Below are 114,450 nucleotides of genomic sequence, written 5' to 3' on the forward strand. Positions count from 1 at the left end.
CGGACAGCCGGGACGCCAGCACGTCGGCCCAGCCGCGCTGCGGGGCGTCCGGACCTGCCGGGCTGTCCCACAGGCCCTCGGTGAACGAGTCGCCCAGGGCGACGTACCGGGTCCAGGGGGGAAGGTGGTCGCGCACCGGGACATCTTGCACACGCGTACCGACGCCGTGCAGGCCTCCGGCGCACCGGTCGGCTCAGGGCAGCTGCCAGTCCACGGGGTCGGCGCCCTGGGCCACCAGCAGCTCGTTGACCCGGGAGAACGGACGCGAGCCGAAGAAGCCGCCGTGCGCGGACAGCGGACTGGGGTGCGCGCTGCGGACGATCGGCACGTCGCCCAGCGCCGGTGCCAGGGTCTGCGCGTCCCGACCCCACAGCACGGCGACCAGCGGCCCGCCACGCTCGACGAGGGCCGCGATCGCCCGGTCGGTCACCGCCTCCCAGCCCTTGCCCCGGTGCGACGCGGGCGCGCCGGCCCGCACGGTGAGCACCCTGTTGAGCAGCATCACGCCGCGGTCGGCCCACGGGCTGAGATCGCCGCAGCTCGGCCGCGGCACGCCCAGGTCGTCGACCAGCTCCCGGAAGATGTTGTCCAGCGAGCGGGGCAGCGGTCGCACGTCGGGCTGCACCGAGAACGACAGGCCCATCGGGTGGCCCGGCGTGGGGTAGGGGTCCTGCCCGACCACCAGCACGCGCACCTGGTCCAGCGGCCGCGTGAACGCCCGCAGCACCGCGTCGCCGGCCGGCAGGTAGGTGCGGCCGGCGGCGAGCTCGGCGCGCAGGAAGTCGCCGGCCGCACGGATCTGCGGCTCGACGGGTGCGAGGGCCGCCGCCCATCCCGGGTCGATCAGCTGGTCGAGCGCTGCGGGTGCCACGGTCCGCACGGTACCCAGTGCAGCAGGTACGCACGCGGGTGCCCGCGGAGCGGCGGCCGCGAGGCGAATGACACCGGTGTCGTTCGAGCCGTACGCTGGGCGCCGGTACGACGAGAGGGGACCGGCATGGACGTCGCAGCAGCGCGCAGCCTCACCGTGGAGCTGTCGGAGCCGGTCGAGGGCTCGACGGGCCTCAGCGAGCGGGACCAGCAGGTCCTCACGTTCGAGCGGCAGTGGTGGAAGTACGCCGGTGCCAAGGAGCAGGCGGTCCGCGAGCTGTTCGACATGTCGGCGACGCGGTACTACCAGGTGCTCAACGGGTTGCTGGACGACCCGGCGGCGCTCGCGTTCGACCCGATGCTGGTCAAGCGGCTCCGTCGGCTGCGCTCGTCCCGCCAGCGGGCCCGCACGGCCCGTCGGCTGAGCGCCGACGCGTGAGCGCGGGGCGCGCGGGGTTCACGGACTGAGCCGTTAGCCTTCTCGCCGTGAGCAAGGCCGCCTACCCGTACCCCGCCGACGAGTTCGACGCGCAGCCGGATGCGGGCGCACCCCGCGGCGTGCACCGCGCTCCCCGCTCGGCATGGAGCCGCTGGTGGCCCTTCCTGCTGGTGATCGTCCTGGTGCCGCTCCTCGCCTGGGGTGCCGTCACGTGGATGTCCAACCACGGCGGTCTGCCCAACCTCGCCGTCCCGGCCGTGACCGAGACCCCCGCCGAGTCCCCCTCGGCCGCCGAGTCCGGTGCCGCCACCGCCAGCGCGCCCGCGTCCACGGCGCCGAGCAGCGCACCGGCCAGCCCCCCGGCGTCGTCGTCCGGCACGGTCGACAAGGCAACCCCCGTGAAGGTGCTGAACGCCTCGGGCCTCTCGGGTGCCGCCGCGACCGCCGCCACCAAGCTGACCAAGGCCGGGTTCACCTCGGTCACCACGGGCAACAGCCCCAGCAGCACCAAGCAGAGCGTCGTCTACTACGCCACCGCGGCTCAGCAGCAGACGGCCGCGCTCGCGGCGTCGACGCTGGGCATCAGCACCGTCACGCTGTCGGCCGCGCAGGCCGGCACGGGCATCACGGTGGTGCTGGGCTAGCAGCCGCTGGGGGGCTCCCGACGGAGTCCTCGTCGTGCCGCTGACGACCGTCGGCGGCTTGCACTCTCCAGGGTCGAGTGCTAACCATTGGGCTAGCACTCTCCTGGTGAGAGTGACAGAAGTACCGGCCGTCAGATGAGGGCCGTCAGCCGCGGGACGTGACTGCGGACGGCGGGCCCGTCCGTCGCGGGCATCGGACGGCCACCCCCAGAACCCAGCAGAAGGATCGATAGCCCCATGGCCAAGATCATCGCCTTCGACGAGGAGGCCCGTCGCTCCATGGAGCGCGGCCTGAACATCCTCGCCGACACCGTCAAGGTCACCCTCGGCCCCAAGGGCCGCAACGTCGTGCTCGACAAGAAGTGGGGCGCGCCGACCATCACCAACGACGGCGTCTCCATCGCCAAGGAGATCGACCTCGAGGAGCCCTTCGAGAAGATCGGCGCCGAGCTCGTCAAGGAGGTCGCCAAGAAGACCGACGACGTCGCGGGCGACGGCACCACCACCGCCACCGTCCTGGCCCAGGCGCTCGTGCGCGAGGGCCTGCGCAACGTCGCGGCCGGCGCCAACCCGATCGCGCTGAAGCGCGGCATCGAGAAGGCCGTCGAGGCCGTCACCACTCAGCTCCTGGCTCAGGCCAAGGAGGTCGAGACCAAGGAGGAGATCGCCGCCACGGCCGCCATCTCCGCCGGCGACCAGGCGATCGGCGACCTGATCGCCGAGGCCCTCGACAAGGTGGGCAAGGAAGGCGTCATCACCGTCGAGGAGTCCAACGCGCTGGGCCTCGAGCTCGAGCTGACCGAGGGCATGCGCTTCGACAAGGGCTTCCTGTCGGCGTACTTCGTCACCGACCCGGAGCGCCAGGAGGCTGTCGTCGAGGACGCGTACGTCCTCCTCGTCGAGTCCAAGATCTCCAACGTCAAGGACCTGCTGCCGCTGCTGGAGAAGGTCATCCAGGCCGGCAAGCCGCTGTTCATCGTGGCGGAGGACGTCGAGGGCGAGGCCCTGGCCACGCTCGTCGTCAACAAGATCCGTGGCACCTTCAAGTCCGTCGCCGTGAAGGCCCCGGGCTTCGGCGACCGCCGCAAGGCGATGCTGCAGGACATGGCGATCCTCACCGGTGGCCAGGTCGTGTCCGAGACCGTCGGTCTCAAGCTCGACACGGTCGGCCTCGAGGTGCTGGGCCAGGCCCGCAAGATCGTCGTGACGAAGGACGAGACGACGATCGTCGAGGGTGCCGGCGACGCGGCGCAGATCCAGGGTCGCGTGACCCAGATCCGTGCCGAGATCGAGAACTCGGACTCCGACTACGACCGCGAGAAGCTGCAGGAGCGCCTCGCCAAGCTCGCCGGCGGCGTGGCCGTCATCAAGGCGGGTGCGGCCACCGAGGTGGAGCTCAAGGAGCGCAAGCACCGCATCGAGGACGCCGTGCGCAACGCCAAGGCGGCCGTCGAGGAGGGCATCGTCGCCGGTGGTGGCGTGGCCCTCATCCAGGCCGGCAAGCTCGCGTTCGAGAAGCTCGAGCTCGAGGGTGACGAGGCGACCGGTGCGCAGATCGTCCGGCTGGCGATCGAGGCCCCGCTGAAGCAGATCGCGATCAACGCCGGCCTCGAGGGCGGCGTCGTCGCGGAGAAGGTCCGCAACCTGCCGACCGGTCACGGCCTGAACGCCGCGACCAACCAGTACGAGGACCTGCTGGCCGCCGGCGTCAACGACCCGGTCAAGGTCACGCGCTCGGCGCTGCAGAACGCGGCGTCCATCGCGGCGCTGTTCCTCACCACGGAGGCCGTCGTCGCCGACAAGCCGGAGAAGTCGGCCCCGGCCGGCCCCGGCGGTGGCGAGGACTTCGGCGGCGGGTTCTGATCCGCTGAGAGCTCGTTGAGCAGTACCGGGCGGCGCGTGCGCCGCTGAACGTCGAGGGGCCGGTCACCTGCGGGTGGCCGGCCCCTCGTGCGTGTGCGCTGGTCCTGGTCGGTTGTCCAGGTGCGGGCTGTGGAACGGCTGTGTCCACTGAAATTCTTGCTGACTCTTGCTGCAAGGACTTGCTGCCGGATACCGTGCGATCCGTCCGAATCTGCGCACACCGACGTGTGCTGGACCAGAAGGTCGACGATGACTGCTGCTCGCGCACGCTCCCGCACGTCCCGATCACTGCTGGCCCTGCTGGCGGCGGCCGCCCTGACCGTCACCGGCCTGGTCGCGACGCCCGTCGCACCCGCCGCCGCTGCCCCCGGGGTGGTGACCCTCGTCGGCAGCCTGCAGAGCAAGGCCGGGTGCGCGAACGACTGGGACCCGAGCTGCGAGGCGACGGACCTCGCCCCGACCGGCAAGGCCGGCGTGTACGCCGCCGACCTGACGCTGCCGGGCGGCTCGTACGAGTACAAGGTCGCGTTCGACCGTGGGTGGGACGGCGCCGTCGGGCTCGACGGGGGAGCGGCGAACATTCCCCTGGTCACCGGTGGGACGGAGCAGCTGCGGTTCTCCTACGACGTCAGCACGCAGCGCGTCACCGTGACGCCGCTCGGCCTGGCGGCGGGGTACACGGCTGCCGACGACGGCCTCGTCGGGAGCCCGGTGCGGGAGGCGGGCAGCGGGAACCAGTACTACTTCGTGATGACGGACCGGTTCGCCAACGGCAGCACGGCGAACGACACGGCCGGGCTGGGGACGGACCGGCTGGTGTCCGGGTTCGACCCCACCGACAAGGGCTTCTACCACGGTGGTGACCTGGCCGGCCTGACGTCGAAGCTCGACTACGTCCACGGCCTGGGGACGACGGCGATCTGGCTGACGCCGTCGTTCAAGAACAAGCCGGTGCAGGGCACCGGTGCCGACGCGTCCGCGGGGTACCACGGGTACTGGACCACCGACTTCACGCAGATCGACCCGCACCTGGGTACCAACGACGAGATGAAGACCATGATCGCCGACGCCCACGCCAAGGGGATGAAGGTCTACTTCGACATCATCACCAACCACACGGCGGACGTGATCAGCTACGCGCAGAACCAGTACGGGTACGTCAGCCAGGCGGACAAGCCGTACAAGGCGGCCGACGGGACCGTGATCCCGGACATCGGTGCACTGGCGAACTCGCCGAGCTTCCCGACGTTCGACCCGGCGACGTCGTTCCCGTACACGCCCGTCGTCGCGCCGGCCGATGCGAACGTCAAGGTCCCGTCCTGGCTGAACGACGTGACGCTGTACCACAACCGCGGCGACTCGACCTACACCGGGGAGTCGACGACGTTGGGCGACTTCTCCGGTCTGGACGACCTGATGACGGAGAACCCCAAGGTCGTCAGCGGCATGGAGCAGATCTACGAGTCCTGGATCGACCTCGGCATCGACGGCTTCCGCATCGACACCGCGAAGCACGTGAACTTCGAGTTCTGGAAGGCCTGGACGCAGCCGGTGCTCGACTACGCCCACACGCACGGCAAGCCCGACTTCTTCATGTTCGGCGAGGTGTACGACGCCGACTCGGAGAAGACGGCGCCGTACGTGCGGGACACGGCGATGAGCTCGGTGCTCGACTTCTCCTTCCAGTCGGCGGCGACCAGCTACGCCAAGGGCGGGTCCGCCAAGTCGCTGCAGGCGCTGTACGCGTCCGACGACCGGTACACCACCACGCACTCGTCGGCCGATGCGCTGCCGACCTTCCTCGGCAACCACGACATGGGCCGCATCGGCTACTTCCTGGCCGGGCAGCCCGACCCGATGGCGCGCGACGAGCTCGCCAACGACCTGATGTTCTTCTCCCGCGGCCAGCCGATCGTCTACTACGGCGACGAGCAGGGCTTCGCCGGCACCGGCGGTGACAAGGACGCCCGCCAGGACATGTTCGCGACGCAGACCGCGTCGTACGCCAACCAGCCGCTGGTCGACGGGACGACGGCCGGGTCGAAGGACCGCTACGACACCACCTCCGTCCTCTACCAGCACATCGCCGCGCTGTCGGCGCTGCGGTCCGGCAACCCGGCCCTGGCCCACGGCGCCCAGATCGAGCGGTACGCGCAGGACGGCACCGGGGTGTACGCGTTCTCGCGGGTGGACCGCACCGAGAAGGTGGAGAACCTGGTCGCGGTGAACAACGCCGCGACCTCGCAGACGGTCACGTTCACCACCCTGACCCCGGGCGCGAGCTACACCGCGCTGTACGGCGGTGGCTCCGGCGTGACGGCCGACGGGTCCGGCAAGGTGACGCTGACCGTCCCGGCGCTGTCCGCCGTGGTGCTGCGGGCCGACCGGCAGGTGGCCGCGGTGCCGTCCCGCACGCTGTCGGTGTCCGTGCCGAGTGCCGGTGCCGGGGTGTCCGGGCTGACGCCGGTGGCGGCCGACGCGACCGACGGGTGGGGCGAGACGAGCTTCGCGTACCGGGTGGTCGGGTCGGGGACCTGGACCGGGCTCGGCACGGCGGAGAGCGGTGCGCCGCAGGTGTTCGCCGACGTGTCCGGGCTCGCACCCGGCACGCTGGTGGAGTACCGCGCCGTGTCCGTCGACGCGGCGGGCGACCGCGTCGCCTCCTCCACCTACGCCTCGGTGGGCAACCGGGTGGACGGGGTGGTGGCCGGGGGCGGCACGGGGACCACGCTGCAGGTGAGCGTGCCGGGCAGCTTCAACGCGGCCGTGGGCTGCGCCGGTGACTGGGCGCCCGACTGCTCCGCGATCGCGCTGACCAAGCGGGCCGACGGCGTGTACGCCGGCACGTTCACGCTGCCCGCCGGCTCGTACGAGTACAAGGTGGCGATCGGCGGCAGCTGGAACGAGAACTACGGCGCCGGCGGCGTGCCGGGCGGGGCGAACATCGCGTTCACCACCGCCGGCGGGCCGGTGACCTTCTACTACGACGCGACGACGCACTACGCGCAGAACACCGCGCAAGGGCCGATCGTCACCGCACCCGGCTCGTACCAGTCGGCCATCGGTTGTTCCGCCGACTGGGCGCCGGACTGCATGGGGTCGTGGCTGGAGGACCTCAAGGGTGACGGCGTGTACACGTTCACCACGTCGGCGATCCCGTCCGGGTCCTACCAGGCGAAGGCCGCAGTCGGGCTCAGCTGGTCGGAGAACTACGGCGCCGGCGGCGTGCCCGGTGGCCCGAACATCGACTTCACCGCGACCACCGGCAAGCAGGTGACGTTCTCCTACACCGCGGCGACGCACGTGCTGACCATCGTCAACAGCAGCCCGCCGCTGCCCGGCACCGGGCAGGAGCTGGCGCAGTGGGTGGACGCCGGCACGGTGGCGGTGCCGCCGTCGCTGGTGCCGTCAGGGACCGATCCGGCCGCGCTGACGTGGACGCTGCGGTCGTCGCAGGCGGGCGACCTGGCCGTCACCGACGGCTCGCTGTCGGGCACGGGGACCGCGCTGCCGCTGTCCGTCGTGGCCGGCGGCCTCACCGCCGACCAGCTGCACCGGTTCCCCGCCCTCACCGGGTACCTCGCGCTGCACGTCGGTGCGGACCGAGCGGCGGTCGCCGCGGCGCTGACCGGCCAGCTGCGGCTGGTGCAGCAGGACGCCACCGGCGCGCTGACGGCGTTCACCGGGGTCCAGGTGCCGGGCGTCCTGGACGACCTGGACGCGGCGTCGGCGCAGACCCGGAAGCTGGGTGTGACGTGGGCCCGCGGGGTGCCGAGCCTGGCGGTCTGGGCACCGACCGCACAGCACGTCTCGGTGGTGCTGGACGCCGCTGCGGCAGGTGGGGCACCGACCGTCGTGGACACCACCCGGCAGCCCGACGGCACGTGGACGGTCGCCGGTGACCGCAGCTGGAAGGACCGCGGCTACCTGTACCGCCTCACGGTGCCGACCGCCGACGGGGTGGTGACCAACGACGTCACCGACCCCTACTCCGTGGCGCTCACCACCAACGCGACCCGGTCCGTGGTCGCCGACCTGTCCGACCCCGCGCTCCAGCCGGACGTGTGGCGGACGGCCAAGGCGCCGACCATCCCCAACGAGTCGGCCCGCACCGCCTACGAGCTGCACGTGCGGGACTTCTCGGCGACGGACAGCACCGTCCCGGCCGGCCTGCGCGGCACCTACGACGCGTTCACCGTCGAGGACAGCGCCGGCATGACGCACCTGAAGGACCTGGCCAGGGCGGGTCTGAACACCGTGCAGCTTCAGCCCGTCTTCGACTTCGCCACCGTCAACGAGGACAAGAGCACCTGGCAGCAGCCGGCGTGCGACCTGGCCTCGCTGCCGCCCGCATCCGACCAGCAGCAGGCGTGCACCTCGGCCGTGGCCGCCAAGGACGGCTTCAACTGGGGCTACGACCCGCTGCACTGGCTGGCGCCCGACGGCTCCTACGCGGTCCGAACCGACGGTCCGGCGCGCACAGCGGAGGTGCGCTCGATGGTCGGCTCCCTGCACCGGGCCGGTCTGCAGGTGGTGCTCGACCAGGTGTACAACCACACCTCCGCCAGCGGGCAGTCGGACGCCTCCGTGCTCGACCGCGTGGTGCCGGGCTACTACCAGCGGCTCGACGCCAAGGGTGCGGTGCAGACGTCCACGTGCTGCTCCAACGTCGCCACCGAGCACGCCATGGCCGGCAAGCTGATGGTGGACGGCGTGGTGCTGTGGGCCCAGCAGTACAAGGTCGACGGGTTCCGCTTCGACCTGATGGGCTTCCACTCGGTGCAGAACATGAAGGACGTGCGTGCAGCTCTCGACAGGCTGACGCTGAAGCGCGACGGCGTGGACGGGTCGAAGGTGGCCCTCTACGGCGAGGGCTGGAACTTCGGCGAGGTGGCCGACAACGCCCTGTTCACGCAGGCGGTCCAGGGTCAGCTCGGTGGGACCGGGATCGGGACGTTCAACGACCGGCTGCGGGACGCCGTCCGCGGCGGCAGCCCGGTGGACTCGTCCTCGGTGCAGGCCCAGGGCTACGGCAGCGGGCTGGGCACCGACCCGAACGGGGTGGCGGTCAACGGCACGCCCGCCCAGCAGGCGGCCGCACTCGCCCATGCCGAGGACCTGATCAAGGTGGGGCTCGCCGGGAACCTGCGGGCGTTCACGTTCACCGCGTCGGACGGCACCGTGAAGCGTGGTGACCAGATCGACTACAACGGTCAGCCGGCGGGCTACGCCGACCAGCCGGACGAGGTGGTCAACTACGTCGACGCGCACGACAACCAGACGCTGTACGACGCGCTGGCGCTCAAGCTGCCGAAGGCGACCACGATGGCCGACCGGGTGCGGATGCAGACGCTCTCGCTCGCCGCAGCGACCCTCTCGCAGAGCCGCGTGATGTGGCTGGCTGGCACCGACCTGCTGCGTAGCAAGTCGATGGACAACGACAGCTACGACTCGGGCGACTGGTTCAACCGGATCGACTGGACGGGCACCAGCTCCACGTGGGGCTCCGGCCTGCCGCCTGCGGCGAAGAACTCCGGTCAGTGGCCGGTGATGGCGCCGCTGCTCGCCGACCCGGCGCTGAAGCCGTCCGCGGCTGACATGGCGGCCGCCACCGCCCAGGCGCAGACGCTGCTGACCATCAAGGCGTCCAGCCCCCTGTTCCGGCTGGACGACGCCGCCGCGATCGAGCAGAAGGTCAGCTTCCCGACGACGGACCCCGGCGTGATCGCGATGTGGATCGACGACACCCGCGGTGCCGATGTCGACAAGGCCCGCGACGGTGTGCTGGTCGTCTTCAACGCGACCACCACGCCGGTCAGCGAGCACCTCGCGGGGCTCAGCGGCCACGCGCTGACGCTGTCGAAGGCCCAGGCGCACGGGTCCGACCCCGTGGTGAAGACGACCCGGTGGGACAACGCGACGGGAACGGTCACCGTGCCGCCGCGGACGGTGGTGGTGCTGGAGCAGAAGCAGCACGGTGCGTCCTGGACCGGACCGTGGGGCGGTGCGTGGTGGTCGGCCGGGCCGTGGTCGTCGGGCGGTGCCGCGTCGTCGGGCGGCCCCTGGTCGTGGGGCGAGCCGTGGTCGTGGCTGTGGTCCTGGTCCCGCGGCTGACCGACCGAAGCACGCAGTGAGCCACGCGACGTCAGCCGTGCCGGTGCGCTGATCGCCTCCGGTCCCGGGCGGGTACCCGGAGACCGGAGGCGATCAGCCGGCGGATCAGCTGGTGCCCGTCGACCGGCTGGGCGCCGAGGGCCACCAGCTCCTCGTACCGGTGCTGCGGCACGTCGTAGTGGTCCAGGTCGAACGCCCGGGTCGGCAGGCCGGCGCGCTGCGCGAACTCGTGCAGCTCGTCGTACGACTCGTCGCTCACCAGGTGGCTCCACACGGTGCCGTGCCGGGGCCAGGCAGGCGGGTCGACGAGGACGGTCATCCCGCCGAGGGTAACCGCCTCGTCAGTCGGACTCCCGTGCGGCGCCTCGACCGGACGGACGGCCTGGTCAGCCCGCTGCGAACAGCCGGGACGCCGCGGCCTCCGCGTCGGCATAGGTGCGCGACGCGCTGGTCATCGCCGCACTGATCTGGGTGAGCGACTGCTCCACCTTGCCCTGCGTGGCGGACCAGTCGGCGACCAGGCCGGCGAAGGCGCCGGCAGCGGCACCGCGCCACCCGGCCTGCAGCTCGGTCAGCTGGCGGTTCATCGCCGCGACCTCCGCCTGGATGGAGGCGACCCGTGCCTGGACACCACCGGCTGCGCGGGCCAGCTCGGCTGCATCGACCTCGTAACGACTCATCGGACCTCCCGTGCCCCACCGGGCTGCCGGGCGGGCAGCTCTCGACGACGGGGCGCGGCCGACGCTAGGGATCCCGCAGGGACGCGCGGCCGTCGAACGGCGCCGGCACCCGATCGCACGGACGGCTGCCGGGCTGGGGACGGATGAGGTCCGACTCAGGCGGGCGTGCTCGTCGTCGACGGCGCCTGGCTCTCCGATGCGGAGGTCCCTGCGCCGTCGCCCGCGGCCGTCGCCCCGCTCGCGCCGGACCCGGCAGCGAGCTTCGCCAGCTCCTTCTCCACCCGGGCGAGCTCGGCGGTCAGGTTCTGCCGGGCCGGCTCCTCCCAGCGCTCGGACAGCGGGCTGACGAACAGGCGTGGACGGCCCAGCAGCTTGCGCAGGATGTGCTCGCGGGCCGCGAGGAACTTGTCCACCGGGACGTGGGCGTACTCGGCGCGAAGGTCCTCGAGGTAGGCGCGGTACTTCTGCGGCTCGGTGGCCAGCATCGCCAGGTCGGCGTCGCACAGGACGGCGCTGTCCGGGTCGGCCGGGTCCGGGTTGTGCCGCGCCAGGCGGACCACCAGGTCGTGCACCCGCTGCGCCTTCTCGGCGGAGACGCCGAGCGCGGTCAGCTCGTCGTACGCCAGACGTGCGCTGGCCACCTCGTCCTCGCCGCCGCGGTTGGCGTACGCCGCGCGCTCGGCCGAGTCGAAGATCGCCCCGTGGTACCAGGCGGCGAGCCGCACCACCTCGGGGTCGTAGGTCTCCTCCGTCAGCTCGTCCACCCGGGCGATGACGTCCACCAGGTGGCGGAGGTTGTGGAAGTGCCGCTCCGGAGCGGTCCACCTGGCCAGGAGGGCCTCACCGGTCCTGCGGATCTCGTCGGCCTCGGCGGTACCGCCGACTGCCTGGACGCTGCGGACGAACGCGGACAACAACCACTGTGGCGCGTCATGGACGCCCATGGATCGACCTCACGGCTGGTGACTAGGACGAGTCATCGTAGCCTCAGGCCCTGTCAGCGGCCTCTCGAGGCCGGCCGGCCCGATCGCCCTCGGGTGCGGGGTCCGTCGCCTGCGCATCGCGCCTGGTCACAGCGCCGCGATCGGCTGGGTCGGCGTTCTCGGCCACGGGCGGGGCGTCGGTCTCGTCCTGCTCCTCGACCTCGTCGGGGACCGTACCGGCGGGTACCGCGGGCAGCACCACGCGCACCGTCGTGCCGCCACCGGGCGTCTGCGCGAGCGTCACCTGGCCCGAGTGCGCCGAGACGATGGCCGCGACGATCGCCATCCCCAGACCCGCTCCGCCGGACTCCCGCGTCCGCGAGGCGTCCACCCGGTAGAAGCGCTCGAACACCCGGGCGGCGTGCTCCGGGTCGATGCCGGGCCCGTGGTCCCGCACCTCGATGATGCCGACGCCGGGGGCGGTGCCGACGGCGATCTCGACGGGCGTGCCGGCGGGCGTGTGCTGCACCACGTTGCCGACCAGGTTGGCGACCACCTGTCGCAGGCGGGCGTCGTCGCCGAGCACCAGCGTGGCGCCGGCCGTGCCGCTCGGGTCGAGCGGTGCGAGGCGGGCGGGCCGGTCGGGGTCGAGCGCGCGAAGGTCGCTGATGGCGTCGGCCGCCAGCACCGTCAGGTCCACCGGCTGGTGCGCGATCGGCCGTCCCTCGTCGAGCCGGGCCAGGGCGAGCAGGTCCGCCACCAGCGTGCCCATCCGCGTGGCGGAGCCCTCGATGCGGCGCATCGTGTCGTCCACCTGGTCGGCACCGGTCAGGGCGCCCATCCGGTACAGCTCGGCGTAGCCGCGGATGGTCGCCAGGGGAGTGCGCAGCTCGTGCGACGCGTCGGCGACGAACCGGCGCATCCGGGACTCGGAGGCGGTGCGGGCGTCGAACGCCGCCTCGATCTGCGTCAGCATCCCGTTCAGCGCGACGCCGAGGCGACCCACCTCGGTGCTCTCCGGCGCGGTGCGCACGCGGCGGGACAGGTCGCCGGCGGCGATCGCCGCGGCCGTCTCCTCGATGCGGCCCAACGGCGCGAGGGACCGTCGCACCGCCCAGCCGGCGGCGAGGCCGCCGAGCAGCACGATGCCGACGCCGGACAGCAGCAGCACCGAGACCATCGTGCTGGTGGTGTCCCGTGCCTCGGCCAGGGGCAGCGCGATCAGCACCCAGCCGCTGGCGTCGTTCGTCGGGTACGCCACCGCCCGCCAGTGCGATCCCGCGACGGAGGAGTCCACGCTGAACGGTCGGCCACCCAGCGCAGCCGCCTGCGCCGGGGACAGGGCCGGCACGTGCGGCTCGCCGTAGGTGTCCACGACGCTCTGCGACCGCCAGGTGAACGACTGCGCGCCCTCCACCTCGAGGCGCACGTAGTAGTCGGACGGCCCGGCCGCCTGGTACAGCCCGTTGCGCAGCGCGTTGACCCGCTGGCTCGCCAGCGCCGTGCCCTCGGTGCGCAGCTTGTCGTCGATCTGCGCGACCAGCGAGCGCTGCAGCAGGGCGGTGCTGGTGATCCCCGCCAGCACCAGGCCGACGGCGATCAGCACGGTGGCGACGGCGACCAGCCGGCCGCGCAGCGGCACCCGGTCCCAGGCCGCCGCCCACCGCGTCGGCAGACGGAGTGCCGTCACGACTGCTCGCGCAGCAGGTAGCCGACGCCCCGCTTCGTGTGGATCAGCGGAGGCAGCCGCCGGCCCTGGGTGTCGTCCAGCTGGTCGACCTTGCGCCGCAGGTAGGAGATGTAGGACTCGACGATGTTGGCGTCGCCGCCCCAGTCGTACTGCCACACGTGGTCGAGGATCTGCGCCTTGGACAGCACGCGGCCGGCGTTGAGCATCAGGTAGCGCAACAGCTTGAACTCGGTGGGGGACAGGTCGATCAGCTGACCGGCGCGGCGGACCTCGTGCGAGTCGTCGTCCAGCTCGAGGTCCGCGTAGCGAAGGACCTGCGAGTCGTCGTCCACCCGCTGGGTGCGGCGCAGCACCGCGCGGATGCGGGCGACGACCTCCTCGAGGCTGAACGGCTTGGTCACGTAGTCGTCGCCGCCGACCGTCAGGCCCTGCACCTTGTCGGCCGTGTCGTCGCGCGCCGTGAGGAACAGCACCGGCACGTGCTGACCCTTCTCACGCAGGCGCCGGGTGACGGTGAAGCCGTCCATGTCCGGCAGCATCACGTCCAGCACCACCAGGTCCGGCTGCACCTCCTTTGCCAGGCGCAGTGCGGAGCTGCCGTCCGCCGCGGAGCTCACCTCGAAACCGGCGAAGCGCAGCGACGTGGCGAGCAGCTCACGGATGTTGGGCTCGTCGTCGACGACGAGCAGCCGAGCCTCGGGCGCACCGGACGCAGCGTTCATCCACCCAGTGTGCGACGACAGTCTGGGAGTGCGCTGGACGTCACCTGCGCGTGCGGAAGGCCTGGTCGGTGTCGTGGCGGAGCCCGGCCCGTGGCCCGCGCGTGTGAGCGATAACATCGATCCGGGCTCGCGCGGCGTGGCGCACGGCGTCGCCCTGTACCTTTCTGCTCCATGACGACTGTCCAGATCGAGGCCGGCGACCGCCTCGACCCGATCGGCGCGCCCCGCGCGCGCCTGACCGTGCTGCAGAGCTCCCCGAGCTGCGGTCTCGACCGGTTCGCCGAGTGGCTCGGCGACGTCGACGTGCAGCTGGTCCGTGCGGACCTCGGCGAGCCGGTGCCGACCGCCGCCGAGGTGGGCCACGGCCTCCTGGTGCTCGGCGCCGAGCTGTCGGTGTACGACGACGAGCGGGCGCCGTGGCTGCCGGCCGTCCGCGACCTGCTCGCGGAGACCAGCGCGACCGGCGTCCCCACGCTGGCGATCTGCCTCGGTGCCCAGCTGCTGGCCGTCGCCCGCGGCGGCCGCGTGCAGGTGGCCGCCCCTCCCGGGTCGGAGGCCGGCGTGGTCAACGTCCGGTGGCGTCCGGAGGCGGAGTCCGACGCGCTCGTCGGACCGCTGCTGCAGCCGTGGCAGGCACGGCGGCTCACGCCGCAGCCGGCGATGCACGACGACGCGGTGGTGGAGCTGCCGCGCGGCGGCGTGTGGCTCGGCTCGTCGGCGATGTACCCGTACCACGCCTTCCGGATCGGGTCCGCCTGGGGCCTGCAGTTCCACCCGGAGACCTCGCAGGAGACCCTGCGTCAGTGGGCGGAGGCCGCCGGGCACGACGCCGAGACGGTCCTCGCCGGGTGGGCGGGTCAGGACGAGGCGCTGACCCAGTTCAGCCGGGGGATCGCCGAGCAGCTGGTGGCGCTGGTGCGGTCCCGGGCCGACGAGGGCTCCTTCGTCCCGGCCTGATCCGACCGCTCTCGTCATGACGAAGGGCCCCCGGCGCGTGCCGAGGGCCCTTCGTCATGCGTGCGCGATCAGGTTCAGGACTGCGGCCCCGCGGCGATCTGCGGCGTGACCGGCGTCGCCGGCAGCTGGGCGGGCTCGGCGCCGGCCTTCAGCGCGGCGAGGCGGGCCTCGACCTCGATCTGCGAGTCCGACGACTCGAGCTCGGCGAACTGCGAGTCCAACGAGCTGGCGGCGAGCTCCGCCTGCCCCTGCGCGTAGGCCTCCTCGTGCCGCACCCGGTCCTCGAACCGGGCGAGCTCGCTGGTCGGGTCGAGGACGTTGATCGAGCCGATCGCCTCCTGCACCTGACGCTGCGCCTGCGCCGACTTCTGCCGCGCGACCAGCGTGTCGCGGCGGGACTTCAGCTGGCCCAGCTTGTCCTTCATCATCGCCAGGCCGGTCTTCAGCTTGTCCACCGAGTCGCGCTGCGAGGCGAGCAGCGGCTCGGCCTCCTTGACCTCGTTCTCGGCGGTGATCTGCCGGCCGATGGCGACCTTGGCGAGCGCGTCGAACTTGTCGGCGTTGGCCGCGTCACCGGCGGCGCGGTACTGGTCCGCGCGGCTCGAGGCCGCGACCGCCTTGCGGCCCCAGTCGGTGGCCGCCGCGACGTCGGCGTTGTAGTCCTGCTCCGCCAGGCGGAGGTTGCCGATGGTCTGCGCGATCGCCTTCTCCGCCTCGGCGATCTCGTTGGTGTAGTCCCGGACCAGCTGGTCCAGCATCTTCTGCGGGTCCTCCGCCTGGTCGATCAGGGCGTTGATGTTCGCCTTCGCCAGCTGGGCGATCCGCCCCAAGATGGACTGCTTCTCCGTCATGCGCGTGCCTTCCTGTCGAGTCCCGCTCGTGCTGCCGATGTGCCGGTCACTGCCACGTCGCTGCCACCACCTGCCGAGGATCAGAAGCCCCCACCGTCCCCGCCGCCGCCGAAGCCGCCACCGAAGCCCCCACCGCCGAAGCCGCCGCCGTCACCGCCGCCGCCGAAGCCGCCGCCTCCGCCCCAGCCGCCACCGCCGTGGCCCCAGCCACCGCCGCCGCGCAGGATCGAGTCGATCAGGATGCCGCCGAGGATCATGCCGCCGAGGTTCCCGCCGCCACCGCGGCCGCCGCCCCAGGGGCCGCCGCGCTGGTCGTCGGACCGCTGCACGTCGTCCTGGGCGATCCGGCCGGCCTCCGCGACCAGCTGCTCGGCGCGCTGGGCGGTGGCCAGCGCCCCCTGTACGTCGGTCTGGCGCTGGGCGACGGCCTGGTCACGCAGCCGCTGACCCTCCGCGAGGCGGGTACGGGCCTCCGGCCCGACGGCACCGCGGCGCGTGTCCACGTAGTCGGTGGTGGCGCGCAGCGCGGAGTCGAGGCGGCCGAGGGTCTGGTCGAGCAGGCCGAGCGCGCGGCGGTTCGCCTCGTCCTGCTCTCGGGACGGGGCGAGCGCGGCGTCGAGCGTGGCCTCGGCGGCGGCGATGCGGCGCAGCGCGGCCAACGGGTCACCGTCGCCGGCCCGGGCAGCCTGGGCTGCGGAGACCGCGGCGCTCGCCTCGGTGGCGGCCGGAGCGACGCGGGGGTCGCCGGGGGCCAGGCGGGCGGCGTCGGAGAGGTCACCGGTGATGGACGCGATCGCGGCGTCCAGACGGGAGCCTGCCGCGGCGAGGTCGTTGCCCGCCGAGTCGACGGCGTCCAGCAGCGTGGTCGCCTGGTCGAGGGCCGTCTGGGCGGCCCGGGCGTAGCCGACGGCTGCGCCGCGGTCGCCCGAGGCGAGGGCCTGGCGGCCCGTCGCGAGCGTCCCCGTGACGTCGTCGAGCAGGTGGGACGCCTGGTCGGGGTTGGCCGTGACCGAGGCCAGGGCGGACGCCGGGTACCGCGAGGCCAGGGCGGCGAGGGTGGTGCGCGTCGGCTCGACGCGCGACCGCAACGTGGCGACGGCGCGCTCGTGGCCGTCGAGGGCGTCGCCCACGTGCGCCTCGAGGTCGCGCAGGCGGTCGAAGTCGTCCTTCTGGGCGTTCAACGCGGCGGACACCTGCGCGCACAGCCGCAGGATCTGCGCCGAGGTGGCGCGCACCTGCGCCTCGGTGTCCGGGACGTCGTCGTCCAGCGTCTGGCGCAGCCGGAACGCCTCGGTGATCTGCTGCTTGCCGTCCGCGAGGACCTTCTCGAACTCCCGCGTCGCGTCCGGGCCGAACTCCGCCTGGGCGAAGCCGAGCTCCTGCTCGGAGGACCGCAGGGCGTCGTCGAGCCCCACCAGCGCGGAGGCGGACCGGCGGTCCAGCTCCGCGGTCGGCAGCTGGGCGTACTCGTCGGCGGCCGTGGCCACACGCGTCGACCCGGCGGTGTCGGCCATCGGGCCCGCGAGGGCACGGCGGCGGTTGCGGCTGACGACACCGGCGATGACCGCGATCACGACGATGACGATCAGCCCCACCACCAGGAGGGCTCCGAACGTGCCGGCGGCGTTGCTGGTGGGCGTCGTACCGGTGCTGGAGCCGCCGCTGCCGGCGGCGCTGCGCAGGCCGTCCGCGGCGGTGACCGCCGCCTGGGCCCAGCTGTCGGTACGCAGCTGGTCCTCGACCTTCGAGGCGACCTGCTGCACCTCGGTGCTGGTGATCGCGCCGGACGACGACGGCGCCAGCATGTAGCGCCGGGCGCTGGTCGCGACTGCGAGGACGAAGTCCTGCGAGCCGAGGCCGGACTGCTTGGCGGCCTGCTGCGTCCAGGTCAGCGGGTCGGTGCCGGAGAAGTCGGGGACGAACACGACGTACAGCTGGTACGGGGTGTCCTTCGCGAGGCGGTCGAGCGCCGCCTGCACCGTCGCGGTGTCGTTGCCGAGCACGCCGGAGTGGTCGGTGATCTCGCCGGACAGGGTCGGTGGCGCCTCGGCGCTCGCCGGCAGCCCACCGGCCAGGATCACCCCGCCCACCAGGGCGATCGCCGCACCTGCCCGCGCCAGCACTGCCGCCACCCTGCGCACCACACGATCCTTTCTCACCGGTCCGACCGCCGCAACGAGTTCACGGTACGGACGGTTCCACCCGTCGCGAACGCCGCCGGCGTGGCGGTGCGGCACGGTGGTCGGCCGGTGGGTCAGGGGGTCAGGCCGGGTCGGGCGCCTGGTCCAGGTCCTCGGCGTCGACGATCGTGTAGGAGTAGCCCTGCTCCGCCAGGAACCGCTGCCGGTGCGCGGCGAACTCCTGGTCCACCGTGTCCCGCGCTACGACCGCGTAGAAGTGCGCAGTGCGCCCGTCCCCCTTCGGCCGCATGATCCGGCCGAGGCGCTGGGCCTCCTCCTGGCGGGAGCCGAACGACCCCGACACCTGGATGGCGACGGACGCCTCCGGCAGGTCGATGGAGAAGTTGGCCACCTTGCTCACGACGAGCGTGGACAGCTCGCCGGTGCGGAAGGCGCCGAACAGCCGCTGGCGCTCGCGGACGGTCGTCTCGCCGGTGATCAGCGGGGCGTCCAGGTGCTCGGCCAGCTCGTGCAGCTGGTCCAGGTACTGGCCGATGACGAGCGTCTGCTCACCCGCGTGCCGGCGCACGATGCGGTCGACGACGCCGTTCTTGCCACCGGCGGTCGCCGCGAGGCGGTACTTGTCCTCCGGCTCGGCCGTGGCGTACGTCATCCGCTCGTGGTCGGGGAGGGTCAGCCGGACCTCCGTGCAGAGGGCCGGGGCGATGTACCCCTGGGACTCGATGTCCTTCCACGGCGCGTCGAACCGCTTGGGGCCGATCAGGGAGAACACCTCGTCCTCGCGGCCGTCCTCGCGCACCAGGGTGGCGGTCAGGCCGAGGCGGCGACGAGCCTGCAGGTCCGCGGTCATGCGGAACACCGGCGCCGGGAGCAGGTGCACCTCGTCGTAGACGATCAGGCCCCAGTCGCGGGCGTCCAGCAGCTCGAGGTGGCTGTAGACGCCCTTCCGCTTGGTGGTCAGCACCTGATAGGTCGCGATGGTGACGGGCCGGATCTCCTTCCGGGAGCCGGAGTACTCGCCGATCTCGTCCTCGGTCAGCGTGGTCCGTGCCACCAGCTCGTCGCGCCACTGCCGGGCGCTGACGGTGTTGGTCACCAGGATCAGCGTCGTCGTCGAGGAGCGGGCCATCGCACCCGCGCCGACCAGCGTCTTGCCGGCGCCGCAGGGCAGCACCACCACGCCGGACCCGCCGTGGAAGAAGCCGTCGATCGCCTGCTTCTGGTACGGCCGCAGCGACCAGTCCTCCTCGAGCAGCCCGATGTCGTGCTTCTCGCCGTCGACGTAGCCCGCCAGGTCCTCCGCCGGCCAGCCCAGCTTCACCAGCACCTGCTTGAGGTGCCCGCGCTCGGAGGCGTGCACCACCACGTCGGTGTCGTCCAGGCGGGCGCCGAACAGGCCGGCGGTCCGCTTGGACCGCATCACCTCCGCCAGCACCGCCCGGTCCAGGGCGTGCAGCACCAGGCCGTGCACCGGGTCGGACACCAGCTGCAGCCGCCCGTAGCGGGACATCGTCTCGGCGACGTCGACCAGCAGCGCGTGCGGCACCGGGTAGCGGCTGTACAGCAGCAGGGTGTCGATCACCTGCTCGGCGTCGTGGCCCGCGGCGCGCGCGTTCCACAGGCCCAGCGGCGTCAGCCGGTAGGTGTGCACGTGCTCCGGGGCGCGCTCCAGCTCCGCGAACGGGGCGATGGCCCGACGGCAGGCGTCGGCGAGGTCGTGGTCGACCTCGAGCAGCAGCGTCTTGTCGCTCTGCACGATCAGGGGGCCGTCGGTCACTGCGCTCCTTCGGGTGCTGCTTCGGGTGCTGGGTCGGGCGTGTGCTGCGCGGTCGCCGGCCGGGCGCGGTGCACCGAGGCGATCCGGTGCACCGCCACGGTCAGCTCGGCCTCACGGGCGGGGTCCACGGCGCGCAGGCGCCCCCCGTCGACCCGGACCGGGACCAGCAGCCGGCGGTCCAGCTCGCCGCGGGCGCCGACCAGCTCCACCCACACCGGGGTGCGCTCGTCGGCCGCCTCGCGCAGCAGCAGCAACGCCAGCGCCGGGTCGGCTGTTCCGTCCGGGACGTCCGCGCGGTCCGGCACCGGCGCGGCGGCCCGCTCGTGCATCCGGACGGTCCCGGCGCCGGGGTCGCCCGGACTCGGCGCACCCGCGGCCGGCGCGGGCGGTGGGCCGGCCTCCGGGCTCACCGGCTCGAGCGCCGGCAGGTCGGCGGCGAGCTGCGGGACGGCCTCCTCGGCCCTCCGCAGGCGTGGGACCAGGGCGGTCGCGCGGGCGAGGGCCGAGTGCTCGTCGTCGGACGCCGGCTGCGCCTGCGCGCGCGACGGGCGCACCCGCACCCGCAGCGGTGCGGCCTGCGCGTGCACGACGGAGCCGTCGGGCCCCTCGAGCACCGGCGCGAGACCGCGTTCGCGCAGCGCCTCCACCAGCTCAGCGGGCGGTACGGACGCCGCGAGCACGGTCGGCGCCAGCAGCACCAGGCCGAGCGACGCGAACCGGGGGTCGTCCGGGAGGCCGGCCAGCAGAGCCGGGTCGTCGGCGCGCAGGTAGGCCACCGCCGCGCCGGCCCGCAGGCGGCCGTGCCGGCGGGCCGCGTCGCGCACCAGGTACTCCAGCGGCTGCGGCACGTGCCCGCGGGACACCGCCGCCAGCTCGCCGAGCAGGTCGTCGGCCGTCGCGCCGGCGTCCAGGCCCGCGCGCAACGACTCGGGGGTGAACCGGACGGTCAGCGCGCCCCCGCGGGACTCCACCGTCGCCGTCCGCGCCAGCAGGGCCTCGAGGCGCGGCGACGGCCGCCCCGGCACGATGCCGGTGAGGTCCGCCTGGAGGACCAGCTCGTCCACCGTCTCCGGCAGGTCGGCGGTGAGGGCGGCGGCCGGCGCCGCGGGGTCGTCGGTCAGCAGCGCTCGCCCCGCCGGGGACAGCGCACCGGCGCCGGTGACGCCCAGGCGCGCCGCTTCGGTGAGCAGCCCGCGGACCACCGCCTCGGGGGGCACGGACCGCGGCGCCCGCCAGCGGAGCACGTCGAGCACCCCGCCCGCGCCCGGACCGAGCCCCTCCGGGGCCGTCGCGAGCACCTCGAGCACCGTTCGCCGCACGCGCGGCGCCCACCGGCGGTGCAGCTCGGGGTCCAGGGCGGAACGGGCGGCGCCACGGTCGTCGCGGGTCCCCACCAGCCACGGCGTGCGCATCGTGTCCCGCCAGGCCGTCGCCAGCGCCGCCCACCGCTCGGGCAGGCTGCGCGCCGCCCAGCCGTCGACGAGGTCGGTCGGCACGAACGCCGGCGGGTCGCCGCCGTCGTCCACCACCAGGCCGGCCGCGGCCGCCAGCTCGGCGACGAACGCCGCCTCGTCCTCGTCCACCTCCAGCCGCTGCGCCAGCCGGCGCAGGTCCCGCACGCCGAGGCCACCGGCCCGCAGCACCGCCGGCGGCGTGCGGCCCCACGCGTCGACCAGCACGCCGACCAGGCGCACCGTGCGTTCCGCGGCGGCGGCCGACTCGGCCCCCACGAGAGACGCCGGCCAGCGGCGTCCCACCGAGGGCGTCGGCTCCCGCACGACCTCCGGGTGGGTGCGACCCCCGCGCAGGGCGAGGGCGACGGCGCGCGGCAGGACGACGTGTCTCGCGTCCGTCGCCCGCAGGGCGCCCCGCCGCACCAGCCACGCGACGGTGCGGCCGGCCGCCGTCGACGGCTCGGGGGCGATCCCGACCGGTGGTCCCCACGTCAGCGCCTCGAGGACGGCGCGGGCGCCGGCCGGTGCCTCGGCGAGCAGCGCGTGCACGTCCGCGGGCGGCGGGGGCACGCCGGGACGGGTGGGCGTCACAGCGGGAGCGGCGAGGCCCGCGGGGTAGGGGCCGAGCACCTCGGCGAGCCCGGGGCTCGGGTGCAGGCGGCCGGAGTCGTCGGCCCAGACGAGCGCCCGCGCGACGGCGTCGTCCAGGGCGCGTCCGACGAGCGCACGGTCCTCGACGGCCGTGCCCGCGACCGCCGCGAGCACCTCGTCCCGCGTCGGCGGCTCCTCGGTCGCCAGCGCGACGACCGCCTCGAGCGCCTGCAGCATCGCGGCGTCGACGACGGCGAGCGCCCGTTCCAGGCTCATCCGCGAGGTGGCCCGCACGGCCAGCGACGCCAGCGTGGCCGGCGACGGGCTGCCCAGGTCCGGCCGCAGGCGCAGCAGCGTGACGAGCTCGTCGTCGGTGCGCGCGCGCAGCTGGTCGGTGAACGTGGACATCCGCACCACGATACGCACGTCGTGGTGGTCGGCCGTCGGCCGGCCGGCGCCGCGGGAGGGGCGGAGGCGCGCTCGCGACGCCGCTGCCCCCTGCCGTCGGGAGCCGGCGTCGAGCATGATCGGCGACGGGTGGACGTCCGCTCCGCCGCAGGGCCGGGGACGGGAGGACGTCATGGCGGCGAGCCGGACGCGGGTGGTGGTGGCCAGCACCGCCGGGATCTTCGTCGAGTCGCTGGACTGGACGATCTACGGGTTGCTGGCGCCGTACTTCGCCGGCCAGGTGTTCCCCGGCCACGACCGCGTGACGCAGGTGCTCGGGGCCTATCTCGTCTTCGCGGCCGGGTTCGTCGCCCGCCCGCTCGGGTCCTTCCTCATGGGGCGGATCACGGACACCCGGGGCCGGCGTGCGGGTCTGCTCGCGTCGGTGTCCCTGATCGCCCTCGGCTCGGCGGTCATCGCGCTGGTGCCCACCCACGCCGCGATCGGTGCGTGGTCCGCCGTGATCGTCGTCGCCGCCCGGCTGCTGCAGGGCATCGCGATGGGCGGTGAGGTGGCCACCGCCGCGACCTTCGTCGTCGAGTCCGCACCGCCCGAGCGACGGCACCGCTACGGCGCCTTCGCCTACTCCGGGGACGCGTTCGGCACGCTCGCCGGGACCATCGTGCTGGCGGTGCTGGTCGGGGCGCTCGGCGTGTCGGGCGTGCAGTCCGGTGGCTGGCGGATCGCCTTCGGCGTGGCCGCGGCGTGCGGGCTGCTGGCGCTGTGGATCCGCACCGGCGTGCCGGAGACGCCCGTGTTCGAGCAGGCCCGCGCCGCCGGCCCGGTGCCGGTGCGGCCCCTGCTGCGGGCACACCGTGGGCGGATGCTGCTGGCCTTCATGCTCACGATCGGCTCCACCATGGGTGTCTACTTCGGGTCGGTGTACCTGCCGGAGTTCGCTCAGCACACGGGCCGGTACACGGCCGACCAGGCCACGGCCGTGCAGCCGATCGCCCTGGTGGCGCTGGTGCTGGCGATGATCGCGTCCGGGTTCCTCGCCGACCGGTTCGGCCCGCTGCCCGTGATCCGCGCAGGGTTCACGGCCGCCGCGGTGCTCGTCGTGCCCCTCATGCTCGGGCTGGCGCACGGCTGGCTCCCCTACGCCGTGGCTGGACCTCTCTTCACGGCCGGGGTCGGGCTGTAGCTGGGCGTGACCCCGGTGGCAGGCGCGCGGCTGTTCCCCGTGCCGATCCGGGCCGTCGCGCTCGGCGTGCCGGCCGGCACCGCGATCGCCCTGTTCGGCGGCACGTTCCTCTACGCGGCGGAGTGGTTGATCGACCACGGCGCGTTGGGCTGGGTTCCGGTGTATGCCGGGATCGGGCTGACCGTCTCGGCGATCGGATCCTGGCTGGTGCACGAGCGGTTGATGTACCCGGTGGACACGTTGGCGGGCACGCTCGCGGGGGAGCGCGCGGAGCAGCGCCCGACGACGGCACCGGTGACGACGACGGAGGAGCTGGCATGACCCTCGACAGGACCACCCTCACCGCGCTGCGCACCGAGGCGGCCGCCCAGCTGCCGGACGTCGTCGCGCTGCGGCACTCCCTGCACCGCGTCCCCGAGCTGGGGCTGCGCCTGCCGAAGACCCAGCAGCTGGTGCTCGACGCGCTCGACGGTCTGGACCTGGAGATCACCACCGGCACGGCCCTCGACTCCGTGGTGGCGGTGCTGCGTGGCGGCCGTCCGGGCCCGGCGGTGCTGCTCCGCGGCGACATGGACGCGCTGCCGGTCACGGAGGACACCGGCGAGGAGTTCACCTCGCAGCACCCCGGGGTGATGCACGCCTGCGGCCACGACCTGCACGTCGCCGGCCTGGTCGGCGCCGCCCGCCTGCTGGCCGCCCGCCGCGCGGACTTCCCCGGTGCCGTGGTGCTGATGTTCCAACCGGGGGAGGAGGGCGACGGCGGCGCCCGGTTCATGATCGAGGAGGGCGTGCTCGACGCCGCCGGCTCCCGGGTGGTGGCCGCCTACGGGCTGCACGTCATGGCGTCGCTGGTGCCGGCGGGCGGGTTGGTCAGCCGACCGGGGCCGATCCTGGCGGCCGCCGACGAGGTACGGATCACCGTGCTGGGTCGCGGCGGTCACGGCTCGATGCCGCACCTGGCCGCCGATCCGGTGCCCGTCGCCGCCGAGCTGGTGCTGGGCCTGCAGGCGATGGTCACCCGGCAGTTCGACGTCTTCGACCCCGTGGTGCTCAGCGTCGGCCGCCTCGAGGCCGGCACGGTGAACAACGTCATCCCCGACACGGCGTCCATCGCGGCGACCGTGCGCTCCTTCTCCACCGTCAGCCGCGCGCGTGCCGAGGAGTCGATCCGACGGCTGTGCGAGCACGTGGCCGCCGCCCACGGCATGGCGGCTCGCGTCGAGTGGCTGGCCGGCTACCCGGTGACGATCAACGACCCCCTGGAGTTCGACCGGGCCGCCGAGCTGGCGCGCGGGCTGGTCGGCGATGCCGGGTTCGCGGTCGCACCGCAGCCCATCCCGGGGTCGGAGGACTTCTCCTACGTGCTGGAGCAGGTGCCGGGGGCGTTCCTCGGCCTGGGTGCGACACCACGCGGCGTCGACCCGGCGACGGCTCCGTACAACCACTCGCCGCAGGCCCGGTTCGAGGACGCGGCGCTCGCCGTCGGTCCGGCGATCCTGGCCGCGCTGGCGATGGACCGGCTGGCGCAGAGATGACGGGTAGGAATGCCGATGCGGAGGAGCGTGCTGCGAGGAGGCGGGCCGGTTGGGACTTCCTGATCGGACGAGTCGTCGATGACGTCCGCAGCACCCTGCGGCTTCTCACGATCGTGTCGGTGTGCATGGCGATCGGCGCTGCGATCTTCGGCGCAGCCAATCCGCAGGAGCGAGAAGGCGCAATGTTGTGGGCACTGGTCGTTCTCGTGCTCGCCGCTCTTCTCGGTGCGATGTGGGCCGCAGCCGAACGGTGGCGCCGAGCTCGGGGCAGTCGTGCGACAGGTCGCCCGCTCGATCAGTGACGGAGTCCCCGCCGCACCGACCGAGCAGAGAGATGGGAGGACCCACATGGACGAGGACCTGCTCCGTTCCCTGTTCGATCGCGAGGACGTCGATCCTCGGTGCTACTCGTTCGGCAGCTCCGCTCCGGACGAGGGGTACTGCCTCGAGGAGACCTATGGGGGCTGGAGCGTCTACTACTACGAACGCGGGTATCGCCGGGACGAGCGGACCCACGGCGACCTCGATGCGGCCTGCCTTGACGTGCTCGAGTGGGTACTGCGTGACCCCACGACGAGACGTCGGACCTGAACCGAGACTGCGGGCGAAGTCCCAGGCCGAAGGCTCAGCGGCCGGCGTGCTGCACGCACGTCGTGGCGGTGGGCCGCACGGCCAGCCGCTCGGCCGCGATCGGCTCACCGCCGACGGCGCAGATGCCGTAGGTTCCGTCGTCCAGCCGCGCCAGCGCGGCATCGACCTCGGCCAGGGCGCCCCGGGCGTCGCCGGCCAGCGCCTCCAGCTGGGCGCGCTCGAACGCGATCGTCGCGCCCTCGGGGTCGTGCTCGTCGTCGACGTTCGCGCCGCGCGCCGCGTCCACCACGTCGGACCGGCTCGTCGTCACCCCGGCCAGCCGCGCCTCCACCGCCGCGCGCAGGCGCAGCAGCCGACGCCGCGCCTCGGCGCTCGGTCCGCTGCGATCCGTCGGCGTGCTCATCCGCCCAGCACAGCACGCCACCCCCGTCCGCGCCCGGGCCCGACAGCTGCCGCAAGCCCGGCCACGGCCCCAGGCGAAAACGCTGGGGTGCGGCCGGTAGCCTGGGCTCGTCTGTGTTCTTACGAGGCGAGGGGTGTTCCGTGCCCACCGGCAAGGTCAAGTGGTTCGACGCCGAGCGTGGTTTCGGTTTCATCGCCAGCGATGACGGCGGTGAGGTGTTCCTGCACGCCTCCGCGCTGCCCGCGGGTGTCACCGCACCCAAGCCCGGCACCAAGGTGGACTTCGGCGTGGCCGACGGGCGACGTGGCCCGCAGGCCCTGTCCGTGACGCTGCTCGACCCGGTCCCGTCCGTGGTCAAGGCGCGGCGTCGGCCGGCCGACGAGATGGCCGTGGTGGTCGAGGACCTGATCAAGGTGCTCGACAAGGTCGGCAACGACCTGCGCCGCGGCCGTTACCCCGAGAAGGAGCGCGCCACGAAGTACGCGCAGCTGCTCCGGGCGGTCGCCGACGACCTCGAGGCCTGACGTGGCGGCCACCAAGGACGCCGTCCTCGAGCGCGCGGTCGACCTCGCGCGCGAGGTGGCGGTCGAGCTCGCAGAGGACCCGTCGGACGTCGGCGAGTACCTCGGCGCGGTGCAGGAGGCGGAGCGCCTCGTCGCGCACCGGTTCGCCAGCCTGGCGCGCGGCTACCGCGGCTGGGAGTGGACGGTCACGGTGGCGCGCGTGCCGCGCGGCCGGGTGGCGACGGTGTGCGAGGCGGAGCTCCTGCCGGGCGCCGACGCGATCCTGGCCAAGGCGTGGGTGCCGTGGTCGCAGCGGCTGCGTCCCGGCGACGTCGGCCCTGGCGACGTGCTGCCCTTCCGGCCGGACGACCCGCGGCTGGAGCCCGGGTGGACGCCCACGGGTGACGACGAGCAGGACGGCGTCGCGATCGACGAGCTGGCGCTGGCCCGCGTGCGGGTCCTCTCGCCGGTGGGCCGCGAGGAGGCCGCCGAGCGGTGGTACCGCGGCAGCCGTGGGCCGACGTCGCCGGGTGCGCTCGCCTCGGCGGCAGCCTGTGCGACCTGCGGGTTCATGGTGCCGGTGCAGGGTGCGCTCGGTCAGGTGTTCGCCGTCTGCGCCAACGAGTGGTCGCCCGACGACGGGCGCGTCGTCAGCCTCGACCACGGCTGCGGTGCCCACTCGGAGACCGATGTGGAGCAGCCGCCGAGCGAGTGGCCGGCCCCGGACCCGCTGATCGACGAGTCGGCGCTCGAGGTCATGGAGCTGGTGCGCACGCCCGTCGCAGCGCCGCAGGCTGCGGTCGTGCCGGAGCCGGAGTCTGGCCCCGAGCCCGAGCCCGAGCCCGAGCCCGAGCCCGAGCCCGAGCCCGAGCCCGTGACCGAGCCCGTGACCGTGACCGAGCCGGAACCGGAGACGGAGCCCGAGCCGGCGACGCCGCCCGAGCCCGTCACGGACCCGGACCCGGAGCCGGTGACCGAGCCCGAGTCCTGACCGCCCCGGCGTCCTCGTCATGACCGTCGACGCCTTCGACACCGCGCGCCTGCGGGCGGCGGTGCTCACCGCCTGGCGCTCCTCACCGGCCCGTCTGCGGGAGGACGCCAACACCGAGGAGGACCACGCCCGCGGCTACTACCGCGACCGCGTCGTCGTCGAGCTGGCGCAGAACGCGGCGGACGCCGCGACGCGCGCAGGGGTGCCGGGCCGGCTGCTGCTGCGGCTCGACCACGCGGACGACGGCGCGGCGGTCCTGGTCGCGGCCAACACGGGCGCTCCGCTGGACGCCGCCGGTGTCGCATCCCTGTCCTCGATGCGGGCGTCGGCCAAACGTCCGGAGGCCGGTCTCGCGCACACCGGGGTGGTCGGACGGTTCGGCGTGGGCTTCGCCGCGGTGCGGGCGGTGTCCGACGAGGTGGACGTGCTGTCCACCAGCGGCGGCGTCCGGTTCTCGTTGGCCGACACGCGCTCGGCGCTGACCGCCGCGGCGCAGACGCTGCCCGAGCTGGCGCAGGAGGTCCGTCGTCGCGACGGGTCGCTGCCCGCGCTGCGGCTGCCGTGGTCCGCGGAGGGCCGTCCGCCGCTCGGCTACGACACGGCGGTGGTGCTGCACCTGCGCGACGAGGTCGCGGCCGACGAGGTGCGCGGCCTGCTGGACGAGGTGGACGACGCCCTGCTGATCGCCCTGCCGGGGCTCGTCGAGATCCTCGTCGAGGTGCCGGACGCCGCACCGCGCCGCATTGCGGACGTGACGGACCGGTGGGTGCTGTCGAGCGCCGAGGGTGAGGTGCCGCTCGCGCTGGTGGCCGACCGGCCCGTCGAGGAGCGGTCGGCGCGGTCGTGGCGGGTGACGTGGGGAGTGCCGCGCGCCGCCGGCTCCGGCGGTCCGCAGCGGCCGGTGACGTGGCGGCACGTGGTGCACGCACCGACGGCGACGGACGACCCGATCACGGTCCCGGCGCTGCTCGTCGCCACCCTGCCGCTGGACCCGACCCGTCGGCACGTCGCGCTGGGGCCGCTCGCCGACGCGGTCCTCGAGCACGCCGCCGAGGCCTACGCCCGGCTCGCCGAGCTGCTCGCGCAGGACGGTCACGAGCCGCTGGCCCTGGTGCCGGTCGGCCTGCCCGCCGGTGCGCTCGACTCCCGCCTGCACCAGCACCTGGTCGCGCGGCTGGCGAGCACCCCGCTGCTGCGTTCGGCGGGTGGGGCGCGACTGGTGGCACCGGACTCCGCCGTCGCGGTGGACGGGCCGCCGGGCGTGGAGACGGCGCTCGGGCGGCTGGTGCCGGGGCTGGTCAGCGTGCCCGTCGGGCTGGCGGCCCAGGCCCGGACCCTCGGTGTGGACGTCGTGCCGCTGTCCGACCTGGTCGAGGGGCTACCGGCGGTGCGCGACGCCGACTGGGCGGCGGTGTACACGGGCCTGGACGCCGTGGCGTCGGACGGCCGGACGCGGGAGGCGCTCGCGGGGCTGCCGGTGCCGCTGGCGGACGGGCGGGTCGTGCGGGGCGCGCGCGGTGCGGTGCTGCTGCCCGCCGGGGCGGCCGACCGGCTGGAGCCGACCACGCTGGAGTCGCTGGCGCGCTGGGGCCTGCGCGTGGTGGATCCCGGCGCCGCGCATCCGCTGCTCGAGCGCCTCGGTGCCGCCGCGCCTGACCTGGCGGGTCTGCTGGCGCACGACGCCGTTCGGCTGGCGGTGCTGGCGCAGGCCGACGACGACGACCTCGACGTCGCGGACGAGGTGACGGACGCCGTGCTCGACCTGGTCGGCGCGGTGCTGGCCGACGGCGGCCGCCCGCCGACGGCCCCGTGGCTCGGCCTGCTGACGCTCCCCGCCGCCGACGGTGAGCCGACCCCGGCCCACGGCCTGGTGCTGCCGGGCTCGACGGCGGCGCGCCTGCTCGACGACCGCGTGCTCGCCCCGGTCGCGGTGGCGACGGTCGAGCGCTGGGGCGCGGAGGTCCTCACCGCGGTCGGTGTCCGTGCCGACCTGGTGCTGGTCCCGGTCGACGGCGTGCTGGCCGACCCCGCCGCGCTCGACCCCGGGGCGACGGACGCCGCGACCCTCGCCGCCCAGTCGCTGGACGCCTGGCCCGACTACCTCGCGCACCTGGGCGAGAACCTCAGCCCGGGCGCGTACGTGGGCGACCTGGTGGCCGTGGCCGATCTCGACGCGGTCGCCGACGACTCCTGGCCGGCGGTGCTGGACCGCCTCGCCGGCGAACCGGCGCTGCGCGCGGCGCTGCTCGACCCGGTGCGGGACGAGCACGGCCGCCGCGCAGAGCCCTACACCGCCTGGTGGCTGCGGACGCGAAGCGGGCTGGTGACCGGCGGCCCGTTCGCGCTGCCGTCGGGCGCCGACGAGGGCGTGGCGGCGACGAGCCTCGAGCCCGGCGGCACGGGACCGTCGGCGCCGTCGGCCACCCCGGTCGACGACGCGGTGCGCACGCTGCTCCCACCCGTCCCGGAGGCGCTGGCCGAGGTGGACCCCGCCGTGCTCCGCGTGCTCGGCGGGGTGGCCACCCTCGCCGAGCTCGACGCCGACGGCTGGGTGCCGGTGCTCGACGGCCTGCCGAGCGGTCGTGGCGTCGACCCGGCGGTCGCCGTGGCGGTGTGGCGGGCGCTCGCGACACTCGCCGAGGCCGACGGGCCGCCCGTGGCACCGGAACGGGTGCCGGCACTGGTGGCGGCCGACCGGGTGGCGGCCGTCCACGTCGAGGACGCCGCCGTGGCGGACTCGCCGCAGTGGCTGCAGCGGGTGGACGTCGCCGCGATGGTCCCGGTCCCGCCGACCCAGGCCCTGGCGCTGGCCGGCCTGCTGGACCTGCCGCTCGCCTCCGACCTGACCACCGGCGAGGTGGACCAGGACGACGCGGTCGAGCAGCCCGTCCCGGTGGCCGCTCGAGCGCTGGTGGACGGGCCCACCACCTGGTGGGAGCACGAGGACCTGCGCGTCGACGGTGCGGCCGTGGACTGGTGGGTGGACGCCGACGGCGGTCTGCACGCGACCACGCTGGCCGGTCTGGCGGCCGCGCTGGCGCAGGCCAGCGGCCGGTGGTCACGGCGATGGGCGCTGGAGACGGTGCTGACCGAGCCGGGACGGGCGGCCGAGGTGCGCCTCGGCGAGGCGTCGGAGTCGGACCCGGCCTGACACCCGGACGCCGTCGGCCCGGGCGGATCAGCCCTGCTCGCGCCGCATCCTCCGGCCCAGCGCGTCGTGCCGCCCGGCCCACGCCCGGCCGGCCACGCCGAGCACCAGGCCCGTGACGCACACCGCGACCGGCGTCCACCCGGTGCGCCCGAGGACGGCCAGCACGACGGTGACCAGCAGCCCGACCCCCCACAGCACCATCCCGCCGAGCGCAACCCGGGCGAGGTCCACCTCGAGCGGTCGGGTCGGCGTCGACGGGTGCACAGGCTGCGCGGGCTGCTCGGTCGGCACCGTCCGACCCTATGCCGCCGCGCTCGTGTTACGGCTGCGTGAACCCTCTCGGACACCCACGGGACGGTGCGCACACTTCTGCCACACTTCGCCCATGGCATCCCCCCGTACCACCGACGAGGCGCCGACGCGTAGCGAGAAGCCCCTCAACCCCCTCGACCGCTTCTTCCACATCACGGAGCGCGGCTCGACCATCGGCACCGAGATCCGCGGCGGTCTGGTGACCTTCTTCACGATGGCCTACATCATCGTGCTCAACCCGATCATCCTCGGTGGCAAGGACGCCACGGGTCAGGCACTGGCCGCTCCGGCCACCATCGCGGCGACGACGGCGCTGATCGCCGGCGTCATGACCATCCTCATGGGCGTGTGGGCCAACTTCCCGCTGGCCCTGGCCACCGGTCTCGGCATCAACGCGGTGGTGGCCTTCTCCATCGCCGTGCTGCCGAAGATGGCCTGGCAGGACGCGATGGGCATCGTGGTCCTCGAGGGCATCATCATCACGGTCCTGGTGCTCACCGGGTTCCGGCAGGCGGTGTTCAACGCGGTGCCGACGTGGCTGAAGACGGCCATCAGCGTGGGCATCGGCCTGTTCATCGCCTTCATCGGCGTCGTGGACTCCGGCTTCGTCCGCGTCCCGCCGGGCGCGGCCACCCCCGTGGAGCTCGGCCAGTTCGGCTCGCTGTCCACGTGGCCGGTCCTGGTCTTCGTCATCGGCCTGGTGCTGATGGTCATCCTGCTGGTGAAGAAGGTCCGCGGGGCGATCCTCATCTCCATCCTCAGCACCACGGTCCTCGGCATCGTCGTCGAGGCCGTCGCCAAGCTCGGCTTCGGCACCGACAAGAACCCGGGCGGCTGGAAGTCGACGGTCCCGTCGTTCCCCAAGACGATCGTCGACGCGCCCAACTTCTCGCTGCTGGGCCACTTCTCGCTGTTCGGCGCGTTCTCCAAGATCGGCGCGATCACGGCGATCGTCCTGGTGTTCTCCCTGCTGCTGTCGGACTTCTTCGACACGATGGGCACGATGGTGGCCATCGGCGCGGAGGCCGGCCTGAACGACGAGAACGGCAACCCGCCGAAGACCCGCGAGATCCTGATCGTCGACTCCCTCGCCGCCGTCGCCGGTGGCATGGGCGGTGTCTCGAGCAACACCGCGTACATCGAGTCGGCGTCCGGCGTCGGCGACGGTGCGCGCACCGGCCTGGCGTCGATCGTCACCGGCATCGCGTTCCTGCTGTCGACGTTCCTCGCGCCGCTGGTGGCCGTGATCCCGTCGGAGGCCGCCGCGCCTGCGCTCGTCGTCGTCGGCTTCCTCATGGTGACGCAGGTGCTCGACATCGACTGGAAGTCCTTCGAGATCGCCATCCCGGCGTTCTTCACGATGATCCTGATGCCGTTCACCTACTCGATCACCGCGGGCATCGGCGCGGGCGTGATCATGTACGTGATCCTGCAGGCGGTGGTGGGCAAGGCCCGCAAGATCCACCCGCTGATGTGGCTGATCACGGTGCTGTTCGTCCTGTACTTCATCCGCGGGCCGCTCCAGACCTGGATCGGCTGACCGCACCCGCTCCACCCACGGGCCGGACTCCCTCGAGGGGGTCCGGCCCGTGGCGTCTCGCCGTCCGGGTGCCGTGGTGCCGCCGGGTCGGGCCGCCCCGTCGTGCCACCGCGCGCCGGGGCGTTTCGCCCGCTTTCTCGCGATGCCGTCGACAGCCCGCTGGTTAGGGTGAGGAGCCCCTGACGAGCAAGGAGACCGGCGTGCGCATCAGTGTCATCGGCTGCGGCTACCTGGGCGCGGTGCACGCCGCGTGCATGACCGTGCTCGGCCACGAGGTGGTGGGCATCGACGTCGACGAGGCCAAGGTCGAGGCGCTGCGGGCCGGTCGCGCGCCCTTCTTCGAGCCCGGTCTGCCCGAGCTGCTCGCGCAGGCGGAGGCCACGGGCAGGCTGACGTTCAGCACGTCGATGTCCGACGCGTCCGGCGCCGACGTGCACTTCATCTGTGTGGGCACGCCGCAGATGCACGGCGAGTTCCGGGCCGACCTCACCTACGTCGACACCGCCGTCACCGCGCTGGCCCCGTACCTGCGGGCGGGCGACGTGGTGGCCGGCAAGTCCACGGTCCCCGTCGGGACCGCGGAGCGGGTGGCCCGCGTGCTGGCGCCGTCCGGCGCCGTGCTCGTCTGGAACCCGGAGTTCCTGCGGGAGGGTTTCGCGGTCCAGGACACGCTGCACCCGGACCGCCTGGTCTACGGTCTGCCGACGGACGACGAGGGCGTCGCGACCGCCGCGGGGGAGAAGGCGCGCGCGGCGCTCGACGAGGTCTACGCGAAGCCCCTGGCGGACGGCACCCCGCTGGTGGTGACCGACCTGGCCACCGCCCAGCTGGTCAAGGTGGCGGCCAACTCGTTCCTCGCCACCAAGATCAGCTTCATCAACGCGATGGCCGAGCTGTGCGAGGCGACGGGTGCCGACGTCACCCGGCTGGCCGACGCGATCGGCTACGACCCCCGGATCGGCCGGAAGTTCCTCAACGCCGGGCTCGGCTTCGGCGGGGGCTGCCTTCCCAAGGACATCCGCGCCTTCATGGCGCGGGCCGGCGAGCTGGGCGTGTCCGACGCGCTGGGCTTCCTCCGCGAGATCGACTCGATCAACATGCGCCGCCGGGTGCGCGTGGTGGACCTGGCCCGCGAGGTCTGCCACGGCTCGATCGTCGGCCGCACCGTCGCGGTGCTGGGCGCCGCGTTCAAGCCCGACTCCGACGACGTGCGGGACTCCCCGGCCCTGAGCGTCGCGGCGCAGATGCAGCTGCAGGGTGCGCACGTCACCGTCACCGACCCGCAGGCCATCGAGAACGCCCGGGCCAAGTGGCCGGACCTGCGGTTCGCCGCCGACCCGCTCGAGGCGGCCGCCGAGGCCGACGTGGTGCTGCTGGCGACGGAGTGGGCGGAGTACCGCGACCTCGACCCGGACGAGCTCGGTGCCGTGGTCGCGCACAAGCGGATCCTCGACGGGCGCAACGTGCTGGATCCCGCGCGGTGGCGCGCGGCGGGCTGGACCTACCGGGCGCTCGGCAGGCCCTGAACGGCCGCTGCTCAGCCCCCGCCGAGCAGCAGCTGGACGCAGAGCATCTGGTCGCCGTCGTGCGTGCAGGCGACGGCGGTCCCCGTGATCGCGCGGTCGAGGATGTCCGCACGCTGCCGCGTGGACGCCATCCAGGTCGTCACCACGGCGACCGGGCGCTCGGCGGCGCGGCTGAGGTTCTCCCGCACGACGACCGCCTGCGGGCAGGCCTGCCGCACGTCGTCGAGCGGCGCGTGCTCCAGCCGCTGCCCGATCAGCAGGTCGGCGCGCTGCCCGGCTGCAGCCCGGGCGCACGTGGCGTCGGCGAGCGGCGCCATGCCGGCGTGCCGGCGCTGCTCGTCCACCGCGGCGCGGAGCTGGGCGGCGTAGGCGTCGGGGTCGGTGGACGCCTGGGACAGCGGCGTCCTGGTCCACGGCAGCGCGGCGTCCCCGGCGGGATGTGCCAGCACCCAGCCGACCAGCACGAGCGCGCCGGCCACCGCCAGGGCGATCGTGAGCGTCGTCGCTCCGCGGACGCGACGCAGCGCCGGGGGAGGGGCGGCCACGCGGTCAGCGTACGCAGCGCCTCGCGGGCTGCGTGCCGACCGAAAAGTCGTTCGCACAGGTAATGAGATAGACTAACGACCATGCCCCCCGCCGTGACCGCGCCGAGCCTCGCCGCGGACCTGCGCGTGGCGCTGAGCCGGGCCAACCGCCGGGTGCGCGCCGAGCGCGGCTCCGCCGGCCTGTCCGACCCGCAGTTCTCCGTGCTGGCCCTGCTGACCCGCAACGGCCCCATGACGCCCGGTCAGCTGGCCGACGCCGACCGGGTCCAGCCGCCGACCATGACGCGCACGGTGAACTGCCTGGTCGACCTGGGTCTGGTCAGCAAGGGGGAGAACCCCGCGGACGGCCGCCAGGTGGTCGTCTCCCTGACGGAGCAGGGGGTCGCCGAGGTGCGGGAGACGCGGCGGCGGCGCAACGCCTGGCTCGCCCAGCGCCTGGCGGGCCTGACCGCCGAGGAGCGGGCCGTGCTGTCCCGTGCCGCCGAGCTGCTGAGGGGGATCGCCGAGCAGTGAGCGCCACGTTCTCCTCCCTCCGCTTCCGCAACTACCGGCTGTGGTTCGGCGGCGCCCTCGTCGCCAACATCGGCACCTGGATGCAGCGCGTCGCGCAGGACTGGCTGGTGCTGACCCAGCTCTCCCACGACTCAGGCGTGGCCGTCGGCGTGGTCACCGCGCTGCAGTTCGCGCCGATCCTGGCACTGTCGGCGTGGGCCGGCGTGCTGGCCGACCGGGTGGACCGTCGCAAGCTGCTGATGCTGACCCAGGGCCTGATGGGTGTGCTCGCGGCCGGGCTCGGCGCGCTGGTGCTGAGCGGGCACGCGCAGCTGTGGCACGTGTACCTGTTCGCCCTGGCGCTCGGTGCCGTCTCGGCCGTCGACGCACCCGTCCGGCAGACGTTCGTCGCCGAGCTGGTGCCGCCGGACAAGCTGTCCAACGCCGTCGGCCTGAACAGCGCGTCCTTCAACGCCGCCCGCCTGATCGGCCCCGGCCTCGCCGGGCTGCTGATCGCGGCGGTCGGCACCGGCTGGGTGTTCGGAATCAACGCGATCTCGTTCGCCGGCACCATCTTCGCGCTGGTCTGGATGCACCCCGGCGAGCTGCACCGGATGCCGCTGGCGCCTCGCGCCAAGGGTCAGATCCGCGAGGGCCTGGCCTACGTGCGCCACCGCACGGACATCATGCTGATCATGGTGGTGATGAGCGTCGTCTCGACGTTCGGCCTCAACTTCCAGCTGACCAGCGCCATGATGGCCCGCACCGTCTTCCACAAGGGTGCAGGCCAGTACGGCATCCTCGGCTCGATCCTGGCGATCGGTTCCCTGGCCGGTGCGCTGCTCGCCGCGCGCCGCGAGCGGCCCCGCGTGCGGCTGGTGATCGGCGCGGCGTTCGCCTTCGGAGTGGCTGCCGGCGTGCTGGCCCTGATGCCGACGTACCCGTCGTTCGCGATCGCCTGCATCCCCGTCGGCCTCGCGTCGCTCACGATGATGACGGCGGCCAACGCGACCATCCAGATGAGCACCGACCCCGCGGTCCGTGGCCGCGTGATGTCCCTCTACATGATGGTGTTCATGGGCGCGACGCCCATCGGCTCGCCGGTGGTCGGCTGGATCGGCCAGCAGTTCGGCGCCCGCTGGTCCATCGGCATCGGCTCCATCACGGCGCTCCTCGTCTCGACGGGCGCCGCGATCTGGGCGGCTCGGGCGTGGCGGGTGCAGGTGCGGCTTCGGACGCGCGGTCGGCCGTACCTGGTGGTCCGCCACCTCGAGGCGCCGACGGAGGCCGCGACCGAGGTGGTCCGCACCGCGGCGTAGCGCCGCGTCCGGGAGGCGGCCTGAGCCGTCCGTCGGCGTACGACGTGGCACACGGGTGAACCGCCCGCCCCACCGGGGTGAACTCGACGACCGCCCGGCGGTCCCCGGTGTCCGATATGTCACGATCACGGGATGCAGGACGACCAGCCGACGGCAGCCCGCTCGCCGTGGCCGCGTCGTCTGCTGCTCACCGGCCTCGGCGTCGCCGTCGTGCTGGTCCTCGCCGCCGGCTGGCTCGCGCTGCGGGTCTACCAGGCCGGCACGGCGCTCGCGGAGGCGCAGCGCGCGCTGCCCTCGGGCGCCGCGAGCCTCAGCGCCACCGACGTGTCGGCGGTGAGCACGGCGCTGCCGCACGTCCGCAGCGACCTGGCCAGGGCGCGGTCGGCCGCCTCGGACCCGGTGTGGCGCGTCGCCGAGCACCTGCCCTGGGCGGGTGCGCAGCTGAACGCGGTCCGGGTCGTCACCGTCGCGCTCGACGACGTGGTGAGCTCCGCCGGTCCGGTGCTCGACCGGGCCCAGGGCGTCCTCGCGGCGCGGGACACGCTGCTGAGCAACGGCCGCGTCAACCTGGCACCGTTCACCGATGTCGAGCCGGAGCTGACGCGGGCCGCCCAGGTGTCCACCGCCGCCGCCGCGCGGGTCCAGGCGATCGACACCCGCCGCCTCGTGCACCGCCTGGCGGGGCCGGTGGGCACCGTGCAGCAGCTGCTGCCCAAGCTGGCGTCGGCGCTGGACACCGGTTCGCAGCTCGCCGCGCTGGTGCCACCGATGCTCGGTGCCGACGGACCACGCACGTACCTCGTCGTCGCACTGAACTCGGCCGAGCTGCGCAGCGCCGGCGGCATCGTCGGCGCCGTCGCGGCGGTGCAGGTGGACCACGGCGTCGTCCGCCTGGTCGACCACCGGTCCACGGCCGACTTCACCGAGCTCGCCCAGCCGGTGCTGCCGCTCACCGACGCCGAGCTCGCGATCGACACCGACCGCCTCGGCCGCTGGGTGCAGGACTCGGTGCTGACGCCGGACTTCCCCCGCTCCGCGCAGCTGATCGCCGCCCACTGGGCCAAGGACGTCGGCGGCACGGTCGACGGCGTGATCGCCACCGACCCGATCGCGGTGTCCTACCTGCTCGGCGCCGTCGGCGGCGTGCAGACGTCCAGCGGCACGCTCGACCAGCAGTCGGCGGTGCCGTCCCTGCTGCGCGACCCGTACGTGGGCGGCCTCGCGGCGAAGGCGGCGGACCAGTACTTCGCCCAGGCGGCGACGGCCATCTTCGGCGCGGTCGTCAGCGGCAAGGGCGACCCCGGGCGGCTGGTCGACGCGATGGCGAAGGCCGCGTCGGACGGCCGCGTCCGCGTGTGGTCCGCGCACCCCGAGGAGGAGCAGCGGCTGTCCGTCCGCACCCTCGGCGGCGCGTTCCTCAGCGGGCCGTACGCCGACGCGACGGGCGTGTTCCTCGACGACGGCACCGGTGGGAAGCTCGACTACTACCTCCGCACCGCCGTCACGGTGGAGAACCTGCGCTGCACCGGTCCCACGCCGACCGCGGACGTGCGCCTGGACCTGACCTACAGCCCGCCGGCGGACGTGGCGTCGTGGCCACGGGAGACCGCCGGTCGGGCCACCGGGTTCGCCCCGGGGTCGCTGGTCACGGACCTGACGGTGTACGCCGCCCAGGGTGCGGCGCTGCCGTCGCTGCGCCTGGGCGACGACGCCGTCGTGTCCGGCCTCGCCGCGCAGCAGGCGGGCCGGCAGGTGCAGGTCGTCTCGAGCGTCCTGGCACCCGGGCAGAGCGCGACCTACCGGGTCCAGGTTCCGGTGCGGCACGGTGCGGTGCAGGTCTGGGCGACGCCCACGGTGGCGTCGGGTGGCCTCGTCACCGCCACCTGCCCGTCCTGAACCCGGTCCGACTAGCACAAATCACCCGGTCAAGGGCCCGATTGCACCCGCACGAACCGTGTCCGTTGCGCGAAGATTGTCCGGTTGGTACCCATTGTCGAGCCAGGGCGGCACACCATGACCACGCACGCGCGACGCGGACTGATCGTCATCATGGCGCTCCTCGTCGGTCTGTTCGTCGCCGGACCGGCGGGAGCGAGCACCCTGCCCACCGAGCCGGGGCCGTCGGGGACTCCGTGCCCGACGGACCGTCCTGGCTACGCCGCTCCCGGCGTCTGCCAGCTCACCGCGCACGTCAACCCCGTCTGCGTGAACGACGTGCCGCTGCTGAAGTACTCGCTCGAGGAGATGGGCACCACCCTCACCACGGCGACGATCACCTGGGTGCACCCCGGCGGCACGGACGTGGTGCTCACCGACCAGCCGCTCAACGGCACGCTCCTGTGGCCGGGCGCCGTCCTGGACAACAAGGGCACGATCGTCGACTGGCCCGGCTGGACGCAGCAGTCCGACGGCAGCTGGACCCGCGGTGACGCCTTCGACTGGGCCCGGCAGCCCGTCGAGGTGCGTTTCGAGGTCAACCCGTCCACCGTCGCGACGGTGAGCTACCCGGCCGTCGCCGGCGCGTGCGACCCGGTGAACTCGGCGGTCCTCGCGGCGGACGACGTCACACCGACCTCGTCCGTGCGGTCGGCCGTGCTGGCCGCCACCGGTTCCGACGTGGCGCCGTACGCCTTCGGCGGTGCCGGGCTGGTGCTGCTCGGCACGCTGCTGCTGGTGATCCGGGCGGCCATGCACCGCCAGGCGCGTCAGACGAGGCGCTCGACCACGTAGTCGATGCAGGCGGTGAGGGCCAGCACGTCGTCGGGCTCCACCGCCGGGAACATGCCGATCCGCAGCTGGTTGCGACCTAGGCGGCGGTAGGGCTCGGTGTCCACGATGCCGTGGGCACGGAGCACCGCCGCCACCGTGTCCGCCTGCACGTCCTCCGCGAGGTCCACCGTGCCGACCACGGTGGACCTCGCGGCTGCGTCGGCGACGAACGGGCTCGCCCAGTCTCGCGACTCCGCCCACGAGTACAGGTGCCCGGCGGACGTGGCGCTGCGTGCCGCGGCCCACTCCAGACCCCCCTGCTCGAGCATCCAGTCCAGCTGCTCGGCGAGCAGCACCAGCGTCGCCACGGCGGGGGTGTTCAGGGTCTGGTCCAGCCGGGAGTTGGTCACCGCGGCGCTGAAGGAGAGGAACTCGGGGATCCAGCGGTCGCCGGTCTCGATCCGGGCGGAGCGCTCGACGGCGGCGGTCGAGACGAGGGCCAACCAGAGGCCGCCGTCGGAGGCGAACACCTTCTGCGGCGCGAAGTAGTAGACGTCCGTCTGCCGCACGTCCACCGGCAGCGCGCCGGCGCCGGACGTCGCGTCGACGAGGACCAGGGCACCCTGCTCGCGCGAGCCGGCCACCCGGCGCACCGGCGCCATCGCACCGGTGGAGGTCTCGTTGTGCGGCCACGCGTACACGTCGACGCCGTCGACGTGCTCCGGCACCACCATCGAACCGGGCTCGGCCGTCACCACGTGCGGCTCGGCCAGGAACGGGGCGCGGGACGTCGAGGTGACGAACTTGGCGCCGAACTCGCCGAACGAGGCGTGCGCCGCGCGGTGGTCGACCAGGCAGGCCGTCGCCATCGCCCAGAACGCGTTGGTGCCGCCGTTGCCGAGCACCACCTCGTACCCGTCGGGCGCGTCGAACAGCGCGGTCAGCCCCGCGCGCACCCGGCCGACGAGCGCTCGGACCGGCTTCTGCCGGTGCGACGTGCCGAGCAGCGAGCCGCCCACCGCGGCGAGCGCGGCCACCTGCTCGGGCCGGACCTTGGACGGGCCGCAGCCGAACCGTCCGTCCCGGGGCAGCAGGTCGGCAGGGATGTGCAGGTCGGGAGCCGTGGCCACGACGCCGAGGATAGGCGGTCGGCCCCGCGGCTCGTCGGTGTGACCAACTACCCTGGTCACGCGGGCGCGCGGCCCGACGATGCATGGGGAGGCGTGCCGTGACCGACCTGATCGACACCACCGAGATGTACCTCAAGACCATCTACGAGCTGGTCGAGGAGGGCATCCCGCCGTTGCGCGCCCGGATCGCCGAGCGGCTCGGGCACTCCGGCCCCACCGTCTCGCAGACCGTGGCGCGGATGGAGCGGGACGGTCTGGTGGTGCTCAGCGGGGACCGGCACCTCGAGCTCACCCCGCAGGGGATGGCACGAGCCACCCGCGTGATGCGCAAGCACCGGCTCGCCGAGCGGCTGCTGACGGATGTGATCGGCCTGGACTGGCCGCACGTCCACGAGGAGGCGTGCCGCTGGGAGCACGTGATGAGCGAGCAGGTGGAGCGGCGGCTGGCCGCGCTGCTGGAGCACCCGCGGTTCGACCCCTACGGCAACCCGATCCCCGGGCTGGACGAGCTCGGGGAGCGGCCCACCGGCGTGGGGTTCCTGGACGACGTCGCGCCTCTCGCGGGCGAGGGCGTCCCCACGGCGGCCGCCCAGGTGGTGGTCGCCCGGATCGCCGAGCCCCTGCAGGTGGACACCGAGCTGCTCGCGCGGCTCTCGGACGCCGGTGTGACACCCGGCGCACGGGTGGACGTGGAACGCGGCGAGGGCGTGGTGACGGTGGGCGTGCCGGGGTCGGGTGTGGTGCTGGACCTGCCCGACGACGTGGCCCGACACATCTTCGTGTCCGTGTCCTGAACCACACGGTCGCGCCCGGACTGAGTGACGGGTGCGCTGTGGGCCCGCTCGGCTTCCGCTGTGGGCCGCCTCTGACCTGCGGCGATGCGCTGGGCCGAACGGGTGAGGGCATGACCTTCGTCCCGTGCGCCTCCGGCGTCCCGGTCGCTCGTCCGACTTCTTCACGACATCGTCGTGACCGGAGCGTGACAATCGCCGGAACCGTCGGGTACGTTCGTCCTGCTTCACGGAACCCTCCTCCGAGAAGCCCTCGAGCGGAACGCCGAACCCTGCCGCCGATCGAGGTTCCGTACTACTCGCCGGCAGGGGCGGGGGACCCAAATCGTGGGCACCGGTGACGGTGTCCTTGGGGTGAAGCCGGGCGGACGGTCCTCGGATCGTGCGCCCGACCGGGTGTTCTCCCACCCGAACCCGACAGCTGACCTCGCAGGCGCACGGAGAGGCACACCTGTTGTCCCAGAGCACTGTTCGCGCCCGGCACCGGGCCGCACGCCGTCCGTCCACCCCCCTCACCCAGCTCGCCTCCACCGCCACCGCGCAGATGGCCGTCGTCGGCCGTCGCACCGCGGTGGTCGCTGCGTCTTCGGGGCTCGTCGTCTCGGTTCTGGGCGCTGCGCCGGCGATCGCCGAGCCCAACGACGCCTCGGGCCTCGCCTCGGTGGACACCGCGACGCTGACGGGGGCCGCTCGCGCCGCTCTCGACGCCGCCCCCGTGGTGACCGCTCCTGACCAGGCCACCTGGACCCTCGACGTCGACGACGTCACCGCCGTCAAGCCGGCACCGGTCGTCAAGGCCAAGACCACCGCCACCAGCCGCACGGCGACCGCGACCTCGCGCTCCACCGTCCGCGCTGCTGCGACGGTCGCTGCGCCTCCGAGCGTCGCCGGCAGCGCCGTGCTGCAGATCGCGGCTCGTTACGTGGGCGTCCCGTACGTCTACGGCGGCACCACGCCGTCGGGCTTCGACTGCTCCGGCTTCACGCAGTACGTCTACGCGCAGCTCGGCATCAGCCTGCCGCGCACCGCCGAGGCCCAGCGCAGCGCCGGCACGATCGTCTCGCGCGCCGACGCGCAGCCCGGTGACCTGATCTACTCGCCCGGCCACATCGCGATCTACGCGGGCGGCGACATGGAGATCGACGCCCCGCGCCCGGGCGGCTCGGTCCAGTTCCGCTCGATCTGGCAGAGCGCCCCGGTGTTCATCCGGGTGTCCTGACCACCCCCGCCGGCACGCCGGCACTGCTTCACGACGAGGCCCCGACCGACACGGTCGGGGCCTCGTCGCACATTCGGCTGGACCACGACGGTTACCCTGGGTCCGCACCACGCGAGTTGCCTGAAGTCACGGGCCGGCAGCCAGCCGGTCCGACCGCGAAGGTCAGGAGAACGCCGTGCTGACGACCGGACCCCTCGACGAGGTGCCTGCAGGAGCCCCGCAGCCCGCGGGCGCCCACGGCACCGGAGCCTCGCTCCCGCGAGCGCTGCTCCTGAACGCCAGCGGGGAGCCGCTGTGCGTGGTGAGCCTGCACCGGGCGGTCGTGCTGGTGATGACCGGCAAGGCGACCGTGCTGGAGTCGGAGGGCCGGCTGCTGCACTCCGAGCGGGCGGCGATCCCCCTGCCGGTGGTCCTGTCGCTGACGCGGTACGTCCACGTGCCGACCCGCCGACCCGTGCCGCCCACCCGGCGCACGGTGCTGCAGCGCGACGACCACCGCTGCGCGTACTGCGGCGGGGGAGCGGACACCGTCGACCACGTGCTGCCGCGGTCGCGCGGCGGTCGGCACGAGTGGGGCAACGTGGTCGCGGCCTGCGTCCGCTGCAACCACCGCAAGGCCGACCACCTGCTGCACGAGCTGGGCTGGGAGCTGCGGTTCACCCCTCGGGCGCCGCGGTGGTCGGTCGCCTTCGGGGCGGCCGCCGTCCGGGCCGAGCCGGTGTGGAGCCGCTACCTCGCAGCCTGAGCGGTTTCCCCGCTTCATCCCATCGTTGCGTCAAGGGCGTGCCACGATGGGCTGAAGGAGGTACCGATCATGTCGCACGAGAACGTGATCCTGGTGGGCCTGGACGGATCGGACGCTGCGTTGCACGCCCTGGACTGGGCGACGCAGGAGGCACGGGTGCGGCAGTGGGGGCTGCGGCTGGTGTGCAGCTACGCACTCCCGTCGTTCGCAGCGGCCTCGTTGGACGGCGGGTACGCCGCTCTGGACGACTCGGCGATCCGCGCCGGTGCGGAGGCGGTGCTGACCGAGGCGCTCGCCCGGGTCGCCGGTTCCGGTCTGCCCGTCACCAGCCACGTGGCGGTGGGCGACGCCACCGCGGTGCTCGTGGACGAGTCCCGTGAGGTCGGCCTGGTGGTGGTCGGCACCCGAGGTGGTGGCGGGTTCGCCGAGCGGCTGCTCGGGACCGTCTCCTCGGCGCTGCCCGCGCACGCCAAGTGCCCCACGGTGGTGGTGCCGCTCCGGGCGGCCCGGGGCGCGCAGGAGCCGACGGACGCCCCGGTCCCTCCGGTGACGCCGGTGCGCCGCGTGATGGTCGGTGTCGACGGCTCCCCGCAGTCCGAGCTGGCGCTGCGCTGCGCCCTGCGGGAGGCGCGCCGGTGGCAGGCGACCGTGGTGGTGGTGTCCGCCGTGCCGGTGAACACGGTCACCGGGGTGCTGGCCTGGCTGCCCGAGCCGGTCGACCACAGTGCGGTGCTGGCGGACGTCGAGGAGTCGCTGCGGCTGGTGCTCGAGCGGGTGGCCGACGACGCGCAGGGGCTCACCGTCGAGCGCCAGGTGCTGGACGGCACCGGGGCCGCCGTGCTGACCGACATGTCCGCGGAGGCCGACCTGCTGGTGGTGGGCTCGCGCGGACGTGGGGGCTTCACCGGGCTGCTGCTCGGGTCGACCAGCCAGGCGGTGCTGCACCATGCGCAGTGCCCGGTGCTGGTGGTGACCAAGGGAGCCGATCCCGAGCCGACGGCGGCCTGAGCCGCGCTCACTCCGCGGGCGCCGGCGGCACCTCGGGCCTGCGGACGAGTGCGGACAGCACGATCGTCGAGCGGGTGCGCGCCACGAACGGCTCGGCGGCGAGCCGCTCGACGACGCGTTCGAGGTGCCGCATGTCCCGCGCGCGCACCTGGAGCACCACGTCGACGTCACCGGTGACGGTGCTGGCCGCCATCACCTCCGGGTACTGCTCGATCGCGGCCTGCATGGTCGCCGGGCTGGTGCTGCCGTGGCAGAACAGCTCGACGAAGGCCTCCGTCTGCCAGCCGAGCGCCGCGGGGTCGAGCCGGACGGTGTAGCCCCGGATCACGCCCTCGTCCCGGAGCCGGTCCACCCTGCGCTTGACGGCGGGTGCGGACAGCGCGACGGCGTGGCCGACCTGTGCGTAGGTGGCGCGGGCGTCGAGCGCCAGCTCCCGCACGATCGCGGCGTCGAGGGCGTCCATGGGGTGCGGGCGGTCGTCGTGCACGGCCCCATGATCCTCGCCGGGCGCGCGGGGGCGGATCCGTCAGGGCCGACACCATTCCTCCCTACATGTGAAGAATGTCCGATTCGATACCAGAAAAAGCGGTCGAAATCACACGAACTACACTGATGGAATTCCTTTGGTCCCGTAGCGAATGCGCCGATAACCAGCACAATCGGCGATGAGGCCGTTATTGGTGGCCTTTGACTCGCGAGCGGGAGGTGCACGGTGGACGCGGTGGACACGCAGCGTTCCGAGGGGGCGGCCGGGACGGCGGTGCGCACGACGGGCGTCCCGCAGCGGTACGCCGCTCCCGGCACGCTCGACCGGGTCCCCACCCAGCGCAGCGGTCCGGAGGGGCCGGTCGGGGCGCCCCGCCGGCGGACCGCGACGATGCTGGTCGGGTTCGGTGCCGTCGCCGTCCTGGTGGTGGCCGGCACGGTGGTGCAGCAGCAGCGGGCCGATGCGACCGAGCAGCAGCACGCGGCACAGGCGCGGACGGCGCAGGCGCTGACGGCCCTCGCGGGGGACACGGCCGCGCGCGACGACGTCTCCACCGCGGGATCGGCAGAGCTGGCCGCAGCACGGGCGGCGGCCGTCACGGCGACCACCACGGCCCTGACGCACGCCAACGGCACGCTGGCGGCCGCACCGCACGTCGGTGACGACCTGCGCGCCCCGCTGCAGAGCGGCATCGTCTCCGTCTCCGCGATCCTGGGCGGCCAGCCGGTGAGCCTCGCCGCGCTCCGCGCCGGGGCCAGCGGGCTGGCCGGTCAGGACAAGGCCGTCGCGGACGCCGAGCAGGCCTGGCAGGCCGCGGACGCCGCACGGGTGGCCGCCGAGCAGGCTGCGGCGGCGCAGGCGGCGGCACAGGCCGCGGCGCAGCAGGCGGCCCAGCAGTCGACGCGCAGCACGCGGACGGTGCGCAGCTCGGCCCCGGTGGCGAGCGCTCCGCAGGCGCCGTCGGCCGGTCCGATGGCCATCCCGGCGGGCGGCCTGGTCTGCCCCGGTGCCCCGGTGGGCACCCCCGGTGCGGAGTCGTCCGTCGGGGCGATCGGTGCGGCCATCAACGACTACCGCGCCAGCAACGGGCTCCCGGCGCTGTCGGTGTCACGGTCCGGGACGCTCGTCGGGCACGCGCTCGACATGGCGGACGCCGGCGGCATCTGGCACTCGGGCTTCGACAACATCGTCGGCTGCATCAGCAACGGCAGCGCGTCCGCCCTGGTCGGCGCCTGGTCCCGCTCGCCCTCGCACAACGCGCAGATGCTGCGCACCGACGTCTCGAGCATGGCGGTCGGCGGGGCGCTCGACGGTGGCTGGCTGTACGGCGCGGTGAAGTTCAACTGACGCCGGATCGCGCCCGACGCGGACGCGACGCCCGCCGGACGCGCGGTCGAGCCGCAACCACGCCGCGCCCGTGATGACGTGGTGGGCGGCCGCGAGCCCTGCGGCCGCCCACCACGGGCTCAGCGAAGCGCGTCCGCGAGCCGGTCCAGCGCCAGGTGCAGGTCCTGGTCGGTGATGGTCAGCGGCGGGGCGAGGCGGATCGTCGCGCCGTGCGTGTCCTTCGCCAGCACGCCCCGGGCCAGCAGGCGTTCGGCGAGCTCGCGGCCGGTCGCCGGACCGCCGGCGCGGGAGGCGTCCACGTCCAGCCCCGCCCACAGGCCGATGGTCCGCACCCGTGCCAGCAGGCCCTCGGCCACCAGTGCGTCGAGGCGGTCGCGCAGCACCTGACCGAGCGTCAGCGCCCGCTGTTGCAGGTCGCCCGTGGACAGCAGCTCCACCACGGCGAGCCCCACGGCGCACGCCATCGGGTTGCCGCCGAACGTCGACCCGTGCGTGCCGGCCGTCAGCACCCCGAGCACGTCGGAACGGCCGACCACCGCGGACACCGGCACGATCCCCCCGCCGAGCGCCTTGCCGAGCGTGACCAGGTCCGGCCGGACCCCCCGGCGCTCGCACGCCAGGGTGCTGCCGGTGCGGCCCAGCCCCGACTGCACCTCGTCGGCGACCAGCAGCACGCCGCGCGCTGTGCACGCCGCCCGCACCGCGGGCAGGTAGTCGTCGGGCGGGACCACCACGCCCTGCTCGCCCTGGACGGGCTCGAGCAGCACGGCGACCGTGGTGTCGTCGATGGCGTCGACCAGGGCGGACGCGTCGCCGTACGGCACCAGCCGGAACCCCGGCGTGTACGGCCCGAAGCCGCGGCGGGCGTCGGGGTCGTCGGAGAACGACACGATCGTCGTGGTCCGCCCGTGGAAGTTGCCCTCCGCGACGACGATCGTCGCCCGCCCGTCGGGCACCCCGCGCGCCTCGTACCCCCACTTGCGGGCCGCCTTGATCGCCGTCTCCACCGCCTCGGCCCCGGTGTTCATCGGCAGCACCAGCGGGTCGGGCTCCGCCAGCAGGGGTCCGACCAGCCCCGCCACCGCGCGGGCGAACGGCTCGAGCAGCTCGTGGTCGAACGCCCGCGACGTGAGGGTGAGCCGGTCGAGCTGGCGGTGCGCCGCGGCCACCAGCGCCGGGTGTCGGTGACCGAAGTTCAGCGCCGAGTAGGCCGCGAGCAGGTCGAGGTAGCGGTGCCCGTCGACGTCGGTCACCCAGGACCCCTCGCCGGTGGCCAGGGTCACCGGGAGCGGGTGATAGTTCGGCGCCAGGGAGCTCGCGGCGGACCGGCCGGTCACGACGGTGTCCATGCGGGCTCCTCGGTCAGCCGTACGTCGGTCAGGAGCGGATCTCCAGCGTGCAGCACTTGGCACCGCCGCCGCCCTTGAGCAGCTCGGAGGTGTCGACGGCGATCGTGTCGTACCCGCGCTCGCGCAGCTTCGCGGCCAGGTCGACGGCACCGGGCGCGTGCACCACGTGCTGCCCGTCGGACACGATGTTGAGGCCCAGGGCCTGCGCGTCCCGCTCGGTGGCCAGCAGGGCGTCCGGGAACAGCTGCTCCAGCACGGCACGCGACCCGGCGGAGAACGCCGCCGGGAAGTACGCCACCTGCGGGTCGTCGGGGTCGGAGGAGATCACGGCCAGCGCCGTGTCGAGGTGGTAGTAGTGCGGGTCCACCAGCTCCAGGGAGATCACCGGGTGACCGAACAGCTCCTGCGCCTCGGCGTGCGCCGCCCGCTCGGTGCGGAACCCGGTGCCCGCCAGGACCAGCCGCCCGGCGACCAGCATGTCGCCCTCGCCCTCGTTGATCCGGGCGGCGGTGTGGGTGACGAACCCCCGGTCGGCGAACCACTTCTGGTACGCCGGGCCCTCCGGTTGGCGCTCGGGGTAGCGGAACCGTGCGGAGTAGACGATGCCGTCGACGACGGTCGCGCCGTTGGCGGCGTAGACCATGTCCGGCAGGCCGGGGATCGGGTCGATCTGCTCGACGGTGTGGCCCAGGTCGAGGTACGTGTCCCGCAGGCGCCGCCACTGCTGCACCGCGAGCGCCGTCTCCGTCGGCTGGTCCTTGTGCATCCACGGGTTGATCTCGTAGGAGACCGTGTAGTACGTGGGCTCGCACATCAGGTAGCGGCGGGCGGTGGCTCCGGGCGCGTGCGTCGTCATGGGTCTCCTCGGCGGGTCGGTGCGGGCCGGGGTGCCGGTCCCGCGCTGCGGTCAGGCGGGCCGCCTCGTCGCGGGTCCACTCGAGGGTACGAGGCGGTCTGCACGAATGCCGGTGCCATTCGGTTGCCGTCGGCAGTGGATCCGTTGCGTGGTTACGGCTGAGAGCGGCGATCCGTTGTGCGAGCGGCGCGGGAGAGCGCGAGGCGCAGCATGGCGTCGAACACCGGGGCCAGCAGCGCCGCCGTCCAGGCGTGCGGCAGGGGTCCGACCAGGTGCACGCGCTCCGACCAGCGCACCACGGCGCCGTGCGGACCGTCCGGGACGACGACGATGGTCGCGCTGCCGTGCATCACCGGACCGACCTTGCGGTAGACGGCGATGCCGGGCCGGCCGGCCTCCGGCGGGTCGTACCTGTCGATCCGCATCCGGTCGACCACCCCGGGACCGCCGTGCCGCGCACCCGGCCCGGACACCGCCTCGATGCGGCCCCCGACCCGCGGCGGCCCGTCGGTGCGCACCCGGGTCATCGGGATCCACCGGGCGTGGTTGCGCGCATCCGTCACCGCGTCCCACACCTGCTGGGCCGAGCCCGGCATGCGCCTGGTCACCACCGCTTCGCGCTCCATGCACCGATCTTCGCCCGGGGTAGGGTCGCCCGCATGGAGCACCGGGTCCTGGGCCGCACCGGCCGCGACGTGTCCGTGGTGGGGCTGGGCTGCTGGCAGCTCGGCGGTGACTGGGGCGAGGTCGGCGAGGACGTCGCGCTCGGCGTGCTGGCCGCCGCGGTGGACTCCGGTGTGACGATGCTGGACACGGCGGACGTCTACGGCGACGGGCGGTCCGAGCGGCTGGTCGGGCGGTTCGTCGCGAGCCGCGGCGGTGCCTCCTCCGGGCTGACGGTGGCCACCAAGATGGGCCGGCGCGCCAACCCGCACGTCGCCGGCGCCTACACGCTCGACGCGTACCGCCGCTGGACCGACCGGTCCCGCGAGAACCTGCGCACCGACACGCTCGACCTGGTGCAGCTGCACTGCCCGCCCACCGAGGTGCTGCTGCGCGAGCAGACCTACGACGACCTGGACGTGCTGGTCGAGGAGAAGCGCATCGCCGCCTACGGCGTCTCGGTGGAGACGGTGGACGAGGCGCTGGCGGCCATCGCCCGCCCCAACGTCGCCACGGTGCAGATCATCCTCAACGTGTTCCGGCGCAAGCCGCTCGAGAAGGTGCTGCCCGCGGCGGCCGAGGCGGGCGTCGGCATCATCGCGCGCGTGCCGCTCGCCTCCGGCCTGCTGTCCGGCCGGTACGACGAGCAGACGCAGTTCGCGCCGACGGACCACCGCAGCTACAACCGGCATGGCGAGGCGTTCGACGTCGGCGAGACGTTCTCCGGGGTGCCCTACGACGTCGGGGTGGCGGCGGCCCGCGAGGTCGCGGCGCTGACGCCGTCGAGCGCGACGACCGCCCAGCTGGCGCTGCGCTGGGTGATCGACCAGCCGGGCGTCTCTGTCGTCATCCCCGGTGCGCGGACCCCGGCGCAGGCCAAGGCGAACGCTCGGGCGGCCGAGGTGCCGCCGCTCAGCGCCGAGACGCTCGACGCGCTGCGGGGCGTGTACGACGAGCGCATCCGGGAGCACGTGCACTCCCGCTGGTGAGGCACGTCGGCGCGGCTACGACGGCCGCGCCGACCGACCGCTCAGCGGCGCTCGATCTGGGGTGCCGTCGGCGCGATGACGAGCGTCTCCGGGAACACCGCCGGCGCCGGGCCGAACGCGATGCGCGACCCGTCGATGACGGTGTGCGCCAGCGCCCGCCCACCGGCCACGCCGATCGCGAGGCCGATGCCGAACGGGGCGAGTCGGCCCAGCGCCAGCCCGCCCTGCTTGGCGACCTGCCGCCGGATCATCCGCCGCGTCAGCGTCGAGTTCACCTTCCGCACCGTCGCGAGCGGCATCCGGGTCAGCAGCGACCGGGCCACCCGCACCGAGCCGATGCCGGCGGCGTCCTGCACCGCGGCCGCCCCGGACTCGCCGAGGATCGACGCGAGCAGCAGCGCCTTGCGCCGGTCGGTGTCCGCGACGTCGATGCCGTGCACCGAGGCGACGGCCAGGGCGAACGCCGCCGACGCGCCGAAGAACGTCGCCACGTCGCTCACCGTCAGCGCGAATGCCGTACCGGTGCCCACCGCGGGTGCCGCGGCGACGGCACCCACGGCCCCTCCCGCGACCTGCACGACGGCCAGGTACTCCTTCTCCAGCAGCCGCACCACCTGCTCGGGTGTCGCGTGCGGGTTGCGGGAGCGCACCTTCTGCACGTGCGCGTGGATGGTGGCCGACGGGATGGCGACGGCCTTGTCGAGCAGCTTCTCGATGGGGGCCACCATCAGGCGGCCCCGTTGATGGTGGTGGTCACCTGCGCGCTCGCCTTCAGCGTGCGGCCGACCGTGCAGTGCTCGTCGATCGCGCGGCGCATCACCACGAGCAGCCGCTCGCGCGTGGCCTCGTCCAGGCCCGACAGGTCGATCCGCACGTCGTCGGCCAGGGCGGGGTAGCGGTCCTCCGCCTCGTCGCCCAGGCCGCCGACCGTGATCGTCACCGGCACGTCCTCGCCGAGCCGGCGGGACACCCCGTTGTCGATCGACAGTCCGGCGCAGCCGGCGAGCGCGATCTTGAGCAGCTCGCCGGGGCTGAAGCAGCCCTCGTCGCCGACCGAGCCGATCAGCACCTCCGCACCGCGCGAGCTGCGGCCGGTGTAGCGGCGGTGGCCCGTGCGCTCCACCCACAGAGCCGTGTCGTCGGCGTTGGGCAGCGGTGGGACGGGGTACGGGGACGAGGGCGCGGCGGTCGGCTCGACAGTCATGCGCTCGATACTCGCACGGCGGCATCGCCGGTGCGCGAGCCGGGGCTAAGGTCCGGCGCATGACGTCCGACGAGCAGATGCCCGCAGCCGCGGCCGTGCCCGACGATGGTGCCGTCCCCGTGAGCCCCACCGCATCGGCGCTGCCGGCACCCGTCGGCGCCGATCCCGCTCAGGCGCCGAGCGTCGTCGCGACCGGGAGCAGTGCGGCGCCGGCCGCCCGGCCGCGGTCGGTGGTGGGCTTCTGGGTGGTCGGCCTGCTGGTGGTGGGGCTCGTCGCCGTGGCGCTCGGCGGGCTGGCCGCCCTGCTGACCGGCGTCGCGTCGAGCAGCGACTGGGCAGGGTTGGTGGCCGTGCTGGCGGGGTTCATGGTGGCGGCGGGCGTCGCCGGCATCGGGTGGCTGGTGCTGGTGCTGGTGACCGTGCGGCGTCGCCTGCCGGAGGGTCGGCGCACCCGCGTGACGGCGATCTCGGTCGGCGCCGTGGCGGTGACGCTGGCCCTCGGCTACGCCTTGTCGCAGGTCAGTGGCATCGGCAGCGGTGCGTCCGCCCTGGTGGTCGGTGCTGTGGCGGTGGTGGCGGCGCTGCTGCCCCCCGAGCTGGTCACGCGCGAGGAGCGCCGTACGCCGGCGGGCGGCGGGACGGCGGCGGACAGCAGGGGCTGACCGCAGAAGCCGACCGGCCGAGGCGCAGCCGCCGGGCCGTGCGGCGTCAGCCCGTCAGTCGAGCAGGCGTCGGAGCCGGTGCTTGCCGGCGTTGGACGTGACGACCCACGTCAGGTCGGTGTCGTCTGCCGCGCGTCGGCGCAGCTCCTCGAACGCCGGCAGCCCGGCGGCGGGATCGCCGACCACGGCGACGCTCCAGCAGTAGCCGAGCGCCTGCCGGAGCACGCGAACGGGTTCGGCGCGCCGGTCCTGGGCTGGCACGGCCCGCAGCGTGTCGGTGGCGGCCGCGCACGCCGCCAGGGCAGCCGTGGCGGTGAGCGGGTCGCGCAGCAGCCGTGGCTCGCTCAGCGCGGCTATGCCGGCGCGTGCCACGAGCGGGTCCGGGTCGGACGCCCAGGCGCCGGCGATCGCCCGGACGGCGGCCGGGTCACCGTCACCGATCCGCTGCGCCGCCATGGCGGTCGCCTCCCGCACGCGCCACGACTCGTCGCCGGCCAGCCGGGTGAGCTGGTCGCGCACCGAGGCGCGCTCGTCGTCGTCGCCCTCCAGGTACAGCCGGCCCAGGCCGACGGTGCCGCAGCAGCGCAGGTACACGTCGTCGTCCCGGCTGAGCTCGTGGATCAGCGCGGGTGCCGCCACGTCGGCGAACGCCTGCATCAGCTCGAGGTTGGCGCGGGGGCCCGGCAGCCCGGAACGGCCGCTCAGGTACTCGTGCACGGCGGCGGGGCCCAGGTGGCGCAGCTCGGCGGCATGGGCGGCGCGGACGGGCGTGGGCACGGGTTCTCCTCGACGATCGGCAGAGCCGGGTCGACGGGGCCGTCCCGGCGGGCCCGCTGCGGCGCGGGCGTGACCATCCTGCCGATCGGCGGGCCGTCCCGGGGCTGGTACCGGGGCAGTTCCCGTGGCGCCGTAGGCTGCGCGGCGATGCCGTCGTACCGCGTGACCATGGCGCTGGGCGCGCTGCACCGCGGGGTCGACCCCGCGGAGGTGCTGCCGACGGCGGTCGACACGGCGCGGGCGCTGACGGCGGTCGAGGCCGGGAGCGTCGAGATCCGCCGCGGTCAGGCGCTGGTGGTGGTGCGGTTCGAGGCGCCGGACGACCAGGAGGCGTCCGACGTCGGACGCGCCGTGGTGCGCCGGATCGACGAGCTGGTGGTCGTGGAGTCGAGCAGGACCACCCGCCGGTTCGGGGCCCGCTGGTACCCGCTGCGCTGACAGCGCTGCTCGGACGTCGGCGCCGCTCAGGTGTCGGTCGGCTCGAGGACCGGCTGCTCGTCGCCGGGCTCCGGCCGGTCGGCGTGCGGCTGCTCCGCCAGCTCCCGGCCGAGGAGGGCGCCGGCCTGCTCGCCGGTGACGGCCGGCATGAACAGGTACCCCTGACCCGTGACGCAGCCGATCCGCTGCAGGAGCTCGAGCTGGTCGTCCGTCTCGACGCCCTCGGCCACCACGGCCACCCCGAGCGACCGGCCGAGGTCCACGAGCGCGGTGATCAGCTCGGTGCTGCGGTCGCCGGAGGCGAGCCCGCGGATGAACGACCGGTCGATCTTGAACGCGTCGACGGGGAACCGGTGCAGGGTCTCCAGCGAGGAGTAGCCGGTGCCGAAGTCGTCGATGTGCAGGCGCAGGCCCGCGTCGTGCAGCTGCTGCATCAGGTGCAGGGCGACCTCGGGGCGGCGCATCAGCACGCCCTCGGTCACCTCCAGGGTGAGCCGGTCCGGGGTCAGTCCGTTGCGGGACAGCGCGTCCAGCACACGGGGCAGCAGCCCGCGGTGCCAGAACTGCCGGTCGGACAGGTTGACCGCCACGTTCACGACGTCGGGACCCCACTCGGCCAGCTGCCGGCACACCTCGGCCAGCACCCAGTGGCCCAGCTGGACGATCAGCCCCGTCTCCTCCATCACCGGCAGGAACTCGTCGGGGAGCACCACGCCGCGTTCGGGGTGGTGCCACCGGACCAGGGCCTCGAACCGGTCGGTGCGGCGGGACGTCAGGTTGACGATCGGCTGGTAGAACACCTCGAACTGGTGCTCGGCCAGGGCTCTGCGGACCTCGGCGTGCAGGTGCTGGTGCCGGACGACGTGCTCCCGCATCGCATCGTCGAAGAAGGCGACCGCGCCCGGTTCCCGCGACTTGGCGCGGTACATCGCGGCGTCGGCGTCGCGCAGCACGTCCTCGGCCGACTCCTGGCCGACGCTGCCGGTGGCGATGCCGATGCTCGCCCGCACCGCGACGTCGGCCCCGTCCAGGTCCAGCTTCTCGGCCAGCACCGCCTGCACCCGCTGCGCCACGCGGAGCGCCCCCTCGGGGCCCGTGTCGTGCAGCAGCACCGCGAACTCGTCGCCGCCGAACCGCGCCCCGGTGTCCACCGAGCGCAGCTCGCGACGGATCCGGTCGCCCACGGCCGCCAGCACCCGGTCGCCCGCCTGGTGCCCCAGGGCGTCGTTGATCAGCTTGAAGCCGTCGAGGTCGAGGAACAGCACCGCGAACGGGGTCCCGGTACGCTCGCGGCGGTCGATCGCCGCGGTGAGCCGCTCGAGGAACAGCCGCCGGTTGGGCAGGCCGGACAGCGCGTCGTGCAGCGAGCTGCGACGGACCTCCTCCTGCAGTCGGCGGGACTCGAGGGCCGTGCACAGCAGCCCGGCCCAGTGCTGGTACGTCTCGCGCGTCGACGCCGAGTCCACGGCTCCGACCAGCGCGAGCAGCCCCCAGTCGTGGGTGGTGGTGCGCACCGGGACGACGACGCAGATCTCGCGGTCGTCGTGCAGCAGGTCGAGCAGCTCGGTCGGGGGGAACGACTCGACGGCGGTGCGCGTGCCGACGTGGTGCGCCAGGGTGCCGCCGGCGTCGTACGCGCCGACCACGTCGAGGAGCTGGTCGGACCGCTCCTCGACGCGCAGCGCCAGGACGGCCGCCCGGACGTGGGTGCCGGCGAGCCAGCCGAGCGTACGAGGGTCGGTCTGGGTGGTGTCGAGGAGGGCGGCGTCGACGACGTACTGCTCGGCCATCGCGTCCTCGGTCTCCTCGACCTGACGCAGCAGGGCGCTGGCCTGCAGCCGCCACAGCGCGGTGGCGACCGCGCCCCAGGCGGAGACCTGCACGGGGGAGACGACGACCTCCGACGCGTACCGCGACACCGCCTCGATGACGCGCCGCAGCGCGTCCGGCCGGGACGTCAGGCTGCGCACCAGGAGGACCAGCACGTCGACCTCCGCCTCGGTGGCCGGCTCCGTGGCCGTCAGCATCCGATCGACGGCACCCACCGCGGCCCGGACGGCCGTCCGCACGGGTGCGATGCGGCTCTCGTCGCCCAGCAGCACGGCGGTGAGGGCGCGCTCGAGCCGGACGCGCGGAGCTGGGCCGGCTGAGTGCTCGGCCGGCGCGGCACCACGTGGCCGCGGCTCCGCCGAGCAGCCGCAGGACGTCCGCAGCGTCAGGGCACCCACCGGCGGCGTGACGACCGCGCTCGGCACCTGCTCACCACGGATCGCCGCGAGCACCAGCGTGGCGGCCAGCGCCCCCACCTCGTCGAAGCGCTGGTCGACGGTGGAGAGGGCGGGGACGGCGAACGCGCCCGCCTCGATGTTGTCGAAGCCGATGATCGCCAGCTCGTCCGGCAGCAGCATCCCGGCGGCGGTCAGCCGGCGCATCAGGCCGAGCGCGTTGCGGTCGGTGGCGACCATCAGCGCGGTGGGACGGGCGTCGGCGGCGAGCAGCAGACGGGCGGCCTCGTCCCCGCCGGTCTCCCCGTTGTTCGGGGCGCGCAGGACGAGGGCGGGGTCGAGCTCGAGGCCGTTCGCGGCCAACGCCTGCCGGTACGCCTCGTACCGGTCGCGGATGTCCTGCTGGGCGAAGTTGCCCACGAAGCCGATGCGGGTGTGCCCGTGCCCGACCAGGTGCTCCACGGCGGCCACGACCCCGCCGTGGTTGTCCGGCATCGCCGCGGGTGCCTGGAAGTCCGGCATCAGCGTGCTCGAGAGCACCACGGGCCGTCCGGTCTCGCGCAGCCGCCGCAGGTACTCCGCGCCGGCCGCGGTGGTGATGGAGACGACGCCGCGCACGTGCGACCAGGCGACGGGGATGGAGAAGTCGCCGGGCTCGCCGGCCTCGTCCCGCGGCGCGGACTCGGGGAGCGTCTCGACCACGACCACCCGTCCGCCCGCCTGGCTCACCTGCCGGGTGACACCGGCCAGCAGCTGGCCGAAGTAGTGGCCGCCCAGGCTGGGGGTGACCACCAGGACCGTCGTCGGGTCGTCCACGGCTCTGCCCTTCTCGGCCCTTCGCGCACGCTGCCGGCAGCCACCGAGCGCTCTACGGTGAGCGACAGAGCCGGGCCGGCGTGCCAGCGAGCACCGTAACGCCCCGCGTGCCGCGGGGCCGACTGCCGCGCCCGCGCCGCGGCCGGGCCTGGCAAGGGAGCCGCGGGCGCCGGCGGTCCGGCGGTCAGTCCTCGGTCGTCGGTGCGTGGACCGCCAGGTCGACCGAGCCCGGGTGCAGCACCCGAACGCCTGCCCGGTCGAGCGCGTCCTGGAGCGCCTCCGGCGGCGCCACCTCGGTGATCAGGTAGTCCGCCCGGTCCAGCTCGGCGATCTGCGCGAACAGGCGGCGGCCGAACTTCGAGGAGTCGGCCAGGACCGCCACGCGGGACGCCCGGCGCATCATCTCGGCCATCATCGACGCCTCGGACAGGTTGCTCGTGGAGTAGCCGCTGTCTGCCGAGACCGCTCCGACGCCGATGAACGCCAGGTCGCAGCGGATGTCGAGGTCGCCGCCGGACACCGACATGGGGATGCCGACCGGACCGACGGTGGCCTGGGCGGTCAGCCGCACCGAGCCGCCGAACACGTACAGGTCGCGGATGGACTGCGGGGAGATCTCGGCCGGCAGCCGCAGGCTGTTGGTGGCGATCGTCAGGTCGCGGCGGTCCCGCAGGTGCCGCGCGAGGGCGAGCGTGGTGGTGCCGCCGTTCACCATGAGGGCGGCGTTGTCCTCGACCAGCGTGGCGGCGAGCTGGCCGATCACCTCCTTGGCGTCGGCCCGCAGGCGCAGGCGCACGTCCAGGCCGGTGTCCGGGCGCGGGTTGGCGGTCAGGCTGACGGCGCCGCCGTGGGTGCGGATCAGCACGCCGTCGGCGTCCAGCTGGTCGAGGTCCCGGCGGATGGTGTCCGGCGAGACGTCGAAGTGCTCCGCGAGGCGGGCGACGGTCACCTCACCGGCCTCCGCCACGTAGGCGGCGAGCTCGGCCTTGCGGCCGGCAGGCAGTCGCCGCGTCGCGACGCCCTCGGATGCTGAAGCGGACATGCGCAAGTAGTAGCACATAACAGCACGCCCCCACCGCATGCATGCACGCGCTCCCACCCCAGATCGTTATGAGACGAGCGTCCAGCAGCCCTTGCGCGCCGGAGTGAGGCTGCGTTAGCGTGCACGAACACGCAGAAGTGCGCATCGAGGCGCACGATCTCGCAGGTCTCAGAGAGGAGCGAGATGAGCAACGGTGCTCATGCAGTTCGGGCCGCTGTGGCGGTCCTCGGCGTAGCGGCGCTCGCGGTGACCGCCGGCTGCAGCAGCGGCTCGTCGTCCAGCACGTCGGCGTCCAGCGGCGACAGCGGCGGGAAGGTCACGCTCGAGTTCGCCCAGTGGTGGGAGCCGGAGCTGCCCGCGGGCGCGCTCAAGGGCCTCATGGACGACTTCACCAAGCAGAACCCGAACATCGAGGTGAAGCTGCTCAGCGGCCCCTACGCCTCGACCAAGGAGCAGGTGGTCGCGGGGGCTGCATCGGGCACCATGTCGGACGTCGTCGGCCTCGACGGTGCGTGGGTGAGCGACTTCAAGAAGCAGGGCGCCATCGCGGACCTGTCGGCGCTGATGAAGCAGAACGGCTACGACGAGAGCCAGCTGGTCAGCCAGGTCAAGCTCGACGGCTCGACCTACATGATCCCGGTGCTCAACTTCGTCTACCCGCTGTTCACCAACGACGACCTGCTGAGCAAGGCGGGGGTCACCGCACCTCCGTCGACCCGCACGCAGTTCATGGACGCGGCCAAGAAGATCACGGCCGGCGGCGCCGCCTCCGGGTGGGTGCTCCCGCTGTCGCTCGACGCGCCCAACGGCGTGCAGAACGACGTCATGTCGTGGGTCTGGGCGTCCGGCGGCTCGATGCTCAAGGACGGCAAGCCCGACCTGACCAACTCCGACGTGAAGGCCGGGACGCAGTTCGTCAAGGACCTGTGGGACGCCAAGGTCATCGCCCCCGGATCCTTCACCATGAAGGAGCAGGACAAGGTCGAGCAGTTCACCAACGGCCGCGTCGGGATGATGATCGACTCGCTCGCGCACATCAACCTGATCCGCAAGGAGAACCCGAACCTCAAGTTCAGCATCTCGGCCATCCCGGCTGCTGACGGGTACTCGGGCAAGCGCGGCATCCCGTACGCCTCGTGGGGCATCGGCATCGCGCAGAACAGCAAGCACAAGGCCGAGGCGTGGAAGCTCGTCTCGTACCTGCTGAGCAAGGACGTCAACTCCAAGATGTCCACCCTGGCCAACGCCTTCCCGGGGAACACCGGCTCGACGCCGGACTTCTCCAACAGCGACCCGCTGTTCAAGTCCGCCTTCGAGATCTACAAGCAGGGCACCCCGGCGAACGAGTTCGTGGGCCTGCCGGTCTCCGAGCAGCTGATGCGTGACTTCGGCGAGCAGCTGCAGAGCACGCTCGACGGCAAGCAGTCCGTGGACGACGCACTGAAGAACGCCCAGGCCAAGTGGGTCGGCGAGTTCTAGTCCCCGAGCTCGACGACGTGGCGGTCCGCACCGGGAACGTGGCACGAGTCCCGGTGCGGACCGCACCGAAGGAGGTCCTCCAGTTGTCTGCACTCACGCACACGACGCACGCGGTGCCGGACGCCGCTCCGGTGGTCCGCCGCCGGGCGCACTGGCCGCTGCTGCGGCGCCGGCTGACGCCGTACGGGTACCTGGCACCGACCGTCGTGCTGCTGGTCGTCCTGATGTTCCTGCCGATCGCGATGGTGATCGGCTACTCGTTCCAGGACAACGTCATCACCAACCCGAACCCGGTGTTCGTCGGCCTGAAGAACTACGTGAAGGTGCTCACCAACCCGGTGTTCTTCACCGCGGTGAAGAACACCCTGTACTTCACCGGTGTGAGCGTGGTGGCGCACCTGCTGCTCGGCCTGGGCTTCGCGATGATGCTGAACAGCCCGCTGCTGGGCAACCGCACCAAGGCGCTGTTCCGCATGGTGTACGTGCTCCCGTGGCTGTTCACCGTGGCGATCATCGCGGTGCTGTGGCGGATGCTGCTGGACCCCAGCGGGGTGGTGAACTACCTGCTGACCGTCGTGGGCCTGATCCACAAGAACGTCGAGTGGCTGGCGTCACCGGAGATCGCCCTGCACGCGGTGACCTTCATCAACGTGTGGTCCGGGTACCCGTTCTTCATGGTCAGCCTGCTGGCCGGTCTGCAGGGGATTCCCAAGGAGCTGTACGAGGCGGCGACCGTCGACGGTGCCGGTCCGCTGCAGAAGTTCCGCAGCGTCACGCTGCCGCAGCTGCGCCCGATCATCATCAGCATGGCGCTGCTGGACTTCATCTGGACCACGCAGCAGTTCGCGCTGATCTGGATGACCACCGGCGGCGGCCCCATCAACGTCACCGAGATGCTGAGCACGTTCACCTACAAGCTCGCATTCAGCCGGTACCAGTTCGCGCAGGCCAGCACCAGCGCGGTGATCATCCTGCTGCTGTCGATGACGCTCGCGTTCTTCTACGTGCGGCACCAGAAGGCGAGGGACTGACATGGCGAGCACGGCCAAGCGCCGCCGGGAGAACACCCAGCGCGCGTTCCTTCTCCTCGGCCTGGTGGTCGGCGGGCTGTTCGCCGGCTTCCCGGTGCTGTGGATGCTGTCGAACTCGTTCAAGCCGAACGTCGCGATCTTCGCCACGCCACCCAAGCTGGTCAGCGGCTTCACGCTGCAGGCGTACAAGGAGATCTTCACCGACCCGACCAAGCTGCGGTACTTCGGCAACAGCTACGTGGTGGCCCTCAGCGTCACGGCACTGACCCTGCTGGTCGGCATCCTGGCCGCCTACGCGTTCAGCCGGTACGAGTTCCCGTTCAAGCGGGTGCTCAACATGGTGGTGATCAGCGTGCAGGCGGTGCCGCCCATCACGCTGCTGATCCCCTATTTCGGGCTGGTCGTGGCGCTGAAGATGTACAACACCTACCAGGGTCTGATCCTGACGTACATGGTGTTCACGCTGCCGTACGCGATCATCATGCTGACCGGCTATTTCAACACGCTGCCGCGTGAGCTGGACGAGGCGTGCAAGGTCGACGGGGCCAGCGGTTTCGGCGCCCTGTGGCGGATCCTCGTGCCGATCGCCGTCCCCGGAATCGTCTCGGTGGGCATCTACACGTTCATGATCGCGTGGAACGAGTACCTGTTCGCCCTCACGCTGACCAAGACGAACCAGATGCGGACCGTTCCGATCGGCATCCAGCTGCTCATGGGGCAGCACTCCTACGAGTGGAACCAGATGATGGCGATGAGCGTGCTCGGCGCCGTCCCGGTGCTGCTGCTCTTCCTCTTCTTCCAGCGCTTCTTCATCGGCGGGATGACCGCCGGTGCCGTGAAGCTCTGACCGCCGGACCGTTCGAAAAACAAGGAAGCGAGAACCGAACATGTTGGTGAGTGGCAAGGACATCCTGGCGGTCGCGGACGCGAACAGCTTCGCGGTCCCGGCGTTCAACATCAGCGACTGGGCGATGTACAAGGGCATCGTCGAGATCAGCGAGGAGAAGGAGGCGCCGCTGATCGTCGCGATCCACCCGGACGAGCTCAGCCACATCGGGGTCGACCTGCTGCCGTCGATCATCGCCACGGCGCACCGCACGCACATCCCCGTCGCGATCCACCTGGACCACGGCGCCACCTACGAGCAGGTGCTCACCGGCATCCAGGCGGGCTTCACCTCGACGATGATCGACGCCTCGGCCCTGCCGTTCGACGAGAACGTCGCGATCACCCGCAAGGTGGTCGAGGCGGCGCACGCCGTCGGGCTGTCCGTCGAGGGCGAGCTGGGCACCATCGGCAAGATGGACGCCGAGGCGGAGGACGGCTCGGACACGATCATCTACACCGACCCGGACGACGCGGTCGCGTTCGTCGAGGCGACCGGCGTGGACAGCCTCGCGATCGCGATCGGCACCTGCCACGGCCTGTACCCGGACTGGATGAAGCCGGCGCTCAAGCTCGACCTGCTGCAGGCGATCAAGGCGAAGGTGGGCGTCCCGCTGGTGCTGCACGGCGGGTCCAACAACCCGGACGACGAGATCGCGCAGGCCGTGAAGCTGGGGATCAACAAGATCAACATCTCGAGCGACATCAAGGCGAGCTACCACCGCAGGATGCGCGAGGTGCTGGCCGACCCGACGGTGCGCGAGCCGAACACGATCCAGCCGCCGAGCATCGAGGCCATGAAGCTCACCGCGGCGCAGAAGATCGACCTGTTCGACGCCGCCGGCAAGGCTCTGCTGTTCTGAGGTTGTACCGAGCCATGAAGAACGCGGTTCTGGGCCTCGGCGGCACGGTCGACTACGAGGTCAGGTGGGACGACCCGACCGTGCAGGCGCTCGCCGAGGCGTACGGGATCGCGACCGACGAGCTGGACCGGCTGCTGCCGATCGGCTCGGAGCGCGACCTGGTGCGGACGGTCCTCGCGTTCCTGCGCGACGGCGGCGGGGGAGAGCGGTACGTCGCCTCCTCCGCCGTCGTCGAGCAGTTCGCGGCCCGCTTCGACACCCGCATCACCCTCGGCGGGACGTGCGTGCGGGCGGCTCTCGCGATGGCCAAGCTCGACCTGCCGAGCACGGTGCACCTGGTCAGCATCGACGACCACGTGCGGCGGCTGCTGCCGGCGCAGGTGGCGTACGTGTGCAGCGCCGAGCACGACTCGACGGACCCGCACCTGATCGTGCAGTACCCCGCCGGCGCCACCGTGAAGCTGGGGCCGGACCTGCTGCGGGCGCCGCGGCCCAACCGGCTGATCTACACCAACGACCCGCCGAACGCGGAGCTGCTGCTCAGCGAGGAGCTGGGTGCCGTGCTGGCCGAGGCCGACGTGTTCCTCGTCTCGGGGTTCAACACCATCCGCGACGCGGACATGCTCGCCGAGCGGCTGGACGACCTGCGGCGCCACCTGCGGCACCTACCTGCCGGTGCGCTGGTGGTCTACGAGGACGCCGGCTTCCACGTGCCGGCGCTCAGCGCTCTGGTCCGCGAGCGGCTGCTGGACGCGGTGGACCTGTACGGCATGAACGAGGACGAGATGCAGGCGTACGTCGGGCAGCAGGTGGACCTGCTCGACGCGCCCGCGATGGTGGGTCACCTGCGGGCGCTGCAGCAGGTGGTGCCGGCCCGCACGCTGCTGGTGCACAGCGGGTGCTGGGCGCTGACGTACGGGCCTCGCAGCCGCGAGTGGCGGGACGCCTTGCGCGGCGGCGTGACGATGGCGGGCGCCCGGTACGCACTGGGCGACGACTTCACCGCGGCGGACTACGACGTGGTGGGCACCGGGCCGGTCAGCGCCGCCGGCGCCCGGTTCGCGGCGGAGCTCGAGGCGCTGCTGGGCGACGAGGTCTGCGTCGTCCCGGCGCTCGACCTGGACGTGCCGCGGCCGACGACGATCGGGCTGGGCGACACCTTCGTCGGCGGCCTGATCGCGGCGGTGGTGCAGCGATGAGCGGTCCGACCGAGCCGGTGGACGCCGCGGCGCTGCTCGACAGCGGGATGGTGTCGCTGCCGGACGCGGTCGCCTCGGTCGACGAGGTGACGCGCGCCGGTGGTGAGCGGGTGCTCGTGGTGCGGGCGGCCGGTGGGCTGGCCGTGGACGTGCTGCCCGACCGCGGTCTGGACCTCGGCCCCGTGTGGTGGGGCGGCGTGCCGCTGGCGTGGCGGTCGCCGAACCCGGTAGACCCCGGCCCGGGACGGGGCTGGGAGGAGCGGTTCCGCGGCGGGCTGCTGGCCACCTGCGGGCCGGACAACATCGGCGAGCCGCGGGGCGCGTCCGGTCAGCACGGCACCCACCACCTGACGTCCGCCTACGAGGTGCGGTGGTGGCGGGAGCGGACCGCCTCGGCGCTCGAGGTGCACGTCAGCGGCAGCGTGGCGCACACCTCGTTGGGCGGTGCGCGCATCGTCGTCCAGCGCCACGTCGTGGTGCCCACCGGGACCCCGTGGGTGCACGTGCGCGACGTGGTCCGCAACGTCGGCGACCGGCCCGTCGGCGTCCCGCTGCTGTACCACGTCAACCTCGGCGCGCCGCTGCTGCGGCCCGGCGCTCGGCTGCGGGTGCCGTACCGCGACCACGTCACCCGCGAGCCGTTGCCAGCGGGCCGGCACCCGCTGGAGATGCCGAGCCCCGCCGTCGGCCTGGAGCCGGTGGTCGCGGAGCATCGCGGGCCCACCACCACGGGTGACCGGGCCAGCGCGGTGCTGACCGGCACGGGCGCCGGCGTCGAGGTGGTGGTCGAGTGGCCCGTCGCCACGCTGCCCCGGCTGAACACCTGGGCCTGGCCGGCCGAACGGGCGTGGGTGCTGGGCGTCGAACCGTCCAACGCGCCCCTGTTCGGGCCGGAGCGGGACGGGTGGGCAGCGGGCGCACCCGTGCTGGAACCGGGCGCCGACTGGCAGACGGGGGTCAGCGTCGGGCTGCGCCCGGTGCCGAGAGGCGAGCCTCGACAGGAGGACCAGGGCCGATGACCGTGGTGGAGCTGGTCGCGAACCAGCCGGCGGACCGCTTCTACGCCGGGGGTGCGCGGATCCGCGCCTTCCGAGGCGCCGCGGCCGAGGGTGACCACGTGCCGGAGGACTGGGTCGGCTCGGTCACCCCCCTGTTCGGCGAACGTGACCTCGGGCTGAGCCGTTTGCCCGACGGGTGGCTGCTGCGGGACGCCGTCGCCGCCGACCCCGAGGCGTGGCTGGGCGAGGAGCACGTCCGGCGGTTCGGGTCGGACACCGCCCTGCTGGTCAAGCTGCTCGACGCGGGCGAGCGGCTGCCGGTGCACGCGCACCCCGACCGGGAGTTCGCCGCGGCGCACCTGGGGCTGGCGCACGGCAAGACGGAGGCGTGGATCGCCCTCGAGCCGGCCGACGTGCACCTCGCGTTCGCCCGGGACGTGTCCGACGACGAGCTGGCCGGCTGGGTGCAGCACCAGGACACCGCCGCGATGCTCGGTGCGATGCACACGCTGCGGCTGCGAGCCGGTGACGCCGTGCTGGTGCCGGCCGGCCTGCCGCACGCGATCGGCGAGGGCGCCTTCGTGGTGGAGCTCCAGGAGCCGACCGACCTGTCGATCCTCATGGAGTGGGCCGGCTTCCGCATCGACGGTGCCGCGCTCGGCCACCTCGGGCTCGGTTTCGGCACGGCGCTCGCGGCCGTCGACCGGCGCGCCTGGTCGGCCGCCGACGTCGAGGCGCTGCGCGGTGCCGACGCCGCGACCGTCGGGCCGCTGCTGCCCGCTGCCGGGGAGTTCTTCCGCGCCGAGCGCTCCCGCGGGCCGGTCACCTGGGAGCCGGGGTTCGCTGTGGTCGTGGTCGTCGCCGGTCAGGGGACGCTGCGGGCAGACGACGGCTCCGTCGTACCCCTGCGACCAGGGCAGACGCTGCTGGTCCCGCACTCGGCGGGCGCCATCGAGGTGTCGGGTGCCGCCGAGCTGGAGCTGCTGCGCTGCCGACCCCCGGCGGCGGCACTGGGAGGCGTCACCGCACGCTGACGCCTCGACGGCCGCCGCCTCCCGCGCACGGGGAGCGGCGGCCGTCGGCCGTCCTGGGCCGCGAACGGCGCCTACGCCAGCGGCGGGTTGGCCAACGCGATCAGCTGGTGCGCCTGCGCCGGGAACCACGCGCCCGCGGCGGGGTCGACGATGCCGCCCCACTCCGGGTCGGTGGTGCCGCCGGTGCCGCGGCTGCACTGACCGTCGGACTCACCGGGCACCTTGATCCACAGGTACGCGTCGAGCAGCGGGGTGCCGGTGCTCGTCGTCGGGACCATGCCGAGGCCGCGGCCCGGAGGGTTGCACCAGTCCTGCTTGTCCGAGTACTGAGTCCCGCCGGTCCACGGACCCTGCCCGTTGCGGCTGGTGTCGATGACGAAGTGCGTGGTCGGCTGCGTGCTGCCGAGCGCGGCGGCGTAGCGGGAGTCGATGCCGACGGTGTTCCACGCCAGGTCGGCGGCGTTGCCGCTGTACGGCTCGTTGCGCCACACCTGCGCGTTGTCCATGCCGGTGCCGGCCCAGCTGGTGGCCGGACCGCCGTTCCGGTACTGGTTGCCGCAGTTGTCGTTGAACGCGTACGCGGTGGGGTCGGCGGCGCTGTCCCGCTCGGCCAGCGCGATGCAGGAGGACACCCACCGCCCGTACGCGGCGAGGTTCGGCGAGAGCTGGTAGTTGGACGCGTTGACGAAGAACCCGTCGGCCCGCTGCACGCCGGCCATCAGCAGCCGCTGGGCGGACTCGCCGACGTTCTGCCAGGCGGTGTGCGTCGCGTCGAGGTAGACGGCCGTGCGGGAGTGCGCCTTGAGGGCGTCGACCGCGTAGTTCAGCTGGGTGAACCGGTCGGCCGGGTCGGCGCCCGTGATGGAGCAGTTGGACGAGCCGTCGAGGCGGCTCACGTAGTTGGGGATCAGGCCCAGGCCGTCGGGCTCGAGGATCACGGCGGCGGGCGCGTTGCCGATGCCACGGGCCAGCCCGTCGATCCACGCCTCGTACTGGGCGGTGCTCTGGGCGCCGCCCGCGGAGTACTGGCCGCAGTCGCGGTTGGGCAGGTAGTAGGCGACGAGCACGGGCACGCTCCGCTGCTTGGCGGCCTCGCGGACCACCTTGGCGACGTCGTTCTGCACGCCTCGCGGCGTGCCGCCGGTGAACCAGGTGGCGCTGGGGTAGCCGGCGAGCGTGCGCGCGTCGGCGCGGGCGGTGCCGGTGAGGTGGTGCATCGCGTCGACCGTGGTGCTGTGGGGGTTGACGAACAGCCGGGCGCCCGGCTGCAGGGGGTTGCCCGGTGCACCGGGCAGGCCGTGGGCGTCGGCGGCCCCGGCGGTGAGCAGGACGAGGGCGGCGGCTGCCGCCAGAGAGACGAGCTTCCGTGCTGGTCGGACCATGAGAACGCTCCCACACTGCTGAGGCCGACGCGTCGGTGCGCCGGGCGGTGGACTCCGTCGTCGCAACCGGTGGGCGGGTGCCTGCAGCGCCGGCTGTGCGTGCAACGGTCGTGGGCTGTGGGAGCGCTGTCAACCCCTCGGTGACGGCTCGGTGATGGTGGCGGTGACAGGGTCGACCGCAGCCTCGGGAACCGTGCGCTCGTGCCGGAGGGCCGGCCGGTAGAGGGCGGCGCCGACGATGCTGAAGGCCCCGGCGACGACGATGGCCGTGGGCGTGCCGGCGTGCTCCGCCAGCGGGCCCAGCACCAGCAGGCCCAGCGTGTACGCACCGCCGGACACCATCGAGTTCATCGACAGCACAGTGGTGCGGGTGCCCGCACCGGCCTCCCGGTGCAGCAGCGTGGAGTGCATCGGCCCGGCGGCACCGTGCACGGTGTAGGTCAGCAGGAACGCCGTGACCAGGCCGACCGGCCCCGCCATCAGCCCCATGAGCACCACCAGCGCGCCGTTGAGCACCCGCGCCAGCAGGGCCGTCCAGGCGACGCCGATCCGCCGGCTGGCCCGTGCCGCCAGCGCCGAGCCGACCGCGAACAGCCCCCACGCGGCGGCGGAGACCGGACCCATCAGCGCACCGGCCCTCGTCTGACCGCCCGCCAGCTCGGACAGCCGGACGGGGAACAGGGTCTCGAACCCGATCATCGCCGTCGCCCAGAACACCTCGACCAGCACCAGCGCGCGCAGCACCGGGGACGCGGCCATCACGCGGAGGCCGCTCAGCACGGTGCGCGGGGCCCCGGTGGCGGACCGCAGTGCGTCTCGAACGCGCGACCGGCGGCCCGCGGCGACGCCGTGCGGCCGCTGCTCGTGCATCCGCACCGCGATGGCCACCACGTTGACCACCTGGAAGCCCAGCGCCAGCCAGTACGGCAGCGCCAGCGCCGGCATCGACGCGACGGGGTGCCAGGCGACCAGCCCGCCGGACAGCAGCGCACCGACCGCGATCGACACGCCCAGCACGGTGCCGGCGTGCGCCAGCGTCGGTTCCACCCGCACGTCGGGGTCGTCGGCGCGCGCGCTGTCGACGTACCAGGCCTCCAGCGGACCGGAGTCGAGCGCGCGGAACACGCCCTGCAGGGCCAGGGCGACGACGAAGGCGCCGAACGTGCTGGCGTTGATGAAGACGAGCCCCGAGGCGACCCCCACCAACGAGGCGGCCAGCAGCACCGGACGCCGCCCGACGGCGTCGGCCAGCCCACCCGTCGGCAGCTCCAGGCCCAGCACCACGAACCCCTGCATCGACAGGATCACGCCCAGCTGGGCGACGCTCATGCCGCGCTGCAGGGTCAGCAGCGTGGTGACCCCGATGGTCAGCCCGACCGGGAACCAGCGGGTGGCGGTCAGCAGCAGCACGGTGCGGCGGGCGGTGGCGGCCGTCACCGCGGGGTGCTGGCGGGTGGCACCGGCGCCCGTCACGCGTCGTCCGGACGCTCGTCGAGGTCCACCGGGAACAGCACCGTGTACACGGCCAGGCGCCGGGCGTCGGGATGTCCCGCACCGACCTGCCGGTACCGGGCCAGCAGCTGCTCGAGCTCCGTCTTGAGCGCCTGCGCCTGCTCCGCCGTCGCCACGATCAGCTGGTCGCTGAGCCCGGCGGCGTCCCGCCAGGGCAGCGGCCAGTCCGCCTCGACGTCGAGCCACCGCTCGAACTGCTGCCCGAGGTGCCGGCTGTAGTCGCGCACCAGCCAGCCGAGCGCCGTCTGCGCGTCCTCGTCGCCGGCGAAGTCGCTGGCGTTCCACTCGTGGGCGTCGGTCGCCGCCCGCCACAGCCGCCGCTTGCCCTCGCCCTCGCCGGTGTCCGCCACGAGCCCGACCGACTCGAGCTTGCGCAGGTGGTACGAGGTCGCGCCGGTGTTGGTGGCCAGTGCGGTGGCCAGGTCGGTCGCGGTGGCCGGGCCGCCGCGGCGCAGGGCGGACAGCAGGCGGGAGCGCAGGGGGTGGGCGAGCACCTTCAGTGCCGCGGCGTCCAGGTGGAACGTGGTCTGCGGGGTCTGCGGGGTCTGCGGGGTCGGCGGGGTCTGCGCAGCAGGGGCCATACCCGCACGGTACGTCTGCACAGGATCTATGCACAACATGTGTGCATAGATCCTGTGCAGCACGGACGTCAGTCGTGCAGCTCCAGGTACACCAGCGTCTGGTTGAGCAGCTGGTAGGCGATCTCGCCGAAGGTGATGGGCCCGACGATGTCGCCGGTCCGCTTCCCCTCCAGCTCCGAGTACAGGAAGTTCAGGATGCAGTTGCAGGAGAAGGCGGGCGTCACCGAGCTCGCCGGCAGGTGCGAGACGAAGTCGCCCACGTAGTCGCCGATGGGCGCCGCGAGCTTGTACTCGATGCCGGAGAACACCGGCGCGTACAGGTCCACCGTGCCGCCGTCGTCGGGCACGGACTGGAACGAGACGTTGATCATCGCCCCGAAGTAGTCCGCCACCAGCGGCAGCCGCACGTCGTGGCCGATCTCCTGCAGGTACTCCGAGAACACCCGGGGCACGCCGTCCACCAGCACCTTGTCCTGCGAGAACCCGGTCGAGTCGAACGTCAGCGTGGCGCCGTCGCCCTGCCGGAACAGGTTGACGATCTCGGCGCTGGCCAGCACCCCGTCGGGCAGGGCTGCGTGCAGCACCACGGCGTCGTCGCCGCTGAGGTCCGTGCCCGAGCCGGCGAACACCTTGGCGCTCGCGGTACCCAGGTCGTCGAGGTGCACGCCGGAGACCCAGCCGACCACCGGGCGGTCGAACAGCCCGGGCAGCTCCGGCGCCTCGGCGGCGTACCGGCTGTGGGCGGGGCTGCCGGCCGGGACGATGATCACGCTGAACCCGTTGTCGAACGCGTCGGACGTGAGGCCGTCGAGCTCGGCCGCGGAGCAGCTGCGCACGCGGACGTCCGTGACCTGCTCGGGCAGGGTGTCGACGTAGACGAGCTCGCGGTTGACCTGGCCGCCGGCGTCGGTCATGAAGTAGGGGATGGTCCCACCGATCCACCGGCCCTGCGGCAGCTGGCGCAGCAGCGACTCGTCGCCGGCGACGAGCACGGCCGCGCCTGCGGTGATCGCTTCGGAGGCCTCGGCGACGGTGAGCAGCTTTCCTGGCATGGTCTCTCCTTGCGGATGAGGGGCTGGCGGGTCAGCCGAAGATGGACTGGATGTCGGCTGCGACCAGCCGCTCGTTCTTGGTGAAGAGCGCCTGCACCTCCTCGATCGCCGCGGCGCGGGCGGCCGGGGCGAGAGGCGAGTTGCGCGCGATGCGCTGCATCAGGATGCGCAGGGCGAGAAAGCTGTACGTGTGGGCCTCAGGGTGCTCGACGAGCGCTTGCCACCTCGGGTCCTGGCGCGCTGGCACTGGCATGTGGAGGTCCTCCTCACGAGGTTCCGAGCGGCTCGTCTCCGTTGGCGAGCCTTCGCCCAGACCATCGGCAGCCGGGGGTCCGCCCGTAGGCGTTCGCCCGGGTGCCGGCTCAGTCCAGGGCCAGCTGCTCCCGCTCCAGCCGCAGCTCCTCGATGTCGAGGCGCGCCTGCACCTGTCGCAGCACCGTGTCGTCGATCGCCCGCTCGTCGCGCAGCCGCACGACCGTCGCCCGCTTGCGGCCCAGCAGCGCCCGCCGCAGCGCGGCGTCCTGCGACTCCCGCCGAACGGCCGGCTCGGCCTCCGGCCCCGGTGCGCCGCGCGCCATCAGCAGCAGCAGGTGCTCGAAGTACTCGGTGCGCACCCGGTCGGCCACCTCCCGGTCGATGCCCAGCTCGGTGGCCACCTCGGCGATCGCGGACAGGGCCTCCTCGGTGGCGGTGCGGTCGGCGAGCAACCGTTCGGCGGCCTGGGCGTCGTCGTCGGGGCGCATCCGCGCCCAGCGGGAGACGAGGGGGAGGGCCAGGCCCTGGACGACGAGCGTGGTGGCGACGACGCCGGCGGTGACGAACACCAGCAGGTCGCGGTCCGGGAACGGCGCCCCGGAGGCCGTCGTCGTCGGGACCGCCAGCACCGCGGCCAGCGACACCGCGCCACGGAACCCGGCGACGGTGCTGACCACCCGCGACCGGTTGGTGACCCGGCGCAGCCGCTGCGAGGGCCGCCGGTCGATCGCGCGGATCGTGTAGGCGGAGGCGACCAGGAAGACGAACCGCGACACCAGGATCACCACGTACACGCCGGCGCCGACGACGAGAGCCGTCACCAGGTCGGTGGACACCAGGCTGCGCACCGCCGAGTGCGCCTCGATGCCGATCAGCACGAACAGCGCGCCGTTGACCAGGAACGTCGTCAACGTCCAGAACGCCGTGCTCTGCGACCGGCTCTGCGCACCGTCGATCCGCGGCCCCACCTGGCTCATCACCAGCCCGCACACCACCACCGCCAGCACGCCGGAGGCGTGCACCAGCTCCGCTAGCAGGTAGGCGCTGAACGGGATCAGCACCGTCAGGGTGTTGCCCAGCAACGGGTCGCCGACCCGTCGGTGGCCCTGCACGCCGAGCCAGGCGACCAGCGCGCCGACGGCGATCCCCCCGAGGTACGCCAACGCGAACAGCCCCGCGACGTGCCCGGCGGCGAGATGCTCGGACCCGACCGTCACGCCGACCGCGACGCCGTAGAGCACCAGCGCGGTGCCGTCGTTCACCAGGGACTCGGCGCGCAGCACGGTGACGGTGCGCCGCGGCAGGGTGCGTGCCATCGCGCCGACGGCGGTCGCGTCCGTCGGCGCCACCGCCGCGCCGAGCACCCACGCGGGCCCCCACGGCACCCCGAGCGTGTGCGCGACGGCCGCCACGGCCCAGGCCGTCAGCACCACCAGCAGCGTGGACGAGAGCACGATCCCGCGCAGGTTGGCCCGGATCTCCCGGACGGACACGGTCAGCGACTCCCAGTACAGGAGCGCCGGCAGGAACACCAGCAGCATCAGCTGCGGCGGCAGGTGCACGGCCCGCAGCGCGGGCACGGTGCCGAGCGCGACGCCGATCAGCAGCAGCACGACGGGCGGCGCGACGCGGGTACGACGAGCGACGGCCGTGCCGAGCACGATGACGGCGCCGAGCACCACGAGCAGCTCGAGGGCGATCATGCGGGGCCTCCCGGGGGTCGCGACGACGGGCGGGACGACGAACGACGAGCGGCCGTGCGGGCCGACTCGTCGTCGAGGGGACATCTTCCCTGGTGAACCGGGCTGACGTACAGGCATTCAGCAGTCATGACCGGAAGTGGGGCGGAGGCTCCATCGCTTCCGAAGCGCTGCATGGCGTCACACTGAAGCTACTATGGCTGCACAGTGACACTACCCGGCGACGCCCTACCAGCCGGCCGGAGACGAGGAGCCCCACATGCCGACCCTGACGCTGCGGCTCGACGACGAGACGCTGGCCGTCCTGCGTGAGCAGGCGCAGCTCGAGCATCGCTCCATGAACGACGTCACCGTCCTGGCGATTCGCGACCGCGCTGCCGCCACCGGTCGCCGCACGGAGAGGTCGAGGATCATCGGCGGTCTGATCGAGCAGAACCGTGAGCTGCTGGACCGGCTTTCCAAGTGACAGGCGGTCCGGTCGAGTACCCGGAACTCGCTGACGCCCAGGACATCTGCGACCAGCTGGGGCTGCACATCCGCGACGCCGGTGCGTTGGCGTCCGCCGTCGCGCGGCCGGCGGTGGTCGTCTGGGGCGAGGAGGCGTACCCGAGCATTCACCTGAAGGCCGCGGCGCTGCTCGACGGCATCAACTGCTCGCATCCGTTGCTCGACGGCAACAAGCGGCTGTCGATCCTTCTCGTCATGCTGCTGTACCAGCTCAACGGGCTGAACCTGCACGTGGATCCTGCCGAGGGCGACTGCTTCATCCGCGACGTGGCGGGTGGGCGGCGGCTCGAGCTCGACAAGACCGCAGCCTGGCTCGCAGACCGCTGCCACTCGCGCGACGTGCGCTGAGGCAGTCGGAGCGGGCTCCCCGCGCTAGAGTATAAGCATTGTCAGAGGAGGTCTGTCGATGCTTATCAGCGACATCTGGGCCGCGCTTGCCGAGAGTCATGGGATCGAGCTCGGTCCGCGACGCGCGGGTCACGTCGCGGACATCGTGCTCTCAGGTCCCGAGCTCCCTGCGACCGAGTACGACATCAGGACGGTCGACGTGCTGTCCCCGTCCCGCGTGCACCGATTTGCGGCCTCTACGGTCGAGGTCCGTGCTCTCGTCCTGACTCGGGCAGCAACCGAGAACGCCGTCGCCACGGCTGCGGCTGCTGGCGTCTCCGTGCTGGTGGTGCCCGAGAACGGCTCGGCGCGGGGAACGTTGATCGACGCGACGGGCACGGCGCACCAGATCCGTACCGCGCTCACAGTGGCGGAAACGCGGCCCGCCACGGCGCCGAAGCGTCCTGGCAAGGAGCCGTGGGGGATGTTCGCGCTCGCGTTCGCCCTGCTGTCCGACGGAGCCCCTCGGACGCAACGCGCGCTTGCCGAACAGCTCGGTCTCAGCCAGCCTCGGGTGTCGCAGGCGCTCCGCGCACAGCTCGCGCCGTTCGTCGTCAACAGGCAGGCAGGCTGGACGGTGAGCGAGCCCACCGACCTCTTGAGCTGGCTGGCCTCTGCCTATCCGGGGCCCACCACCGAAGCGGGCTGGCTCTCGCTGGAGGACCCCGTGCCTGCGACCAGGGCGGTTGTGCGCCTTCTTGATGACCAGGGCGTTCGGTTCGCAGTGACCGGCCAGGTCGCGGCCGACGAGTACGCGCCGTGGGCGCGTCCCACGCGCTCGACGATCCTCGTGGAGTCGCTCACGGACCTGAGCGCGGCCGGCTGCACGTCCGTGCCCGTTGAGCAGGCCACCGTCGTGACCGCCGTGCCGGAGGACCCCAAGGCTCTCCTGGGCGGCCAGGACCGTGCGGGTCTGCGTCTGGCGGATCCGTGGCGCACGTGGCTCACGCTGGCGCAGGACGGTGACACCGCAGCGGCCGACCACCTGCGCGACGTGCTGCTGCGCGCCCGGGCCGTGGTCGCGTGAGCCACCTCGTCCTCGCGTCGACGTCCCGCGCCACGGATGCAGGCTGGCTTGCGGCGGCCGACATTCACACGATCACTGCCGGCCTTGGCGTGCAGTACCGGCTCATCGGCGGGCTGGCCGTCACGCTGCTCGTCCACGCGCATGGTGCCGACGGCCTCGCCCCTCAGCGCGAGACAGCCGATGCGGACCTCGGCGTCTCGGTCGAGACGTGCGGGGACCGGCGGTTCCTTCCGGCGCTGCTGTCGGCGGGCTATGCCCAGGTCCAGGGCAACCGCCTCGAGCGCGCGACCGGGTCGCACACCCTGGTGATCGACGTGCTGACGCCGTCCTACGTCGGTCGTCTGTTGCCCAACCAGGCACATGGCGAGCTGGTCGTCGACGAGGTCCCGGGCCTGCTCACCGCCCTCGGACGGCCGGCCACGCCGGTGGACGTGACCGCGGTCCTAACAGACGGGACCGAGCTGTCTACGCGGCTGCTGCTGCCCGACGTCACAGCCGCCCTGGTGATGAAGGCGCTGGCGTACCGCGGACGGTTCGGCACGCAGGACGCGACAGACATTCATCGCCTTCTGGAGGCGTCGAACGAGGCGGGGCGCAGAGTGGACGACTGGCCCACCAACTCCGAGTCGCGAGACGCGGCTGCGGTGCTGCACCAGTTCTTCGGCTCCGCCCGGCCGTCCGGGCACGTCGGCCCGGCTGCTGCCCGGATTCGCCTGCTGGTTCGCAAGCTCGTTCCCGCGCCGCCCCGCTAGCGTCGCGGGTGAGCTGCAGGTCTTGGGCGCTAGGGGGCAGACGTGCGCGTCAGCATGATCGTCCTGCTGGTGGCATACGTCCTGGCCGGAGGGCTGTTCAGCGCACAGCCGACGCGCGCTCAGTCGTGCCGGCGCACCGTCACGTCCGCCGTCGCCACGGGACGCTCACCGGCCATCGCCGTGGGCCTGACGCGCTCGCCGGTCGCCGCCTCGACGAACTCCAGGTTCGACAGCTCGGTCGACGGGCGGTTGCGGTTCGCCCAGTCGCCCAGGGCCATGAGCACCAGCGACAGCTCGTGACCCGCCGGGGTGAGGACGTACTCGTCGCGGGTGCGTCCCGACTCCGGCTTGTACGGCCGGCGGATCAGCACCCCGGCCTGCACCAGCGTGTCGAGGCGCTCGGCCAGCACGTCTCGCGGCACACCCAGCGACGCCTGGAACTGCGAGAACCGCGTGGCGCCGGCGAGGGCGTCGCGGACCACCATCAGCGTCCACTTCTCACCGAGCACGTCCAGCGAACGAGCGATGGGGCACCGTGCGTCGCCCCCGAGGATCCCGAGCACGTCCTGAGCCTACCTCGGTCCACATCTCCGACTCAGCATGTTAGGTTCACTTCTCCAACCTAGCGAGGAGGAACCATGGCACAGCTCGAAGGTTCGGTCGTTCTGGTGACGGGGGCGCAGGGCGGGCTCGGACGGGAGTTCGTCGCGCAGGCCCTGGCGCGCGGCGCCGGCAAGGTCTACGCCTCGGCTCGGTCCCCGCAGCAGTGGGACGACGTGCGCGTGGTGCCGCTGCGGCTCGACGTGACGGACGAGGCGAGCGTCGCCGCGGCGGCGCTGGCCGCCACCGACGTGACGGTCGTCGTGAACAACGCGGGGGTCCACGGCGCCGGGTCTCTGCTGGCATCGCCGGTCGCCGAGGTCGAGCGCGTGTTCGCCACCAACGTCTTCGGAGCGCTCCGCGTGGCCAAGGCGTTCGCGCCCACGCTCGCGCGCAACGGCGGAGGTGCGCTGGTCGACGTGCTGTCGGTGCTCAGCTGGCTCGCGATCGCGGGCGGCTACTCGGCGTCGAAGGCTGCCCTGTGGTCGCTGACCGGCTCGTTGCGGTTGGAGCTCGCCTCTCAGGGCACCCAGGTGGTGGGCGCGCACCTCGGCTACACGGACACGCCGATGATCGCCGGGCTGGACGTGGAGAAGAACGACCCGGCCGACGTGGTGGCGGCGATCTGGGACGCGGTGGAGGCCGGCGAGCCGGAGGCGCTGGTCGACCAGGTCAGCCGTGACGTGCGGGCGGCACTGTCCGGACCGGTCGAGGCGCTGTACCCGCAGCTGGGTGCGCTCGCGGCGGGCGGCCGGTGAGCGCGTCCCGACGGCGGGCCTCCGCCCGCATCGCCGGGGCGGCCGTGGTGATGCTGGCGCTGTGGGCGTCGGCCGCGCCGACTCTCGTCTACCCGCTCTACATCTCGGCGTGGCACCTGAGCACCCTGGAGACGACGGTCGCGTTCGCCACCTACCCGGCGGCGATGATCCTCGCGCTGCTGGTGCTGGGGAACCTCTCGGACATCGTCGGCGGGCGCCGGGCGATGCTCGTCGGGCTCGTGCTGCTCGGGCTCGGCGCCCTGGCGCTCGCGGTCGCCCCCGGTCTGGGCGCGCTCGTGGCGGGGCGTGCGCTGATGGGCCTCGGCGTCGGGGCGTCGCTCGGGGCGGCGACGGTGGAGGCGGGTCGGTCGGCGGAGCGGGAGCGTGGGCTCGCCGGGCGCGGGGACGACGGGGGGCCGGGGCGGCGCGGGCACGGCGGCGCGGTGGTCACCGTCGCCTCGTCGATCGGCCTGGTCACAGCGCTGGTGCTCGGCGGCGCGGCCGTCCAGGACTGGCCGCGCCCGCGTCAGCTGCCCTTCGAGGTGCTGGTGGTGGCGATCGTCGCGGTCCTGGTGCTGGTCGGGCGGCTGCCCGACGACCGCCCGGCAGCCGCACCGCGCTGGCGGTTCCAGCCCGTGGTCGTCCCTCGACCGCGGCGGGGCTTCCTCGCCGGGGCCCTCGCCATCTCCGCCGCCTACTGCCTGGGCGCGGTGTACCTCGGGGTCGGTGCGCAGTACGCGCGGGACGTGGTCGGTTCGACGGACGCGACCGTCACCGGCCTGGTGCTGGCGGCGTCGGCGGTGGCCATCGGCGCAGTCGCCATCGTCGCGCGCGACCTGAACCCGAGGTCGGCGCTGATCGGCGGAGCCGTCGCGGTGGCGTGCGGGCAGACGCTGATGATCGCGTCCGGCGACGTGCGCCAACTGTGGATGCTGGTCGGCGCCTCCGCCGTCGGGGGAGCGGGGTACGGGCTGCTGTTCTCCGCCGGCATCTCGGCGGTGATCGCCGCGGGACCGCCTCACCACCGGGCTGCTGCCACGTCGACCGCGTACCTGTTCGCCTACGGGATGCAGGCCGCCAGCGCGCTGGCCGTCGGTGCGATCTCGACGGCGCACAGCCTGCCGACGGGCCTGGCGGCGGGGAGCGCCGCGGTGCTGCTGCTCGTGGTGCTGGCCCTGGTGCTGCACGCGACCCCGGGCAACGCGCGCGTCGTCCAGACGGTGCCGGACGGGGGAGTCGGCTAGCGGGCGCTCGATCGCCCTCTTGCCACTTTCAACATATAGAGCACAGGGGGTCTTGCCGCAAGGCCCCCACCAGGGCGGACGATGTCCGGCCGCGGAGCCCGACCGGCCCGCGCACCCAGCCCGACGCCCCGGGAGCCCATGCCGTGACCCAGTCCCTGACCTCCGCCTTCGCCCTGCCCGACCGCCTCGCCGCCAAGGCGTCCTCCGCCCGAACGGCGGCGGACGACCGCCACTTCGCCGCCATCGCCACCGAGCTCGACCGCCAGCGCACCGACCTCGAGACCCGCCTCGAGGAGCAGCGCCGCCTCCCGGCGACCCTCGGCCAGGAGGCCGTCGAGCGGGACCAGCAGATCCACCACCTCTCGGCACGCCTGCGCGTGCTGCGGCAGTACGGCATCGACCTCTGCCTCGGTCGCATGGTGCCGACGGGCGGCGGCGAGCCCGTCTTCGTCGGACGCCTGGGGCTGACCGACCAGCAGGGGCGGCAGCTGCTGGTCGACTGGCGGTCGCCGGCGGCCGAGCCGTACTTCGGCGCGACGCGCGCGGACCCGATGGGCCTGGTCAGCCGTCGTCGGTACCGGTGGACCGGCGGGCGGATCAGTGACTACTGGGACGAGGTGCTCGCGGACCGCGACGGGGAGTCCGGGGCGGCCGCGCTGGACGGGCAGGCCGCGCCCGACGACGAGTCGGCGTTCATCGCCAGCCTCGGCGCGAGCCGGTCGGCGCGGATGCGGGACGTGCTGAGCACCATCGCCGCCGACCAGGACGCGATCATCCGCGCGGGCTCGGCCGGCACGCTGGTGGTGGACGGCGGTCCTGGTACCGGCAAGACGGTGGTGGCGCTGCACCGCACCGCCTACCTGCTCTACTCGGACAGCCGCGTGGGGCAGCACCACGGCGGCGTGCTGTTCGTCGGGCCGCACCAGCCGTACCTCGCCTACGTCGAGGACGTGCTGCCCAGCCTCGGCGAGGAGGGCGTGCGCACGTGCACGCTGCGCGACCTGCTGCCCGAGGGTGCCGACGCCGCCGCGGAGGTGGATCCCCTGGTCGCGCGGCTGAAGTCGTCGGCGGCGATGGTGCGGGCCGTCGAGCCGGCCGTCGCCTTCTACGAGCGCCCGCCGACGGGGGCGTTCACGGTGGAGACGCCGTGGGCGGACGTGCGGCTGGGGCCGGAGGACTGGGCCGAGGCGTTCGACGCCGCCGACCCCGGCACCCCGCACAACGAGGCGCGCGACGAGATCTGGGAGCAGCTGGTGGCGATCGTCGCCGACCGGCTCGACGAGGTGGCGCCCGACGACGTCGCGCGCGCGATGCGTCAGGACCGGGAGCTCGTCTCCACCTTCCGCCGCGCGTGGCCGCTGCTGGAGCCCACCGACGTGGTGGGCGACCTGTGGACCGTGCCCGCCTACCTGCGGCTGTGCGCGCCGTGGCTGTCGCCCGATGAGATCAGGGCGCTGCAGCGTGCCGACGCCCAGGCGTGGACCGTCGCCGACCTGCCGCTGCTGGACGCCGCCCGGCGCCGGCTCGGTGACCCGCAGGCGTCGCGGCGTCGTCATGAACGGGACGCCCTGCTCGCCGCCGAACGCGAGGAGCGCGCCCGCGTCACGGAGCACCTGATCGCCGCCGACGACTCCGAGATGCAGGTGATGTCGATGCTCAAGGGCGCGGACCTGAAGAACGCGCTGGACGACGAGGCCGCGCTGCCGGATGCCGACGCCGACGCGCTCGCGGGCCCGTTCGCGCACATCGTGGTGGACGAGGCGCAGGAGCTGACCGAGGCGGAGTGGCAGATGCTGCTGGCCCGCTGCCCGTCGCGCAGCCTGACGGTGGTGGGGGACCGGGCGCAGGCCAGGCACGGGTTCACCGAGTCGTGGCGCGAGCGGCTGGAGCGGGTGGGGCTGGGGTCGGTTCGGGAGTCGACGCTGAGCATCAACTACCGCACGCCGCAGGAGGTGATGGCCGAGGCGGAGCCGGTGATCCGCGCGGCGATCCCGGACGCGAACGTGCCGGTCTCCGTGCGGGAGTCGGGGGTGCCGGTGGTGCGGGGGTCTGTGGCTTCGCTGGAGTCGGTCCTGGCTGAGTGGCTGGCGGTGCACGACGAGGGGGTGGCGTGCGTGATCGGGGCTGGGCTGTCCTTCGAGGCCGGGCCGCGGGTGCGGTGGCTGACGCCGGTGCCGGCCAAGGGGCTGGAGTTCGACCTGGTGGTGCTGGTGGACCCGGACCGGTTCGGCGACGGCGTCGAGGGCGCCGTGGACCGGTACGTGGCGATGACCCGGGCGACGCAGCAGCTGGTGGTGCTGACGTCGTGACCGGCGACACGGCCGCAGTCTTGGACGGAACTGGTGTCGAATCAGCGTGCCCGGCCGTTGCGCGTGCCCGCGCACAACAACCGAGACTGCTCCGACGAGCATCGTTCGAATTGGGTACGACCCCTCTAGTACAGGAAACTGCTGCAGCTGCCCCTGGCTTGACTTCCATTCACCAGGTGCGCTGGCGCGGTCCATCCGCTCAGGCTCGAGGCTGGTGGAGAGTTGCCTCAAGGTTCGTGCCATGGGATTTCGTGGTAACCACCTTCGCGCCGGAGTGCGTCACCCCCTCCAGGCGGCTCAGCAATGCCCTGTGGGCGGCGTCGATCGGGAAGCGCACGGTGCCCCCCCGATGCCCGCTCGAGACCCTTGCGTAGTCGCCACCCATAAGCATCAGAATCTGCCTCAGATCGTCGATTGAGAGTGTCTGGACCTGTGCCGCGATCACCCGCGCGAGGGCCGAGTTTGAGGCCCCCGCGCGAAGTAGGGCTTGCAGACGTGGCAGATCGAGCACATCGCATCGGCGAGCTAGAACGTCAGCGATCGCCGTAGCCTGGCTGGATGTGGCGCTCGAGACGAGCAATGGCAGCCTCGCAACCAGGGCGGCCTTCGTAGTCTCGGGTATTCTGCGGCTGCTGAGGACCGGCGCCAGGCGTTGGGCGGGCATCGTGGTGGAGTCCGCAAACATGCCGAAGTTCTCCGAGGCGGCTACGGCGTCCTCGAAGTCTTCCCAGCGGCCCACGCGCCCCGGGTCGAAGGTGGCCGGCTCGTCAGCGAGCAGGCCAATTCTCAGAAGCGGCCCGATCAGGTCGGCGTCTTCGTGGGCGACGTGACCTATCGGGAGTAGGCCGGGGGTGACCGAGGCCGCGAGGGCGACCCTCACGCCTGGGTCGGCGATGGCGTCGCGCGCGGCGAGAATCTGGGCGGCCATCGTCAAGCGGTCCGGTTGCGGGGTGCCTGCGGGAGTTGCGATCGCGCCGTGCTCGGTCAGGAATGTCCCGAGGTCGTCGTCCACGTCGTACTCGGCGATGTAGCGCTGTACGTTGCCGAAGGTTGGGTCGGTGCGCCGCTGGGCGACCAGCGCCGGCCATACCTCGACTAGGACCTGTCCGAGGTCTGGAACCCGGCAACTGCTAGATGTGGCGGCAACAAGTTTGTCGAGCAGGGCGGCCTGCGGTTTGGTTGCGATGTCGTTCAGGATGTCGGCGAACCGGCCGGGAGACGTGACGGGTGTTCCTATGGGGTTCAGCCGGGTCAGCGCCTCGAGGTAGGCATCCAGGTGGTTCACCGCGTGCTCGTAGATGGGCAGGGTGGTCGACTCTGAGTGCAGGGTGTCTAGTGCGACGCGGGTGGCCCCGCCCAGGGCGCCCAGGTTGGTTGCGTTAATGGGGTAGACGCTGGTCTGGGCGGCTGCTGCCAGCGCTTGCGTGTTGAGGTTGCCCAGGTCGCTGACGGTCGCACCTGCAGCGGCGAACGTGGCCATGATGATGGCGGCCCGGTCCTCGTCCGGCGGGTCGGTGACGGCGCCCAGGTCGGCATCGTGCTCGGACAGGTAGCGCGCCACGTCGATGTCCAGATCAACTCGTTCGCCGGCGCCAATGGCGCCGAGGACCGCGTTGACCAGGTGTAGGCGGGCCCGCGGCGTCACTGGGGCGTCTAATGCCGTGTACCCGATGGCCTGGACCCAGGTGGGCGCCATCAGCTCGGCGAGCTGGCCGGCCATCGCGGGCGTCTCCCGCTCGAAGATCCGTCCCACAAGGGTCTGCTCCTGTTCACCCCATCTTTCCGCAAGATGCGCAGCGACCCTTTTGGCGGCGCCGGGTCGGTGGTCCAGCAGGTAACGGATGATGTCGAGGTTGTAGATTGCCGGTTCATCGAACAGGTGATCGCTGTCGTCGTTGTCGGCTCCCTGCTCGCGCAGGATCTGGTTGACATCGGTCGGATCGAGTTCGAACTCGAGGATGGGCGTTCCCGGCTCGATAGCGCGGGCGATGTACTCGGCGGCGTTTAGCCCGACGTCGGTGCCGTAGAACATCGAAGCGTACCGGGCGAAATGACGTGGTAGGTACCCGTGCTCGATCAGTTCCACGACCAGTGTCGTCGGCGCGTATGTCTTCACGAGGTCCTTGAAGTCGACTTCGCCGTTCTTCCCGACCGGTTCGGTGCCCTCGGATTTGATCGTCAGGTCGGTTCGGCCGCAGAGCTGCTTCCAAGTGTGGTGACGCAGGAAGGTGATTTCTTCACGGGTGTCGTCGATCTTGTCATTGAGGTCGGCGAGGTCGAGGTCGTGCCATGTCTGCGGGTCGATCGGCATACCGAGGAGGCGCGTGAGCACTTGTGGTCCAAGCAGGATTTGTTGCAGGCCAGCTCGTCGCCCGTAGGGGTCTGTTCCGGACCACAAGTTGACCACAAGCTGCGTTCCGTTTGCGATCTGCTGCCAGCCCCCCAGTGCTCCCAGGTCCGTCTCCGTCACTGGTCCGATGAATTCCACTTCTCGAGCTGTCAATCCAATGGACATGCCAAGCAGCTCCGAGCGCAGCTTATGGAGTTTCCTCCCCGCCAGCGCTGCGCGGCTCTCGCTCGATTGACCGTTCTCCAGTTGGGTGGCCAGGTTGGTGAGTGCTTCGGTCTGTACCGCGACGTTGTGCTCAACGAGTGTGAGCCACCGGCGGGTCAGGTCGTCCAGTGGGCTGGACGCCAAGCGGATGTTCTCGTACGTTTCCGGGCTCGTGGCGCGTAGTAGGACCAGGCTGAACACGATGTCCGGCGAGATCCCGGGCATCGTCTGGCTGGCGGAGGTCACCAGCCGGTCGTAGTGGACCTCGTACTCATTGCGGAGCGACAAGAGGGTCCGCATATCGGCGACGTGCCGAGAAGCCACGCGGATAAGCGCTGGCGAGATCCCGGGCTTGTCCTTAGCGTCCGCCACGTGCGGTGCCATGACCTCCATCATCAAATCGCGGGCGTTGTCAGCAGTGACAAAGGGGACGATCGGGATAATCACGTCGAAGTGCTTCGCCCGGTTTGCCCGGTCAAGTTGCGTCATGGCACTTGTGGTTGCCCCGGGCGGATGGGCGGAGGCGTCGTCCATGGTGCCGGCCTTCGTCCAAGCGTCGTCCGTTGGGGCGCCCACCAGCCCGAGAACGGAATCGCGTATCGCGTACACAAATACTACTCGTCGTCCTACCTGTCCGGAGTTGTTCACCAGTGACTTGAGCGCGCGCAGTGTGTCGAACACGATGGCATCGTCGAACCGATCGACGTCCTCGATAAGCACGACATCGGTCTTGGAGACCTGGAAGAAGTAGACAATCTCGTCCAGGTACTGATCGAAGTAGCTGGACGAGCGTGGCTCAAGGCTGACTGACAGAACCCCCGCCTTGAGCCCGGTCTGCAGGGCGTACCGGCCGGCAATTACCCTCCAAGCAGCCAGTGCGAGAATCAGCAGGCCAATAGCGACGCCGCCCCAGAATAAGGGGGGCGACCAACGGAGTTCGGTCAGGCGCTGGTCGAATTTGCGCTGCCACCCCGCCAGGGCGGTCGCGGCCCACCCCAGTGCCAATAAGGCCAGGATGCCGACAACCGCCAGGCCCGACAACGAAGGCGTCGTCGCCCTCGGGAACCGAGAGTTGGGTGTGCGCCGCGGGGGAAGCCGGTAGAGCAGTTGCTTGACGAGCTCCTTCTGGATCCGGTTGCTCCTCTCTCGCTCCGCGGGGTTCTCCGCCGGCACGTCTGGCGACATCCGCGGGTCGAGCGTCGACAGCGACAGTTCGATTACGCGGCGTCGGTGCCACCACGGGAACCGGCGATCCCAGTACGACCGGCCCAACGCGTGTAGGACGCTCGACTTGCCTGAGCCGTAGGAACCGGTGAGCGCGATGCTGCGCGTGTCCGGCTGTCGCAGGGCTCGCTCCAACAGGTCGAGGTACACCTGGTGGTGCTCGGGTTGGAACCTTGGTGCCAGCGATACCAGGGGCATAGTGTTCCCCGCCCGGGCCGGCTTGCGGACGGGTATCGCATGACTATTCGGGCTACTGCTCCGACGACCGACGTCGCGCCGGAACGCCAGGCGCCGCAGGCGTTGGGCTGCGACGTCGATGAGGTGGGTGTTTTCAGCTGACCGGGCTGAGGGGTCCCTCGGTTTGGCGGGCACCGAACGATGCTATTGGCGACGAAGCCCTAGGTCGCGAGACGGCGGCGCCATCTGTTGCCCGCGATAGCCGGACTGGTCGCCCGCGCCATCCTCGGGGGTGAAGGACTGAAGATCCGCCGCCTCGAGAGTTGTGGCACGAGTGAACGTCCTATAGGCGATCCCGCAGTGGTGTGGGGCTTAGTCGTCGCCCGGCTCGCGGCGACCCCGCCCGCCCGTGTGCTCGGTACGTGGCGATGACCCGGGCGACGCAGCAGCTGGTGGTGCTGACGTCGTCGTGACGGGCGGCTCGTTCCCGTCGAGCTCAGGGGCGGTCGGCGAAGCGGCGGACGAACACCGGAACGGACCGGGTGGACGCGGCTTCGTCGTACCGGTAGCCCGCGCCGTCGAAGTCCTTCAGCGCTCGGGGCGTGCGGACGCGTTTGAGCACGAGCCAGGCGGCCAGCTCCCCTCGCGCTCGCTTGGCGTAGAACGACACGACGCTCCGCCGGCCGCGGGCGTCGGTGTCCTCGAACCGAGGCGAGACCACCGGCGCTCTGAGGTCATCGGTCCGGACGGCTCCGAAGTACTCGCCTGAGGCGAGGTTCACGACGGCTTCGGCCCCCGGTGCGGCGGCCAGGTCGTCCCGCAGCAGGTCGGTGATGGTGCTGCCCCACCAGTCGTACAGGGAGCGCCCTCGCTCGGTGGCCAGGCGGGTGCCCATCTCCAGCCGGTAGGGCTGGATCAGGTCCAGGGGTCGCAGGACGCCGTACAGCCCGGACAGGATCCGCACCGTCTTCTGGGCCTCGGTGTAGTCACGGGTGGTGAATCGCTCACGCACGTTCAGACCCTGGTAGACGTCGCCGTTGAACGCCAGCGCGGCAGGACGGGCATTGCGCGAGGTGAACGGGGTGGCGAAGGACGCCCACCGTTCGGCGTTGAGGACGGCCAGCTCGTCGGAGATGTGCGCCAGTGCGGCGAGGTCGGCCACCGACTTGGTCCGCATGACAGCCGCCAGCTGCTCGGCCTCCGCCAGCAGCCGTGGCTGGGACGCCGCGACCCGTGGCGGCCGTGACTCGAAGTCGAGCGACTTGGCCGGGGACAGCAGGATCAGCACCTCGCGGAGCCTACCCAGTGACCTGGAGACCGGCCCGTGCGCCGTCCGACGAGAGAAATGCCTGGGCGTCCCACGCGGGAGCGCGTCGACGTCGGAGTAGATCTCGGAGGTGCCTGGAGTGTCGGAGTCGCTGGCGGCGCACGAGGAGGTGGCGTGCGTGATCGGCGCACGTCGGTTCGACTCGCGGCCGCGGGAGGGCCAGGTGTTCCGCGCTGCAAAAGGGGAACGGGGGTTCGACGCGCTGGTGGCGTAACCGACTGGTTCGACGACGTGTCGAGGGAGCCATGGACCCACACGCGGCGATAGCCCATGCTAGGCAGCAAGTGCTCGTCCTTAGCTCACAGTGACCCGGACGTCGCGTGATTCGGATTGGAGTCTCGTGTTATCAAGGGATTCCGCCCCGTACTTGCACGGACGTGGCCCGTCACCGCGGTCGAGGTGGTACAGACCTCCGGAGGTCAGGTCGAAACCGCACCGCGCCTATTCGGCCGATCGCCCCAGGGGATGGGCACGGAGCGCGGCTGCTAGATGCTCCTCCCAATCCTCTGCGATTAGTTCCCTCGGTGGCATGCCGTTCGCAACCGCTATGGCGCCCATCTGGGCTAGCGCTTTCTGAAGGGCGGGCATGGCGGGGGGATCGTCTGCTGCAGCAGAGAGCTCGTACGCGGCGGCCGCAGCCAACGCGTAAAGTGCGCCCAGCAGGCGCCGAGAGTGCTCGAGCAAGTCACAGAAACCGAGGACGACCTCAGCAGCCGGGCCAGGCGCATTCTTCGCGCGAATTGGAGTGACATGGATCCCTTCGCTGTGCGCCGCAAACTCTGCGCGGTCCGGTAACATCGAGCCCTTGGGGACGTTCGCCGCCGCCTCAACGCGTCCGCGCACTGCAGCGAAACTGAACCGTTTGACTCTCCCGCTGCGGTCTGCCTTCGACCAGTCCTCGGCGCGCCGGCCGTCAAGCGCGAAGTCCCGGAACAGAAATTCAATCTCGATGAGCTTTCGGCCCGGCGAGTTCATGCCGGCGAGCCCCTTCGTTAGCACGGCCTCCGCGCCCTCGAGGATCGCCGCTGACGCTTGCCCGAGGAGGTCTCGAACGGCATCGTCAACTTCGAAGGCGCGACAAAACCATTCGATCGTGAGCAGGCACTCGTCGACAGCGAGAAGCAGCCACGGGGCGTTGGTCACGGCCGAGGAGAGGTGCAGGCCGCGGGTTGCGGAAGCAACTGCAAGGTGAGAGTGCAACGGTCCCGGTTTTGTCGCCGCAAGAATCTCGTCGTAACTGACTGGCTGACCCGAGTCGCCATCGGGACCACTTGCCGGTGCAATCACAACTACTCCTCGCTCGGTTTTCTTCGAACGGTGCACTTGCCGGACCGGACCGAGTCCCTCTTCCTTGCGTATCCGCATCAGGGGACCGTCGCTCCGCGCTTCGCGTGCAAGACGACGCCCAGGACTCGATCGGGATGGCTGGACTGAACCTTCCTCTCAACCGGCAAGATGGTCCAGCGCCATCAAAGTCTGGGCTGGCACAGGGCCCTAGCCAACGCACGGCGTCCTGCTCGTGCCGCGCCTTCCGGCGTTGCGATCGCGCGTGCTCGTCGAGCGGTGGTGGCTAGGTCTCCATGGCGTGTGGTGCCGCGCACGGTCCCCGGCGCGGCCGAGGAGCGCCACCCAGTACCCTTGACGAGGATCTGCGGCGGCATCCACTGCTGTGGGACCGAGCGCCTGTAGCTCAGGGGATAGAGCACCGCTCTCCTAAAGCGGGTGTCGGCGGTTCGAATCCGCCCAGGCGCACAGACTCGGCTACGGTGCGTTCCTGCAGGCCGGGGCCGCGGCGATGAGGAGTCGGCAGACGCGACAGCCCGCGACCTAGCCGAGTCGCCGGAGACGCGACAGCACGTCGGCCGCAAGGTCGACGTCACACCGGACGACCGCAACCTCGTCGTCGAAGCCGAGATCGACGTACAGGTGTTTCATTTCTTCACCGAGGTTCTCGAGCGCCGCCTCAGGTTCTGGAATGTGCGGCAACGTGAGTCGCCAGACTGTCATCCAGTTCGGAGCGGCCCGTCGCCTCCAGGAAGAGGTGCCCTCGCTTGCAAGCGCCGCAGGTATGGACCGCTGCGGCGCCTCCACCCAGAGCTCGATGTCGTCAATCCGCGCCGGCGCTCCGCCAATCCAGCCGGCCACCACGGATCCGACGTCAACCGACAGGGTGGCAACGCCCGCCGCTGCAACGGCGACCAACTCGTGGCGTTGGACCACCGGTCGCTCGCCCTGGTAGCGCGCTGTAGTTGGGCGAAGGCGTAGGTCGAAGTCGAGCGCCACCGCGACCTGCGGGCCGGATAGGCGCGCGTCGATTGCGACGCGATTCGTGAGGCCTTCGTCCGCGACGTCGGCGTGCGCTCGATAGCGGCGCGCGCTCCGCTCATCGTCGTCGAAGTCGAGTTGCCGTGCGGAGTGCGACGAAGCAAGCCGCGCCATTCGACCAAGGGATGAGGAGCCCACTGCCGCGACGAGCGCCCGTCGCTGGCCGTTTCCGAGCGAGCGTGGGCGTGGTGCACCCTCTCGGCCGTAGAGCGCGGTGGCGCACCGCACACGGAGATCGGGTACGGCTGAGACCCGCTCGGTCGGGTCCGAGTTGGGGGTGAACGCGGACACTACGTTCATCATCTGCTCGCCCGATGCCCACTGCGTGCGCCTTGCGACCAGATCGAGCACTTGCCCATGTGTTGCCTGTACGGAGCTTCCCGGCTGTCGGATCAGGATCTGACCGCCCTTGACGATAGGGAGTCTCGACGCGTCGAAGTCCACGCGGATGACGAGGACCACTTGGTCTCGCCCGGGGAGTGCGACGGGGATGAGTTCGGGCGCGAACGCCGGTGTGAGGGTCGAGGTGCATTGTTCCAGAACAGCCGTAACGGCATTCTGCGGTACACCGGGGGACTCGTCGAAGTCCGGCACGGTTTCGTCTACGCCCAGAAGGACAATACCACCGCCGGTGTTGGCGAGTGCCGCGACTGCCCTGACCACGTTGTCTCCGTGGCGCTCTCGTTTGAGCTCGAGCGTCATGCTCTCCATAAACAGGCGATCTCGCCGCTGCTGGGCGAGAAACCGGCGTAGCATATCGGCGTCGATAGCATCGGCCGGTGCGGTATACAAGGTCCACGGCAGTTCCGTCATGCCTCGGTTCCTCTGCTCGCAGCTAGTGAACTTGATGGGTCGACCGCGGACGGTCATATCGTCTGCCGACGCAACTTCGAATTGCAGCATCTTGGCCGCTTCTGCTGCCGGTCTCCATCGGTCAACCTAGTTGACCTCGCTGGTCCAGCGCGCCAGCGAGGCGTCGGCACTCGACCGTGTCGCTCCGGTGCCTTGTTCGGGAACGACTCGGAGTGCAAGCTCAATCGCCGGATGAGTCGACTACGGGCTCGCCCGACGTCGGACGACGCCGTCGAGGATCGCGGGCGCTGTCGGTTCGCGACCATGTGACTGATCCGCTTCGCGACTCCGCGCGAGCAGTCGATTGGCGCGTTGTGGCGCGCATGTTCGAAGCGTCAGTTTGCTCCACTGGTTGTCCTCGACCGCCTTCGACGTTGCAACGAACCCAGTCCCAAGGCACCGCGCGGTACCGAGCCTGAGCACCCGGTCCCGCAACTGGACGCCGACGTGTGCGGTCCTGAGGTCGGCATCGCCGAGCATCCGGCCCACCGCTTCGCCGACCTCCGATTGGCGCCCGTGTGTGGGGAGAGGAACCAGACCAAATCCTCCGGCGGGCAACCGTCCAGGTGCCTCAGCTGAAGGGCCCGGAACTACCTGGGTGCGCCGTGGACACTGCGGATTAGCGCATCCTCGATCCGTGCCGCATGGAGCAGGACGAGCCGCGCGTTGGGTCGACCCCAATGCGGCGCGAGACCGGCGGTGAGTTCTGCCAGGGCACGCAACTGCTCCGGGGAGCACGTGCTCGACGCGCCCCAGAGAGGTCCGGCGCGGCACGTGCCAGGACGCGGAGCCCGGTGGCGACAATCGCTCTGGTGCGCGCGCCGCGGGGGCGAACTGACACACCGGCGGCGATCGCGATGCGGTCACGAAGTTGAGCTGGCGGTGACACGCTTCCACCATGGCTGTTGACGTGTCGCAAGTCCTCTCGGTCCTCGGAGGTGCAGGGGTCGGTTCGATCGTTGGGTCTGTTCTCACCCAGAGCCGTGAGCGCCGAGAATCTAGGGCGCGCCTCCTCAGTGCCATTGCCGAGCTTGAGAAGTGTCGATGGGCGTCTTCTCGCGGGGACCACCGCGACGCGCTTCGGGACCTTGTGTCGGCTGCACTGATTGCCCGAGCACCCCGGCGTGTCGTTACCGAATACACGGCCCTAGCGCAGACGGCGGCATGGGCCAGCCTCGCAGATTGGGAGGAACGTGGACCGAATGATGAGTACGCCGGGGGGATCGATGGTGACCTCGCGGACGCCGTGACAGCGGCAGCGGCGCTCCTGAGCACGGTAGCTTGGCAGCCGATATGGGGGCGTCTCGCGTGCATTTGGCGCCTTGGTCGTATCCGTCGCCGCGTTGCCTCTTTGAAACCGCATCACCAGACTTCAATAGGTCGGTCGCGAGGGTACCTATCATAGTCTGGTTTGGCTTGCCGACGGCCACGGCGCGACCAGCGCGATTGCGGCCGCTATGGCGAGCGCGGCGACGAGCGAAATCCACCAACGCGCGCGCATTGCGTCCCCCCGGCGAGCCGTTCGTGTGCTTCGACCGTTTCCGGCCGCGGACGCACACTCCCGCGGGCTAGCGGTCTCGCACGGCAAAACGTGGACGGACCACCCGACCGGCGGATCGCCGCCGGCTGCTGGCGGTCAGCAGCTCGCAGCAGGGAACGCTAAGAGGCCCGGCGCGTGCCGAGCAGGTGCGTGACGCCGCCGTCACCCGGTACGACGCGGATGTCGAACCGGGACTCGAGCCCCTCCTGCCCATCCCACAGCCGCTGCCCGCGGCCTAGCACGATCGGCACCACCACCACGTGGAACTCGTCGACCAGGTCGGCGTCGAAGAACTCCCGCACGGTGCTGACCCCGCCGCCCAGGCGCACACCCTGCCCGTCGGCCAGCTCGAACGCCTCGCGCAGCGCGTCGGCCGGGGTGGTGTCGCGGAAGTGGAAGGTGGTGCCGCCCTCCATCGTCAGCGGCTCGTGCGGCTGGTGGGTCAGCACGATCACCGGGGTGTGGAACGGCGGGTTCGGTCCCCAGAAGCCGTTCCAGTCCGCCGGGATGGGGCCGGGGCCGGTGTAGAACTTGCGGCGCCCCATGATCTCGGCGCCGATGCCCTGCCAGGCGGTCTCGGCGAGCTCGTTGTCGACGCCGGTGGTGCCGCCGTCCAGGCCGAACATCCGGCGTCCCATCGCGGTGGCGAACATCCACTGGTGCAGGCGCTGGCCGGCGTGGCCGAACGGCTCCTCGGCCGTCAGCCCGTCGCCGGTGCCGAAGCCGTCGAGCGAGATCGAGAAGCTGTGCAGGCGCAGACGAGGCACGGGCTCTCCTGTTGAGGGGTGACGGCCGCGGGCGGTGGGCAGGCTCATCGTCGCTCACATCTGCGCCGTTGAGCAGTCCCTGCCGCAGCCGCGCGGCGGACTCGCGTTCAGGGGCCGGGCCGTACGCGCCGCAGCCGGGCGCGTCGCAACAGCGAGAGACAGACGGGTTGACAGCAGGCGGGCTCGGTGCCACGCTCGGCGCCACACCAGACATGTGACCGGTTTCCGGGCAGGATCTGATGGTCGTGGCACCTCGCGGTGCCGCCGCCGTCAGGTCCTTTTTTGTTGCGCGAACGCGGCCACGCACGGAACGAAGGAGTTCACCGTGGACTACGCGAAGACGGCCAGCGGCATCCTGGACGCCGTCGGCGGACCGGGCAACGTGACTCACCTCGAGCACTGCTCGACCCGCCTGCGATTCACCCTCGCCGACACGCACGAGGTCGACCACGCCCGCCTGAAGGCCGTGCCGGGTGTGATGGGCGTGGTCGGCACCCAGCCCCAGGTGGTCATCGGCAACGACGTCGTCGAGGTGCACGCCGCCCTGACCAGGCTGACCGGGATGGGCCCCGGGCACGGAGGTGCGGCAGCCGCAGCCGTCGGAGCACCGGCCGACGGATCGCGGGGCGGCTGGGGCGCCCGGGTCCTGGACTTCATCGTCGGGGTGTTCCAACCCCTGATCCCCGCGATCGCCGGTGCCGGCGTGCTGAAGTCCTTGATGCTGCTCGCGACGATGTTCGGCCTGTCGAAGAACGGGGCGACCTACAACACGCTGGTCGCCATCAGCGACGCGACCTTCTTCTTCCTGCCCTTGCTGGTGGCAGTGACCACCGCCACCAAGCTGAACACCAACCGGTTGGTGGCGGTCGCGGCCGTGTCGGTGCTGGTGCTGCCGCCGATGACCAAGCGGATGGCCGACGGCACCTCGGTCTTCGGACTGGCGATCCCCAACGTCACCTACTCCTCGCAGGTGTTCCCCGCCATCCTCGCGGTGCTGCTGCTCGCCGTCGTCGAACGATTCCTCACACGGGTGACGCCGAAGCCCGTCCGCATCTTCTTCGTGCCGATGGTCGGGCTGCTGGTGACCGTGCCGGTGACCCTGCTGTTCCTCGGCCCGCTCGGCTTCCGGCTGGGCACCGGGTTCACCACCGGCGTGCTGTGGGTGTTCCACACGCTCGGCTGGGTGGCGTTCCCGCTGCTGGCCGTGGCACTGCCGTTCATCATCTCCGTCGGCATGCACAAGGCGTTCATCCCGTACGTGGTCAACCAGCTGAGCACCGCCGGCTACGAGCCCCTGTACAACCCGGTCTCGCTGGCGCACAACATCGCCGAGTCCGGAGCCAGCTTCGGCGTGGCGCTGCGGACCAAGGACACCGAGATGCGCTCCACCGGGGTCTCGGCCGGGCTGTCGGCCCTGTTCGGCATCACCGAGCCGGCGCTCTACGGCATCACCATCCAGAACAAGCGGGCCCTGATCAGCGTCCTGTCCGGCGCCGCCGCGGGAGCGACGTGGCTCGGCGTGACCCACGTGACCTCGTACGTGGCCGTCGGACCCGGCCTGGCGAGCATGTCGATGTTCATCAACGCCAACGACCCGCGCAACATCGTGAACGCGATCGTCGGCGCGGCGATCGCCTTCGTCACTGCGTTCGTCGTCGCGATGCTGACCTGGAGCGACGCCGCCTCGGCCACCCTCAAGGTGCGTGGCGTCGTCGCCGCGAACGCGCCGGCGAACCCGGACCGGGCGCTGAGCCCGCACGACGTCCTCAGCCCGACGGACGGGACCGTCGTGCCGCTCTCCGAGGTCTCCGACCGCGTGTTCGCCGGCGGCGTGCTGGGCGACGGCTGCGCGGTCCGGCCCACGTCCGGCGAGTTCCGCAGCCCCGCGGCAGGCGTGGTGTCGATGCTGTTCGACACCCACCACGCGGTCGCCGTGAGCACCGACGACGGGGTCGACCTGCTGATCCACGTGGGGCTGGACACGGTGCGGCTGAACGGCACGCACTTCACCGCGTACGTGACCAAGGGTGATCGGGTCGAGGCGGGCCAGCTGCTCATCACCGCCGATCTGGACGCGATCCGCGCGGACGGGTACGACACCACCACGCCGGTCGTGGTCACCAACGGCGCAGCCGTCCACGTGGGTGCGGTCCGTGCGGGCACCCAGGTGGCGGCCGGCGCCCCGCTGTTCCCCGTCTCGACCAGGGCGACCGCCGATGTCGTTTCCTGACGGGTTCCTCTGGGGCGGCGCCCTCGCAGCCAACCAGTGCGAGGGCGCCTGGGATGCCGACGGCCGTGGGCTCTCGGTCGCCGACGTCGCCACCTACAAGCCCGCGCTCGCCAACACCGAGTACGCCGCCCATCACGCCGTGACCCTGGCCTCGATCGCCGAGGCGATGGCGACGACGGACGTCACGTACTTCCCCAAGAGGCGTGGCATCGACCTCTACCACCGGTGGGAGGGGGACCTGGACCTGTTCGCCGAGCTCGGCTTCACCGTGCTGCGAGTGTCGATCGCGTGGAGCCGGCTCTACCCGACCGGATTCGAGAACGAACCGAACCCGGCCGGCGTCGCGTTCTACCGCCGGCTGTTCGAGGGGATGCGCGCGCGGGGGATCCAGCCGCTGGTCACGCTGTCCCACTACGAGATGCCGCTCGAGCTGGCCACCAGGCTCAACGGGTGGGCGAACCGGGAGGTGATCGCGCTGTTCGGGCGGTTCGCCCGCACGTGCTTCACGGAGTACGGCGACCTGGTGAGCCTCTGGCTGACCTTCAACGAGATCGACTCGATCATGCGGCACCCGTTCACGTCAGGCGGGGTCATCGAGGAGCTCTGCGAGGACGGTCTCGAGGTCGCGTGCTACCGCGCTGCGCACCACCAGTTCGTCGCGTCGGCCATCGCCACCCGGGACCTGCACACGCTGGTGCCCGGTGCGCAGATGGGCTGCATGCTCACGATGCTCACCACCTACCCGCGCACGTGCCGTCCGGACGACGTGGCGGCCACCCAGGCGAAGAACCTGCACAACCACTTCTTCGCCGACGTGCAGGTGTTCGGCGAGTACCCGCCGATCGAGCTCGCCGCCATGGCGCGCAGGGGTCTGTCGGTGCCGTGGGAGGCGGGCGACGACGAGGTGCTGCGCGAGCACACCGTCGACTTCGTCTCGTTCAGCTACTACATGTCGATGACGGAGTCGGTCGACCCGGATGCGGACCGCACGCCCGGCAACACGATCATGGGCGTGAAGAACCCGTACCTGCCGAGCACCGACTGGGGGTGGCAGATCGACCCCGTCGGGCTCCGCATCTCCTTGATCGACCTCTACGACCGTTACCGCAAGCCGCTGTTCGTCGTCGAGAACGGGCTGGGCTATGCCGACTCCGTCGATGCCGACGGTCGCATCCGGGACCCGTACCGGGTGGACTACTTCCGGGCCCACGTCGAGCAGATGGGGCTGGCGATCGAGGCCGGCGTGGACCTGCGCGGCTACACCTCCTGGGCGCCGATCGACCTGATCAGCGCGTCGTCGTCGCAGATGTCCAAGCGGTACGGGTTCATCTACGTCGACCAGGACGACCTGGGGCGCGGCACGCTCGCGCGGTCACGCAAGGACTCCTTCACGTGGATGCAGCACGTGATCGCGACGAACGGCGCCGACCTGGCGCCGATCGGCTGAGTGAGCCCCGATGTCCCAGCCGCAGCGGATCACGAAGGTGCTGAACTCGAGCGTCGTGCTCGCGACGGACGAGAACGGGCACGAGTGCATCCTGCTGGGCCGGGGGATCGGCTACGGGCACAAACCCGGTGAGACGGTCGACGACGGCGTGGTGGACCGGGTGTTCCTGCCGGTCGACGATCCCGACTCCCGCGCGCTCGTCGACCTGCTCGGCACGATCCCGGCGACGTACGCGCTGCTGGCTCGGGACGTGATCGCACTCGCCCGGACAGGCCTCAAGGTGGACCTGCATCCCCACCTGCTCCTGGCGCTGACCGACCACCTGCACTTCGCCGCCGAGCGGCACGCGCAGGGCATGCGGGTGGTGAACCGGCTGAGCTGGGAGATGCGCACGTACTACCCGGACGAGTACGCGGTGGGACTCGAGGCGCTGCAGCTGGTCAACGACCGGCTGACCCTCGACCTCCCGGAGGACGAGGCGACGAACATCGCGTTCCACCTGGTCAACGCCCGCAACGACGGTGCGTCCGCGTTCGACGCCCTCCGGGCGGCCACCCTGATCTCCGAGATGGTCGCGATCGTCTCCTACCGGACGGGCCGCACCCTGGCGCCGCAGGACCAGGACCACCGCCGCTTCGTCGTGCACCTGCAGTTCTTCGCCGACCGGCTGCTGACCGGACGGCTGCTCGACCGGGACGACGGGTTCCTGTACGAGCAGATGCGTACCAAGTACCCCCAGGCGCTCGAGACGGCGCGGCTGCTCGGCGAGCACGTGCGGAGCCGCTACGGCGTCGACCTGCCCTCCGAGGAGCTCGGCTACCTGGGCCTGCACGTCCAACGGCTCCTCAGTGCCGAGTCCGCCACCGGCTCCGAGCCACGGCCGCCGCGCGGACCGAGCGCCGACTGACACCCGCGCGACGCGCAGTCCTGCGCGCCGTGCCGCACCCCTTCTGACGAGGAGATCGACCATGCTGCACAGGACCGTGACCGTTGGATCGACGTCCGGGCTGCACGCCCGGCCCGCGGCCCTCTTCTCGAAGGCCGCCGCCGAGGCCGGTGTGCCCGTGGTGATCGGCAAGCCCGGCGGTGACCCGGTCGATGCCGCCAGCCTGCTCTCGGTGATGGCCCTCGGGGTGGGGCATGGTGACCAGGTGGTGCTGGCCTCGCCCGACGAGGCGGCCGGCGACGTGCTGGACCGGCTCGCCGAGCTGCTGATGACCGACCTCGACGCCTGACCGTCTCGGCCCGGCGGGCGCACGCTCCCGTCCTCATCCGGATCCGGCCGATCGGATCCGACGCGACGCGAACGGCGTGCCGCCCCGCGCGACCAGGTGTGAGCCGGCGCTCAGCTGAGCCGCAGCGTGACCCGCTGGGTGCCCGGCGAGCTCCACGTCACGTAGAGGCGCCGGCCGCCCACTGCGTCGGTCCCTCCGAGGAACTCGTAGGCCTCGCCGGGGGAGTACACAGCCGGCGACGAGTCACCGCCCGGCAGCGCGGCCACGGTGAGCGCGGAGTCGCCGGCCCGCACGACGACGGGGCCCCCGGCCACCCGGGACATCTGCGGCCCCACCGGCTCCGCCCCCTCGAGCTGCACCTCGTCGGCGAACGCGATCTCCAGGGCGTGACCCGTGGCGGGGCCCGCTGTGCGCACCTCGAGGTCCACCCCGTCGGGGCGGACCTCGACGACCACCTGCGTCTCCAGCCGCAGCTCGTCGCGCGGCCGCTGCGAGAAGGCCATCGCGGAGGCGAAGCGCCCCTCGAACTCGAGCGCGTAGTCGCCGTCGGGCCGGTGGGCGTCAACGGGCAGCGGCTGGTAGTAGCTCGCCGCGAGCTGCTCGGACAGCACGACGCGATCGCCCTCGGCGAGCAGACCGGTCGCACGGAACGGGCCCAGACCGAAGAAGTCGCGGGACAACCGCACCGACGTCACCTCGACATCGCCGCGCGCCAGGCGCAGGAAGGTGGGGTTGCACGCCAGCCCGGACGCCACGCGGCCGGCGGCCGGGACGTCGGAACCGCCGTAGACCAGCGTCCAGTCGGCTCCGCCCCACCGGCGCCACAGGCGCGCCGCGGCCCAGGTCCGCTGGCCGCTCCCGAGCGCCCCGGCAGCCAGCTCGGCGTCGGTCGCCCCCTCCCGCTCGTCGGCCAGCGCGAGGCCTGCCGCGACGTCGCCCTCGGTCAGGCAGCGGAGGACCGCGTCGACGGGGTCGACGCCGGGCAGCCGCAACGCCCAGGCCGCAGCGTCGCGGCAGCGGTCGCACGTCGGCGCGAAGCGGGCGAACAAGGTGAGGAAGGGGCCGAGCGGGAACCGGGCGTCGTGCTGGTCCTGCCGCCGGGAGTGCACGGTCTCCGTGGTGCCGCGGGGGGTGGTCAGGTCGAGCACCGTGTGCAGGTTGGCGTGCACCGTCTCGCTCAGCGCGGGCCGTCCCAGTCGTTCCGCGAGCAGCAGCAGCGCCGGGCCGCTGACGTAGGCGGCGTAGTTGGCGCTGCGCTCGGAGTACAACCCGTCGGCGTCGAGGTCGACGCCCTCGGTCAGCCACTGCTGCGCCCGTTCGACGGCGGCCGCCGCGGCAGGTTCCGCCAGCAGCGCTGCGGCTCCGACCAGGGCCCCGGAGAGCTCCCACCGGTGGTTGGGGGTGTGGACGCCGCCGACGACCAGTGCGGGAACGGCGCGGCGCAGGATCTCCTCGAGCCGGGCACCCAGTGCGGCGCCGGCGGCGCCGGCCACCCACGCGGACGCCGTCGAGGGCGGCCGTCGCAACGCGGCCGCGGTCGCGGCGACGTCGGTGACGGTGAAGGCCGAGTCCGGTGGTGAGGCGAGGTTGTCACCCGTCGAGAACAGCCCGTCGGCGACCTGCAGCGCCTCGAGCCGGGACAGCCAGCGCGACGCGGCGGCCGCGTCTGCCGCACCCGCCTGGGCTGCGAGCCCGACGACGACGGCCGCCTTGACCGCACGCATCCAGGCCCGATGTCCGGCCAGCGCGGCATCGGCCGCCACCGGGCCGTCGGCCAGCAGGTGGGCGTCGAGGGCGGCCCGTGCCGCTCGGATCAGGGCCGGCGAGCACGGTGCAGCGGACGTCGTGGCCACGCGGCTGCCGCTCAGTCCCGCAACCCGGTGCCGATGTCGGAGCTGGTGATGTAGCGCTGGAACACCAGGTACAGCACCATCAGCGGCACCATCGAGATCACCGACGCCGCGAGCAGGATCGCCCAGTCGATGTTCTGGGCGCCGATGAGGGAGCGCAGGGCGATCTGCAGCGTGAACTTGCTCGGGTCGTTCAGGATGATCAACGGGAAGATGTAGTCGTTCCAGCGCCACTGGAACGAGATGATCGCAAGCGTCAGCATGATCGGTCGCGCCAGCGGGACCATGATCCGGAAGAACGTCGACAGCTCGCTCGAGCCGTCGATGCGGGCCGCGTCGAGCAGCTCGTCCGGCACCGACACGAAGAACTGCCGGAACATGAACACGCCGGTCGGCGTGAGGATCGACGGCAGGATCACGCCGAACAGGTTGTTGTACAGGTGCAGGTGCAGCACCACGCTGAAGGTCGGGTTCAGGATGACCTCGCCGGGCAGCATGGTCATCGACAGCACGAAGAGCGACAGCACCGACAGCCACCTCGCCCGGTACTTGGCGAGCCCGTACCCGGCCGTCGCGCAGAAGAACACCGTCAGCGCCGTGGTGATCGTGGCGACGACCAGGGTGTTGGAGAAGTAGCGGAGGAAGTCGACGCGCGCCCAGGCGCGGACGTACCCGTCGACCGTCCACTTCCGGGGCAGGAAGCTGAGCGGGTAGCTGAACAGCTCACCGCCGCCCTTGAACGAGGACAGCAGGAACCACAGCAGCGGGAACGCCATCAGGATCGCGAGGACCCACAGCATCGTGGTGGCCGGGATGGCGCGCGTCGCCGAGCCCCGGCGGCGGGAGAGGGCGGGGCGGGTCGAGGACTGCTCGCCGGTCCGGGAGAGCTGCGTCGCCGTCGTCATGACTCGCTCCTCCTGCTGATGGCGATCTGGACCAGGGCGATCCCCATCAGGATCACCAGCAGCACCATCGAGGCGGCGCTGGCGTACCCGACCTGGGACTTCGCGAAGCCCGTCGTGTAGATGTACTGGACGATCAGCTGGTTCTGGGTGCCCGGGCCACCGTTGTTCAGCGCCTGGATCAGGGCGAACTCCTTCATCTGCCCCATCGTCAGCAGCAGGATCACCAGCAGCGACGTGGGCCTGATCGCCGGGATGGTGATCCGGGCGAACCGCTGCCAGGCGTTCGCGCCGTCGAGCTGCGCGGCCTCGTAGAGCGAGACCGGCACGTTCCTCAGCGCCGAGATGAACAGGAGCATGTTGAACGCGGCGCCTGCCCACGCCGAGGCGAAGATCACCACCAGCAGGGAGAGGTTCGCGTTCGTGGCCCACGGCGCCGGGTGGCCGCCGAGCTCACCGATGACGAAGTTGACGAAGCCGAAGTTCTCGCCGAACAGCCAGCGCCAGATCACCCCGGTGACGATCGGCGAGACCAGCCAGGGCAGGAAGAAGATGACCCGCGCCGCCGACTTCCCCTTGGCGGTCGCGTTGGTCAGGGCGACCGCCATGGTCAGGGAGAGCACGTACCCCAGCGGGACGGAGAACAGGGTGTAGACGAACGTGCGGCCGAGGGCGGCGTAGAACGTGGGGTCGGTGGCCAGCGACGTGTAGTTCTCCAGGCCGATGAACCGCAGCGGCCCGTAGCCGTGGTAGCTGGTGAAGCTGTACAGGAGGCCCAGCACGCCGGGCCAGAGGAAGAACAGGGCGTACAGCGCGATGACGCCGCCCGTCAGGACGAGCGCGGGGCCGGTGTACCGGGGGGTCGCGCGTGGCTTGACCCGGACCGGCGCACCGGTGCGCGGTCGGGTCAGGGTGGCCGCTGGTCGGTCCATCGTTCCTCCTCTGCTCGGACTGCGCGTACGGCGAGCCGCCGGGGTGCCGGAGGGGCGGTCGGGCGTCCCGGCTGGGACGCCCGACCGCGGTCCGGGTCAGCTCAGCTGCTTCTTGGTCGAGTCGAGGATCGCCTTGATCGTCTGGTCGATGGTCAGCTCACCGTTGAGGTACCGGATGGTCTCGTCCTTCAGCGGCTCGGAGGTCAGCGCGCGGCCCTGGTAGGCGTTGCGGAGCTGGTCGGTGGTCTGGTTCGCCGAGACGGCGGGGGAGGCGGAGATCTCGTCGTTGTAGAGCTTGAACGCGTCGGCGTTCCCCTTGTACGTCGGCGTGATGCCGTCCACCGCCGGCAGGCAGCCCTGGATGTTGCAGTACTCGGTGTAGTGCGCGGGCGAGTACAGCCACTTGATGAAGTCGAGAGTCTGCTGCTCGTGGCCGGTGCCCTTGAAGGCCACCATCCAGGACGCCGAGCCGTAGTTCGTGGCCCGGACGGGCTGCTGCGGCATCGGCACCGAGGCCCACTGGAAGTTGGTGATGTTGGCCTGGAAGTCGGCGATCTGCCAGACGCCGGACATGTAGGCCGTCACCTGGCCGCTCTTGAAGGCCGCGCTCGCGTCGTCACCCGACGTCCACACCGACTTCGGCATGAAGCCGGAGTCGTTCATCTTCTTGAAGTACTCCAGCGCCGTGGCGGTCTTGTCGTTGGTGGTGAAGTTGCCCGGGCTGCTCTCGACGACGCCCTCGCTGCCGAACTGGTACAGGAACGCGCGCATGCGGTGCGCCGAGGCGTCCATCACGGCACCGTACTTGGCGCCCGTCGCGGTCCGCACCTGGTCCGCCTTGGCCTGGAAGTCGTCCCAGGTCCAGGAGCCGGAGATGTCCTTCGGGTACGTGACGCCGGCCTTGTCCCAGAGGGTCTTGTTGATGAACATGCCGACCGCGGTCAGCGTGGTCGGCAGCGCCTTGACCTTCTTGTCGCCGGGGTCCTGCACCAGCAGCGTGGGCTTGACCTTCGCCGCCTTGGCGATGTCGCTGAGGTCGAGGATCCGGTCCTTCCAGACGGGGTCCACGTTGGGGGCGGCCGCCAGGTCGGGCAGGTCGTTGGCCTGGGCGCTGGTGCGGAGCTGGGTGGCCAGGTTGTCGCTGGGCACCTCGACGATCTGGACGGTGGTGCCGGTCTCCGCCTTGTACTCGTCGGCGAGCTTCTGGAAGGCGCCGCCCTGGTTGGCGTCGCCGGACTGGACCAGCTTGAGCGTGACGTTCTTCGCCGCGGACGTCGCCGAGCTGGCGGAGCTCCCGTTGCCGCTGGAGCAGGCCGACAGGGAGATGAGCAGGGCACCGGCGACGACGGCGGTCGCGGTGCGGGCGTGTTGCTTCATGTGCGGACCCCTCTTTCACGGAGTGGAGCGGCGTCGCACATCCGTCGGCGCCGAGCGGGTGACGCCTTTTGTATCACTACCACGAAAAAGTGGTCAAGCATCTGGGACACAACGAATCGGTAACGCCGGCTCTGGGCCGCTGGTGGCCGGCCGGGACGCGGATACACGCGTGAATCGGGCCGGTTTGCCCCTCCGACCGGTGCTGGCGCGATTACCCTCAGTCTGGTAGTTATGTGCAGCGATGGCAGCGTCATCACGGCACTCCACGAGGCGAGAGAGCAGGTCCATGGGCGATTCGCACCCCCTGGTGGCCGTCGGCGTCGACGTCGGCGGGACGAAGACCCAGGTGATCACCGAGGACTCCGCCGGAGCCTGTGCCGACCTCGTCGTCCCGTCCGCGCGCTGGCGGTCCGGCGCCCTGTTCTCCGACCCGGACAACCTGCACCGCCTGGTCGAGCTCGTCCAGGGCTGCGGCCAGGTGACCCCCCACTCGGTGCTCGTGGCCGGCATCCACGACTGCGACACCGACGAGCAGATGCGCCACGTCTCCGAGGTGCTCCGCACCGGCCTCGGCTGCCGGGTGACCGTGGTGAACGACGCCTACCTGCTCCGCTACGCCACGCACCACCGCGCGACGATCGAGATGATCGTCGGGACGGGCGCCATCGTCAGCGGCACGACCGCGGACGGGCGCCGCATCACCGCGGACGGGCACGGCTGGCCCGTCGGCGACCGCGGCAGTGCGCCGGACCTGGTGCACAGCGCGGTTCGCGCGACGCTGGAGGCCGCCGATCGCGGTGAGGACGACGGCGACGTGCTCTACCGACGCGTCCGGGAGGCCTTCGGGGTCGCGGGTGCCGCCGAGCTCGCCGCCCAGGCCCGTGCCGACCTCAGCCCGGCTGTCTGGGGCCGTCACGCGCGCGAGGTGTTCGCGGCGCTGGAGGAGGGGTCGGCGACGGCGCGAGCGATCGTCGACGAGGCCGCCCAGACGCTGGCCGAGGAGGTCGTGGGGCTGCGGGGCCGCGGCGCGACGGGGACCACGGTCGTCGTCGGCGGCGGCGTCATGGTGGGCCAGCCCGGCTACGAGGCTGCGCTGCGCGCGCACCTCGCCCAGCTCGAGCCGACGATCGACGTGGTGGTGGCCCGGACGCCCCCGGCCGCCGGGGCGCTCGCCCTCGCCCGAGAGCTCGCCGGTCAGGACCCGCAGGTCGGGGTCGGCGCCGTCAGGTGAGGTAGATCGACTCGCGCGCGCGGTCGATCGCGATCTGCGCGACGCCGGTCAGTGCAGCCTCGTCGCCGAGCTGGGACGCGATCAGGTTCGGCGGGAACGTGATCCGGCCGACCAGGCGCTGCCGGACCTGCTTCACCGAGTACTGCGGCTGCCGCGCCAGCTGTCCGGCCAGCACGATCACCTCGGGATCGAGGACCGCGCTGAGGGCTGCGCACGCGATGCCGACGTAGTCGAAGACCTCGGCCGCCGCACGGACCGCATCGGCCTCTCCCGCCACCGCGGCGTCGAGCAGCGCGCCGACCGAGGGGCCGCTGGCCGTGGCGATCCGCGTCTCCAGGTCGCCCTGCAGGGTGTACAGGGCGTCGAAGGCCGACCGGTCGGCCAGCAGGAAGCCGATCTCACCGGCGGCGGAACGGTTGCCGCGCAGGATCTTGCCGCCGGAGACGATGCCGGCGCCGGCGCCGTTGCCGAGCACGAAGGCGACGAGGTGCTCCGACCCCACACCGGCGCCGCGGGACCACTCGCCGTAGCCCACGGCGTTCGCGTCGTTCTCGATCACGATCGGCAGCTCGTGCCGCGCGCGGAGGATGTCGCCGAGCGGAAGGTCGTACCACCCGAGCTCGACCGCGTTGCGGACCCGACCCTCGGGGGTCGACACCGCGCCCGGCACCGAGACCCCGACCGCGAGGCACGGCTTGTTCAGCGTCTGCGCCGCCTCGAGCAGGTCCTCCGTCACCCGCAGCGTCGCCTGCACGCCACGTGGGGCCTCGCCGTCGCCGCACGGCAGCTCCGGCGCGACGTAGACCACGCGGCCGTCCAGGTCGACGAGCCGGCCCCGCACGCCGGAGGCGGAGACCTCGACGGCGGCGACCACGCGGCCCTCACCCGCGTGTCGGTAGAGCACGGCGGGACGTCCGCGCGCGGAGCGCTCGGCCCCGTCCGCCACGATCAGGCCCTCGGCGACGAGCGACGAGCAGAGCCGCTCCACGGTGGCCGAGCTGAGCCCGGTGTGCTCCTGGATGTCGCGGCGCGTCATCGGGCCCGAGGCGCGGATGGCGTCGAGCACCGCGGTCCGGTTGATCTGGGTCACGACCCGGGTCGTGGCGGTCTTCGGAGCGCCACGCGCTGCACCGGTGCGTCTTGGCGCCACGACCGAAAACCCTACGGCATCAGGGGAAAGGGGCACCGGAGCCTCATCGCGTGAACCGCAGCGTGCGGATCTCGAACGGACGCAGGGTGAGCGGGACCTCGCCGGTTCCCGCCGCCAGCGCAGCCAGTGCCGCGGCCTCGGGGTGGTCCGGCATCGGCTCCTCGAGGAGGTCGGTCACGGTCGCCGCGCGGAAGGGGAAGCAGACCTGCAGCCGTGCCCGTGCCCGCGTGCCGAGGGCCTCGTGGACGCGCACGATGACGTCCGGCCCGCCGTCGTCCGCCAGCTTCACGGCGGAGACGACGACGCACGGGTTGTCGCAGGTCACCAGCGGTGCCACCTGGTCCGCACCGGCGGCCGGCGCGGCGCCGACCTCGCGCAGCGGCAGGTTCAGCGCCCAGCCCTGCGCCCCGGCCCGGAGGAGGTCCGCGCCGAAGGTCACGGCCGCGCGGAAGGTGTGGCGGCCGAGGTCCGCGTCGGGATCGGGGTACATGGGCGCGCGCAGCAGCGAGAGCCGGACGCGGGTGCCGACCCCACCGGCGTGCCGCACGCGGGCGATGTCGTGGCCGTAGGTGGCGTCGTTGGTGACCGCGACGCCGAAGTCGGGCTCGCCCACGTGGACCCACCGGTGCGCGGGGACCTCGAACTTCGCCGCGTCCCACGAGGTGTTGGCGTGGGTCGGACGACGGACGTAGCCGAACTGGGTCTCCGCGGCGGCGTCCGTGGTCTGCACGTCGAGGGTGAAGCCGAGCTTGAGCAGGGTGTGCCGCTCGTGCCAGTCCACCTGGGTCTCGACGTGCAGGGTCGGGTCGTCACCGGCGGCCAGGCGGAGGCGCTGGACCACCCGGCTGCTCCCGAAGCTCCGCTCGATGCGCAGCGCCGGGCCGTCGTGGTCGACCTCCATCGCCACCACGTCGACCAGGTCGCGACCGACCCGCTGGTAGTGCTCGTCGAGGTTCCAGGCCTCGAAGTCGTTGGGGATGTCCCGGAAGGTCTGCAGCAGGTTGCCGACCTCGCCCGGCGGCACCACCTCGCGTCCGGTCGCCAGGTGCACGGCCGACGTCACCAGCCCGCGGGCGTCCACCCGGACCTGCAGCGACCCGTTGCTCAGCAGCCAGCCGGTCGCGTCGGGCTCCAGGGCCGCCGGGGACGGTTCGGCCGGCACCCCGATGCCACCCGCGGGCACACCGAGCACGGGGTACGGCGAGGCGTTGGCCACCCGGCGCCGCCCGGGGCCGGGGGTCGGCCCTCCGGCGTCTCGGGCGTCTCCGGCGCGCCCGGCCAGGGCGGTCGTCGCGGCGGCGATCAGCTGCTCGAGCTCGGCGGCGATCGCGGCGTAGGCCGCCTCGGCCTCGCGGTGCACCCATGCGATGGACGAGCCCGGCAGGATGTCGTGGAACTGCTGCAGCAGCACCAGCCGCCAGATGCGTCGCAGCGCCTGGTGCGGGTAGGGCGCACCGGTCAGCACCGTCGCGGTGGTGGCCCACAGCTCGGCCTCGCGGAGCAGGTGCTCGCTGCGGCGGTTGCCCTGCTTGGTGCGGGCCTGGGAGGTGTAGGTGCCGCGGTGGAACTCCAGGTACATCTCCCCGACCCAGGTCGGCGCCCGGTCGGCGTACTCCGCGCGGGCCGTGGCGAAGAAGCGCTCGGGAGTGCTCAGCTCGACGTGCGGCGACCCGTCGAGGTCGGCCGTGCGCCGGGCCTGCGCGACCATCTCGCGAGTGGGGCCGCCCCCGCCGTCACCGAAGCCGAACGCGGCGAGCGAGGTGTTCGAGCCGGGCTTGTCGGCGAACTGGCGGGAGGCGCGGTCGAGCTGGGAGGCCACGAGGCGCGCGTTGTAGGTGTCCATCGGCGTGAAGTGCGTGAACAGACGGGACCCGTCCAGCCCTTCCCACCAGAACGTGTGGTGCGGGAACGGGTTGGTGTCGTTCCAGCACATCTTCTGCGCGAACAGGTCGCTGAACCCCGCGAGGCGGGCGATCTGCGGCAGCGCGGCGGTGTACCCGAACGAGTCCGGCAGCCACGCGGTGGTGGGGACCACCCCGAGCTGCTCGCGGAAGTAGCGCATGCCCTCGACGAACTGGCGCACCAGCGCCTCGCCGCCCACCAGGTTGGTGTCCGACTCGACCCACATCCCGCCGACCGGCACGATGCGGCCCTCGCGCACCCGCTCGGCCATCCGCTCGAACAGCTCCGGGGCCGACTCCTGCAGCCAGGCGTAGTGCTGGGCGGAGGAGAAGGCGAACGTGACGTCCGGGTCGGTCTCCATCAGCGCCAGCACGTTCGCGACCGTCCGGGCCACCTTGCGGGCGGTCTCCCTGGTGGGCCACAGCCACGCCGAGTCGATGTGCGCGTGCCCGACGGCGTGGACGCGGTGCGCGCTGGCCGCTGCGGGAGCGGCGAGCGCCGGGGCCAGCACCTCTCGTGCCCGGCCTGCCGACCCGGACACGTCCTGGGGATCGAGGGCGTCGCACGCCCGGGCCAACGCCTCCACCAGCTGGGCGCGCCGCGGTGACTCGGCGGGCAGCACCTCCGCCAGCCCGCGCAGCGCCTTGAGGTCGGCCACCAGCGCCTCGACCTCGGTGTCGACCAGCGCCACGTCGAGCGCGAGCAGCCGGTAGAGCTCGGTGCCCGGGACGGTCGCCAGGTCGCCCATCGCGGTCGGGGTGGTCCAGCTGCCGCGGTAGGCATCGGGGTTCGCCGCGGCCTCGAGGTAGAGGTCCACCTCCGACCCGCCCTCCTGCTGCAGCGGGAGCCAGGCGTTGCGCGGCGAGATGCCCTTGAGCAACCGGCCGTCCGGCGACCAGACGGCACCCTCGGCCTGGAAGCCGGGCATCTGGTCGTCGAAGCCCAGGTCCACGACGAGCTCGAGGCGGGTACCGGGCTCCGGCCAGTCCGCCGGCACGCGTCCCGTCACGTGGAACCAGACGGTGCTCCACGCGCGGCCCCACGGGGCCCCGACGGGGTGCGGCACGTACTGCTCCGCGCGAGCCCGGGCGAAGGGGACCGGCTCGCCGGGCGCCGTCCAGCTCTCGGCGGTGAGCGGGTGCCGCGCGCGGTGCAGCGCAGGAGCGACCCAGTCGCGCAGCAGGCGGTCGACCCGCGCCAAGGTGGACTCGGTGGTCGGGTGCATCGGGCCTCCAGTCGTGGCCGGGCGGGGCCGGCGGGTTGGTCGAGCTGCCGAGGACGGGGCCCGCACCGACGTCTGGTCCACGTGCGGGCCGAGGGAAGGGCGGGGGGCTCAGCCTCCGGCGGACCCGTGGAGGGACGGCAGGAGGGAGAGTCCCTGGGGCAGCAGGGGCGCGACCTCGCGCACGACCAGCCCCACGAGCTCCTGCTGCCTGGCGTCCGTCATGCGGGCCGCCAACGCGGTGACCGACAGTGCCGCCACGGCGAGCGTGCCCCGCATGATCGCGGTGCCGATGCACGCCACGTCGGGCTCGTTCTCGCCGAGCTCGACCGCATACCCGCGTCCGCGTGCCTGGTGCACCGACGTGCGCAGCCGCTCGAGGCTCACGGGGCCGCTCGGCGGCAGGTCCTTCAGATAGCTGCCGAGGAGCTCGTCGGGGACGTTCCGGGCCGCGAGCAGCGCCCGTCCCATCGCGGTGGACGCGACGGGGACCGGCTGCCCGACGGCCGACGTCACCCGGATGGAGCGCTCCGGCTCGACCTTGTCCACGTAGAGCACGTGGTCACCGGTGGGCACGCCGAGGTGCACCAGCTCCTGCGCGGCCCGGGACAGGGCGACCAGAGCCGGGTGCAGCGCCTGCGCGAGGTTCTGCGGGGAGTAGCTGCGCTCGCCCAGCTCGTAGGCCGCGGGACCCAGCCGGTAGAACCCGCTGGAGTCGTCCTGGTCGGCGAACCCGCGCAGCCGCAGCGTCGAGAGCGCCCGGTACGCCGTGGACTTGTTCACCTCCGCCTGCTGGGCCAGCTCGGCGAGGGACGCACCGGCCGGACCGGCGCCGGCCAGCGCGTCGAGCAGGGCCAGTGCCCGGTCGACCGCCTCGATCACCGGCTTCTGCGCCATGGTCGTCTCCCGCTCGTCGGCCCGCTGCTCCCCGTGGCTCGGGGTCGGCGTGGGCTGGCTTGCCAAGTCGAGCACCACCCCGCGAGACTAATGGGGCAGAGTGAAGCATAACGTTTTTCTCAGTGAAATGCGATACTGCGAGACGTCTGGAGACCCCGATGGACCAGGAGATCTGGCCGGTCCGGCACAGCCCCCTGCTGCGCGCGCCCGAGCGGCTGGTGTCCCGGGAGGAGCTCCACGAGCTGGTGCACCGGCTCACCGCGAACCTGGTGAGCATCACGGACGAGACCGGTGAGTTCCTGCTCCGCCTCGACGACGGCCGTGTCATCGACACCAAGGGCTGGGCCGGCTGGGACTGGACCCACGGCGTCGGCCTCTACGGCATGTGGCAGTACTACGACCAGACGGGCGACCCGGCGATGCGGGACGTCATCGACGACTGGTTCGCCGCGCGGCTCGCGGAGGGCACCACCAAGAACGTCAACACGATGGCGCCGTTCCTCACCTTGGCCTACCGGTACGAGGAGACCCGCGACCGCACCCTGCTGCCCTGGCTCGAGTCCTGGGCCGAGTGGGCCATGCGCGAGATGCCGCGCACCCCGCACGGCGGGATGCAGCACGTGACGCTGTCCGTGGAGAACCACTGGCAGCTGTGGGACGACACCCTGATGATGACCGTCCTGCCGCTGACGAAGATCGGTCTGCTGCTGGGTCGTCGCGACTACGTCGACGAGGCCACGTTCCAGTTCCTCACCCACGTCGCCCACCTCTTCGACCGGGAGACCGGGCTCTGGTTCCACGGCTGGACCTTCGAGGGTCGGCACAGCTTCGCCCGGGCCCGCTGGGCGCGCGGCAACTCCTGGCTGACGATGGCGATCCCGGACTTCCTCGACCTGGTCGACCTGCCCGCCGGCGACCCGGTGCGCCGCTTCCTGCTCGAGGTGCTCGATGCGCAGGTGGCGGCTCTCGCGGGCCTGCAGGACGAGTCGGGGCTGTGGCACACGCTGCTCGACGACCCGTCGTCGTACCTCGAGGCGTCCGCCACCGCGGGCTTCGGCTACGGCATCGGCAAGGCCGTCCGCAAGGGCTACCTCGATGCGCGCTACGCGCCGGTCGTCGAGCGTGCCGTGCGGGCGGTCGTGGCCAACGTGTCCGACGACGGGGAGCTGCAGCAGGTCTCGTTCGGCACCGGGATGGGTTCCGACCTGGACTTCTACCGGAACATCCCCCGCACGTCCATGCCCTACGGGCAGGCGATGGCGATCCTGTGCCTCGCCGAGTACCTGCGCACCTACTACTGAGCGGCCGCACCCGATGAGACTCGTGACCTACGTCGTCGACGCCCGGCACGGCGCGCGAACCGCGGAGCAACCCGGCGCCGTCGTCGTCGCGCCGGACGGGACCGACCGGGTCCTCGACCTCGCGGAGGCGACCGCCGGCGCGACGCTCGCGCAGGTGCTCGCCGACGACGACGCCCTCGCCACCGTCCGCTCCGCTGTCGCGGCCGCGGACCCCGCGACGCTGCCCGAGCTGGACCGTGAGCGCCTGGCACCGCCCGTGCGCCCCTCGAAGATCCTGTGCCTGGGCTACAACTACGCCGGGCACGCCGAGGCAGGCGTCGGAGAGCGGCCGGCGCACCCGAACGTCTTCGTCAAGACGCCGAACGTGCTGCGCGGCCCGGCGGAGGCCGTCGTGCTGCCCCGCGCGGCGACCGAGCCGGACTACGAGGGCGAGATCGCCGTCGTGATCGGCCGGCGGGCGTACCAGGTCGCCGAGGCGGACGCGATGGCGCACGTGGCCGGGTACACGCTGTTCGACGACGTGTCCGACCGCGACTGGCAGCACCGGTCCTCCCAGTGGACCCTCGGCAAGAGCATCGACGGGTTCGGCCCTCTCGGCCCCTGGGTCGTCACCACCGACGAGGTGCCGGACCTGGGCGGCCGCGACGTGGTCGTCGAGCGCAACGGTGTGGTGACCGTGCGGGCCAGCACCGACGCGATGGTGTTCCCGGTGGCGTTCCTGGTGCACCACCTGTCCCAGGTGATGACCCTCGAGCCCGGCGACGTCATCTCGACCGGCACGCCGGCCCGGTCGGACGAGGCCCAGGCCGCCCACACCCCCCTGACCGACGGGGACACGGTGACCGTCCGGGTCACCGGTCTCGGTGAGCTGACGACCACGTTCGTCACGGCGAAGGAGAGCTGATGATCCTCGACACGTTCCGCCTGGACGGCAGGGTCGCGCTGGTGACCGGCACGTCACGCGGACTGGGTCAGGCTGCCGCCGTGGCGCTCGCGGAGGCGGGAGCGGACGTCGCGCTCCTGGATCGCACCCTCCCGCAGGAGACCGCGGAGAAGATCACGGCTCTCGGCCGGCGCGTGCACCTGGTCCAGCTCGACCTCCTTTCCGCGAAGCCCGAGGAGCTCGACGGCGCGGTCCAGTCCGTGGTCGACGCCCTTGGCCGCATCGACATCCTGGTGAACAACGCGGGCATCATCCGGCGGGCGCCGCTGCTGGAGCACCCGGCCTCCGACTGGGACGACGTCCTGGCGGTCAACCTCGACGCGGTGTTCCACCTCTCACGGGCCGCCAGCCGCCGGTTCGTCGCGCAGGGCGGCGGGAAGATCGTCAACGTCGCCTCGATGCTGTCGTTCCAGGGCGGGATCCTGGTGCCCGGCTACACCGCCAGCAAGCACGCCGTGGCCGGCCTCACCAAGGCGTTCGCCAACGAGCTGGCGGCGCGCGGCGTGAACGTCAACGCCATCGCCCCGGGCTACATGGCCACCGACAACACCGCGCAGCTCCGGGCCGACGAGGCGCGCGAGCGCGCGATCGCCGACCGGATCCCCGCCGGCAGGTGGGGCACCCCGGCCGACCTGCAGGGGGCGTTCGTGTTCCTCGCCTCGGCCGCGTCGGACTACCTGAACGGCGCCATCATCCCGGTCGACGGCGGCTGGCTCGTCCGTTGACTCGTCGTTGACCCCGCACCAGCAACCGGAGGACGCAGACATGGAACAGCGCTACGCGACGAGCCCCGACCAGCTCCCGGGGCTCACCACCGACGAGCTGCGCGAGCGGTTCCTGATCGAGCAGGTCTTCGTCCCCGGGCAGGTCACCGCCGTCTACACCCACCACGACCGGATCGTCCTCGGCGGAGCCGTCCCGGCCGGCCAGCGGCTGTCGCTGCCGACCTTCCCCGAGCTCCGGGCCGAGTACTTCCTCGCCAACCGGGAGCTGGGCATCGTCAACGTCGGCGGACCCGGCAGGGTGACCGCCGACGGCGAGGTCTACGAGCTGACGCCGGGCGCCTGCCTCTACCTCGGCCGAGGCACCCGCGAGGTCGTGTTCGAGGACGCCGGCGACGGGGGAGCGCAGCTCTACCTGTTCAGCGCGCCGGCGCACACCACCTACCCCAACCGCCTGGCTCTGCCGGAGGACGGGACGGTGCGCGAGCTGGGCGACCAGGCCACCAGCAACCGGCGCACGCTCACCCAGTACATCCACGAGAACGGCATCCAGTCCTGCCAGGTGGTGATGGGGATCACCCGCCTGCACCCGGGCTCGATGTGGAACACCATGCCGGCGCACACCCACGACCGGCGCACCGAGTGCTACCTGTACGTCGACGTGCCCGCCGATGCGCGCGTGATCCACCTCATGGGCGAGCCGACCGAGACGCGCCACCTGGTGGTGGCCGACCGCCAGGCCGTCATCTCCCCGTCGTGGTCGCTGCACTCGGGCGTGGGCACGGCGGCCTACTCGTTCGTCTGGGCCATGGCGGGGGAGAACAAGTCCTTCGACGACATGGACGCGGTGCCGCCGACCGCCCTGCGCTGAGCAGCCCTGCGGTCAGCGGTGGCGGGTGGGTCGACGAGCTCGTCTCCCCGCCCGCCCCGCCCCGCGCTCACCTGGTGAGCGTGACCTTCCGCAACCCGCGCGGGTGGTCCGGGTCCAGCCCACGCCGCAGGGCCAGCTCGAGGGCGACGCGCTGGATCGGCAGGATCTCGAGCAGGGGTGCCAGATCGTCGGCGGGGCGTGGCACGACGCCACGGGCCCAGCCGTCGGCGACACCCTCGAGGCGGGCGTCGTCGAGCACCGTCACCACGCGGCCGCCCTGCGCCGCGGCCGCTCGCGCGAGCTGCAGGACCGAGTCCCGCGACCGCGCGCCGGCGGTCAGCGCCAGGACGGTGGTCCCCTCGACCACCTGGCCGAGCGGGCCGTGGGTCGCGTCCGCGGCGCTCCACCCGGACGCCGCGAGCGCGCAGGTCTCCATGAGCTTGAGCGCCCCCTCCTTGGCCGACCCCATCGACAGGCCGCGACCGACGACCAGCACGCGGTCGGCCCGGTCGAGCGCCGCCGCGGCCGCGACCGCCTGCTCGTCCATGGCTGCCAGTACGGCGGAGGCGGAGGCGACGAGCCCGTCGACGTCGAGCTCCGGCCCCCTGCTCGCTCCCATCACCAGCTGGCGCAGCGCGAGCACCTCGCCGGTGTAGGTCTTCGTCGCCGCCACCGACCGCTCCGGTCCCGCGCCGATGTCGACGTGCACGTCCGCCAGGCCCGCGAGCGCCGACGACGCGTCGTTGCTCACCGCGATGACCGGGACGCCACCGGCGCGCGCGTCCTCCACCGTCGCCAGCAGGTCCGGCGACTGACCGCTCTGCGACACCGCCACCATCACGGCCCGCGGGTAGGTGAGGTGCCCGGCGTCCTGGCTGATGGACGACGGGGTCGCCAGCATCGCGGGGATGCCCAGACGGTGGTGCACCAGGTACTGCGCGTACTGGGCTGCGTGGTCGCTGGACCCGCGCGCCGCGAGCACGATCAGCTCCGGACGCGCGGCGCGCAGCAGCGCACTCGCCTGATCGAGGGCGTCGCGCCCGGTGGTGAGCAGGTCCGACCACCGTCCCGGCTGCTCGGCGATCTCGGCGCGCATCAGCGCGCCCGGTCCCGTGGACGGCGCCGGGTCGGCGGTGCCTGATGGTGCTGACGGCGTGCGGTCCATGGGGCGGCTCGCTTCGGTGGTCGTCGTGGACGGGGTCGGACGGGGTCGCGGGGTTGCGAGATCAGTCGGGGTCCGCCACCAGGACGTCGCGGACCAGCGTCGCCAGCCCGGCGTCCGCGGCCAGGAACTGCCGCAGCGTGCGTCGGGTGGCCCCGAACTCGGCGAACTCCTCGACGGTCATCCCGTCCGGCTCGTAGGCGCGGTGGAAGTCCGGGACGAGCCGTCGCAGCTCGTCGACGATCGCGGCCTCCACGGGCGCGTCGATCCGCGAGGGCAGGTCGAGGCCGTTCGCGTTGATGCGCGTCTGCCAGTCGAACGGCGGGGAGATCACGACGTCCCCGCCGACCAGCTCGGAGAGGTGCAGGTGGTTGCGGAACGCGGCGGAGAGCAACCGGGTGCGGTAGCCCCGTTCGGTGAAGATCGCGTAGGCCCGCTTGAACGCGGCCACTCCCGCCCAGTCCAGCGCTCCGGGGCTGACGAGCGTGCCCGCCCTGCCCGCTGTGTGCTTCAACCAGTCGTCCAGCCGCCCGACCATGATGGTGGCGACCGGTCCCATCTGCTCGGTCGGCAGGCCTGCGGCCTCGCGCCGCGCCAGCCCCCGCTCCACGGCCTCCGCCACGGCGACCACCTGCGCCACGGTGAAGGAGAGCGTCGCGTTGATGCTGACCCCGCGGAAGGTGACCTCCTCCATCACCTCGATGCCGGCGGCGGTGGCAGGCAGCTTGACGATGATGTTGGGCGCCAGGCCGGAGAAGTGGCCGGCCTGCTCGGCGAGCGCCACGGCGTCACGGTGCAGCCGCGGGTCGGTCTGGATCGAGAGCCGCCCGTTGCGCCCCCCGTGCTCCTCGAAGACGGGTTCCAGCAGGCGCGCGGCGTCGATGGAGAGCTCCTCGACGACGCGCCAGCCGATCTCCGACTCGCCCGCGGTCGGGCGTTCGTCGGCGAGCTCGCCGATGCGGGCGGTCCACCGCGGCAGGTCCGCCTTGATCGCGGCCAGGGCGATCACCGGGTTGCACGTGGCTCCCACCGCACCGAAGGCCATCGAGCGGCGCAGCTGCTCGGGGTCGGCGGAGTCGTTCCACAGCGCCGTCTGCGGGAACGCCTGCGTCATGCGACCCAGGGGAGTGCTGGTGTCGATCGCGATCCGGTCAGGGTCTGTCCGGTCGGGGTCGGTCCAGTCAGGGCCGAGCTGGGCCATCGAGTCCTCCGGTGCGCTTGTCTGCGTGGTTGCCGCGGGCGTCTCACGGCGTCCCCGTTGCGGGCCGCGCGCGCGGGTTCATCTCATGCCACCGCAGCAAGGCCTGTCAAGCATATGTCCGGACAAACAGACAATGACGTATGGGTGAGGATGCGCGGGACCCGGCGGTGGCCGAGCCACGACCGGGTGCGGACGCTCAGCGGGCGAAGAGCGTGGTCTCGAACGAGTACCGCGACGCCCGGTAGATGTGCTGACCGAACTCGACGGCGGCACCGGACTCGTCGAACGCGGTCCGCTCCATGGTGAGCAGCGCGGCGCGGGGTGCCTCGTCCAGCGCCCGGGCCTCGGCGGCGGTGGCGGCCCGCGCGCCGATGCGCTGGCGGGCGACCTGCGGCTTGACCCCGCGAGCGCGCAGGCAGTCGTAGAGCCCCTCGGCCTCGAGCTCGGCACGGGTAGGCGCGATGGCCATCGGCAGGAAGTTCGTCAGCAGGGCGAGCGGCTCGTCGTCGGCGCGGCGGAGCCGACGCACGCGCAGCACGTCGGTCCCCTCGGCGATGCCCAGCGCCGCCGCCACCTCCGGTGACGCGGGCACCACCTCGTGCTCCAGCACCTCGGTGGTCGGGGACTTCCCGCTCTTGGAGAGGTCGTCGTACAGGCTGGTCAGGTCGACCGGGCGGCGGATCGTCGCGGGCGCGACGTGGGTGCCGGCCCCTCGCCTGCGGACGAGCTGACCCTTGTCGACCAGCTCGCGCAGGGCCTGCCGGGCGGTCGGGCGCGAGATGCCGAGCCGGTTGGCCAGGGAGATCTCGTTCTCGAGGAGCTCCCCGGGAACCAGCCGGCCGTCGTCGATCGCGGCCTGGAGCGTCTGCGCGACCTGGTGGTACAGCGGGACCGGGCTGCTCCGGTCGAGGTCGATGCGCAGCGGCTGCGGCACGGTGTGCTCCTCCTCGCCCGGGCCCAGGGAGAGCTCGCACCGGCGCGAGGCCGGTGGCTCTCGGTCAGGATAGCGGCTCGATGATCGAACGTTCAGACGACGATATGTCCGGACAAAGACTTGACGATGCGACCGGCGCAGGTGCATCGTCGTGGCGATCGGTCCGCACGGCGTGGGCGGTCGCACGGGGGCCGGGACGGAACCCGACGGTCCGGTGAGTGCGAGGAGGACGGGGTGGCGCACAGCGAGCCCCCGCTGGACGTCCTCACGATCGGGCGGAGCGGTGTCGACCTCTACCCGCTCCAGACCGGTGTCGGTCTGGAGGACGTCACCACCTTCGGCAAGTTCCTCGGCGGCAGCCCCACCAACGTCGCGGTCGCGGCCGCCCGCCTCGGGCACCACGTGGCCGTGCTCACGGGCGTCGGGGACGACCCGTTCGGCCGCTTCGTCCGGCGTGCGATGCGCGAGTTCGGGATCGACGACAGCCACGTCGTGGTGGTGCCCGACCTGCATACCCCGGTGACCTTCTGCGAGATCTTCCCGCCCGACCACTTCCCCCTGTGGTTCTACCGCGCGCCCACCGCGCCGGACCTGCAGCTGCGCCCGGAGGACGTCCCGCTCGACGCGGTCCGCGACGCCACGCTGCTGTGGATCACCGCGACGGGGCTGGCGGAGGAGCCCAGCCGCTCGGCGCACCTGACCGCGCTGGACGCCAGGGCCCGCCGTAGGTTCACCGCGCTCGACCTGGACTACCGCCCGTCCTTCTGGCCGGGCGAGCAGTCCGCCCACGAGGCGGTCCGCGACGTGCTCGGACGCGTCACGGTGGCGGTCGGCAACCTCGAGGAGTGCCGCGTCGCGGTCGGCGAGACCGACCCCGACCGGGCGGCCGACGCTCTGCTGGACGCCGGTGTCGAGCTCGCCGTGGTCAAGCAGGGTCCCGGCGGCGTGCTCGGCAAGACGCGCGGGGAACGGGTCGTCGTCGCGCCGACGCCGGTCCGGGTGGTGAACGGTCTGGGTGCGGGCGACGGCTTCGGCGGAGCGCTGTGCCACGGGCTGCTCGAGGGGTGGCCGCTGCGGCGCACCCTCGAGTTCGCCTCCGCCGCCGGCGCGATCGTCGCGTCCCGGCTGGAGTGCTCGAGCGCGATGCCGACCGAGGCGGAGGTCGACGCGCTGATCGCGCAGGCCCGTGCGGCGGAGGGGGACCGGTGACGTCCCTCGACGAGCTCGTCTCGGTCCGCATGTCCGACCCGGCTCGGATCGCGGCACGTCTGGCGAGCAGGACCAGGTTCGCCGGGCTCGCGCCGGGGGAGCGGCTGCTGATCATCGCGGCCGACCACCCCGCCCGGGGTGCGCTCGCGGCGGGGCGCGACCCGGCCGCGATGGCCGACCGCTGGGACCTGCTGCAGCGGATCGTCGTCGCGCTCGGCCGGCCGGGGGTGCACGGCTTCCTGGGAACCGCGGACCTCGTCGAGGACCTCACCGTGCTCGGCGCCCTCGAGGGCAAGCTGGTGCTCGGGTCGATGAACCGCGGCGGGCTGGCGGGGACGTCCTTCGAGCTGGACGACAGGTTCACCGGCTACGACGCCCGTGGGATCGCCGAAGCCGGCCTCGACGGCGGCAAGATGCTGCTGCGGATCGACCCCGACGACCCGGCGTCGGTCGACACCCTCGAGGCGTGCGGGCGCGCCGTGGACGGCCTCGCCGAACGCCGGCTGATCGCGCTGGTGGAGCCGTTCTGGTCGACCCGCGTCGACGGGAAGGTGCGCAACCAGCTGGATCCCGAGCACGTCGTCCGCGCGATCGCCATCGCCTCGGGCCTCGGCAGGACGTCGGCGTACACCTGGCTCAAGCTGCCGGTGGTGGCCGACATGGTGCGGGTGGCGGCGGCGTCGACCCTGCCCACGCTCGTGCTGGGCGGCGAGGTCGCCGAGGACGCCGACGCCGCGCT

98 protein-coding genes, 1 tRNA gene and 1 riboswitch (2 of these 100 only partly in view) are annotated in these 114,450 nt (G+C 72.5%); of the genes, 53 read left to right on the top strand and 46 right to left on the bottom strand.

Going from position 1 to position 114,450, the window contains the following annotated elements; all coding sequences use genetic code 11:
- Together QMF98_RS02655 and QMF98_RS02660 are read right to left on the bottom strand one after the other, a co-directional pair.
- Positions 1–136: the 5' end (the start) of an SGNH/GDSL hydrolase family protein gene (locus QMF98_RS02655; RefSeq protein WP_337974532.1), read on the bottom strand. Its footprint begins 686 nt before the window's first position; only the first 136 of its 822 coding nucleotides appear in the window; it begins with the start codon at positions 134–136; the stop codon falls past the left edge of the window.
- A 57-nt stretch (positions 137–193) separates the two neighbouring features.
- Positions 194–871: a uracil-DNA glycosylase gene (locus QMF98_RS02660; protein WP_337974533.1), complete on the bottom strand. Its 678-nt coding sequence runs from the start codon at positions 869–871 to the stop codon at positions 194–196.
- Between the two features lie 126 nt (positions 872–997).
- Here QMF98_RS02660 and QMF98_RS02665 point away from each other — a divergent pair, with 126 nt between their 5' ends.
- The 4 genes from QMF98_RS02665 (at position 998) to pulA (ending at position 9,930) form a co-directional block, all read left to right on the top strand.
- Positions 998–1,309 (top strand): DUF3263 domain-containing protein, encoded by a 312-nt coding sequence (locus QMF98_RS02665; RefSeq protein WP_337974534.1) that lies wholly within the window; start codon positions 998–1,000, stop codon positions 1,307–1,309.
- 47 nt (positions 1,310–1,356) lie between these two features.
- A complete protein-coding gene (locus QMF98_RS02670; RefSeq protein ID WP_337974535.1) occupies positions 1,357–1,953 on the top strand; it encodes a LytR C-terminal domain-containing protein in 597 nt (198 codons plus the stop codon).
- 237 nt (positions 1,954–2,190) lie between these two features.
- The gene (gene groL / locus QMF98_RS02675; RefSeq protein ID WP_337974536.1) at positions 2,191–3,816 is read left to right on the top strand and encodes a chaperonin GroEL; all 1,626 of its coding nucleotides are present in this window, start codon (positions 2,191–2,193) and stop codon (positions 3,814–3,816) included.
- 249 nt (positions 3,817–4,065) lie between these two features.
- Positions 4,066–9,930 (top strand): pullulanase-type alpha-1,6-glucosidase, encoded by a 5,865-nt coding sequence (pulA, locus tag QMF98_RS02680; protein ID WP_337974537.1) that lies wholly within the window; start codon positions 4,066–4,068, stop codon positions 9,928–9,930.
- A 31-nt stretch (positions 9,931–9,961) separates the two neighbouring features.
- On the opposite strand, the gene QMF98_RS02685 is transcribed toward pulA, so the two are convergent.
- The 5 genes from QMF98_RS02685 to QMF98_RS02705 form a co-directional block, all read right to left on the bottom strand.
- On the bottom strand, positions 9,962–10,249 hold the full coding sequence (locus tag QMF98_RS02685; protein ID WP_291764017.1) for a DUF4031 domain-containing protein: 288 nt from the start codon (positions 10,247–10,249) through the stop codon (positions 9,962–9,964).
- Positions 10,250–10,316: 67 nt separating this feature from the next.
- Complete coding sequence (locus tag QMF98_RS02690; RefSeq protein WP_291764015.1) at positions 10,317–10,610, bottom strand: WXG100 family type VII secretion target; 294 nt, start codon at positions 10,608–10,610, stop codon at positions 10,317–10,319.
- 155 nt (positions 10,611–10,765) lie between these two features.
- The gene (locus QMF98_RS02695) at positions 10,766–11,554 is read right to left on the bottom strand and encodes an HD domain-containing protein (protein ID WP_337974538.1); all 789 of its coding nucleotides are present in this window, start codon (positions 11,552–11,554) and stop codon (positions 10,766–10,768) included.
- A 43-nt stretch (positions 11,555–11,597) separates the two neighbouring features.
- Complete coding sequence (locus QMF98_RS02700) at positions 11,598–13,223, bottom strand: sensor histidine kinase (RefSeq protein ID WP_337974539.1); 1,626 nt, start codon at positions 13,221–13,223, stop codon at positions 11,598–11,600.
- On the bottom strand, positions 13,220–13,945 hold the full coding sequence (locus tag QMF98_RS02705; RefSeq protein WP_337974540.1) for a response regulator transcription factor: 726 nt from the start codon (positions 13,943–13,945) through the stop codon (positions 13,220–13,222). Before QMF98_RS02705 ends, QMF98_RS02700 begins: the two co-directional genes overlap by 4 nt.
- A gap of 171 nt (positions 13,946–14,116) precedes the next feature.
- Between QMF98_RS02705 and QMF98_RS02710 the strand changes: the two genes are divergently transcribed.
- Positions 14,117–14,902, top strand: a complete 786-nt coding sequence (locus tag QMF98_RS02710) for a type 1 glutamine amidotransferase (protein WP_337974541.1) — start codon at positions 14,117–14,119, stop codon at positions 14,900–14,902.
- Positions 14,903–14,976: 74 nt separating this feature from the next.
- On the opposite strand, the gene QMF98_RS02715 is transcribed toward QMF98_RS02710, so the two are convergent.
- From QMF98_RS02715 to QMF98_RS02730, 4 genes are all read right to left on the bottom strand, one after another.
- The gene (locus QMF98_RS02715) at positions 14,977–15,753 is read right to left on the bottom strand and encodes a PspA/IM30 family protein (protein ID WP_337974542.1); all 777 of its coding nucleotides are present in this window, start codon (positions 15,751–15,753) and stop codon (positions 14,977–14,979) included.
- 80 nt (positions 15,754–15,833) lie between these two features.
- The gene (locus tag QMF98_RS02720; protein WP_337974543.1) at positions 15,834–17,885 is read right to left on the bottom strand and encodes a TPM domain-containing protein; all 2,052 of its coding nucleotides are present in this window, start codon (positions 17,883–17,885) and stop codon (positions 15,834–15,836) included.
- A 130-nt stretch (positions 17,886–18,015) separates the two neighbouring features.
- A complete protein-coding gene (locus QMF98_RS02725; protein WP_337974544.1) occupies positions 18,016–19,671 on the bottom strand; it encodes a DNA repair helicase XPB in 1,656 nt (551 codons plus the stop codon).
- Positions 19,668–22,124 carry a helicase-associated domain-containing protein gene (locus tag QMF98_RS02730; protein WP_337974545.1) on the bottom strand — a complete coding sequence of 819 codons (2,457 nt, stop codon included), beginning with the start codon at positions 22,122–22,124 and terminating at the stop codon, positions 19,668–19,670. The genes QMF98_RS02725 and QMF98_RS02730 overlap by 4 nt, the downstream gene beginning before the upstream one ends.
- A gap of 172 nt (positions 22,125–22,296) precedes the next feature.
- On the opposite strand from QMF98_RS02730, the gene QMF98_RS02735 reads away from it, so the two are divergent.
- From QMF98_RS02735 to QMF98_RS02750, 4 genes are all read left to right on the top strand, one after another.
- The gene (locus tag QMF98_RS02735; RefSeq protein ID WP_337974546.1) at positions 22,297–23,307 is read left to right on the top strand and encodes an MFS transporter; all 1,011 of its coding nucleotides are present in this window, start codon (positions 22,297–22,299) and stop codon (positions 23,305–23,307) included.
- Between the two features lie 6 nt (positions 23,308–23,313).
- Positions 23,314–23,628: a hypothetical protein gene (locus QMF98_RS02740; RefSeq protein WP_337974547.1), complete on the top strand. Its 315-nt coding sequence runs from the start codon at positions 23,314–23,316 to the stop codon at positions 23,626–23,628.
- Positions 23,625–24,842: a M20 metallopeptidase family protein gene (locus QMF98_RS02745; RefSeq protein ID WP_337974548.1), complete on the top strand. Its 1,218-nt coding sequence runs from the start codon at positions 23,625–23,627 to the stop codon at positions 24,840–24,842. The genes QMF98_RS02740 and QMF98_RS02745 overlap by 4 nt, the downstream gene beginning before the upstream one ends.
- Positions 24,843–25,190: 348 nt before the next feature.
- Complete coding sequence (locus QMF98_RS02750) at positions 25,191–25,433, top strand: hypothetical protein (RefSeq protein ID WP_337974549.1); 243 nt, start codon at positions 25,191–25,193, stop codon at positions 25,431–25,433.
- 34 nt (positions 25,434–25,467) lie between these two features.
- On the opposite strand, the gene QMF98_RS02755 is transcribed toward QMF98_RS02750, so the two are convergent.
- Entirely contained in the window at positions 25,468–25,836 is a 369-nt protein-coding gene (locus tag QMF98_RS02755; protein ID WP_337974550.1) for a TraR/DksA family transcriptional regulator, read from the bottom strand.
- A 140-nt stretch (positions 25,837–25,976) separates the two neighbouring features.
- On the opposite strand from QMF98_RS02755, the gene QMF98_RS02760 reads away from it, so the two are divergent.
- Genes QMF98_RS02760 through QMF98_RS02770 form a run of 3 tightly spaced genes read left to right on the top strand, consistent with a single transcriptional unit; the run spans position 25,977 to position 30,481 of the window.
- Positions 25,977–26,360, top strand: coding sequence for a cold-shock protein (locus tag QMF98_RS02760; RefSeq protein ID WP_263731584.1), 384 nt, complete (start codon positions 25,977–25,979; stop codon positions 26,358–26,360).
- 1 nt (position 26,361) lies between these two features.
- A complete protein-coding gene (locus QMF98_RS02765) occupies positions 26,362–27,330 on the top strand; it encodes a DUF3027 domain-containing protein (protein WP_337974551.1) in 969 nt (322 codons plus the stop codon).
- A 19-nt stretch (positions 27,331–27,349) separates the two neighbouring features.
- Positions 27,350–30,481 carry a sacsin N-terminal ATP-binding-like domain-containing protein gene (locus tag QMF98_RS02770; RefSeq protein ID WP_337974552.1) on the top strand — a complete coding sequence of 1,044 codons (3,132 nt, stop codon included), beginning with the start codon at positions 27,350–27,352 and terminating at the stop codon, positions 30,479–30,481.
- A 27-nt stretch (positions 30,482–30,508) separates the two neighbouring features.
- On the opposite strand, the gene QMF98_RS02775 is transcribed toward QMF98_RS02770, so the two are convergent.
- Positions 30,509–30,772, bottom strand: a complete 264-nt coding sequence (locus QMF98_RS02775) for a DUF2530 domain-containing protein (RefSeq protein WP_337974553.1) — start codon at positions 30,770–30,772, stop codon at positions 30,509–30,511.
- A 94-nt stretch (positions 30,773–30,866) separates the two neighbouring features.
- Between QMF98_RS02775 and QMF98_RS02780 the strand changes: the two genes are divergently transcribed.
- Both QMF98_RS02780 and QMF98_RS02785 read left to right on the top strand, forming a co-directional pair.
- A complete protein-coding gene (locus QMF98_RS02780) occupies positions 30,867–32,333 on the top strand; it encodes an NCS2 family permease (protein WP_337974554.1) in 1,467 nt (488 codons plus the stop codon).
- Positions 32,334–32,533: 200 nt separating this feature from the next.
- A complete protein-coding gene (locus tag QMF98_RS02785) occupies positions 32,534–33,859 on the top strand; it encodes a UDP-glucose dehydrogenase family protein (protein WP_337974555.1) in 1,326 nt (441 codons plus the stop codon).
- Positions 33,860–33,870: 11 nt separating this feature from the next.
- Here the strand turns inward: QMF98_RS02785 and QMF98_RS02790 are convergent, their stop codons facing one another.
- Positions 33,871–34,404, bottom strand: coding sequence for a CAP domain-containing protein (locus QMF98_RS02790; protein WP_337974556.1), 534 nt, complete (start codon positions 34,402–34,404; stop codon positions 33,871–33,873).
- A gap of 81 nt (positions 34,405–34,485) precedes the next feature.
- On the opposite strand from QMF98_RS02790, the gene QMF98_RS02795 reads away from it, so the two are divergent.
- The 4 genes from QMF98_RS02795 (at position 34,486) to QMF98_RS02810 (ending at position 38,945) form a co-directional block, all read left to right on the top strand.
- Positions 34,486–34,917, top strand: a complete 432-nt coding sequence (locus QMF98_RS02795; protein WP_291763982.1) for a MarR family winged helix-turn-helix transcriptional regulator — start codon at positions 34,486–34,488, stop codon at positions 34,915–34,917.
- The gene (locus tag QMF98_RS02800) at positions 34,914–36,215 is read left to right on the top strand and encodes an MFS transporter (RefSeq protein ID WP_337974557.1); all 1,302 of its coding nucleotides are present in this window, start codon (positions 34,914–34,916) and stop codon (positions 36,213–36,215) included. The genes QMF98_RS02795 and QMF98_RS02800 overlap by 4 nt, the downstream gene beginning before the upstream one ends.
- Before the next feature lie 132 nt (positions 36,216–36,347).
- Positions 36,348–38,111, top strand: coding sequence for a DUF4012 domain-containing protein (locus QMF98_RS02805; protein WP_337974558.1), 1,764 nt, complete (start codon positions 36,348–36,350; stop codon positions 38,109–38,111).
- Between the two features lie 117 nt (positions 38,112–38,228).
- A complete protein-coding gene (locus tag QMF98_RS02810) occupies positions 38,229–38,945 on the top strand; it encodes a peptidase (protein ID WP_337974559.1) in 717 nt (238 codons plus the stop codon).
- Here QMF98_RS02810 and serC read toward each other — a convergent pair.
- Positions 38,921–40,054: a phosphoserine transaminase gene (gene serC, locus QMF98_RS02815; protein ID WP_337974560.1), complete on the bottom strand. Its 1,134-nt coding sequence runs from the start codon at positions 40,052–40,054 to the stop codon at positions 38,921–38,923. The genes QMF98_RS02810 and serC overlap by 25 nt on opposite strands.
- A gap of 98 nt (positions 40,055–40,152) precedes the next feature.
- Between serC and QMF98_RS02820 the strand changes: the two genes are divergently transcribed.
- From QMF98_RS02820 to QMF98_RS02835, 4 genes are all read left to right on the top strand, one after another.
- Positions 40,153–40,848, top strand: a complete 696-nt coding sequence (locus QMF98_RS02820) for an iron-dependent transcriptional repressor DtxR (protein ID WP_291763973.1) — start codon at positions 40,153–40,155, stop codon at positions 40,846–40,848.
- Positions 40,849–41,098: 250 nt separating this feature from the next.
- Positions 41,099–41,295: riboswitch (cyclic di-AMP (ydaO/yuaA leader) on the top strand.
- Between the two features lie 4 nt (positions 41,296–41,299).
- Positions 41,300–42,064: a C40 family peptidase gene (locus QMF98_RS02825; RefSeq protein WP_337974561.1), complete on the top strand. Its 765-nt coding sequence runs from the start codon at positions 41,300–41,302 to the stop codon at positions 42,062–42,064.
- 202 nt (positions 42,065–42,266) lie between these two features.
- A complete protein-coding gene (locus QMF98_RS02830) occupies positions 42,267–42,809 on the top strand; it encodes an HNH endonuclease (protein ID WP_263731613.1) in 543 nt (180 codons plus the stop codon).
- 69 nt (positions 42,810–42,878) lie between these two features.
- Positions 42,879–43,817, top strand: coding sequence for a universal stress protein (locus QMF98_RS02835; RefSeq protein ID WP_337974562.1), 939 nt, complete (start codon positions 42,879–42,881; stop codon positions 43,815–43,817).
- A 7-nt stretch (positions 43,818–43,824) separates the two neighbouring features.
- Here the strand turns inward: QMF98_RS02835 and QMF98_RS02840 are convergent, their stop codons facing one another.
- Positions 43,825–44,304: an Lrp/AsnC family transcriptional regulator gene (locus QMF98_RS02840; RefSeq protein ID WP_348773391.1), complete on the bottom strand. Its 480-nt coding sequence runs from the start codon at positions 44,302–44,304 to the stop codon at positions 43,825–43,827.
- 234 nt (positions 44,305–44,538) lie between these two features.
- On the opposite strand from QMF98_RS02840, the gene QMF98_RS02845 reads away from it, so the two are divergent.
- Positions 44,539–45,651: a CAP domain-containing protein gene (locus tag QMF98_RS02845; protein WP_337974563.1), complete on the top strand. Its 1,113-nt coding sequence runs from the start codon at positions 44,539–44,541 to the stop codon at positions 45,649–45,651.
- A gap of 119 nt (positions 45,652–45,770) precedes the next feature.
- Here the strand turns inward: QMF98_RS02845 and rocD are convergent, their stop codons facing one another.
- The 3 genes from rocD to QMF98_RS02860 form a co-directional block, all read right to left on the bottom strand.
- Positions 45,771–47,000: an ornithine--oxo-acid transaminase gene (rocD, locus tag QMF98_RS02850; protein ID WP_337974564.1), complete on the bottom strand. Its 1,230-nt coding sequence runs from the start codon at positions 46,998–47,000 to the stop codon at positions 45,771–45,773.
- A gap of 28 nt (positions 47,001–47,028) precedes the next feature.
- Entirely contained in the window at positions 47,029–47,856 is an 828-nt protein-coding gene (ddaH, locus tag QMF98_RS02855; RefSeq protein WP_337974565.1) for a dimethylargininase, read from the bottom strand.
- Between the two features lie 152 nt (positions 47,857–48,008).
- Positions 48,009–48,482 (bottom strand): SRPBCC family protein, encoded by a 474-nt coding sequence (locus QMF98_RS02860; protein ID WP_337974566.1) that lies wholly within the window; start codon positions 48,480–48,482, stop codon positions 48,009–48,011.
- Between the two features lie 33 nt (positions 48,483–48,515).
- Here QMF98_RS02860 and QMF98_RS02865 point away from each other — a divergent pair, with 33 nt between their 5' ends.
- The gene (locus QMF98_RS02865; protein ID WP_337974567.1) at positions 48,516–49,508 is read left to right on the top strand and encodes an aldo/keto reductase; all 993 of its coding nucleotides are present in this window, start codon (positions 48,516–48,518) and stop codon (positions 49,506–49,508) included.
- A gap of 41 nt (positions 49,509–49,549) precedes the next feature.
- On the opposite strand, the gene QMF98_RS02870 is transcribed toward QMF98_RS02865, so the two are convergent.
- Complete coding sequence (locus tag QMF98_RS02870) at positions 49,550–50,236, bottom strand: hypothetical protein (RefSeq protein WP_337974568.1); 687 nt, start codon at positions 50,234–50,236, stop codon at positions 49,550–49,552.
- Positions 50,236–50,712, bottom strand: coding sequence for an OsmC family protein (locus QMF98_RS02875; RefSeq protein WP_337974569.1), 477 nt, complete (start codon positions 50,710–50,712; stop codon positions 50,236–50,238). The genes QMF98_RS02870 and QMF98_RS02875 overlap by 1 nt, the downstream gene beginning before the upstream one ends.
- A gap of 59 nt (positions 50,713–50,771) precedes the next feature.
- Between QMF98_RS02875 and QMF98_RS02880 the strand changes: the two genes are divergently transcribed.
- Positions 50,772–51,374 carry a hypothetical protein gene (locus QMF98_RS02880; protein ID WP_337974570.1) on the top strand — a complete coding sequence of 201 codons (603 nt, stop codon included), beginning with the start codon at positions 50,772–50,774 and terminating at the stop codon, positions 51,372–51,374.
- A 54-nt stretch (positions 51,375–51,428) separates the two neighbouring features.
- Here the strand turns inward: QMF98_RS02880 and QMF98_RS02885 are convergent, their stop codons facing one another.
- Positions 51,429–52,151, bottom strand: a complete 723-nt coding sequence (locus QMF98_RS02885; RefSeq protein WP_337974571.1) for a HEAT repeat domain-containing protein — start codon at positions 52,149–52,151, stop codon at positions 51,429–51,431.
- A gap of 147 nt (positions 52,152–52,298) precedes the next feature.
- Here QMF98_RS02885 and QMF98_RS02890 point away from each other — a divergent pair, with 147 nt between their 5' ends.
- Positions 52,299–52,589, top strand: a complete 291-nt coding sequence (locus QMF98_RS02890) for a hypothetical protein (protein ID WP_337974572.1) — start codon at positions 52,299–52,301, stop codon at positions 52,587–52,589.
- 26 nt (positions 52,590–52,615) lie between these two features.
- On the opposite strand, the gene QMF98_RS02895 is transcribed toward QMF98_RS02890, so the two are convergent.
- Together QMF98_RS02895 and QMF98_RS02900 are read right to left on the bottom strand one after the other, a co-directional pair.
- Positions 52,616–55,630: an EAL domain-containing protein gene (locus QMF98_RS02895; protein ID WP_337974573.1), complete on the bottom strand. Its 3,015-nt coding sequence runs from the start codon at positions 55,628–55,630 to the stop codon at positions 52,616–52,618.
- Between the two features lie 184 nt (positions 55,631–55,814).
- Positions 55,815–56,672 carry a DeoR/GlpR family DNA-binding transcription regulator gene (locus QMF98_RS02900; protein WP_337974574.1) on the bottom strand — a complete coding sequence of 286 codons (858 nt, stop codon included), beginning with the start codon at positions 56,670–56,672 and terminating at the stop codon, positions 55,815–55,817.
- 183 nt (positions 56,673–56,855) lie between these two features.
- On the opposite strand from QMF98_RS02900, the gene QMF98_RS02905 reads away from it, so the two are divergent.
- The 7 genes from QMF98_RS02905 to QMF98_RS02935 all read left to right on the top strand — a co-directional run bounded on the left by QMF98_RS02905 (position 56,856) and on the right by QMF98_RS02935 (position 64,161).
- The gene (locus tag QMF98_RS02905; protein WP_337974575.1) at positions 56,856–58,151 is read left to right on the top strand and encodes an ABC transporter substrate-binding protein; all 1,296 of its coding nucleotides are present in this window, start codon (positions 56,856–56,858) and stop codon (positions 58,149–58,151) included.
- Between the two features lie 83 nt (positions 58,152–58,234).
- Entirely contained in the window at positions 58,235–59,182 is a 948-nt protein-coding gene (locus QMF98_RS02910; protein WP_337974576.1) for a carbohydrate ABC transporter permease, read from the top strand.
- 1 nt (position 59,183) lies between these two features.
- On the top strand, positions 59,184–60,029 hold the full coding sequence (locus QMF98_RS02915; protein ID WP_337974577.1) for a carbohydrate ABC transporter permease: 846 nt from the start codon (positions 59,184–59,186) through the stop codon (positions 60,027–60,029).
- A gap of 40 nt (positions 60,030–60,069) precedes the next feature.
- A complete protein-coding gene (locus tag QMF98_RS02920; protein WP_337974578.1) occupies positions 60,070–60,930 on the top strand; it encodes a ketose-bisphosphate aldolase in 861 nt (286 codons plus the stop codon).
- A gap of 14 nt (positions 60,931–60,944) precedes the next feature.
- On the top strand, positions 60,945–62,129 hold the full coding sequence (locus QMF98_RS02925) for an ADP-dependent glucokinase/phosphofructokinase (protein WP_337974579.1): 1,185 nt from the start codon (positions 60,945–60,947) through the stop codon (positions 62,127–62,129).
- Positions 62,126–63,148, top strand: a complete 1,023-nt coding sequence (locus QMF98_RS02930) for a DUF4432 family protein (protein WP_337974580.1) — start codon at positions 62,126–62,128, stop codon at positions 63,146–63,148. Before QMF98_RS02925 ends, QMF98_RS02930 begins: the two co-directional genes overlap by 4 nt.
- Positions 63,145–64,161: a type I phosphomannose isomerase catalytic subunit gene (locus QMF98_RS02935; RefSeq protein WP_337974581.1), complete on the top strand. Its 1,017-nt coding sequence runs from the start codon at positions 63,145–63,147 to the stop codon at positions 64,159–64,161. The genes QMF98_RS02930 and QMF98_RS02935 overlap by 4 nt, the downstream gene beginning before the upstream one ends.
- 71 nt (positions 64,162–64,232) lie before the next feature.
- Here the strand turns inward: QMF98_RS02935 and QMF98_RS02940 are convergent, their stop codons facing one another.
- From QMF98_RS02940 to QMF98_RS02965, 6 genes are all read right to left on the bottom strand, one after another.
- Positions 64,233–65,543, bottom strand: a complete 1,311-nt coding sequence (locus QMF98_RS02940; protein WP_337974582.1) for a glycoside hydrolase family 6 protein — start codon at positions 65,541–65,543, stop codon at positions 64,233–64,235.
- Between the two features lie 129 nt (positions 65,544–65,672).
- A complete protein-coding gene (locus QMF98_RS02945; protein ID WP_337974583.1) occupies positions 65,673–67,016 on the bottom strand; it encodes an MFS transporter in 1,344 nt (447 codons plus the stop codon).
- Complete coding sequence (locus QMF98_RS02950; RefSeq protein WP_337974584.1) at positions 67,013–67,636, bottom strand: ArsR/SmtB family transcription factor; 624 nt, start codon at positions 67,634–67,636, stop codon at positions 67,013–67,015. Before QMF98_RS02950 ends, QMF98_RS02945 begins: the two co-directional genes overlap by 4 nt.
- A 68-nt stretch (positions 67,637–67,704) precedes the next feature.
- Positions 67,705–68,688 (bottom strand): DUF6976 family protein, encoded by a 984-nt coding sequence (locus QMF98_RS02955; protein ID WP_337974585.1) that lies wholly within the window; start codon positions 68,686–68,688, stop codon positions 67,705–67,707.
- A 31-nt stretch (positions 68,689–68,719) separates the two neighbouring features.
- Positions 68,720–68,941, bottom strand: a complete 222-nt coding sequence (locus QMF98_RS02960; RefSeq protein ID WP_263732249.1) for a hypothetical protein — start codon at positions 68,939–68,941, stop codon at positions 68,720–68,722.
- Positions 68,942–69,050: 109 nt separating this feature from the next.
- On the bottom strand, positions 69,051–70,646 hold the full coding sequence (locus QMF98_RS02965) for a Na+/H+ antiporter (RefSeq protein ID WP_337974586.1): 1,596 nt from the start codon (positions 70,644–70,646) through the stop codon (positions 69,051–69,053).
- Between the two features lie 256 nt (positions 70,647–70,902).
- On the opposite strand from QMF98_RS02965, the gene QMF98_RS02970 reads away from it, so the two are divergent.
- The 4 genes from QMF98_RS02970 to QMF98_RS02985 are packed head-to-tail and all read left to right on the top strand — an operon-like array spanning position 70,903 to position 73,316.
- Positions 70,903–71,109 (top strand): hypothetical protein, encoded by a 207-nt coding sequence (locus QMF98_RS02970; protein ID WP_337974587.1) that lies wholly within the window; start codon positions 70,903–70,905, stop codon positions 71,107–71,109.
- Positions 71,106–71,498, top strand: coding sequence for a type II toxin-antitoxin system death-on-curing family toxin (locus QMF98_RS02975; protein WP_337974588.1), 393 nt, complete (start codon positions 71,106–71,108; stop codon positions 71,496–71,498). The genes QMF98_RS02970 and QMF98_RS02975 overlap by 4 nt, the downstream gene beginning before the upstream one ends.
- Positions 71,499–71,556: 58 nt before the next feature.
- The gene (locus tag QMF98_RS02980) at positions 71,557–72,564 is read left to right on the top strand and encodes a helix-turn-helix domain-containing protein (RefSeq protein ID WP_337974589.1); all 1,008 of its coding nucleotides are present in this window, start codon (positions 71,557–71,559) and stop codon (positions 72,562–72,564) included.
- Positions 72,561–73,316 carry a hypothetical protein gene (locus tag QMF98_RS02985; protein ID WP_337974590.1) on the top strand — a complete coding sequence of 252 codons (756 nt, stop codon included), beginning with the start codon at positions 72,561–72,563 and terminating at the stop codon, positions 73,314–73,316. The genes QMF98_RS02980 and QMF98_RS02985 overlap by 4 nt, the downstream gene beginning before the upstream one ends.
- A 119-nt stretch (positions 73,317–73,435) precedes the next feature.
- Here QMF98_RS02985 and QMF98_RS02990 read toward each other — a convergent pair whose 3' ends face one another.
- A complete protein-coding gene (locus tag QMF98_RS02990) occupies positions 73,436–73,879 on the bottom strand; it encodes a winged helix-turn-helix transcriptional regulator (protein ID WP_337974591.1) in 444 nt (147 codons plus the stop codon).
- A gap of 75 nt (positions 73,880–73,954) precedes the next feature.
- On the opposite strand from QMF98_RS02990, the gene QMF98_RS02995 reads away from it, so the two are divergent.
- From QMF98_RS02995 to helR, 3 genes are all read left to right on the top strand, one after another.
- Positions 73,955–74,674 (top strand): SDR family oxidoreductase, encoded by a 720-nt coding sequence (locus QMF98_RS02995; protein WP_337974592.1) that lies wholly within the window; start codon positions 73,955–73,957, stop codon positions 74,672–74,674.
- On the top strand, positions 74,671–75,918 hold the full coding sequence (locus QMF98_RS03000; RefSeq protein WP_337974593.1) for an MFS transporter: 1,248 nt from the start codon (positions 74,671–74,673) through the stop codon (positions 75,916–75,918). The genes QMF98_RS02995 and QMF98_RS03000 overlap by 4 nt, the downstream gene beginning before the upstream one ends.
- Positions 75,919–76,061: 143 nt before the next feature.
- Positions 76,062–78,227, top strand: coding sequence for an RNA polymerase recycling motor ATPase HelR (gene helR / locus QMF98_RS03005; RefSeq protein ID WP_337974594.1), 2,166 nt, complete (start codon positions 76,062–76,064; stop codon positions 78,225–78,227).
- Between the two features lie 199 nt (positions 78,228–78,426).
- Here helR and QMF98_RS03010 read toward each other — a convergent pair whose 3' ends face one another.
- Together QMF98_RS03010 and yaaA are read right to left on the bottom strand one after the other, a co-directional pair.
- Positions 78,427–82,155, bottom strand: coding sequence for a YobI family P-loop NTPase (locus tag QMF98_RS03010; protein WP_337974595.1), 3,729 nt, complete (start codon positions 82,153–82,155; stop codon positions 78,427–78,429).
- A 523-nt stretch (positions 82,156–82,678) separates the two neighbouring features.
- Positions 82,679–83,470 (bottom strand): peroxide stress protein YaaA, encoded by a 792-nt coding sequence (yaaA, locus tag QMF98_RS03015; RefSeq protein ID WP_337974596.1) that lies wholly within the window; start codon positions 83,468–83,470, stop codon positions 82,679–82,681.
- Between the two features lie 118 nt (positions 83,471–83,588).
- Here yaaA and QMF98_RS03020 point away from each other — a divergent pair, with 118 nt between their 5' ends.
- Entirely contained in the window at positions 83,589–83,723 is a 135-nt protein-coding gene (locus QMF98_RS03020; RefSeq protein WP_337974597.1) for a hypothetical protein, read from the top strand.
- 227 nt (positions 83,724–83,950) lie between these two features.
- On the opposite strand, the gene QMF98_RS03025 is transcribed toward QMF98_RS03020, so the two are convergent.
- Positions 83,951–84,874, bottom strand: a complete 924-nt coding sequence (locus QMF98_RS03025; RefSeq protein WP_337974598.1) for a hypothetical protein — start codon at positions 84,872–84,874, stop codon at positions 83,951–83,953.
- Between the two features lie 314 nt (positions 84,875–85,188).
- On the opposite strand from QMF98_RS03025, the gene QMF98_RS03030 reads away from it, so the two are divergent.
- A tRNA-Arg gene (locus QMF98_RS03030) sits at positions 85,189–85,261 on the top strand.
- A 75-nt stretch (positions 85,262–85,336) separates the two neighbouring features.
- On the opposite strand, the gene QMF98_RS03035 is transcribed toward QMF98_RS03030, so the two are convergent.
- Together QMF98_RS03035 and QMF98_RS03040 are read right to left on the bottom strand one after the other, a co-directional pair.
- The gene (locus QMF98_RS03035; RefSeq protein ID WP_337974599.1) at positions 85,337–86,647 is read right to left on the bottom strand and encodes an AlbA family DNA-binding domain-containing protein; all 1,311 of its coding nucleotides are present in this window, start codon (positions 86,645–86,647) and stop codon (positions 85,337–85,339) included.
- Between the two features lie 1,698 nt (positions 86,648–88,345).
- Complete coding sequence (locus tag QMF98_RS03040) at positions 88,346–88,993, bottom strand: dihydrofolate reductase family protein (RefSeq protein WP_337974600.1); 648 nt, start codon at positions 88,991–88,993, stop codon at positions 88,346–88,348.
- A 325-nt stretch (positions 88,994–89,318) separates the two neighbouring features.
- Between QMF98_RS03040 and QMF98_RS03045 the strand changes: the two genes are divergently transcribed.
- The 4 genes from QMF98_RS03045 to QMF98_RS03060 all read left to right on the top strand — a co-directional run bounded on the left by QMF98_RS03045 (position 89,319) and on the right by QMF98_RS03060 (position 93,905).
- Positions 89,319–91,223 (top strand): beta-glucoside-specific PTS transporter subunit IIABC, encoded by a 1,905-nt coding sequence (locus QMF98_RS03045; RefSeq protein ID WP_337974601.1) that lies wholly within the window; start codon positions 89,319–89,321, stop codon positions 91,221–91,223.
- Positions 91,210–92,670 (top strand): glycoside hydrolase family 1 protein, encoded by a 1,461-nt coding sequence (locus QMF98_RS03050; protein WP_337974602.1) that lies wholly within the window; start codon positions 91,210–91,212, stop codon positions 92,668–92,670. The genes QMF98_RS03045 and QMF98_RS03050 overlap by 14 nt, the downstream gene beginning before the upstream one ends.
- A gap of 10 nt (positions 92,671–92,680) precedes the next feature.
- Complete coding sequence (locus QMF98_RS03055; RefSeq protein WP_337974603.1) at positions 92,681–93,577, top strand: PRD domain-containing protein; 897 nt, start codon at positions 92,681–92,683, stop codon at positions 93,575–93,577.
- 61 nt (positions 93,578–93,638) lie between these two features.
- A complete protein-coding gene (locus tag QMF98_RS03060; protein WP_337974604.1) occupies positions 93,639–93,905 on the top strand; it encodes an HPr family phosphocarrier protein in 267 nt (88 codons plus the stop codon).
- A gap of 110 nt (positions 93,906–94,015) precedes the next feature.
- On the opposite strand, the gene QMF98_RS03065 is transcribed toward QMF98_RS03060, so the two are convergent.
- From QMF98_RS03065 to QMF98_RS03080, 4 genes are all read right to left on the bottom strand, one after another.
- Entirely contained in the window at positions 94,016–95,758 is a 1,743-nt protein-coding gene (locus QMF98_RS03065; RefSeq protein WP_337974605.1) for a hypothetical protein, read from the bottom strand.
- Positions 95,759–95,769: 11 nt separating this feature from the next.
- Positions 95,770–96,660, bottom strand: coding sequence for a carbohydrate ABC transporter permease (locus tag QMF98_RS03070; protein WP_337974606.1), 891 nt, complete (start codon positions 96,658–96,660; stop codon positions 95,770–95,772).
- Positions 96,657–97,589 (bottom strand): carbohydrate ABC transporter permease, encoded by a 933-nt coding sequence (locus QMF98_RS03075; RefSeq protein ID WP_337974607.1) that lies wholly within the window; start codon positions 97,587–97,589, stop codon positions 96,657–96,659. Before QMF98_RS03075 ends, QMF98_RS03070 begins: the two co-directional genes overlap by 4 nt.
- Positions 97,590–97,685: 96 nt before the next feature.
- A complete protein-coding gene (locus tag QMF98_RS03080; RefSeq protein ID WP_337974608.1) occupies positions 97,686–98,966 on the bottom strand; it encodes an ABC transporter substrate-binding protein in 1,281 nt (426 codons plus the stop codon).
- Between the two features lie 286 nt (positions 98,967–99,252).
- Here QMF98_RS03080 and QMF98_RS03085 point away from each other — a divergent pair, with 286 nt between their 5' ends.
- The gene (locus QMF98_RS03085) at positions 99,253–100,197 is read left to right on the top strand and encodes a BadF/BadG/BcrA/BcrD ATPase family protein (RefSeq protein WP_337974609.1); all 945 of its coding nucleotides are present in this window, start codon (positions 99,253–99,255) and stop codon (positions 100,195–100,197) included.
- Here QMF98_RS03085 and QMF98_RS03090 read toward each other — a convergent pair.
- From QMF98_RS03090 to QMF98_RS03100, 3 genes are all read right to left on the bottom strand, one after another.
- Positions 100,190–101,287 (bottom strand): ROK family transcriptional regulator, encoded by a 1,098-nt coding sequence (locus QMF98_RS03090; RefSeq protein ID WP_337974610.1) that lies wholly within the window; start codon positions 101,285–101,287, stop codon positions 100,190–100,192. The two genes, QMF98_RS03085 and QMF98_RS03090, sit on opposite strands and share 8 nt — an antisense overlap.
- A 103-nt stretch (positions 101,288–101,390) precedes the next feature.
- Complete coding sequence (locus tag QMF98_RS03095) at positions 101,391–104,474, bottom strand: alpha-mannosidase (RefSeq protein ID WP_337974611.1); 3,084 nt, start codon at positions 104,472–104,474, stop codon at positions 101,391–101,393.
- A gap of 108 nt (positions 104,475–104,582) precedes the next feature.
- Positions 104,583–105,446 (bottom strand): IclR family transcriptional regulator, encoded by an 864-nt coding sequence (locus tag QMF98_RS03100; protein WP_337974612.1) that lies wholly within the window; start codon positions 105,444–105,446, stop codon positions 104,583–104,585.
- 80 nt (positions 105,447–105,526) lie between these two features.
- On the opposite strand from QMF98_RS03100, the gene bglB reads away from it, so the two are divergent.
- The 4 genes from bglB to kduI are packed head-to-tail and all read left to right on the top strand — an operon-like array spanning position 105,527 to position 109,205.
- Positions 105,527–106,669: a beta-galactosidase BglB gene (gene bglB, locus QMF98_RS03105; protein ID WP_337974613.1), complete on the top strand. Its 1,143-nt coding sequence runs from the start codon at positions 105,527–105,529 to the stop codon at positions 106,667–106,669.
- Positions 106,670–106,682: 13 nt separating this feature from the next.
- Entirely contained in the window at positions 106,683–107,573 is an 891-nt protein-coding gene (locus tag QMF98_RS03110; protein WP_337974614.1) for a fumarylacetoacetate hydrolase family protein, read from the top strand.
- Positions 107,573–108,337, top strand: a complete 765-nt coding sequence (kduD, locus tag QMF98_RS03115) for a 2-dehydro-3-deoxy-D-gluconate 5-dehydrogenase KduD (protein WP_337974615.1) — start codon at positions 107,573–107,575, stop codon at positions 108,335–108,337. Before QMF98_RS03110 ends, kduD begins: the two co-directional genes overlap by 1 nt.
- 40 nt (positions 108,338–108,377) lie before the next feature.
- Entirely contained in the window at positions 108,378–109,205 is an 828-nt protein-coding gene (gene kduI, locus QMF98_RS03120) for a 5-dehydro-4-deoxy-D-glucuronate isomerase (RefSeq protein WP_337974616.1), read from the top strand.
- A 67-nt stretch (positions 109,206–109,272) separates the two neighbouring features.
- Here the strand turns inward: kduI and QMF98_RS03125 are convergent, their stop codons facing one another.
- The 3 genes from QMF98_RS03125 to QMF98_RS03135 form a co-directional block, all read right to left on the bottom strand.
- Positions 109,273–110,370 carry an SIS domain-containing protein gene (locus tag QMF98_RS03125; RefSeq protein WP_337974617.1) on the bottom strand — a complete coding sequence of 366 codons (1,098 nt, stop codon included), beginning with the start codon at positions 110,368–110,370 and terminating at the stop codon, positions 109,273–109,275.
- Between the two features lie 61 nt (positions 110,371–110,431).
- Complete coding sequence (locus QMF98_RS03130) at positions 110,432–111,568, bottom strand: transaldolase family protein (protein ID WP_337974618.1); 1,137 nt, start codon at positions 111,566–111,568, stop codon at positions 110,432–110,434.
- Positions 111,569–111,764: 196 nt separating this feature from the next.
- Complete coding sequence (locus QMF98_RS03135; RefSeq protein ID WP_337974619.1) at positions 111,765–112,502, bottom strand: GntR family transcriptional regulator; 738 nt, start codon at positions 112,500–112,502, stop codon at positions 111,765–111,767.
- 234 nt (positions 112,503–112,736) lie between these two features.
- On the opposite strand from QMF98_RS03135, the gene iolC reads away from it, so the two are divergent.
- A complete protein-coding gene (gene iolC / locus QMF98_RS03140; protein ID WP_337974620.1) occupies positions 112,737–113,711 on the top strand; it encodes a 5-dehydro-2-deoxygluconokinase in 975 nt (324 codons plus the stop codon).
- A 29-nt stretch (positions 113,712–113,740) separates the two neighbouring features.
- Positions 113,741–114,450, top strand: partial view of a Cgl0159 family (beta/alpha)8-fold protein gene (locus QMF98_RS03145; protein WP_490715658.1) — the 5' portion only. 160 nt of this gene lie beyond the right edge of the window; only the first 710 of its 870 coding nucleotides appear in the window; its start codon is at positions 113,741–113,743; its stop codon lies beyond the right edge, outside the window.

This window comes from Cellulomonas sp. NTE-D12, assembly GCF_027923705.1.
In the GTDB taxonomy this organism is placed as follows: domain Bacteria; phylum Actinomycetota; class Actinomycetes; order Actinomycetales; family Cellulomonadaceae; genus Cellulomonas.

What these genes read in the sequence shown, in the direction of transcription:
- QMF98_RS03060 (WP_337974604.1), top strand. Translation starts at nt 93,639, where the DNA reads ATGCTGCACAGGACCGTGACCGTTGGATCGACGTCCGGGCTGCACGCC.
- QMF98_RS02705 (WP_337974540.1), bottom strand. Translation starts at nt 13,945, where the DNA reads ATGAACGCTGCGTCCGGTGCGCCCGAGGCTCGGCTGCTCGTCGTCGAC.
- QMF98_RS02900 (WP_337974574.1), bottom strand. Translation starts at nt 56,672, where the DNA reads ATGTCCGCTTCAGCATCCGAGGGCGTCGCGACGCGGCGACTGCCTGCC.
- kduD (WP_337974615.1), top strand. Translation starts at nt 107,573, where the DNA reads ATGATCCTCGACACGTTCCGCCTGGACGGCAGGGTCGCGCTGGTGACC.
- QMF98_RS02780 (WP_337974554.1), top strand. Translation starts at nt 30,867, where the DNA reads ATGGCATCCCCCCGTACCACCGACGAGGCGCCGACGCGTAGCGAGAAG.
- QMF98_RS03035 (WP_337974599.1), bottom strand. Translation starts at nt 86,647, where the DNA reads ATGACGGAACTGCCGTGGACCTTGTATACCGCACCGGCCGATGCTATC.
- QMF98_RS02970 (WP_337974587.1), top strand. Translation starts at nt 70,903, where the DNA reads ATGCCGACCCTGACGCTGCGGCTCGACGACGAGACGCTGGCCGTCCTG.
- QMF98_RS02750 (WP_337974549.1), top strand. Translation starts at nt 25,191, where the DNA reads ATGGACGAGGACCTGCTCCGTTCCCTGTTCGATCGCGAGGACGTCGAT.
- rocD (WP_337974564.1), bottom strand. Translation starts at nt 47,000, where the DNA reads ATGGACACCGTCGTGACCGGCCGGTCCGCCGCGAGCTCCCTGGCGCCG.
- QMF98_RS02745 (WP_337974548.1), top strand. Translation starts at nt 23,625, where the DNA reads ATGACCCTCGACAGGACCACCCTCACCGCGCTGCGCACCGAGGCGGCC.
- QMF98_RS02665 (WP_337974534.1), top strand. Translation starts at nt 998, where the DNA reads ATGGACGTCGCAGCAGCGCGCAGCCTCACCGTGGAGCTGTCGGAGCCG.
- QMF98_RS03070 (WP_337974606.1), bottom strand. Translation starts at nt 96,660, where the DNA reads ATGACGACGGCGACGCAGCTCTCCCGGACCGGCGAGCAGTCCTCGACC.
- QMF98_RS02950 (WP_337974584.1), bottom strand. Translation starts at nt 67,636, where the DNA reads ATGGCCCCTGCTGCGCAGACCCCGCCGACCCCGCAGACCCCGCAGACC.
- QMF98_RS02810 (WP_337974559.1), top strand. Translation starts at nt 38,229, where the DNA reads ATGACCACGCACGCGCGACGCGGACTGATCGTCATCATGGCGCTCCTC.
- QMF98_RS02935 (WP_337974581.1), top strand. Translation starts at nt 63,145, where the DNA reads ATGACCGTGGTGGAGCTGGTCGCGAACCAGCCGGCGGACCGCTTCTAC.
- QMF98_RS02860 (WP_337974566.1), bottom strand. Translation starts at nt 48,482, where the DNA reads ATGGAGCGCGAAGCGGTGGTGACCAGGCGCATGCCGGGCTCGGCCCAG.
- QMF98_RS02925 (WP_337974579.1), top strand. Translation starts at nt 60,945, where the DNA reads ATGAAGAACGCGGTTCTGGGCCTCGGCGGCACGGTCGACTACGAGGTC.
- QMF98_RS02710 (WP_337974541.1), top strand. Translation starts at nt 14,117, where the DNA reads ATGACGACTGTCCAGATCGAGGCCGGCGACCGCCTCGACCCGATCGGC.
- ddaH (WP_337974565.1), bottom strand. Translation starts at nt 47,856, where the DNA reads ATGACGACGCACGCGCCCGGAGCCACCGCCCGCCGCTACCTGATGTGC.
- QMF98_RS03095 (WP_337974611.1), bottom strand. Translation starts at nt 104,474, where the DNA reads ATGCACCCGACCACCGAGTCCACCTTGGCGCGGGTCGACCGCCTGCTG.
- QMF98_RS03125 (WP_337974617.1), bottom strand. Translation starts at nt 110,370, where the DNA reads ATGGACCGCACGCCGTCAGCACCATCAGGCACCGCCGACCCGGCGCCG.
- QMF98_RS03075 (WP_337974607.1), bottom strand. Translation starts at nt 97,589, where the DNA reads ATGGACCGACCAGCGGCCACCCTGACCCGACCGCGCACCGGTGCGCCG.
- QMF98_RS03085 (WP_337974609.1), top strand. Translation starts at nt 99,253, where the DNA reads ATGGGCGATTCGCACCCCCTGGTGGCCGTCGGCGTCGACGTCGGCGGG.
- QMF98_RS02835 (WP_337974562.1), top strand. Translation starts at nt 42,879, where the DNA reads ATGTCGCACGAGAACGTGATCCTGGTGGGCCTGGACGGATCGGACGCT.
- QMF98_RS02695 (WP_337974538.1), bottom strand. Translation starts at nt 11,554, where the DNA reads ATGGGCGTCCATGACGCGCCACAGTGGTTGTTGTCCGCGTTCGTCCGC.
- QMF98_RS02905 (WP_337974575.1), top strand. Translation starts at nt 56,856, where the DNA reads ATGAGCAACGGTGCTCATGCAGTTCGGGCCGCTGTGGCGGTCCTCGGC.
- QMF98_RS03050 (WP_337974602.1), top strand. Translation starts at nt 91,210, where the DNA reads ATGTCGTTTCCTGACGGGTTCCTCTGGGGCGGCGCCCTCGCAGCCAAC.
- QMF98_RS03080 (WP_337974608.1), bottom strand. Translation starts at nt 98,966, where the DNA reads ATGAAGCAACACGCCCGCACCGCGACCGCCGTCGTCGCCGGTGCCCTG.
- QMF98_RS03055 (WP_337974603.1), top strand. Translation starts at nt 92,681, where the DNA reads ATGTCCCAGCCGCAGCGGATCACGAAGGTGCTGAACTCGAGCGTCGTG.
- QMF98_RS03025 (WP_337974598.1), bottom strand. Translation starts at nt 84,874, where the DNA reads ATGCGGATACGCAAGGAAGAGGGACTCGGTCCGGTCCGGCAAGTGCAC.
- QMF98_RS02915 (WP_337974577.1), top strand. Translation starts at nt 59,184, where the DNA reads ATGGCGAGCACGGCCAAGCGCCGCCGGGAGAACACCCAGCGCGCGTTC.
- QMF98_RS02995 (WP_337974592.1), top strand. Translation starts at nt 73,955, where the DNA reads ATGGCACAGCTCGAAGGTTCGGTCGTTCTGGTGACGGGGGCGCAGGGC.
- QMF98_RS02715 (WP_337974542.1), bottom strand. Translation starts at nt 15,753, where the DNA reads ATGACGGAGAAGCAGTCCATCTTGGGGCGGATCGCCCAGCTGGCGAAG.
- QMF98_RS02685 (WP_291764017.1), bottom strand. Translation starts at nt 10,249, where the DNA reads ATGACCGTCCTCGTCGACCCGCCTGCCTGGCCCCGGCACGGCACCGTG.
- QMF98_RS03130 (WP_337974618.1), bottom strand. Translation starts at nt 111,568, where the DNA reads ATGGCCCAGCTCGGCCCTGACTGGACCGACCCCGACCGGACAGACCCT.
- QMF98_RS02890 (WP_337974572.1), top strand. Translation starts at nt 52,299, where the DNA reads ATGCCGTCGTACCGCGTGACCATGGCGCTGGGCGCGCTGCACCGCGGG.
- QMF98_RS02730 (WP_337974545.1), bottom strand. Translation starts at nt 22,124, where the DNA reads ATGTCCACGTTCACCGACCAGCTGCGCGCGCGCACCGACGACGAGCTC.
- QMF98_RS02880 (WP_337974570.1), top strand. Translation starts at nt 50,772, where the DNA reads ATGACGTCCGACGAGCAGATGCCCGCAGCCGCGGCCGTGCCCGACGAT.
- QMF98_RS02735 (WP_337974546.1), top strand. Translation starts at nt 22,297, where the DNA reads ATGGCGGCGAGCCGGACGCGGGTGGTGGTGGCCAGCACCGCCGGGATC.
- QMF98_RS02955 (WP_337974585.1), bottom strand. Translation starts at nt 68,688, where the DNA reads ATGCCAGGAAAGCTGCTCACCGTCGCCGAGGCCTCCGAAGCGATCACC.
- groL (WP_337974536.1), top strand. Translation starts at nt 2,191, where the DNA reads ATGGCCAAGATCATCGCCTTCGACGAGGAGGCCCGTCGCTCCATGGAG.
- QMF98_RS02965 (WP_337974586.1), bottom strand. Translation starts at nt 70,646, where the DNA reads ATGATCGCCCTCGAGCTGCTCGTGGTGCTCGGCGCCGTCATCGTGCTC.
- QMF98_RS02755 (WP_337974550.1), bottom strand. Translation starts at nt 25,836, where the DNA reads ATGAGCACGCCGACGGATCGCAGCGGACCGAGCGCCGAGGCGCGGCGT.
- QMF98_RS02930 (WP_337974580.1), top strand. Translation starts at nt 62,126, where the DNA reads ATGAGCGGTCCGACCGAGCCGGTGGACGCCGCGGCGCTGCTCGACAGC.
- QMF98_RS02960 (WP_263732249.1), bottom strand. Translation starts at nt 68,941, where the DNA reads ATGCCAGTGCCAGCGCGCCAGGACCCGAGGTGGCAAGCGCTCGTCGAG.
- QMF98_RS02770 (WP_337974552.1), top strand. Translation starts at nt 27,350, where the DNA reads ATGACCGTCGACGCCTTCGACACCGCGCGCCTGCGGGCGGCGGTGCTC.
- QMF98_RS02690 (WP_291764015.1), bottom strand. Translation starts at nt 10,610, where the DNA reads ATGAGTCGTTACGAGGTCGATGCAGCCGAGCTGGCCCGCGCAGCCGGT.
- QMF98_RS02875 (WP_337974569.1), bottom strand. Translation starts at nt 50,712, where the DNA reads ATGACTGTCGAGCCGACCGCCGCGCCCTCGTCCCCGTACCCCGTCCCA.
- QMF98_RS02940 (WP_337974582.1), bottom strand. Translation starts at nt 65,543, where the DNA reads ATGGTCCGACCAGCACGGAAGCTCGTCTCTCTGGCGGCAGCCGCCGCC.
- QMF98_RS02870 (WP_337974568.1), bottom strand. Translation starts at nt 50,236, where the DNA reads ATGGTGGCCCCCATCGAGAAGCTGCTCGACAAGGCCGTCGCCATCCCG.
- QMF98_RS02980 (WP_337974589.1), top strand. Translation starts at nt 71,557, where the DNA reads ATGCTTATCAGCGACATCTGGGCCGCGCTTGCCGAGAGTCATGGGATC.
- QMF98_RS03110 (WP_337974614.1), top strand. Translation starts at nt 106,683, where the DNA reads ATGAGACTCGTGACCTACGTCGTCGACGCCCGGCACGGCGCGCGAACC.
- kduI (WP_337974616.1), top strand. Translation starts at nt 108,378, where the DNA reads ATGGAACAGCGCTACGCGACGAGCCCCGACCAGCTCCCGGGGCTCACC.
- QMF98_RS02920 (WP_337974578.1), top strand. Translation starts at nt 60,070, where the DNA reads ATGTTGGTGAGTGGCAAGGACATCCTGGCGGTCGCGGACGCGAACAGC.
- QMF98_RS02865 (WP_337974567.1), top strand. Translation starts at nt 48,516, where the DNA reads ATGGAGCACCGGGTCCTGGGCCGCACCGGCCGCGACGTGTCCGTGGTG.
- QMF98_RS02805 (WP_337974558.1), top strand. Translation starts at nt 36,348, where the DNA reads ATGCAGGACGACCAGCCGACGGCAGCCCGCTCGCCGTGGCCGCGTCGT.
- bglB (WP_337974613.1), top strand. Translation starts at nt 105,527, where the DNA reads ATGGACCAGGAGATCTGGCCGGTCCGGCACAGCCCCCTGCTGCGCGCG.
- QMF98_RS02795 (WP_291763982.1), top strand. Translation starts at nt 34,486, where the DNA reads ATGCCCCCCGCCGTGACCGCGCCGAGCCTCGCCGCGGACCTGCGCGTG.
- pulA (WP_337974537.1), top strand. Translation starts at nt 4,066, where the DNA reads ATGACTGCTGCTCGCGCACGCTCCCGCACGTCCCGATCACTGCTGGCC.